Source organism: Pseudomonas sp. I8001 (assembly GCF_013385345.1).
In the GTDB taxonomy this organism is placed as follows: domain Bacteria; phylum Pseudomonadota; class Gammaproteobacteria; order Pseudomonadales; family Pseudomonadaceae; genus Aquipseudomonas.
Window position 1 is genome coordinate 1 of record NZ_JACAQC010000020.1, and the last position, 107,356, is coordinate 107,356.

Below are 107,356 nucleotides of genomic sequence, written 5' to 3' on the forward strand. Positions count from 1 at the left end.
GCGGAACCAATAGCGGCCGTTACCTAAATAACGGATATACACACCCACCCGGCTCCGCATCTTTGATAGGTGTATGTCAGGCGTGTACCCGGACCCACACGCTGACCAAAATCGTAGCCGCCATCAACCATGCCACCGCCGCCACCGCCAGCGAAGCCTCCAGACGCATCCGGTCAACCATCACATACAACGTCGCCAGGTACACAAAGTACGGAATGATCGACCACATCCCGAACACGATCGTGGTCTTCAGATCCTCCACCGACCGACCCTTGCCGACAATGTAATGCGCAATCAACGCGAACGTCGGAAACAGCGGCACCAACCCTGCAATGTAGTAGTTCTTGGTCTTGGCCAGCGCCGCCAGAATCAGCACCACCCCCGCACCCAATGCCGCCTTCAACAATAAATCCACAATGCGCTCCTAGTGGCTCAGCCCGTACTTCTTGACCTTGTCGAACAACGTGGTCTTGGCCATCCCCAGTTCCTGGCTGGCCTGGGTCAGGTTGCCGCCGCTGCGTTGCAAGGCATCGTTGAGCAGGTTGCGCTCGAACGCCTCCACCGCTTCGGTAAAGGCCAGCCCATGGTTGCCGCTGCTGGCGCCGCTCTTCTTGAACGCCGGCAAACCGAGGGCAAACCGCTCGGCCACGTTGCGCAGTTCACGCACGTTGCCCGGCCAGTCATGGCTCATCAGGCTGGACAGGGTCTGGTTGTCGAGGTCCGGCGCGGTGCGGTCGAAACGCAGCGACGACTGCTGCAGGAAGTGTTCGAACAACTGCAGGATGTCTTCGCGGCGTTCACGCAGCGGCGGCAGTTCCAGGGTCACCACGTTGAGGCGGTAGTACAGGTCGCTGCGAAACTGGTTGGCGCGGCTCAGGTCGTCGAGGTCGGACTTGGTCGCGGCGATCACCCGGCAATCCACCGCCACGCTCTGGTTCGAACCCAGGCGTTCCAGGGTGCGTTCCTGCAACACCCGCAGCAGCTTGATCTGCAGGTTCATCGGCATGCTTTCCACTTCGTCGAGGAACAGCGTGCCTTCGTGGGCGTGTTCGATCTTGCCGATGCGGCGCTTGCCGGCACCGGTGAACGCGTTGGCTTCGTGGCCGAAGATTTCGCTTTCGAACAGGTTCTCGGGCAGGCCGCCGCAGTTCAAGGCGACGAACTGGTGGGAGTGGCGCCGGCTGAAATCGTGCAGGCAGCGCGCGACCAATTCCTTGCCGGTGCCGGTCTCGCCCTCGATCAACACGTTGGCCGAGGTGTCGGCGACGTTGGCGATCAATTCCCGCAGGTTCTGCATGGCCGGGGAGCGGCCGATGATCCGGCCTTCCAGCGAATCGCGCTCGGCCAGTTGCCGGCGCAGCGACCAGACTTCCCGGGCCAAACCGCGTTGTTCCAGGGCGCGGCGGGCTACGTCCACCAGGCGCTCGGGAGAGAAGGGTTTCTCCATGAAGTCATAGGCGCCGTTGCGCATCGCGCCCACGGCCATGGAGATATCGCCATGGCCGGTGATCAGCACCACCGGCAGGCTTTTATCCAGGGCCTTGAGCCGGGTCAGCAACTCCAGGCCGTCGATGCCCGGCAGGCGAATATCGCTGATGACGATGCCGGCGAAGTTTTCACCGACGAGGGTCAGGGCTTCTTCGGCACTGCCCACGCCCACGCTGGGAATGTCTTCCAGGGCCAGGGCTTGCTGGCAGCCGAGCAATACATGGGGGTCGTCTTCGACGATCAGGACGGTCAGGTCGGTGGTTTTTTCTGCGTTCATTTCGACTCGACTTGTTGAGGGCTCGCCAGCGGCAAACTCAGGACAAAGGCAGTACCACCGCTGGCCGGATGCTCGACGGCGAGGTTGCCGCCGGTCGCCGCCGCGAGGCTGGCCGACAGCGTCAGGCCGAGGCCCAGGCCTTGTTCGCCGGGTTTGGTGGTAAAGAACGGTTCGAACAAATGCTTGCGGGTCTCGGGATCAATCCCGTGGCCGTTATCGCGCACCCGCAGGCGATATTTGCCGTCGGCGATGTCGCCTTCCAGCCACAGTTCGGGGGCCGGTTGCGCCTGCATCGCATCCAGGGCGTTGCCCATCAGGTTGACCAGGATCTGCTCCAGGCGTGTCTGGTCGATCTGCAACTGCGCGCTGCTGAAGTGGCGGTGCACCGTCAGCGGCAGGGTCTCCAGGCGACTGCCGAGGATCTGGAACGTAGCGTCCACCGCCTTGCCCAGATTGGCTTCGCCCTGGTCATCGCCACGCCGGGCAAAGGAGCGCAGGCTGGCGGTGATGCGACCCATGCGGTCGATCAGTTCGTTGATGGTCTTGAGGTTAGCACTGGCGGTGTCCAGCGCCCCACGCTCAAGGAAGCGCACGGTGTTGCCCGACAGGGTACGCAGGGCGGCCAGTGGCTGGTTCAATTCATGGGCGATGCTGGTGGACATCTGGCCGATGGCCGCGAGTTTGCCGGCCTGCACCAGCTCGTCCTGGGCCCGGCGCAAGGTTTCCTCGGCCTGGCGCCGCTCGCGAATCTGGCTCTTGAGCCGCTCGTTGCTGGCCCGCAGGTCGGTGGTGCGTTCGGCAATCCGTCGCTCCAGCTGGTTATTGGCTTCCTGCAGGGCTTCCCGGGCGGCGAGGCGGGTGGCAATCACCTTGCGGCGCTCGTTCCAGGCAATCAGCAGGAATGCCACCAGCGCAAAGGCTACGGCCACCAGTATGCCCTGGTTGATGGCGGCCCGGCGCAGGTCGTTCAGCGGGGTGAGCAGGGTGAAATTCCAGGGGGTGTCGTTCAGCGGGCGGGTCTGGGCCAGGTAGCTGACCTCATGCTCGTCGGCCACCACTTCGCTGTTGGCCGGGAAGGTCAACTTCTCGGTGCCTTCGTTGAGGCGCTCGCGGGCCAGTGGTTCCAGCTCGTTGAGCGTCGCCCAGTAGTATTGCAGGCTGTGGGCAAGGCGGTCCTTGGTGTCATCGCTCAATGGCCGCACGGACTTGAGGCGACGGGCCGGGTCGCTGGAGAGAATGATGATGCCATTCTCGTCACTGACGAAGGCCTCCAGGCGCGCCCGCTGCCAGCGCTCTTCCAGCGCTTCCAGACGTACCTTGACCACGGCGACGCCGATGATCTTGCCGTGCTCTTCCAGACCATGGGCCAGGTAATAGCCGGGTTCGCCGTTGGTGCTGCCGATGCCGTAGAACCGGCCGGGCTGGCCGCGCACGGCATTCTGGAAATAGGCACGGAAGGACAGGTCTTCACCCTGGTAACTGTCGGCATCGCGCCAGTTGCTGGTCGCCAGCACACGGCCGGTGGTGTCCATCACGTAGATCGCCCGGCTGCGACTGCGCCGGTTCAGGCCTTCGAGGTAGTCGTTGACGGTTTTGCGGGTTTCTTGATTCGGGTCGGCCAACAGCCTGGAGACGCTGGATTCCAGCTCCAGGAGACTGGGCAGGTAGGTGTATTTGCTGAGTTCGCTCTCGACGGTGCGGGCGTGCAATTCCAGTTGGCGTTCGCCGGTATCGCTGAGGGTGCGGATCCCATAGAACTCGCTGATCCAGAAGCCGACGTAACCCAGTCCGATCATCAGGGCGATGATCAGCGGCGGCAGGAACAATTGGCGAATCAGACGAGGCTTCACGGCAAGTGATGGCGGCGCGGCGCGAAAGAGGTTGGGGTCGCATTTCATCACAGATGCCTTGGGTCAACCAGAGCTGCCAGCTTGCGCGGTCACGTGTGGGAGCAGGCTTGTGTGGGAGCTGGCTTGCCTGCGATTGCATCACCTCGGTGTAACTGACACATCGAGGCGCCTGCATCGCGGGCAAGCCCGGCTCCCACACAAGCCAGCTCCCACCCAAGCCCGGTTTTCACTGGGGAGCAGTGGTGCTTTTAGTGCTGCAGGATTTTCTCGAGGAAGTGCTGCGCACGCTCGGAGCGGGCGCTGATGTCGCCGAAGAATTCCTCTTTCGGGCAGTCTTCGATGATCTTGCCGGCGTCCATGAAGATCACCCGGTCGGCTACCTTGCGGGCGAAACCCATTTCGTGGGTCACGCACATCATGGTCATGCCTTCCTGGGCCAACTGCACCATCACGTCGAGCACTTCGTTGACCATTTCCGGGTCGAGGGCCGAGGTCGGTTCGTCGAACAGCATGACGATCGGGTCCATCGCCAGCGCACGGGCAATCGCCACACGCTGTTGCTGGCCGCCGGAAAGCTGGCCCGGGTGCTTGTGGGCGTGAGCCGACAGGCCGACGCGCTCCAGCAGTTGCAGGCCCTTCTTGGTGGCTTCTTCCTTGCTGCGGCCCAATACCTTGATCTGCGCGATGGTCAGGTTTTCGGTGATGGTCAGGTGCGGAAACAGCTCGAAGTGCTGGAACACCATGCCAACGCGCGAGCGCAGTTTCGGCAGGTTGGTCTTCGGGTCGGCAATGGAGGTGCCATCGACCACCACGTCGCCTTTCTGGAACGGTTCCAGGGCGTTGACGCACTTGATCAGGGTCGATTTGCCCGAGCCGGACGGCCCGCACACCACGATCACTTCGCCTTTTTTAACCTCGGTGCTGCAATCGGTCAGCACCTGGAAGTCGCCATACCACTTGTTGATATTCTTGATAGAGATCATACGGCAAACCTTTTTTGCAGACGCTTGACCAGCAGCGAGGCGGAAAAGCTGATGATGAAGTAGACGACACCGGCGAAGATCAGGAACTCATTGGAGCGGCCGATGATGTCGCCGTTGGAGCGGGCGGAGTTGAGGAAATCCACCAGGCCCACGGTGTAGACCAGCGAGGTGTCCTGGAACAGGATGATCGACTGTTGCAGCAGCAACGGGGTCATCTTGCGGAACGCCTGGGGCAGGATGATCAGGCGCATGGTCTGGCCGTAGGTCATGCCCATCGCTTGCGCCGCGGCCATCTGGCCCTTGGGGATCGACTGCACGCCGGCCCGCACGATTTCACAGAAGTACGCCGCCTCGAACATCATGAAGGCCACGACGCAGGAGGTGAACGCGCCGATCGGGGTGTCTTCGCCGGTGATCCAGCGCAGCACGAACGGCACCGCCAGGTAGAACCAGGTGATCACCAGCAGCAGCGGGATCGAGCGGAAGTAGTTCACGTAGGCGCCGGCCAGGCGCGACAGCAGTTTGCTGGACGACAGGCGCATCAGCGCGAGGATCGTACCCAGGATGATACCGCCGACCACGCCCATGACCATCAACTGCAAGGTCATGACCATGCCGTTCCACAGGCCCGGGATGGCGGGGATGATGCCACTGAAATCGAATTCCATTATTTACCCCCCACGGAGATCAGGCCGGGCACGGCGACTTTCTTCTCGATCACGCGCATCAGCAGCATCAGGCTCATGTTCAGGGTGAAATAGATCAGCGTGGCCAGGGTGAAGGCCTCGAACAGGTTGGCCGAGAACTCGGCGGTCTGTTTGGTTTGCGCCAGCAGTTCCATCAAGCCGATCAGGGACGCCACGGAGGAGTTCTTGAAGACGTTGAGGAATTCCGAGGTAAGCGGCGGAATGATGATGCGGTAGGCCTGGGGCAGCAGCACGTTCCAGTAGATCTGCGGCAGCTTGAAGCCCATGGCGCGTGCGGCGGATTCCTGGCCCCGTGGCAGCGCCTGGATGCCGGTACGCACTTGTTCGCACACACGGGCGGCGGTGAACAGGCCCAGGCACACCACAACGCTCAGGTAGGCCGAGGTGGTCGGGTTGAGGTCTTGTTTGTACCAGTCCTGCAGGTTCTGCGGCAGCAGGTCGGGTATCAGGAAATACCAGATGAACAGCTGAACCAGCAGCGGTACGTTGCGAAACAGTTCCACGTAGCAGGTCGCGATGCCCGATACGATGCGGTTTGGCACGGTGCGCATGACGCCCAGAATGGACCCCAGCAGCAAGGCGATGATCCATGCCACGACGGCGATGGCAATGGTCCAGCCCAAGCCGGCGATGTACCAGTCGAGATAAGTCTCGCTGCCCACGCCGGTGGACTTGAAGAACACGCCCCAGTCCCAGTTGTAATTCATTAGGGTCTCCCCTCGAGATCGATCGATGTACAAGCACCCGCTTGGGGAAGATCCTTTCCCGCCCGACGGTGAACGCCAGGCACACGCGATCGGCTCGAAAACCGCCAGGTCGAGTGTTCCAAAATTAAAGCCAGCAGGTAGCAACAGACGCCTGAGGGAGGGTTGGCTCCCTCAGGACATAAGCTTAGTCAGGTATCAGATTTTTACGTCAGGCGCTGGCTTGTCGCTTGGGTTGGCGATCAGATCCTTGACCTTGTCGCTCATCGGGAAGTTGAGGTTCAGGCCTTTTGGTGGAATCGGGCTCTCGAACCACTTGCTGTAGATCTTGTTGATCTCGCCGGACTTGTACAGGCCGACGATCGCATCATCCACGGCCTTCTTGAAGGCTGGGTCGTCTTTGCGAACCATGCAGGCGTAGGCTTCGAAGGACTGTGGAGTACCGGTGATGACCCAGTCGTCCGGCTTCTTGGCCTTGGCTTCTTCACCGGCCAGCAGGGCGTCGTCCATCATGAAGGCAACGGCGCGGCCGCTTTCCAGCATCTGGAAGGATTCGCCGTGGTCCTTGGCGGAGATGACGTTCATGCCCATCTGCTTGTCGGCGTTCATCGCCTTGATGATGCGCTCGGACGTGGTGCCGGCGGTGGTCACGACGTTCTTGCCTTTCAGGTCGGCGAAATCGCTGTAGGACGGCTTGCCTTCCTTGTCTTTCTTGACCAGCAGGCGGGTGCCGATTTCGAAGATATTGACGGTGAAGTCAACCTGCTGGGCGCGTTCGGCGTTGTTGGTGGTGGAGCCGCACTCGATATCCGCGGTGCCGTTCTGGATCAGCGGGATACGGGTTTGCGAGGTGACCAGGTTGTACTTGGTCTTCAGGTCGGGTTTGTTCAGGTCTTTTTTCAGGGCTTCAACGATAGCCAGCTGAATGTCGTGGGAGTAGCCCACGGGTTTGCCCGAACCATCCGCGATATAGGAAAACGGAATGGAGCTGTCGCGGTGAGCGAGAGTGATCGTGCCGGAGTCGTTGATTTTCTTCAGTGTGCCGGTGAGTTCGGCGGCGAAAACTGGAGTGCTGATCAGAGCAGCAGCGATAGCTGCGCCCAGGATATGGGGAACGATGCGCATCAATACTTCCTCGACATTTGTTTTTTTTATGAGACCGGTTGGGACGGCCACGTTTTTATATAAACAGTACTGCGAAAGCCTGTGACGGCTCCTGAGGCGCCTCAGGCAATCGCCTACGAGTGTAGAGCATGAGTCGTGCCAGACCAGAAATAAAAGGTTAACCATATGATTTATATAGATATTAACTTTGTGTTACAGGTTTTTTCTCCTGTTTTGGTCCGGCAAACCGAATAGGTTGAGCTATGGCGTTCGGAAAACCGAATGGCGGCGTGGGCCTGTATCGCCCATGAAAAAGCCCCGGGAGTGTGGCTCCCGGAGCTTTTGGGTGTGGCTCTGTCAGAACGTGTAGTCGGCCGACACCACTGCCGCGCGGCCATCGCCGGGCACTGCCCAACCGTTGTTGCGGATACGGGTGAGGTACTCCTTGTCGAACAGGTTGTTGACGTTCAACTGCAGGTTCAACTGTTTGTTGACCTTGTAACCGAGCATCGCACGCTGCACCGCATAGCCGGGCGAAGTCGGCGAGTTGGCCGCGCTGACCAGGTACTGCTTGGTTTGCGCCGTGATGCCGTAGCCCACCTGGAAGTCGTAGGGCAGGTCGTACACCGTCCAGATGCTGGCTGCATGTTTGGGGGTGAAGGTCAGCGGCTCGCCTTTCTGCACGTCGATGCCGGTGGTCGCCAGGGTGTAATCGCTGGCGCTGCGCAGCACACGAGTGTTCAGGTAGGTGTAGTTGGCGAAGACTTTCCAGCGGTCAGTAAGTTGGCCGCTCAGGCCCAGCGCCACACCGTCTGCACGTGCCTTGCCGTCGAGGGTCTGGGTGCCGCTCAGGTTGCTCGGGTCATTGTCGGCGACTTTATAGTTGGTGCGGTCATTGCGGAAGATCGCGCCCGTCAGCGAGAGGGCATTGTCGAGCAGGTCCCACTTGGTGCCGATCTCATAGCTGACGGCGGTTTCCGGGGAAACATCGCAGTTGTTGGTGGCGATGCTTGAGCTTTTGGCCGGGGTGTAGCAACCCCCATTGACGCTGGCCTGGGACGGCGTCTTGCTGTTGCCGTAGGCGATATAGAAGCTGCCGTTTTCCACCGGTTTGTAGACCAGCGCCAGGCGGTAGGAGGTCAGGTCATCCGCCTGGCCGTAGCGAGTGCCGGGCGTTTCCACGCCAGTGCTGGAATAGGCATTGGTCACCGAGCTGCCGGCGTTGTGCTCGTAACGCAGGCCGCCGTTGATTTCCCACTGTGGGTTGAGCTTGAGCGTGTCGAAGGCATAGGCGGCGCGGTTGTTCAGCGCGCCGTCAATGTGGGCGGCCCGGGTGAAGTTGACGGGGCCGGACCATTCGGAGTTCGGGTCGCTGTAGCTGACCGGTGGTGGGACGATGGTGCTGCCGTTGGCGTTGGTCAGCCATTTACCGGTATCCGCCTCGTATTCCTCGCGGCTGATGGCGATGCCGGTCACCAGCGTGTGGTCGATGAACCCGGTGCTGAAGTGGCTGGTGACGTCGGTCTGGTTGGTGAACATCTTGTTCTGGGTGTTGCGCTCGTTACCCAGTGAGCCGCCGCTTGGCTGGAAGTAGCCCGGCTGCAGGCCTGCGGCGCAAGGGGCGCCGGTGATCTGGGTGCCGCTGGCCAGACAGCCGGTCAATGCACCTTCGGGGCCTGAGGCGCGCAGGTCCTGGCGCACCCGCTCGACGCGGGTGAAGTTGCGCACGGACACGGCGTCGTTGAAGTCGTGTTCGAGCTTCAGGCTGAACGAGTCCGAGGTGATTTGCTGGTCATTGATGTTGTGGTAGCCGTAGTAGTCACTCCAACCCACGCCCGGCATGGGCTTGCCGTTGTAGATCGGGATACCGTATTGCGGTGTGTTGTCGTCTTTCTGGTGCTCATAACTGACGGTGACACGTGTCGGCGTGCCCAGGCCAAACGCGATGGAGGGCGCGATGCCCCAGCGTTCGTAATCTTCATAATCGCGGCCAGGCACGTCGTTACCATGGGCCATCAGGTTCAGGCGGAACGCGGTGGTGTCGTTCAGCGTCTGGTTGGTGTCCAGGGTGGTGCGCTTGTAGTTATCGGTGCCGATGCCCGCACTGATGGTGGTTTTGTCGCGTAATTCCGGCTGTTTGCTCACCAGGTTGATGGTGCCACCGACCGCGCCGGAGCCGGAATACACCGAACTTGCGCCGCTGACGACTTCGACCTGCTCCAGGTTGAACGGGTCGGTTCGGCTGTACTGCGCGCTGTCACGCACGCCGTCTACGTAGATGTCGCCGCTGGCGGAGAAGCCGCGCAGGTTGATGCTGTCGCCATACCCGCTGCCGCCTTCGCCGGCACCGAAGGTGATCCCCGGCACGGTGCTGAGCACGTCGCGCAGGGTCAGCAGGTTCTGGTCATGAATGACTTCCTTGGGCACCACCGTGATGGTCTGCGGCGTGTCGCGCAATGGCTCGGTGTACTTGGGGGAAGAAGGCGCCACAGGGTTGTAGACGCTCTGGCTCGGGGCCTGGCCTTCGATGCTGGTCGCGCCGAGTTGGATGACCCCTGTGTTGTCTTCTGGTGCGGGCTCCGCCGCGTAACTGAATCCTCCTTGCGCAGCCACTGCCAGGCCCACTGCCGACGCGAGCAAATGCCGCGATGAGAGGGGGGCAGAACTGATGCCGGTAGCCATTGAGTAATCTCTTGTTAGTGTTAGTGAGATGCGATCGTAATTGATAAGCGATCTCAAATGTAATACTTTGTAACCAAATAAATCATGAAACTTTTTGCGGTCCTTGATCGCTACTCGGGGCAGGAATGCAGAGCGCACAGCCAGGCAGCGAGCCCTCGGATATCGGTGATAACCCGCGTGCCTATGTGCGCTGGGTGATGCATGCGGCACAGCTGGGAGATGCCGACGCACAGGCGACCCTGGCCCAGCTGCTGCTCGACGGTCGTGGCGTGCAGAAGGATGAGGCGCAGGGGTTGAGCTGGTTTCGCATCGCTGCGCGGCAGCGTCACCCCATGGCGATCAACATGATCGGGCGCTGCCTGGAGAATGGCTGGGGCTGCGAGGTCGACTTGGAAGACAGTGCGCGGCATTACCGCAAGGCCGCCGATCTGGGGCTGGATTGGGGTTTGTATAACTACGGCCAGTTGCTGACGCGTGGCCGTGGTGTGGAGCGTGACCTTGTCGCGGCATATGAACTCTTCCGCCAGGCTGCGGCCAAGGGGCACGCCAAGTCGATGAACCTGTTGGGTCGGTTCCACCATGAAGGCGTGGTGGTGCCCAAGGATGTTCAACTGGCGCGCCAGTGGTATCAGCGCTCAGCCGAGGCCGGGGATTTCCGCGGGCAATACAACCATGCTGCGGAGCTGGCTCACGACGGCGACGAAGTGCAGGCCTGCCTATGGTTGGAGCGGGCTCTCGCGACGGCCACGCCAGGCTTTTTGCAGGCGGCTTATCCCGTGTTGCTGGGTTCTGCCTTCAGCGGGATTCGTGAAATGGGCCTGCGCTATCAGCGTCATCTGCAGGCATGAAAAAGCCCCTGGACCTTTCGGTGCAGGGGCTTTTTTACGTCGGGCTGATCAGGCCGCTTCGATCTTGCCGCGGTTGTGCTCAACCTTGGACAGGTAACGCTGCACGTTCTCCTGCTCCTGCGGCGTGGTGAACAGGCCCAGCTTGCTGCGGCGCCACAGGATGTCCTGGGGCTGAGTGGCCCATTCTTCAGCGCACAGGTAATCGACTTCGCGGGTGTACAGGCCGCCACCGAGGTGGTCACCCATGTCCGCCAGCGATTGCACGCCTTCCAGCAGGCGCCAGGTGCGGCTGCCGTAAGTGGTGGACCAGCGACGGGCAATCTCGCTCGGCACCCAGTCGTATTTGCTACGGATTGCATCGGCCAGGGCTTCTGGCGTGCTCATGTTTTCGCCGCCGGGCAGGGTGGCTGTAGCCGTCCAGCTTGGGCGCATCTGCGTGAAGTAAGGCGCCAGTTGTGCCATCGCCGATTCGGCCAGCTTGCGGTAGGTGGTCAGCTTGCCGCCGAACACCGACAGCAACGGCGCCTCGCCCGAGGTGCCGGACAGCGCCAGGGTGTAGTCGCGGGTCACGGCCGACGGGTTGTCGGACTCGTCGTTGCACAGCGGGCGCACGCCGGAATAGGTGTGCACGATGTCATCGCGGCTCAGTTGTTTCTTGAAGTGCGCGTTGACCACGTTGAGCATGTAGTCGGTTTCACCTTCGGTAATCGCCACTTTCGCCGGGTCGCCGGTGTATTCGCGGTCGGTGGTGCCGATGATGGTCAGGTGATTCAGGTACGGAATGGTGAAGACGATACGCTGGTCTTCGTTCTGCAGGATGTGCGCGTGGGCGCCTTCATACAGCTTCGGTACGATCAGGTGGCTGCCCTGGATCAGACGGATGCCGTAGGGCGAATCCAGCTTCAAGTCATCCTTGATGAACTTGGCCACCCACGGGCCGGCGGCGTTCACCAGCGCTCGGGCGCGGATCGAGAACAGGCTGCCGTCGGCACGTTCCATGTTCATTTCCCACAGGCCTTTGCTGCGGTGTGCGCTGACGCAACGGGTCTGGGTGTGGATGTGCGCACCCTTTTCCCGCGCAGCCATGGCGTTGAGTACTACAAGGCGGGCGTCGTCGACCCAGCAATCGGAGTATTCGAAGCCTTTGGTGATTTCGCTTTTCAGCGGGCTGTCGGGGCCGAACTTGAGGCTCTTGGAGCCTTCGAGTTTTTCCCGCTTGCCCAGATGGTCATACAGGAACAGGCCGGCGCGAATCATCCATGCCGGACGCAGGTGCGGGCGGTGAGGCAATACAAAGCGCATCTGCTTGACGATGTGCGGGGCCTTGGCCAACAGCACCTCACGTTCAGCCAGGGCCTCGCGCACCAGGCGGAATTCGTAATGCTCCAGGTAACGCAGGCCACCGTGGATCAGCTTGCTGCTCGCGGAGGAAGTGTGGCTGGCCAGGTCGTCCTTTTCGCAAAGGAATACCGACAAACCGCGACCGGCTGCGTCTGCTGCAATCCCGACGCCATTGATCCCGCCACCGATAACGGCGACGTCATAGACTTCGGCAAGCGGTGGGGCAGGCAAGGTAGAAGGGTTCATCGGCTGGCCTCGCAATCTTTTTCGTATTGGAATTCGAACATAAATGTTCATTTGCGAAAATGGTAGCTTATAAACGCAGGTACAGCCAGCCCGCTTCGATTGAAAATACTGATCGAAGGGCGAACAAAGGAAAATTTGTGAACATCAGGGGGCAGGACACCCCCTGTATAGGCTTACACCACTTCCAGTCGAATCTTGTGCTGATTCAACAGTTGCACCAGTGCCGGGACCGGCTGCTGATCGGTGACTAAACAATCAATCAAACTGATGGGTCCCAGGCGAATCATGGCGTTGCGCCCGAATTTGCTGGAGTCCGCCGCCAGGATCACCTTGCGCGCATTGGCAATGATCGCCTGGGAAACCCGTACTTCCTGATAATCGAAGTCCAGAAGGCTGCCGTCTTCATCGATACCGCTGATGCCCACCAAGGCGAAATCGACCTTGAACTGGTTGATGAAATCAACGCTGGCCTGGCCTACCACACCGCCATCCCGGCGCACGTTGCCGCCGGTCAGGAGTACGTCGAAGTCGTCTTTGGCACTCAGCATCATGGCGACGTTGAGGTTATTGGTGATGATTTTCAGGTGGCTGTGGTTAAGCAGCGCACGCGCGATCGATTCGGTGGTGGTACCGATGTTGATAAACAGCGAGGCGTGATCGGGGATTTGCGCGGCGATGGCTTCGCCGATGCGCTGTTTTTCGTCGCGCATCTGGTCGGCACGCATGGCGTACGCGGTGTTTTCAACGCTGGAATCATAGGCTGCGCCGCCATGGTAGCGGCGCAACAGATTGGCTTCCGCCAGTTGATTGATATCGCGGCGGATGGTTTGCGGGGTGACAACGAAGAGCTGCGCCATTTCCTCGATACTCACATAGCCGCGTTCGCGAACCAGTTCGAGGATTTGTTGCTGGCGGGGAGGCAGATTCATGGTGCGTCCTTTGGGCTGCCGTAAAAAGTGGCCCATGATGACGCAGGAATCTGCTCCCTGCCAGTTACAACCCTATGCGCGTCCGGCGCTTGGCTTATTCAGCGCCTTCGTGGGGTTCCCAGTCGCGGGTGCGGCTGACTGCTTTCTGCCAGCCGGCGTAGAGTTTTTCCTTCGCTGCTTCTTCCAGCTGCGGTTCGAATTGACGCTCGATTACCGCCTTGCCACGCAGTTCGTCCAGGCTGCCCCAGAAACCGCACGCCAGGCCGGCCAGGTAGGCGGCGCCCAACGCGGTGGTTTCGCGCATTTGTGGGCGTTCAACCTGGGTACCGAGGATGTCGGCCTGGAACTGCATCAGGAAGTTGTTGGCGACCGCGCCACCGTCTACCCGCAGGGATTTGAGGCGTTCGCCGGAATCCTGCTGCATGGCATCGAGTACGTCGCGGGTCTGGTAGGCAATCGACTCCAGGGCTGCACGAATGATGTGATCCACGCGTACACCACGGGTCAGGCCGAACAGCGCACCACGGGCATACGGGTCCCAGTACGGAGCGCCCAGGCCGGTGAAGGCTGGCACCAGGTACACGCCGTTGCTGTCCTTGACCTTGCCGGCGAAGTATTCGGTGTCGGTGGCATCGGCGATGATCTTCAACTCATCACGTAGCCATTGCACGGTGGAACCGCCGTTGAACACGGCGCCTTCCAGGGCGTAGGCCACTTCGCCACGCGGGCCGCAGGCGATGGTGGTGAGCATGCCGTGCTTGGATTTCACCGCCTTGTCGCCGGTGTTCATCAGCAGGAAGCAGCCGGTGCCGTAGGTGTTTTTCGCCTGGCCCGGTTCTACGCACATTTGGCCAAATAGCGCCGCCTGCTGGTCACCGGCGATACCGCCGATGGCGATACCGCTTTTGGTGCGACCGTAGATTTCCGAGGAAGACTTCACTTCCGGCAGCATTTCGCGCGGCACGTCGAGAATCTCCAGCATCTTCGAATCCCATTCCAGCGTGTGGATGTTGAAGAGCATGGTGCGCGAGGCGTTGGTGTAGTCGGTGACGTGGGTCTTGCCGCCGGTAAATTTCCAGATCAGCCAGCTGTCGATGGTGCCGAACAGCAGCTCGCCGTTACGCGCACGTTCGCGGCTGCCTTCGACGTTGTCGAGGATCCACTTGAGCTTGGTGCCGGAGAAGTACGGGTCGGTGACCAGGCCGGTGGTGTCGTTGATGTATTGTTCGTGGCCGTCGCGCTTGAGCTGCTGGCAGATCTCGGTGCTGCGGCGGCATTGCCAGACGATCGCGTTGTAGATCGGGCGGCCGGTGATTTTGTCCCAGACCACGGTGGTTTCACGCTGGTTGGTGATACCGATGGCCGCGACCTGGTCATGGTGCAGGCCGGCTTGTGCCAGGGCCTCGACCATCACCGCGCTCTGGGTGGCGAAAATCTCCATCGGGTCATGTTCGACCCAGCCGGCTTGCGGGTAATGCTGGGTGAATTCACGCTGGGCGGTGCAGACCACGTTGGCGTCACGATCGAAGATGATCGCCCGGGAACTGGTGGTGCCCTGATCGAGGGCAATGATGTAGTTCTTATTCTGAATGTCGGTCATGTCGATTGCCTTGGACGGAGAATAGGGAAGTCAGTAAACAGCCTGGGCCGCAAAAGGGCAGTACGGTCCAGGCTATCGCATCAGGAAGTACGGGTTTTGGCGGTGGCAGCCGCTTCGGTTGCATCAGTTGTAGCAGGTGCGGCGCTGGGCAGGTGACGGGCAATCAGCCCGCGATAGGCGGCAGCACCGAGGCAGGCGCCGACAATCGGCGCAAAGATCGGAATCAGGAAGTAAGGAATGTCGCGCCCGCCAGTGAAAGCCATTTCACCCCAACCGGCGAAAAAGGTCATCAGCTTGGGGCCGAAGTCACGGGCCGGGTTCATCGCAAAGCCGGTCAGCGGGCCCATGGCACTGCCAATCACGGCGATCAGCAAACCAATCAGCAGCGGCGCCAACGGGCCGCGGGGCAGTCCATTGTTGTCGTCGGTCAGGGCCATGATCACGCCCATCAGGATCGCGGTGATGACCATTTCCACCAGGAACGCCTGGGCCGTGCCCAGCAGCGGATGCGGGTAGGTGGAGAACACCGACGCCAATTCCAGGCTGGCCTGAGTGCCGCGAATCATGTGGTGGGTTTGTTCGTAATCGAAAAACAGGTTGCTATAGAGCGTGTAAACCAACGCGGCCGAGCAGAAGGCGCCGGCGACCTGGGCGATGATGTAGAACGGCAGTTTGCGCTTGTCGAAATCGGCAAAGATGCACAGGGCGATACTGACCGCCGGATTGAGGTGAGCCCCGGAAATGCCGGCGCTCAGGTAGATCGCCATGCTGACGCCGATCCCCCAGATGATACTGATTTCCCACAACCCAAAGCTGGCACCCGCGACCTTGAGCGCAGCAACACATCCGGTACCGAAGAAGATCAGCAACGCAGTGCCCAGGAATTCGGCCATGCATTGACTTGAAAGTGAAGGCTGTTGAAGAGCAGTTGTCATGGAAAACCTCTGTTTTTGTTGTTGTCTGGCGTTTTGCCGCAACGGGCAATCGGCGATTTTCACCGTGGCGAGGATCCCCATCCTGTTCGCGGCTTACTGCTGTGAATCCGTAGGTGCATTCCTACAGTATTCGTAAACGAAAAAATATAGACAAGAATGACGGCTGTCAAAGGTCGAAAGTGAACGATCGGTCATTTTGTAATTATTGGTGTGATGAATGATCGTGCCGTGGGCGCGGGAAGCGGCAGGGAAGGTGCGCGTGAGGGCGTGGCAGAGGGCTTCGGACTAGAGCCTTTTGCTTGTTGTTGGCCTAGAATTGGCTGTCTGTTTTTTCACCTTTTTGCCAAGCCTGGAGCCCACATGACGCCCGCATTGGACCTGTTGAAAAAAGTTCGCGCCGAACATCGAATTCACAGTTACGAACATGACCCCAAGGCAGCGTCCTATGGTCTGGAGGCCGCGGAAAAATTGGGCCTGGACCCGGCGCAGGTGTTCAAGACCCTGCTGGCCAGCAGTGAAAAAGCCGAACTGCTGGTGGCGGTTGTGCCGGTCGTCGGAAGTTTGGATTTAAAAGCGTTGGCGCAGGCGGCAGGGGTAAAAAAGGTCGAGATGGCAGACCCGGCAGCGGCGCAACGGGCCACCGGTTACTTGTTGGGCGGCATCAGCCCGCTGGGGCAGAAGAAACGCCTGCGCACCTTCATCGATGTGACGGCGCAGTCGTTTCCGACAATTTTTATCAGTGCGGGGAGAAGGGGGCTTGAGGTGGAGTTGGCAGCGACAGTGCTGGCCGAACACACCCAGGCCAAGTTCGCGGAAATTGGCCGGGCGTGATGCGTTGACGTCAGGAGGCGGTGCTGTAGCGTCGAACGCCTGACTCAACCTGAGGGATTTGTGCTGCGGTGCTGCCTGAGGCCTGGAACAACACCAGGTGCTCGGCTGCCACGCGAATGCCCACGTCGGCACCGACCAAGTGATCGGCGTGGCTGGGGAAGATCGACTCCAGCTGAGCGCCTGTCGGCAGCTGCAAGCGATACAGGGTCGACGCGCCGAGGAACGTCTTGCCGACAATCCGCGCCTTCAAGGCGCTGTCCGGTGCATAAACGATGTCGTCCGGGCGCAGCAACACATCCACCGCGCCGCCGGTTGGCCAGGTGTAGGCACGATTGCCGCGCAACTCCCCCAGTTCGGTGGTAACCGATTCTGGCGTGTTCAACTGCCCGCGAATGAAGTAACCCTGGCCAATGAAGCTGGCGACAAAGGGTGTCAGCGGTTCGTGATAGAGGTTGTAGGGCGTATCCCACTGCTCCAGGCGACCTTCCTTGAACACACCGACATGGTCACTCACTGCGAAGGCTTCTTCCTGGTCGTGGGTCACCAGAATCGCACTGGTGCCCCGCGCCTTGAGGATATCGCGTACTTCGTGGCTGAGTTTGCGCCGCAGTTCGCCGTCGAGGTTGGAGAAGGGTTCGTCCAGCAGCAACAATTGCGGTTCCGGCGCCAGGGCGCGAGCCAGGGCGACGCGTTGCTGCTGGCCGCCCGAGAGTTCGTGGGGGAAGCGCTTGCCGAGGTTCTTCAGGTTCACCAGTTCAAGCAATTCAGCGACCACACGCTCTTTTTGCGGGTGCTTGCGAATGCCGAAGGCGATGTTGTCAGCCACGCTGAGGTGTGGAAACAGCGCGTAGTCCTGGAACACCATGCCGATCCGACGTTTCTCCGGGGCCAGTGTGAAACCGGCGCTGGAAATGACTTCGCCTGCCAGGCTGATCTCGCCTTCATGCACCGGCTCAAACCCGGCAATCGCTCGCAGCGTGGTGGTCTTGCCGCAGCCCGAGGAGCCCAGCAGGCAACCGATGTCGCCGGCGTTGAGGTGCAGATTGAGGTTCTGCACCACCCGTTGGTCTTGATAGCCGCATGCCAGATTGCGCAGGTTCAGCAGTAGTGGCGGGCTCATGCAGGACGGTACGCCGGCGCAACCAGAAACTCGAGCAGGGCTTTTTGTGCGTGCAGGCGGTTTTCCGCCTGGGCCCAGGCTACTGAACGTTGATCGTCCAGCAGGTCGAGACTGATTTCTTCGCCACGGTGGGCGGGCAGGCAGTGCATGAACAGCACGTCCGGCGCGGCCAGGTCGAGCAGGGCGCGGGTGACCTGGAACGGGGCGAAGAGCTTGAGGCGCTTGGCGGTTTCCTCTTCCTGGCCCATGGAGGTCCACACGTCGGTGCTCACCAGGTGTGCGCCGATGACCGCCTCACGCGGGTCGCGGACGATGGTCACGCGGTCGCCGGCCTGGGCCAGGAAACGTGCATCCGGCTCGTAGCCTTCAGGGCAGGCAACGCGCAATTTGAAGTCGAACTGGATCGCCGCTTCTATATAGCTGTTGCACATGTTGTTGCCGTCGCCGATCCAGGCCACGGTCTTGCCCTGGATCGAGCCGCGCTGTTCGAGGAAGGTTTGCATGTCGGCCAGCAACTGGCAGGGGTGCAGGTCATCGGACAGGCCGTTGATCACGGGCACTCGGGAGTTGGCGGAAAATTCGGTCAGGGTGCTGTGGGCGAAGGTACGGATCATCACCGCATCCAGCATGCTCGACATCACGATCGCGCAATCGCTGATCGGCTCGCCACGGCCCAGTTGGGTATCGCGAGGTGACAGGAAGATAGCCTGGCCGCCGAGCTGAATCATGCCGGCTTCGAAAGACACGCGGGTGCGGGTGGACGACTTCTCGAAAATCATCCCGAGCACGCGGTTTTTCAAAGGCTCGAACAGTACGCCGCGGTTACGCAGGTCTTTAAGCTCAATGCCTCGACGGAGCACGCTGACCAGCTCTTCGGGCGTGCAATCCATCAGGGAGAGAAAGTGCCTTGCGCTCATCATTAACTACCTTTTTGCAACAGACCGCAGATACTCAAAGCCTGGTTTATTTTGAAAACGGGCGAGACCTGCGGCGAAAGCCGCACGGGGCGACGAAATAGGGGAAGGCGCGATCTTATAATTAAATGTCGCGTCTTACCAATAGGGCTACAGTTTTTAGGGGAGTTCAAGGACGCGGGGAGGGCGCTTTTGAAGCCTGTTTCCTGACAGCAGCGGGTCATTTGTACACTGGCGCTGCGCCACATTGCAATGCGTGAGGGCGGGCTGAGGCCGGGCTGCGTCGGTTTCAGCGGGCTGCCGAAGGCTTCTGAAACATTTCCTGATGTTTCCTCATGGCCTGGCCTGATGCCCCTGGATTCACACGACGAACGTTGCTGGCGCTGCTGCCCCGGGCGGGCCATAGTTTTCGTCCGAAGCGCCTAGCCCACAATAAAAGAGACTGGCCATGACCAAGACTCTCCACCACCGTGCCTGCCATCTGTGCGAAGCCATCTGCGGCCTCACACTGGAGACCACCCAGGGCGAAGACGCAAGCCTGGCGATCACCTCGATCAAGGGCGACCCCCTGGATACGTTCAGCCGTGGCCATATCTGCCCCAAGGCCGTGGCCCTGCAAGACATCCAGAATGACCCGGACCGCCTGCACCAGCCCATGTTGCGGGTGGGCAGCGAATGGCAGCCGATCCCGTGGGAAGACGCCTTTGTACTTGTAGCCGAGCGCCTGGCCGCGATTCAGACGCGTCACGGGCAGAATGCGGTGGCGGTGTACCAGGGCAATCCGAGCGTGCACAACTATGGCCTGATGACCCATAGCAACTACTTCCTTGGCCAGCTGAAGACCCGCAATCGCTTTTCCGCCACCTCGGTGGACCAGTTACCCCACCACCTCACCAGCCACCTGATGTACGGCCACGGCCTGTTGCTGCCGATCCCGGACATCGACCATACCGATTTCATGCTGATCCTCGGCGGCAACCCGTTGGCGTCCAACGGCAGCATCATGACCGTGCCGGATGTGGAGAAACGCCTGAAGGCCATCCAGGCTCGCGGCGGTAAAGTCGTGGTGGTTGATCCGCGCCGCAGCGAGACGGCGGCGATGGCCGACCAGCATCTGTTCGTGCGCCCGGGCGGTGATGCGGCGTTGTTGTTCGGATTGCTCAATACACTGTTTGCCGAGAACCTGACCCGTGACAGTCACCTGCCGGTGGACGGCCTGGATGACGTGCGCCACGCCGTGGCCGGATTCACCGCCGAGGCCATGAGCCGTCAATGTGCGGTACCCGCCGAGCAGATCCGCCAGTTGGCCCGGGACTTCGCCGCGGCCGATGCGGCGGTGTGCTATGGCCGCATGGGCGTATCGACCCAGGCGTTTGGCACGCTGTGCCATTGGCTGGTGCAGTTGATCAACCTGGTGACCGGTAATCTGGATCGAGTCGGCGGGGCCTTGTGCACCACGCCGGCAGTCGACCTGGTAGCTTCCACCTCCGGCGGGCATTTCAATCGCTGGCAAAGCCGGGTTTCCGGGCGACCCGAGTACGGGGGCGAGCTGCCGGTATCGGCACTGGCTGAAGAAATGCTCACTGAGGGTGAAGGGCAAATCCGCGCCTTGGTGACGGTGGCGGGCAATCCGGTGTTGTCCACGCCCAACGGCCGGCAACTGGAGCAGGCGCTGGATGGCCTGGAGTTCATGGTCAGCATCGACCTGTATATCAACGAGACCACGCGTTACGCCGACCTGATCCTGCCGTCCACCTCGGCCCTGGAAAACGATCACTACGACACCACCTTCAATATGTTCGCGGTGCGTAACGTCACCCGTTTCAATCGCGCCATCCTGCCGAAACCCGAGGGTGCGTTGCATGACTGGGAAATCTTCGTCGGCCTGGCCCGGGCGTTTGCCGAGAAGACGGGTAATACACTCAAACCGACGATGCCGCCTGCGCAGATGATCGACTTCGGGCTGCGAGCCGGGCCTTATGGCGACAGGTTGTCCATTGCCGCGCTGGCCGATCACCCTCATGGCCTGGACCTCGGGCCGCTGAAACCCAACCTCGCAGGCCGCCTGAAAACCGCCAATGGCCATCTGCAGGCTGCACCGTCGGTTATACTTGCCGACCTGGCGCGCTTTGCCGCGCAGCCGGTGCCCGAGGTGAATGAGTTGCTGCTGATCGGCCGCCGGCATGTGCGCAGCAACAACTCCTGGATGCATAACTACCACCGGCTGGTGAAGGGCAAGCCTCGCCATCAACTGCTGATGCATCCGGATGACCTTGCCCATCGCCAGTTGACTGACGGGCAGCGGGTACGGGTCAGCTCGCGGATCGGCATGATCGAGGTGGAAGTGTTGGCCAGTCTCGACATGATGCCCGGCGTGGTCAGCCTGCCTCACGGTTGGGGCCACGGCCGCCCTGGCGTGCAGATGACCATCGCCAGCGGGCAGCCGGGGGCGAGCGCGAATGACCTGACGGATGAGCGGCAACTGGATGAGCTGTCGGGCAACGCAGCGTTGAACGGCGTGCCGGTGCAGGTGGCGGCGGCGTAAGGATTGTCTGTCGGGGAGTCCGAGCGTCACGCTGGGGTTTGCGTTACAATGCGCCACCGTGCCGACCCATGAGTCGGAAAGTTCCAGCCGAGGTGTTCCATGGATATCATCGAAACGATCAAAGAGCAGATTGCCAACAACACTATTCTGCTTTACATGAAGGGCGCCCCTAACGCTCCCCAGTGTGGCTTCTCCGCAAAGGCTTCCCAGGCAATCATGCAATGTGGCGAGAAGTTCGCCTACGTGGATATCCTGCAGAACCCGGAAATCCGCGCCAACCTGCCGAAGTACGCCAACTGGCCAACCTTCCCGCAGCTGTGGGTTGCCGGTGAGCTGGTCGGCGGTAGCGACATCATCACCGAAATGGCGGCTGATGGTTCGTTGCAGGCACTGATCAAAGACGCAGCGGCCAAAGCAGCTGCGAAGACCGAAGCCTGATTTGTTTTAGGCCGCGGCAATAAAAAGCCCCGCTTCTCGAAAGAGAGCGGGGCTTTTTAGTGGCCGGGAATTGAAGGGTTATTCACCCATCTGCGATTGCAGGTAATTCTCGATAGTCACTTTGTCGATCAGGCCGATTTGGGTTTCCAGCCAGTCGATGTGTTCTTCCTGGTCTTCAAGGATATCTTCCAGCAGTTCACGGCTGCCGAAGTCGCCCTTGGATTCGCAATGAGCAATGGCGGCCTTCAGGTCGGTGTGGCTCTTGCGCTCGAAGTTCAGGTCGCAGTTGATCATTTCCTGGGTGTGCTCGCCGATGTTCAGCTTGCCCAGGTCCTGCACGTTCGGCAGGCCTTCCAGGAACAGGATGCGCTTGATCAGCGCGTCAGCGTCCTTCATGGCCTTGATGGATTCTTTGTATTCACGCTTGCCCAGCTTTTCCAGGCCCCAATCGTCATACATGCGCGCATGCAGGAAGTACTGATTGATCGCGACCAGTTCATTGGCAAGGATTTTGTTGAGTTGCTGGATGACTGTGATGTCGCCTTTCATGATTGGGGTCCTGCCCTGTATTAGCTGTATATAAGGCGGAGTTTGAGCTGCGCATTTACTACTGTCAAACCTAAGTTATTGAATAATAAATGAAAATTAATCGGAATAAGAATGTTTGTGTTCCGCGTCTTGGCGCTAACTGTTTGAATTTCGGGCATAAAAAAACCGGACACTAAGTCCGGTTCTTTAAAACACGCTGATTAAGCGTGTGTAAATTCTGCTGAGTAGGGGATCGCAGCCTGGGCAGTTTGCAGCTGCGTCAGGGTTTCCCGTACCACTTGCTTGGCGAGGCAGGCGCATTTGCCGCATTGGCTGGCAACGCCGGTGGTTTCACGTACTTCCTTGTAGCTGCAGCAACCTTCGTAGATTGCTTCGCGGATTTGTCCGTCGGTGACGCCAGTGCAAAGGCAGACATACATAAGGGAGAACCATCGCGGTTTAAGGCTTAAGTGCGACGGATCTTAATGTTAACGAGAATGATTGTCAAAGTAGTTTCTCAAGCCTTGGTGTTTGCACGCGGCTTCACTGACGAACGGCTTTTTTCCGGTATGATGGTCGGTCTTCACGAAGCGTGATCACGTCACAGGCCTGTCGTTTAGCTGCGGCACACTGGGACGGATCCTTTTACTTCAGTCACCACCATCAGGAGATACCCAATGAGCGTACTCGTCGGCAAACAAGCCCCGGATTTCGACGTACCCGCCGTCCTCGGCAATGGCGAAATCGTAGACAGCTTCAAACTGTCTGAAGCCATCAAAGGCAAATACGGCCTGGTGTTCTTCTACCCGCTGGACTTCACCTTCGTCTGCCCATCGGAGCTGATCGCTCTGGATCACCGCATGGACGATTTCAAGGCGCGTAACGTTGAAGTGGTAGCCGTTTCCATCGACTCCCATTTCACCCACAACGCCTGGCGCAACACCGCCATCAATGATGGCGGCATCGGCAAAGTCAAATACACCATGGCTGCCGACATGAAGCACGACATCGCCAAGGCCTACGACGTTGAGTCCGAAGGCGGCGTGGCTTTCCGTGGCGCGTTCCTGATCGACGACAAGGGCGTTGTGCGCTCGCAGATCATCAACGACCTGCCGCTGGGCCGTAACATGGAAGAGCTGATCCGCCTGGTCGACGCTCTGCAATTCCACGAAGAGCACGGTGAAGTTTGCCCTGCCAACTGGAAAAAAGGCGACAAAGGCATGAACGCTTCGCCAGAAGGCGTTGCGGCTTACCTGACCGAGAACGCTGGCAAGCTGTAAGCCACGTTCGAAGCAAAAAAAACCGGCCTGAGAAGGCCGGTTTTTTTATGTGCGGGATTTGGCTTCAGTCGCCGAAGTCTTCCCAGCCGCCCATCTGTTTCCAACGGTTGACGATGCCGCAGAACAGCTCGGCCGTCTTCTCGGTGTCGTAGCGAGCCGAGTGGGCCTCACGACCGTCGAAGTCGATACCGGCAGCCTGGCAGGCCTTCGCCAGCACGGTCTGGCCATAGGCCAAACCGGCCAGGGTCGCAGTGTCGAAGCTGGAGAACGGGTGAAACGGGTTGCGTTTCATGTCCAGGCGCGCCACGGCGGCGTTGAGGAAGCCCAGGTCGAAGCTGCTGTTGTGGCCCACCAGGATCGCGCGTTTGCAGCCATTGGCCTTCAGGGCCTTGCGTACGCCACGGAAGATGTCGGTCAGCGCCGCTTCTTCACTGACGGCCATGCGCAGTGGGTGATCAAGCTTGATCCCGGTGAACTCCAGGGCCGCCGCTTCGATGTTGGCGCCTTCGAACGGCTCGACGCGGAAGAAGTGGGTGTGTTCCGGGAACACGAAACCCTGTTCATCCATGCCGATGGTCGTGGCGGCGATTTCCAGCAGCGCGTCAGTGGCGCAATTGAAGCCGCCGGTTTCTACGTCGATGACAACCGGCAGGTAGCCACGGAAACGCTCGGCCATCGGGTGACGGGAACCGCCACCACCGCCGCCGTGTTCCTGGTCGTCGTCGTAATGGTCTTCACTCACGGGTGTTCCTCCAGCAGGCGCCAGCGCAGTGTTTCACCGGCGCGCAGCGGGATAACGGTCAGCTCGCCAAACGGCAGGCTGGTGGGGGCGGTCCAGTCTTCACGGACCAGGGTAATGCGGTCGGTATTCGCCGGCAGGCCATAGAAACGTGGGCCGTTGAGGCTGGCGAACCCTTCAAGCTTGTCCAGGGCGTTGCGTTGTTCGAACGCTTCGGCATACAACTCGATCGCCGCATAGGCGGTGTAACACCCGGCACAACCACACGCGGCTTCCTTGGCGTGTTGGGCGTGAGGTGCAGAGTCGGTACCGAGGAAAAATTTCTCGCTGCCACTGGTGGCGGCATCGAGCAGCGCTACCTGGTGCGTGTTGCGCTTGAGAATCGGCAGGCAATAGAAGTGCGGCCGAATCCCGCCCACCAGCATGTGGTTGCGGTTGTACAGCAGGTGATGCGCGGTGATGGTCGCGCCGACGTTGGCCGAAGCCTCGGTGACGAACTGCACGGCATCGGCGGTGGTGATGTGCTCGAACACCACCTTGAGGGTCGGGAACAGCTCGACAACTCGGCGCATGTGCTCGTCGATGAAGATCTTTTCACGATCGAACACATCGACATCGCCACGGGTGACTTCACCGTGGATCAGCAACGGCATGCCCACTTCGGCCATGGCTTCGATGGCCGGCAGGATCTTGTCGATACTGGTGACGCCGGAATCGGAGTTGGTGGTCGCGCCGGCCGGGTACAGCTTGGCGGCGTGCACGAAACCACTGGCTTTGGCCTGGCGAATTTCTTCGGGCTGGGTGCGGTCGGTCAGGTACAGCACCATCAACGGTTCGAAGCGGCTGCCGGCCGGTCGTGCAGCGAGAATGCGCTGGCGATAGGCGTCGGCTTCCGCGGCGTTACGCACCGGAGGTACCAGGTTAGGCATGATGATGGCGCGGCCAAACGTGCGCGCTACATCGGCCACGGTTTGGGGCAACGCAGCACCATCGCGAAGATGAATATGCCAGTCGTCGGGACGCAGCAGGGTCAGGCGGTCGGACATTGGGGATTCCAGGCGGGTCAATCTGGTGGGAATGCTACCGGAAAAGACTCTTGCAGGCACTCGCTATCAAGTTTTGCAGGATGCGACCGATATCCCTGGGTATGCCTTAACGATGTATGACGCCTTGATGTGTTGTAGAAACCAGTGGAGCCTCCCGTGCGCCAGCATTATCTAGCCCTGCTCAGTGTGTTCGCCAGCCTGCCCGCGATGGCCCTCACGTTCCAGACACGTCTGGAGAATATTGAGTGGAAAGTGGAGGGCGATAAATTCGAGTGCCGCTTGACCCAGCCGATCACCGATTTCGGCTCGGGCGAGTTCGTGCGCCGGGCCGGCGAGCAGGCGACGTTTCGCCTGAAAGCCTTTAACGGCTCGTTGGGTGCCGGTTCCGCAACCCTGTTGGCGGCGGCTGCGCCGTGGCAGCCGGGGCGTGGCGATATCAACCTGGGGGTGGTGCGTGTCGGCAGTGGCGATGTGCTGTTCAACAGCTCCCAGGCCCAGGCCGGGCGTTTGTTTACCGGCCTGCTCGAAGGGCGCAGCCCGACGGTGCGCCACTATAGCCGCGACGGCGGTTACTCCGAGATCCGCCTGCTGCCGGCGAAATTCAGCAAGGCCTACAACGACTACCAACTCTGCACCACCAAGCTGCTGCCGATGAATTTCGAGCAGGTCAGACAGACCGAGGTGGGTTTCCCGGGTGGCGGCATCGAACTGGACGCGGCGGCCAGGAAAAAGCTCTCGGTGATTCTCGAATTCATGAAAGCCGACCCGACGGTTAACCACGTCGAGTTGAATGGCCACTCCGACAACAGCGGCAATCGCCTGACCAATCGCGACGTTTCACGGCGTCGTGCATTGGCGGTAATGGACTACTTCAAGGCCAATGGCATCCAGGAATCGCAGATTACCCTGCGCTTTCATGGCGAAAGCTATCCGCTGGCGCCGAACACCAACGCGGCCAACCGGGCGAAAAACCGCCGGGTGAATATTCAGCTCGAACGGGTGGCAGCCCCCGAGAAACCGGCGCCCCAGGCCAAGGCGCCAGGCAACGCTGCCGCCACCTCATAAGGTGCGGCGTTTCGTCGCCCGCTCGACATAATCTGTCGCTTTATCTTCATTTGCTGTCGCGCCTCTGTAATTTCACGGTTTTGGTCGGTAGAATCGACGCCTTTCCGTACAACCCCGTGGAGTGATGGCATGGCCGACGTAAACAAGGTCGTTCTCGCGTATTCCGGCGGCCTGGACACTTCGGTGATCCTCAAGTGGCTGCAGGATACTTATAACTGTGAAGTGGTGACCTTCACCGCTGACCTGGGTCAGGGCGAAGAGGTCGAACCTGCACGTGCCAAGGCGCAAGCCATGGGCGTGAAAGAGATCTACATTGACGACCTGCGCGAAGAGTTCGTCCGCGATTTCGTTTTCCCGATGTTTCGCGCCAACACTGTCTACGAAGGCGAGTACCTGCTGGGTACTTCCATCGCACGTCCGCTGATCGCCAAGCGCCTGATCGAAATCGCCAACGAAACCGGCGCCGACGCCATTTCCCATGGCGCCACCGGCAAGGGCAACGACCAGGTGCGTTTCGAACTGGGCGCCTACGCCTTGAAGCCAGGCGTAAAAGTGATTGCTCCGTGGCGTGAATGGGACCTGTTGTCCCGTGAAAAGCTGATGGACTACGCTGAAAAGCACGCGATCCCGATCGAGCGTCACGGCAAGAAGAAGTCCCCGTACTCGATGGACGCCAACTTGCTGCACATCTCCTATGAAGGCGGCGTGCTGGAAGACACCTGGACCGAGCACGAAGAAGACATGTGGAAATGGACCGTCTCCCCGGAGAACGCTCCTGACAAGGCCCAGTACCTGGAACTGACCTACCGCAACGGCGACATCGTCGCGCTGGACGGCGTCGAAATGACCCCGGCCACCGTGCTGGCGACCTTGAACCGTATCGGTGGCGAACACGGTATCGGCCGCCTCGACATCGTCGAGAACCGTTACGTGGGCATGAAGTCCCGTGGTTGCTACGAAACCCCGGGCGGCACCATCATGCTGCGCGCTCACCGCGCCATTGAGTCCATCACCCTGGACCGTGAAGTGGCTCACCTCAAAGACGAGTTGATGCCCAAGTACGCCAGCCTGATCTACACCGGCTACTGGTGGAGCCCGGAGCGTCTGATGCTGCAACAGATGATCGACGCTTCCCAGGTCCACGTGAACGGCGTTGTGCGCCTGAAGCTGTACAAGGGCAACGTTATCGTGACCGGTCGCAAGTCCGATGAGTCGTTGTTCGACGCCAACATCGCCACTTTTGAAGAAGATGGCGGCGCCTACAACCAGGCAGACGCGGCAGGCTTCATCAAGCTGAACGCGTTGCGCATGCGCATTGCGGCCAACAAAGGTCGCAAGTTGTTCTGAGTGTTGTAAGTTGCAATGAAAAATGGCCCCTCAAGGGGCCATTTTTTTTTGGTTGAAAATACATCCGGAATCATCGGGCGTGCGCCTGTGTTTATTGTTCGCTTCGAAAAAGTTCAGGTACTCCAGGAGATGATCTGGAGTGTTTATATTTTTACGGGGGCAATGTTTATTAATTTCTCTCGATAAGTGATGCATTGTTGAAAGTGAGATTTTTTCTTGTAGGCAGGAACTATGTACTACAGAAAATTCACTCAGAAATGTACCGCGAATATGTCAGATGCTGACATGCCTGTAGGATTTATGGAGCGTTAGTAATTATGTCGAATGGAACTTTTAAAAACCCGGTTTCCCTCCGGGTTCACAGGTCTTCTGACAGCGCACAAGGGGCATTTCCTGAAACTTGTGTACGGCGCGTTTACCCGGGCCCGCGTAATCCTGGGAATTTTCACTCAAAATATGTTTGTGCTCGGAAAGTTCTGAAAGCCCCAACAAAACTGGATAGCTCCGATCTGGCGTTTTTTTGTAGGTTAAATCCTATGTCTTTGTGGGTTAGGTCTCTGCTTGCTGTTGCTTGGGGGGGAGCGCTATGCCAAGCGAGAAACGACTAGGCTATTGTGCTTACTCTTAATAATTCGAACAGCGAAATTGGACTTGCCCATGAATAAAGTGCTGATCGTGGATGATCATCCCGTCATTCGTCTTGCTGTGCGTATGCTAATGGAACGTCATAGTTATGAGGTCGTTGCCGAGACCGATAACGGTGTCGATGCCTTGCAACTTGCGCGCGAGCATATGCCGGACATTGTCATACTGGACATTGGAATTCCCAAACTCGATGGCCTGGAAGTTATATGCCGGCTGTCATCAACCAAACAGGCACATCCCTTCAAGGTGCTGGTGCTGACGTCCCAGGCGCCCGGGCATTTCTCGATGCGGTGCATGCAGGCGGGTGCTGCCGGCTACGTGTGCAAGCAACAGGATCTCACCGAGCTGTTGAGCGCGGTCAAGGCGGTGCTGTGCGGGTACAGCTACTTCCCCAACCAGGCGTTGAACTCGGTGCGCTCCACGATGGGCAACGCCAGCGAAGCGGACATGGTCGAGCGCCTGTCCGGCCGGGAGATGATGGTGTTGCAGCAGTTGGCCCGCGGCAAGACCAACAAGGAGATCGCCGATGGCATGTTCCTGAGCAACAAGACTGTAAGCACCTACAAGACCCGCTTGCTGCTCAAGCTCAACGCCCGCTCGCTGGTGGACTTGATCGAGCTGGCCCAGCGAAACGGCCTGGTGTAGGCCGGCCTCACATTTACATCCAGTCAGAAAAAAGCCTCCGCAAGGGAGGCTTCTGTTTATCGTTGGATCGATTAGAGATCGAAGTCGTAATCGGCCAACTGTTTTTGCAAGCGCCGCTCTTCCAGAAGGTTGTCGATGGTGCGGCGTTTGCTCAAATTGGTCTTGGCCACCTCTACCGGTGCTTCTGCTGCATCATCGTCGGATTCAGCGCCAACAACGTCGTCTTCTACATCCAGTTGTTCTTTGCCAGTGCTCATAAGGTTAACTCCAGGCTAAGACTGCCGTTGGCGCTCCTTATAACGATAATCTCGGGCCTGGTAAAAAAGATTTTTTCAATCGACTCATCGATAAAAGCAATGATGGCTCAATCGTCGGAAGTCTTTTCCTTGTATTCGCACAGGTCTTCGATGCGGCAGCTGCCACAGCGTGGCTTGCGGGCCTGGCAGACATAGCGTCCGTGAAGGATCAACCAGTGATGCGAGTCCAGCAGATACGGCTTGGGCACGAACTTCATCAGCTGTTTTTCCACCTCCACCACATTTTTTCCGCGGGCAATACCGGTTCGGTTGCTGACCCGAAAGATGTGCGTGTCCACCGCCATGGTCAATTGGCGAAATGCCGTATTGAGCACCACATTGGCGGTTTTTCGGCCAACACCCGGAAGGGCTTCCAGGGCTTCGCGCGTTTGCGGTACTTCGCTGCCGTGCAGTTCCACCAGCAGCCGGCATGTCTCGATGACATTCTTCGCCTTGCTGTTGTACAGGCCGATGGTCTTGATGTATTCGGACAACCCCTCAACCCCCAGCGCGTAGATCGCCTCCGGGGTGTTCGCCACCGGATACAACTTGGCGGTGGCCTTGTTGACGCCGACGTCTGTGGACTGGGCCGAGAGAATCACGGCGATCAGCAACTCGAACGGCGAGGAGTAGGCCAGTTCGGTTTTCGGTTCCGGGTTGTCTTCGTGAAGCCGGCGGAAAATTTCCAGGCGTTTTGCGGCGTTCATGGGGCGAGCGGTTCCTTGCGGACAGTCAGTGTGGTTACGAAAAACGGGCCCAATAACCCGAGCAGGATAAACGCGGCGTGCACCGGCAGTACACGCTTCATCACGTGGGGCCGGTGCTCAAGGGGTTCAGGTGCGGGCATCAGCCACCACCAGTGCCGCAAGCGCCTGCTCTGCCGTTTCGAAGTGCTGTTGCAGAATGATCAACTGCGACTGCTGTTCAAAGGTCGGCGGGTGGCCGAAAGCTTTCAGGGATTTGTGCAATTGGGCGCGGCTCATGGCCAGGTTGATCTTGGCCTTCTTCAAGGCGGCGTCCATGGCCGCGGCTTTTTGTGCACGAACCCGCTCAATGGCCGCCTGGACCGGGTTGACCGTGGCCGCAGCTACCGGGGCGGCGCGCTTGGAGCGTGCCTGGCGTTCGGCAAGTTTCTGTTCCTCTTCGCGTTGCAGCCGCGCGTTGCGCTGTTCAAACCGTCGCCGGGCCCGGTTGCGCTTGAGGCTGCGTGCCTCGCGTTCATGATCATTGGAGGCCAGCCCGCCGACAATCGGTACCACGGTGCTCAACGGACGCATTTCGATGCAATCAACCGGGCAGGGTGCTACACACAGGTCGCAACCCGTGCACTCGTCGACAATCACCGTGTGCATCAATTTGGCAGCACCGACGATAGCGTCCACCGGGCAGGCCTGGATGCATTTGGTACAGCCGATGCACTCCGCTTCACGGATAAACGCGATCTGTGCGGGCGCTTCCCCTCGAGATGTGTCCAACTCCAGCACCGGGAGCTTCAACAGCTGCGCCAGGCCTGTAATGGTTTCCTGGCCGCCCGGAGGGCACTTGTTGATCGCCTCGCCTTGGGCAATGCCTTCTGCGTAGGGCTTGCAGCCAGGATGCCCACATTTGCCACACTGGGTTTGCGGCAGCAGGGCGTCGATACGTTGAATCAAGCTCATGGTTTGATCATTGCGTTGGAACCCGGAAAAGCCACAGCCAACAACGGGCCGACAGCAAACAGAATCCGATTATCCGGCAAGCGAGGAGGGGGTACTAGCTGAAACCGCCCCATGGCCGAGACCATGAGGCAGTTAGCCATTGTTACTTGATGCGCTGACCCGGCTTGGCGCCGCTGTCCGGGCTCAACAGGTAGATCTCTTCACCGCCAGGGCCGGCCGCCATCACCATGCCTTCGGAGATACCGAACTTCATTTTCCGCGGCTTGAGGTTGGCGATCATCATGGTCAGGCGACCATCGAGCTTGGATGGGTCCGGATAGGCGCTCTTGATCCCCGAGAACACGTTGCGTTGTTCATCACCGATGTCCAGGGTCAGGCGCAGCAGCTTGTCGGCGCCTTCCACGGCTTCGGCCTTGAGGATCAGGGCAACCCGCAAGTCCACCGCAGCGAAGGCGTCGAAGTCGATTTCCGGCGACAACGGATCTTTCGCCAGTTCGCCATTGCCCGCAGGTGCAGCGTCGCCGGTATCGGTCTTGCTGGCCTCGAGGTCTTCTTTCGATGCGTCGGTCATGGCCTGCACTTTTACCGGGTCGATACGGGTCATCAGCGGCTTGAACTCATTCAACTGATGGTTGCCGAGCAGTGTCGCGTGGTCATTCCAGGTCAGCGGCGGCACATTGAGGAACGCCTCGGCATCGGCTGCCAGCAACGGCAATACCGGCTTGAGGAAGATCACCAACTGACGGAACAGGTTGACGCCCGTGGCGCAGATCGCCTGGACTTCAGCCTGCTTGCCTTCCTGCTTGTTCAGCGACCACGGCGCCTTGTCGGCGATCCAGGCGTTGGCGCGGTCGGCCAGGCCCATGATTTCGCGCATGGCCCGGGCAAAGTCGCGGGCTTCATAGGCATCGGCGATGCTTGGCGCCGCCGCCAGGAATGCATCGGTCAACTCAGGTGCGGCATTTTCAGCCACCAGCACCCCGGCGTTGCCCTTGTGGATAAACCCGGCGCAACGGCTGGCGATGTTGACCACCTTGCCCACCAGGTCCGAGTTGACCTTCTGTACGAAGTCTTCCAGGTTCAGGTCCAGGTCGTCGACACCACGGCCCAGCTTGGAGGCGTAGTAGTAGCGCAGGTATTCCGGCGACAGGTGGTCCAGGTAGGTGCGCGCCTTGATAAAGGTGCCACGGGACTTGGACATCTTCTGGCCGTTGACCGTCAGGTAACCGTGCACGGCAATGCCGGTTGGCTTGCGATAGCCCGAGCCTTCAAGCATTGCAGGCCAGAACAGCGCGTGGAAGTTGACGATGTCCTTGCCGATGAAGTGGTACAGCTCGGCCGTGGAGTCCTTGTTCCAGAACGCGTCGAAGTCCAGCTCCGGCGTGCGGTCGCACAGGTTCTTGAAGCTGGCCATGTAGCCGATCGGCGCGTCCAGCCACACGTAGAAGTACTTGCCTGGCTCGCCCGGGATCTCAAAGCCGAAGTACGGCGCATCGCGGGAGATGTCCCACTGTTGCAGGCCGGCGTCCAGCCATTCGGCAATCTTGTTCGCCACGGCGTCCTGCAGGGTGCCGCTGCGGGTCCAGGTTTGCAGCATCTGCTGGAAATCCGGGAGCTTGAAGAAGAAGTGCTGGGAATCCTTGAGTACCGGGGTGGCGCCGGAGATGGCCGACTTCGGATCCTTCAGGTCGGTGGGCGCGTAAGTGGCGCCGCATTTCTCGCAGTTGTCGCCGTACTGGTCCTCAGTGCCGCATTTCGGGCAGGTGCCCTTGATGAAGCGGTCGGCCAGGAACATTTTCTTTTCCGGGTCGAAATACTGGGTGATCGAACGCGTGGCAATGTGCCCGGCGTCCTTGAGGCGCAGGTAGATCTGGCTCGACAGCTCGCGGTTTTCGTCGGAGTGGGTCGAGTGGAAGTTATCGAAATCCACCAGGAACTCGGCAAAGTCGGCGCTGTGTTCAGCCTGGACGTTGGCGATCAGTTGTTCCGGGGTGATCCCTTCCTTCTCGGCGCGCAACATGATGGCCGAACCGTGGGCGTCGTCCGCGCAGACATAAATGCATTGATTGCCGCGATGCTTCTGGAAGCGCACCCACATATCGGTCTGGATGTACTCAAGCATATGGCCAAGGTGGATGGAACCATTGGCATAGGGCAGGGCGCTGGTGACGAGGATCTTGCGTGGCTCGGACATGGGGCTCGGCTACTTGATGAAACGGAGGTCGGCCACTATAAAGCGCCGGGAAATTTATTTCACCCCGTGCGGCTGTTTCCGGATTTTCCCGCAGGCCGAAAGCGTGCCGCTGGGGCGCTGGAACGGTTAGGATAGCCGCCTGTTTTAGTCAGTCTTTTTTCGGGAGTAGCCCATGAGCGCCGTCAATCGCGCAGCGGTGGAAGCCGTTCTTCGCCAGTACACCGACCCCTACCTGAACCAGGACCCGGTCAGCGCCGGGTGCGTACGCGCCATCGACGTGCAGGGTGACAAGGTTTCGGTCCAGCTTGAGCTGGGCTACGCTGCAGGCCTGTTCAAGAGCGGCTGGGCGCAGATGCTGCAAATGGCCATCGAAGGCCTGGACGGCGTCAGCTCGGCCAGGGTCGACATCCAGTGCGTGATCGCCCCGCACAAGGCCCAGGCGCAGATTCCGGGCCTGGCCAACGTCAAGAACGTGGTGGCCGTGGCTTCCGGCAAGGGCGGCGTGGGCAAATCCACCACCGCCGCCAACCTGGCCCTGGCCCTGGCCCGGGAAGGCGCGCGGGTCGGGATTCTCGACGCCGACATCTATGGCCCGAGCCAGGGCGTGATGTTTGGCATCCCGGAAGGCACCCGGCCGAAGATCAAGGACCAGAAATGGTTCGTGCCGATCGAGTCCCATGGCGTGGAAGTCATGTCCATGGCGTTCCTGACCGACGACAACACACCGATGGTCTGGCGCGGCCCGATGGTATCCGGTGCGTTGCTGCAACTGGTCACCCAGACCGACTGGGGCAACCTGGACTACCTGGTGATCGATATGCCGCCCGGCACCGGCGATATCCAGCTGACCCTGGCGCAGAAAGTGCCGGTGGCCGGCGCGGTGATCGTCACCACACCGCAGGACCTGGCGCTGCTGGATGCCCGCAAGGGTGTGGAGATGTTCCGCAAGGTCAACATCCCGGTGCTGGGCGTCGTGGAAAACATGGCGGTGCACATCTGCTCCAACTGCGGCCACGCCGAGCATCTGTTCGGTGAAGGCGGCGGCGAGAAGCTCGCGACCCAGTACGGCGTTGAACTGCTGGCGTCATTGCCGCTGTCCATGGGGATTCGAGAGCAGGCTGATGGCGGCAAGCCGACGGTGGTTGCCGAGCCCGATGGCCAGATTGCCATGGTCTACCAGGAGCTGGCGCGCCACGTAGGCGCGCGAATCGTCCTGCAGGAAGCCGAGGCCCAGGCAATGCCGACGATTACTGTCAGCGACGACTGATCCACCGGATGGGAAAAAAGCCTCGACCTTGTCGGGGCTTTTTCTTGCCTGATGAACACCAACGAGGCGTTTTTTACTCTTTTACGTAATTGCTGGTGTAAGCATTCACTTACTTTTTCGTAAGCGTTTGGGTTTTTTCATCGACGGGGGCGTCTTGAATTGATTGCCTATATTTCTATCTTATTGAAATATAACGATTATTTATTCGCGTTTGAGCGCTTAAATCGAAAATCCGGCGGGTTGGATCCCGTTGAACTTCCCCGTGAACTCTCTAAGATCAGTCCTGTGTCCACGGATTGACACAGTCATCAAGGAACGATGATTCAGGGAACCTCGCAGGATGCGATTCATCAGGAAGATGAAAAGGAACACAGGGACTAGGGAAAAAATGTGGGCGGGTCATACCGCCCCTTTTTTTTGCCTGTAGAAAAGTGAAACCCGCCCCGCAGAAATGCAAAAAGGCCCGCAAGGGGCCTTTTGGAGGGCATCGACGCTATCAGCGTTCGAGGTCGGCAATCTTGCCTTTTTTGCCATCCCACTCTGCCGCATCCGGCATCGGGTCTTTGCGCTCAGTGATATTCGGCCAGATTTCCGCCAGCTCAACGTTCAACTGAATAAATTCCTGCATCTCTGCCGGGACTTCGTCCTCGGAGAAAATAGCGACGGCCGGGCATTCTGGTTCACACAGGGCGCAGTCAATGCACTCGTCCGGGTGGATGACCAGGAAATTCGGGCCTTCGTAGAAGCAGTCCACCGGACACACTTCTACGCAGTCGGTGTACTTGCACTTGATGCAGTTGTCGGTGACGACGAAGGTCATTTCTAATTTTCTCCTCAGGCGGCGGCAGCGAAACCCTTTGTGGCAGGGCTCGCGAGGTTCGGGAGCGATAGTCTGCAGGCCAGGCTAAAAGCCCGCAGCATCCCAAACCGCGCGAGAGTCTACCAGCTTGCAAGCGTCTGCGTTATATCCGAGTCTTCAGTGCATATAACATTTCGAGCGCTTTTCGCGGCGTCACGTCATCCAGGTCAAGCTTAGCCAACTCATCCAGTACCGGATGAGGCAGGCTGGCGAACATGTCGCTCTGGTGCGGCGCGCTGGGTTTGTTGCTGGCCTTGGCCGGGCTGGCCACGGGAATCTCATGGGGCAGCGCGGTTTCTTCCAGGCGGCTCAGGTGCTCGCGAGCACGGGTAATCACCTCGGCCGGCACCCCCGCCAGTTGCGCCACGGCCAGGCCGTAACTCTGGCTTGCCGGGCCGGGCAGCACGTGGTGCAGGAACACGATGCGCTCGTTGTGCTCGGTGGCATTGAGGTGCACGTTGGCTACCAACGGCTCGTTTTCCGGCAGCACGGTCAGTTCGAAGTAGTGCGTCGCGAACAGCGTATATGCCCGCAGGTGCGCCAAACGCTCGGCCGCCGCCCACGCCAGGGACAGCCCGTCGAAGGTGCTGGTGCCGCGGCCCACTTCGTCCATCAGCACCAGGCTGCGTTCGGTGGCGTTGTGCAGGATGTTGGCGGTTTCGCTCATTTCCACCATAAAGGTCGAACGGCCGCCGGCCAGGTCATCGCTGGAACCGATCCGGGTGAAGATGCGGTCCACCAGTGACAATTCGCAGCTTGCCGCCGGCACGAAGCTGCCGATATGCGCCAGCAGCACGATCAACGCGGTCTGACGCATGTAGGTGGATTTACCGCCCATGTTCGGACCGGTGATCACCAGCATGCGGGTGTCGTCGTCCAGCGACAGGTCGTTGGCGACGAACGGTGTGGTCAACACCTGCTCCACCACCGGGTGGCGACCTTGCACGATGCGCATGCACGGCTCGCTGACAAAGCGCGGGCAGTTCAGGTCAAGGTTCAGGGCACGCTCGGCCAGGTTGCTCAGTACATCCAGCTCGGCCAGGGCGGCTGCGGTGTCCTGCAACGGCGCAAGCTTGTCGATCAGGCTTTCGAGCAAGGCTTCGTAGAGCATTTTCTCCCGGGCCAGGGCGCGGCTTTTGGCCGACAGCGCCTTGTCTTCGAATTCTTTAAGCTCCGGAGTGATAAAGCGCTCGGCACCCTTGAGGGTCTGGCGGCGCTGGTAATCGATCGGCGCCTGCTCGGCCTGCTTGCTTGGCAACTCGATAAAGTAGCCGTGCACGCGGTTGTAGCCGACTTTCAGGTTGGCCAGGCCGGTGCGGGCTTTTTCACGGGCTTCCAGGTCAATCAGGAACTGCCCGGCGTTCTCGCTAAGGGATTGCAGCTCATCCAGCTCGGTGTCGTAACCGGTCTTCAACACGCCACCGTCACGGATGATCGCGGGCGGGTTGTCGATGATGGCTTTTTCCAGCAGCGCCGCCAGCTCCGGGTAGGTGCCGGTGGTGACTGCCAGCTGCTGCAGGTGCGGTGCTTCCAGTTCGGTCATCGCCGTTTGCAGTTGCGGCAGGGCGCCGAGGGCATCGCGCAGGCGTGCCAGGTCGCGAGGCCGCGCGTTACGCAGGCCGATCCGCGCCAGGATCCGCTCGATATCGCCGATTTCCTTGAGCTGCGGTTGCAGCTTTTCAAAGCGGTAGCGGTCGAGCAGGCAGGTAATAGAGGTCTGGCGGGCTTGCAGCACGGTCAAATCCTGCAGCGGGCGGTTCAACCAACGGGTGAGCAAGCGGCTGCCCATGGCGGTCTGGCAACGGTCGACCACCGATTGCAGGGTGTTGTCGCGCCCGCCGGCGAGGTTGGTGTCCAGTTCCAGGTTGCGACGGCTGGCGCCATCCAGCACCACGGTGTCGTCCAGGCGTTCATGACGCAGGCTGCGCAAATGCGGCAGGGCAGTGCGCTGGGTTTCCTTGGCATAGCTGAGCAGGCAACCGGCGGCGCCGATGGCCAGGGTCAGGGTTTCGCAACCGAAGCCCTTGAGGTCTTGCACGGAGAATTGCTGGCACAGGCTTTTCAGCGCCGAATCACGCTCGAAATCCCACGGCGCACGACGCTTGGTCCCACGGCGACGTTCCGCCGGCAGGTCCTTTGGCCAGTCGTCCGGGATCATCAACTCCACCGGGTTGACGCGCTCAAGCTCCGCCAGCAGATTCTCCCAGCCCTTGATCTCCAGCACCGTGAAGTTGCCACTGGTGATATCCAGGACTGCCAGGCCGAACAGGCGTTCGTCCCCCAGTACTGCCGCGATCAGGTTGTCGCGACGCTCATCCAGCAGCGCCTCATCACTCACCGTACCCGGCGTAATGATACGCACCACCTGGCGTTCCACCGGGCCCTTGCTGGTGGCCGGGTCGCCGATCTGCTCACAGATCACCACCGACTCGCCCAGCTTCACCAGCTTGACCAGGTAACCTTCCAACGAATGATATGGAATCCCGCACATCGGAATTGACTGCCCGGCCGACTGCCCGCGCGCGGTCAGGGTGATGTCCAGCAACTTGGCCGCCTTCTTCGCGTCTTCATAGAAGATCTCGTAGAAGTCGCCCATGCGGTAGAACATCAACTGATCAGGGTGCTGGTTTTTCAGGCGCCAGTACTGCTGCATCATCGGGGTGTGGCTGGAGAGGTCGGTCATACGCGGGGTTCAGCTCTTCCTGTCGATTTTTGGCAAGGGTAAATAGGCTAATGGTACATTGATTTTTTATGCATTGTGGGCGGCTATACGATGTTGAATTCTCGCTACGAGCCTTATAAACGATGTGTTTGTCCTATGGCTTACGATGGAAACCAAGACAGATCGGGTTCGGTTGATCAATAAAAAAACCCGACGCTGGGTCGGGTTCTTTATTGCAGTGCCTTAGTAGATGTCAGGCTCGTTTTGCCTCAGCTGCCATCAATACAAGGTTCTGCTGTTTGGTCGCTTCGGTCAGCACTTCGCTGTATACGCGCTTTTTTTGATCAGATTTAGCGTTACGAATAAAGTCGGCAAAGGGGCTTTTTGCACCTTTGGTCAAGCCCAGCTTAATCGAAATCATCATTACGCTCCTGATGGTTGCCCGAGTCTGGCCTCAAGATCGGCCCGCGTGTGTCGCTCAGGAATATGGTAGTCAATTTTTTCGACACCGGCTTTGTACAATCGTCCCGAGTTGTCAATGTGCTTGAGCAGCAAATCCACGTGGATATCGCCGCCGTACTCTAGCTTAAGTGCGTTGACGACGTCACGTGCGGCAAAGTACTGGTCGATGAAATGCTCTTTACGAATCCTTCTTCCTTCTGCTTCTTCGCGAGCTTTGACGAAGTCCCAAGCGAGCCTCGGATCCTGGTAGACGTACAGAATCTGTACGAACCTGCCTTTTCTTAAGGAACGATCCACATTCCGCCTGGCGACATCAATGTTTGAAAATGTTCCGTCAAGGAGGAACGACTGCTGTTGGTCCATCGCAAAATCCAGAATCTTCTCCACCAAAATAGAAACCCCTCTCTGGAATAACCAGGAGTTACCGCCGGTATAGGCAACAAATTCGCTACGAAGCTCATCGGGGTCAATTCGAAGGGTCGGGGTGTCGGCAAAAAGATTCACGAGCGCGATTGATGCCTCGGTTTTTCCTGCACCCGGTGAGCCGGCCATGTAGACCGATACAGGCGCCTCTTCCGGAGGATAGATAGCTTTGTCGGTCAGACGCCTGGCAATCATTTTCTTGTTTGAGCGAGCAAAGCGCAGCGCTTCGTCTGAGACTTCTTGCTCTGAGTGCGTCATGACTTTTCTGATTGGATCTGCAAAGTGCGTCATCAACAAACCCAGCATTTTTCCGATAGGCGCAGGTTAGCATGCGAGGCAGACCACAAATGGTTAGGTAAAAATCTGCAATCAATGCATTAAATATGCAAATAAGCATTTGCCAAGCATCAAAACTGCCTGCACTATCCGCGTTATGCAAAAACGCAACGTTTCTATCGTCTTAAGAGAGCTGCTGGACCGCGACCGGATCTCCCCCACGGAGCTTCACCGGCGTACCGGCGTGCCTCAATCCACACTGTCCCGGATCCTCAGCGGCAAGATCGTTGATCCGTCGGACAAGCACATCTCGCGCATCGCCGATTACTTCCAGGTCAGCACCGATCAGCTGCGCGGGCGCGCAGGGCTGGTGCCGGCGCGGTCGGACGAGCGTGACCCGATGCATTCGGAACTCAAGGACATAAGCCTGTGGGACGACGAAACACCCGTTAATGATGACGAGGTGTCGATCCCCTTTCTGCGCGAGGTTGAATTGGCTGCTGGATCAGGAAGATTCGTCATCGAGGAAAGCGAGAAGGCCAGCCTGCGGTTCGGCAAGCGCAGCCTGCGGCATAACGGTGTGCAGTTCGACCAGGCCAAGTGCGTGACGGTGCGCGGCAACAGTATGTTGCCGGTGCTGCGCGACGGCGCCACCGTAGGTGTCAATGCGGGCAAATGCGGGATTGGTGACATCGTCGATGGCGATCTTTACGCCATCAATCACAACGGCCAGCTACGGGTGAAACAGCTCTATCGCCTGCCTTCCGGGATTCGCCTGCGTAGCTTCAACCGCGATGAACATCCGGACGAGGATTACAGCTTCCAGGAAATCCAGGATGAACAGATCAGCATCCTTGGTCACGTTTTCTGGTGGGGCATGTACGCCCGCTAACCCTTCTGTGTAAGACAAAGCCCGCCAGTGAGCGGGCTTTTTTTCGTCTGCGTAAAACCACCAAACCCTTTGCCTGCGGGGCTACAAATGCATCTGTGCATTTCTTGCGCAAAAATAAATGCATTTGTGCATTGACTGTATATGCATACATGCATATTCTTCATCTCAAGCCAGCCAAGAAGGCCTGGTGGAGGCGGCAAGGATGCTGCCAAGGAAGACAAGGACGTTACGCAACACCGGCAAGGACGCCATCGAAGCGATGGCAAGGATGCCAGGCAATACCGGCAAGGATGCCGACGCTCTTTAGTTTCAAACCGCTTCAAGAACAGGCAGCGATGAACCGGCCTTAACGGTTCAGAGGGTTGGCAACTGGCCCGGGTGTGCAGCGTAAAGCACCAGAAGCAGTTATCCGGCAGACAGGGATCGTGGTCGGAAAAACATTGAGGAAAGAACCGTACCGCGCCAGTAGCGCCGAAAGTTCGAGGACATCATTACTGAAAAGCCCGGGCAACCGGGCTTTTTGGAATGCCTACCTAGAGAACCCATTCAAATTGAAACAAACACCTACAACCGGCGACCTGCCGGTATCACTCATTCCAGGAGGCGTGACATGACAAACGAGCAGCAAGCGTTGGCGGAAATGCCTATCTGGCTGGTCATCGTATTGGCGGTGATTGGCGGGGTTTCCGGAGAAATGTGGCGCGCCGACAAGGAAGGCGCCCGCGGTTGGTCGCTTATGCGGCGCCTGGCCCTGCGTTCGGGGGCCTGCATGGTGTGCGGGGTATCAGCCCTGATGCTGTGCTACGCCGCCGGCATGTCGATCTGGACGGCCGGCGCCATTGGGTGCCTGACCGCCATGGCCGGCGCCGACGTGGCCATCGGCCTTTATGAACGCTGGGCGGCCAAGCGCATCGGCGTCAACGAAGGCCCTGGCCGGGACCCGCAGTAACCGTTGCAAGGACGCTACTTAAATGACACTTATCGAAAAACCCTCCCAATTGCCCCAGGCCATCAGCGAGGCACTGCGCAGGGCGTTTCCGGAACTTAAGGTCGGCACTCATCAGGACTTTCAGGGCGCCGCGAACAACACCGGCGTGTTGATCACGGTCGAAGGCAATGGGCCGGGCCTTCGCTCCCGCGAGGGGCGCAAGGCCCATGCCCTGGGGATTTCACTCAAGGCCATGGTGGCCCCGGGTGCCTTGCCCTTTGATGCCTGCGACCTGGCCAGCCAACTGATGGACCTGGTGCTGGATAACCGCTGGAACCTGCCGCAGGCGCAGTGCGACCTGCCGACCAGCATTGTCGCTGCGCCTTCAATACGCACCAGCGCAGAGACGGACTACGACACCTGGACCGTCACCTTCATCCAAACCCTCTATATCGGGCCGCCGTTGCTCAACGATCCCACAGGCAAGCCGCTTTTTGCCTGCACCTGGGACGTCTCGAACATCGACGACCCCGACCAATACAAGCCGCTGGCGGAGTAGCCCATGTTCGACGCGCTGTTACGCATGCAGCTGGGGCCGATCGTGGAGCGCCTGGCGGAAATGGAAAGCCAGCTCGAAGACCTGTATCGACGCGCCGAAAGTTTCTGCCGAATCGGCGTGTGCCAGGAGGTCGACGCCGCCAGCAATACCTGCAAGGTCAGCCACGGCGAACTGCTCACCCCGGCGATCCGCTTTTTCAACCCCAGCGCCGGAGCGCAGACGGAAACCCGCATCCCGTCAGTAGGCGAGCAATGTTTGCTGCTCAACTACGGCGCCGGGGAGGGCGGGGCGCAATCGGTGGCCTTGTTCGGCTTGAACAGCGACCGCTTTCCACCGGTCTCCAGCGCTTCGACACTGACCCGGCGCCGCCATCAGGACGGTACCCAGAGCGACTACGACGACGCCAGCCATACCTTCAACTGGGTCAATGGCCCCACCACGTTCACAGGTTCCCGCGAACAGGTCGACATCAAGGTCGGCGCCGCCAGCCTCACGATGAGCGCCCAGGGCGTCACGCTGCAAGTCGGCGGCACCAGCCTGTTGCTGGATGCAGGCGGCGCGCACTTCAGCGGCCCGGTGGTGGACCACCAGGGTCGAGTCATCAGCCCCTGACAAGGACATCCCATGATCGGAATCGATAGAAACACCGGGGCGGCGGTCGATGACTGGCTGCAATTTGTGCAGCGCGCTACCCGAGCGCTGACCACGCCCTTGGGCACTCGCCAGAAGCGCCCGCTGTACGGCTCGATGATCCCGCAGCTGCTCGGGCAAAACCTCGGCGATGACCTGCTGATTCTCGCCCAGAGCCATGCCGCCCAGGCGTTCTACAACCCGCAGAACGGCATCGCCGACTTCGAACCGCAAGTCATCGTCGCCAACCGCCAGGGCGCCGGCCTGTTGCTGCGCTTCGCCGGCACCTGGAAAAACCGCAAGCAATCCTTCGAGGTGGTGACATGAGCATGCTGATACCCGGCCAGAACCAGTTGGCTGAGCCAGCGATCATTGCCGTCGATGAGTTCGAACCGTTGCTGGCGGAGTTCAAGGCGTTTGTCGTCGATTACGTCGCCACTCGTGCACCAGAAAATGCCGCCAAGCTGAAGGTCAGCCTGGAGAACGAGAGCGAGTTGCTGACGTTGGCGCTGGAAGCTTTTTGCGTTCGCCTGCAAACCCACGAGCGCAAATACAACGCCCGCATCAAGCAGATGCTGGCGTGGTGGGCCACCGGCAGCAACCTCGATGCGCGCCTGGCGGACATGGGCCTTGAGCGCCAGGTGCTCGACCCTGGTGACCCGGCGGCTTTCCCGCCGGTACCGCCAACATTGGAGAGCGACGATGACGCCCGGTTGCGTTATTACCTCGCGCCTCACGCTCCGGCGGCGGGTTCGCGGATGCAGTATCGCCGGGAGGTTTTCACCCTCGGTGAGCGTCCATCGGTGAAAGTGCAAAGTGCTACGCCGGGTGTGGTGACGGTCACTTATACCTTCGACCCGGACGGCTACGCGGCACGGGTCAAGGATGGTAATGGCCGTCGAACCGCGCCCGGCGAAGTGATGGTCACGGTCCTGTCCAGAGACGGGGATGGCACACCTTCTGCTGATCTGCTTGACGGTGTACGTCGGCATTTCGCCCGGCCTGACGTGCGACCGGAAACGGATCTCGTCACGGTGCAGGCGGCTCAGATCCTGCGCTACAAAATCCGCGTGGTGGCCAAGATCAACGCGGGCCCGGATTCCGGGCTCACTCAAGTCGCCGCGCGGAAACTGCTGCAAGACTACGCAGAGTCCTGTCATCGCCTGGAAGGGCGGGTGGACCCGAGCTGGATCGACTACGCCATCCACTCGGCGGGAGCTGCACAACTGCAAATCCTTGAACCGCTGGAGCCGATCGTCACCACCGCGTTCCAGGCCCCGTATTGCACGGGCGTCGAGGTGGAGGTGCGCACGCTATGAACGAGCCCAAAGGCAGTTTGCTGCCCGCCAACAGTTCGCCGTTGGAGAAGGCGCTGGACCTGGGTTTCGGGCAATTGCTCGATCGGGTGACGCCACCCTTTCCCGCCTTGATGAATCCGCTGCAGACGCCAGTGGAATTCTTACCGTACCTGGCTGCAGATCGTGGTGTTACTGAATGGAGTTCCAGTGCTCCTGAGGCTGAAAAGAGGGGCACGGTGAAGCTCGCTTGGCCGACCGCTCGCCAGTCCGGTACACGTAAAGCGCTGGAAAACGCCGCTACAGGGCTGCAGTTGGTCCCGCAGGTTCGCTCGTGGTACGAGCAAACGCCAATCGGTGCGCCTTACAGTTTTTCGGTGAGAGCGTTCACAAGCCTGGCCTACAGCGAAGAAATGGACGCTCGACTGGACCAGCGATTAGTCGCTGCAAAAAGCGAACGCGACATCCTGTCGGTCTCTGTGGGATTGAGCGCATCTGGTACCCATTCCATCGCTGCCGCGACGGTATGCGGCGAACTTACCATTATCCATCCGATTGTTATCGACGGTCTGAAAGCCGCCGGCAATGCATTCTCTGCCGCGGGGCTTTATAGCGTCGAGACGCTCACTATTTATCCACAGAGGTCCTAAATGGCCGACTTTTATACTCTTCTTACCAATGATGGAATTGCCTACGAAACTGCCTGCAAGGCTGCTGGGCTTCCGATCAAGCTTGCACAAATTTCGGTTGGTGATGGCAACGGCGCTGTCTATAACCCGGATGCGACCGCCAAAGCATTGAAGCGTGAGGTATGGCGGGGGCCATTGAATGCCCTTTTCCAAGACGAGAAAAATCCCAGCTGGCTCCTGGCAGAGGTGACGATTCCGTCAGATGTCGGTGGGTGGTATGTGCGCGAGGCGGGTATCTGGACCGATAGCGGCGTGTTGTACGCCATCGTCAAGTATCCGGAGTCGTTCAAACCCGTACTGGCGACATCTGGGTCGGGCAAAGAGTTTTACATCCGCTCGATTTTCGAAACGAGTAATGCGTCTCTGGTGACATTGCTGATTGATGACACTGTCGTCAAGGCAACTCGGGCATGGGTTGTTGATTATCTCGGCGACGAGCTGGCCAAGCTTGATAGCAAGCAGTCGGTTCGTGTGGCGGCTACGGCAAATATCGTCCTGAGTGGCGCGCAGCAAATCGATGGGGTTGCAGTGATTGCTGGCCAACGCGTACTGGTCGCAGGTCAGACGTTGGCGAAGGACAACGGTATTTATATTGTTGCCAATAGTGCCTGGTCGCGCTCGATGGATGCCAGCTCCAGTCAAAGAGTCACTCCTGGACTTAGCGTAATTGTCGAAGAGGGCACTGCCTATGGAGGCTCTTTGTGGCAGTTGGTCAGCAAAGGGGTTATCGCGTTGGGCTCCACCCCGCTGGTATTCGAGATGCTGGCGGGAAGAAGTGGTGTTCAGGCTGGCACCTACAAAGTTCTGACTGTCGACAAATATGGTCGAACCATAGGCGGCACGAACCCTGGAACGTTGGCTGAGATGGGCATCAGGGATGCCTATACGAAAGATGAAGTTGCGTCGATGTTCGGGAAACTGACGGATGAGTCGAAGTTGCCCGTAAAAGGCGGAACTATGACTGGCGCAATCAGCGCAGAGTTTTCTGGCATGGGAGGGGCCTTTGTCGATTGGCAAAAGCGTATCCCCGCCATCCAGATCAATTGTCCGATCAACTCGTATGGTTACTCTATTTGGAAGGGGACGATGTGGGGGGAACGTCATCTGGCGTCCATGGATGTCTACTCTGGTGGAACGTCTACCTCGCTCCCGGTAGTAGCACTTCATATGGGAGCTGTGCCGAGCGCTTTCCTATTTGAAGGCCAAGGTAACTTGACCATCAAGGGCGCCTACATCGGCGAGGGTGGCCAACTCATTAACCTTAACGCGAGCGCCCTGACGAAGGGGGCGGTACCCGCTGCACGACTGCAAGGTTCCTACAATATTGATGTGTCCGGAAACTCCGGAACAACCTCCCGGCTGGCAACACCACGCCAAATCAATGGTGTGCCATTCGATGGCTCGGCCAACATCGCGATTTCCGACAACTCCAAGTTACCCACCACGGGTGGCTTGATGTCAGGCACCGCCAGCTTTGAACTACCTGACATGGGCGGCGGATTTGTAGCATGGCGAGGCCGCTCGCCAGCTGTGCAGATCAATGCGCCGGCAAACTACTTGGCATACATGGTGTGGCGAGCAACGTGCTGGAATGAGCGACACCTCGCGGCAATGGAGGCCTATTCCGGCGGAACCAGCACCTCGCCGGCACAGGTCGTCACTCATGTGGGCGGAACGAATAACGCCATGACCCTTACCGAAGGGGGGCATTTGTCGATCTCAGGCATCTACAGCGGCAACGCCGCCGGCCTGACAAACCTGCCGCCGGCCACAGCCGACGTGCCGGGAGCCGTGCTTAAAAATACGGCCTCACTTGGGCCCAATGGTTGGTGGAAGTGTGCCCAGACGGGAATGATCAAGCAGTGGGGAATTACCTTGGGCGCTTCGGATACCGTCACCCATCGCAGTTTTCCTATCGCGTTCCCCAATCGGTGTGCATCGCTTGTTGCAAGCCGGACGAGTCTCTTTTACTCCGATGCCGCAACGGGCACTAATACCTTGATCGTCAGCAATACGCAGTTTTCGGTTATTTCCGGCCCGTTCAACTCACCTGATGATATTTACTGGGAGGCCACAGGCTACTGACTATGACGATTTTCTTTCATGCCCAAACATTAGGTTTTTACGATACCCGAGCCCATGGCGAGCGGACACTTCGGATCCCCGATCCGACGTGGGAAAGGCCTATGGTCAACATTCCGGATCCCGCTTGGGAAGTTGATCCCAACGCCCCTGAAGCGCAACGGCCTACCGTTGGCATTGCAGATGTCACGGCAGAACCACCCTTGATTGAAGTGGCAAATCCGGACTGCTGCCTGCCGCTCGCAGGAGAGCTGCGGGAAGTCAGTCTTGAAGAGTACCAAGCACTTTTCGCAGCTCAAGCCTCTGGCAAAGTGATCGGGGCCGATGGTAATCGCCCCATTATTTTGGAACCGCCCGAATTGACGTGGGAACAGCGCAAGCTTGAGTGTGTTGCGGTAGTTCAGGCGTTTCTGGATCAGACGGCCAAGTCCGCAGGATATGACGATATCAAGAATGCGATTAGCTATGCCGATGAGCCGGCAGTACCGCGCTTTCAGGCTCAGGGCCAGGCCTTCCGTTCCTGGCGGTCGCTGTGCTGGGCTTACTGCTATGAGCAGTTTGATGCCGTCGAGCAGGAGACGCGCGAGGTGTTCAGTCCGCAAGATCTCGTTTCTGAATTACCACAACTAGCACTTCCTTAAAAAGAGCGTTAGCAGATCGCCTAACGGTCCCATGTTCCATTCTCGTGACAGTCACACAAAACCGCCTTCGCGGTTTTTTTTCGCCCGGAGATCCACCTATGGCCAATCGCCAAACCTACACCGTCCTCATTCCATTCCCCACCGGCAACGGCCACTGGTCTACCGCCGGCGAGGAACTGGAACTGCTGGACGTCGAAGCATCCGCCCTGCGCACCGCTGGCCGCCTGGAACTGACCAGCGTCCTCAACTCCACCCCGAAGAAGGCTGACTGATCATGGCTGAGGTTTTGAACTTCGAACACAACGGCATCACCGTGAACGCCACCGAATCCCCCGAGGCCATGGGTGGCCTGGGCGATAACGTCATCGGCCTGGTGGGCACCGCCCCCAACGCCCATGCGTCGATTCCGAAAAACGCCCCGTTCCGCATCAACAGCTTCACCACCCAGGCGCTGTTGGACCCTACCGGCGCTGAAACCGGCACGCTGTACCACGCCGTGTACCAGATCCTCAAAGTGGTCAAGGTGCCGGTCTACGTAGTGATCGTCGACGAGGGCACCACCCCGGCCGACACCATCAATAACGTAATCGGCGGTGAAGAGCCGGTCACCGGCCGCAAACTGGGCCTCGCCGCCCTGGCCAGCGTCCCCGAAGACCTGACCATCATCGGCGCCCCGGGCTTCACCGGCACCAAGGCCGTGGCCGGCGAATTCGCCTCCTTCGGCAAGCGCATCAAGGCCCGTGTGGTGCTGGACGGCAAGGACACAACCGTCGCCGACCAGGTGACCTACAGCGGCGAACTGGGCGGTGCCGATCTCGGTTTCGACCGTTGCCTGCTGGTGCACAACATGCCGTCGGTGTACTCCAAGGCCGCGAAGAAAAACGTGTTCCTGGCGCCGTCGTCCCTGGCGATTGCCGCATTGGCCAAGGTCAAGCAGTGGGAAAGCCCAGGCAACCAGGTGACCTTCGCCGAAGACGTGTCCCGCGTGGTTGAGTACAACATCCTCGACACCTCCACCGAAGGCGACCTGCTCAACCGCTACGGCGTGAGCTACTACGCCCGCACCATCCTCGGCGGTTTCTCGCTGCTGGGTAACCGCTCCATCACCGGCAAGTTCATCAGCTACGTGGGCCTGGAAGATGCGATCAGCCGCAAGCTGGTCAAGGCCGGCCAGAAAGCCATGGCCAAGAACCTGACCAAGTCGTTCATGGACCAGGAGGTCAAGCGCATCAACGACTGGCTGCAAACCCTGGTGGCCGACGAGACCATTCCAGGCGGCAGCGTGTACCTGCACCCGGAATTGAACAGTGTCGAGAAATACAAGAACGGCACCTGGTTCATCGTCATCGACTACGGCCGCTACGCGCCGAACGAACACATGATTTATCAACTCAACGCCCGCGATGAAATCATCGAGCAGTTCCTGGAGGACGTTCTCTAATGTTTACCAACCGAATCAGACAGGCCATGGCGGCCACCCTTCAAGGCCTGCCGTTGTCGGCGACGGTCACCTCGTTCGCACCGCCGAAGATCGACTTCGACATGGAACAGATGACCGGCGGACGTTTCATCGCCGAAGAAATGGCCAAGAGCGCCAAAGTGCTCAACGCCACATTGGAGCTGCAAGGCGCGGGTCCGGAAATCATGCTTGCCTTGGGGGTGCGCCTGGGCGATGACATTTTGCTGAACGTGCGTGAAGCCGGCCAGGACCAGGACGGCAAGACTTACTTCACCTACCACACCATCGGCGGCAAGCTGAAAACCCTGACCGAGACAACCCTGAAGATGGGCGATAAACCCGCCATCACCCTGGAGTTCTCCTGCCGCACCTACAACCGCCTGGAAAACGGCATCCCGGTGATCGACATCGACGTGCGTACCCAGAAGTTTGTGCTCAACGGCGTCGACATCCTCGGCGATGCCCGCCGCGCGGTACTGATGCCTTAAGCCCCCGGGAGCGGGTTTTCCCGCTCCCATACTTCACCAAGGAATTGATTCATGGCCTGGATGCCTCCGCTGCACATCCTGCTGTCGCCGATCACCGCTGATACCGGCGCGCTGATCGAGCAGATTCAACTCAAGCCGTTGTTCTACGCCGCGCAAAAAGACGCGCTGGCCCGGGCCGGTGATGACGAGGACGATCAGTTCTTCGAACTGGCCAAACTCGCCACCGGCCTGTCGGAAAAAGAACTCGACCAACTCAAGCGTCCGGACTATGTGAGCATCGCCCAGTACGTGCACGACATGTCGACCCGGCCTGCCTCGTACTTCCTCGACGCCGACGAGCAGCCCCGCGAATCGGCGACCAGTGAGCACGTCTCGCTGCTGTTGCCCCTTGACACCGGCGGCCGCCGTCTCACCAGCCTGATCCTGGAAATGCCCGCCCTGCGCGCCACCAAGGCGATGAAAAAACTCGCCACCAACAAAGAGCGCGCCGAGTTCATCACTGCCCACTGCACCGGCCTGATGATCCCGGATCTCGCCGACCTCAGCGTGCCCGACTGGACCGAACTGCAGGGGCGCATCGACGATTTTTTAAACAAACCGGCGGACTTCTTTCGGAGCGCGACATCGAAGTAATTCTCGACATCGTGCCGCTCATTTACTCGGTAAATGAAGCGGAAATCCTGGACTGGGACGCCGGAAAAGCATTGCGCCGCTACGACATCGCGATCACTCGCCTTGGCGTCAAACAGGAGTAGAGCGGATGGCAGACAGTAAATTTGGATTGAGGTCGCCCATCGCCAGGGACGGCGAGGCGATTTACGGCTCGCTTGAAACGGCCGGGGCAGGCGCCAGCATCCAGCCGATTGCGCCGATGCTTGCCGGCCCGTCCTTGCTTGATACCGTACCCAAGGCCGTGCCGGGCCAGGAACTGGCGAATGTCGGTGCGCAACTGACGCAACTGGTCACGGGGCAGACCCGGCTCATCGACACGCTGGAGAGGTTCAACGGCTCATTGCTCGATGTGATGGGTGCTCTGAAAACCGGCAAGGGCAATAGCACGGGCGGCGCCTCATCCGATACCGTCAAACCCTCGCAGGCGCTGGAAACGGCGATGACCGACCTGCATGAAGTGGTGGGGTTTGCCGGGCATGAGCGCACACAGCTGCGCGAAGCCAACCTGGCCTTGGCGTCCGACCCGATGGTTGCCGCAAGTGGCGCAGATGCTGTCGACCTGGCAAGGGTGGAGCAGGTGGGGGCCCGGTCCGGCGTAGGCAAGGACCTTGAAACTCGCCAGGCTGATTTGCTGCAGTTCGCCCGCGATAGCGCGCTCATCGCCGCGGCCTTTCAGACCGATATCAAGACGGCCGGCGAGATGATGGGCGGCTGGCGTGGGTCGATGAAGCTGGATCGCCCGCAGGCGCTGGATCTGGCTGACGCCACCAACGTGCTGGGTTCCCACGCTTCGCTCAAGGCCGATGCGGTGGATATTGGTTCGATTGTGCGCCAGAGCACTGCCGCGAGAACGTCGGGCATGAGCCCCGAGCAGGTAGCGGCGTTTTCGGCGGCGTTGCTGACGGTTGGTAACAACCGGGCGTCTGCCGGGCTTGCGGTGGAAAAAGTCGGCGCCGCGCTGGCCAAGGGTGACGGTGCGTCCGAGGGGCAGCGTGCTGCCTGGGCAGAGCTCAAGCTTGACCCGAAGGTGCTTGCGGCAGGCATGAAGCAGGACGCACCGCAAACAGTGCTGACGGTCCTCGAGGCGCTCAAGGCGCAGCCCCAGGAAAGGCAGGCGGCACTGGCCACGCAGTTGTTCGACGGTAACCGCTCGATTCTGAGTCTGGTGCCGGTGATCGACACGCTGAAGCAGGCCTTTACGGCGGTGGCCGACAAGTCGACTTACGCGACTTCGGTCCTGGGAGACCAGGGCTCGGTCATGCGTTCGGCGACCGGGCGGGCAGACTCCACACAAGCTCATGAACAAGCCTTCCAGGCCAGTACCACCCGCCTGGAGACAGCTTCCGATACGGCGATTGCACCCCTGAAAAACGGCGCACTGACGGTGCTGACCTCGGTGGTCAATGGCTTGGGCTGGCTGGCTGAATCGCTGCCCAAAGCCACGGCCGCCCTCACATTGGCCGCGGTGGTGATGGTGCCGCTGGCGAAGAAGCTCGGCGGCACTGTCGTGGACAAAGTCTTCGACAAGGTCGCCGGGAAAGTCCTGGGCGAGGGTGACGCGCCCCGCGATGCCGGTGGCAACAAGTCCGACCCGTCCGGCAGCAAAGGGAAGTCACAAGGCAACGACACACGCCAGGGCGAGCGCACGCCAGGCAAAAACTCAGGCCCTGATGCACCCACGAAAACCAACAGAGCCAGCCGAATCGCGAAGCGCGGTTCGTTGGCGTTGGTGGTGGCAGACGCGGGTGTCAATCTCATCAAGGGCGCGAGCAATGGCACCCTGAAAGAGTCCGTTGGCGCCAGTGTGGGGTCGATAGGCGGTGGCGTCGCGGGTGGTGTGGCCGGCGAGGTTGCAGGGCTGGCCATTGGGCGAGCCGTTGGCACGCTCGCCGGGGCGGCGCTGGGTTCGATTATTCCGGGCGCCGGCACAGTGTTGGGCGGTGTGATCGGCGGCTTTGCCGGCGGTGCAATCGGTAAGGTGGTGGGCGGCGTCGTCGGCACGTTCGTCGGCAGCGACGTCGGGGCGAGCCTGGGCGAGAAAGTCATGAGCAGCGACGACCGTCTCCCGCCACCCGAACAGGTCAGCCAAAGCCTTCCCAACGCTCAAACAGACAACCGGCAAATCAACTTCGCCCCGCAGATCAACATTACCGCACCCGAGCAGACCAGTTACCAGGCGCTGGCGGCGCTCGTCGTGCAACAGATCGAGGCGCAGTTCACGCCGCTGTCGATGGACAACCTGCTGGCGACGCGACGCGACGCGGCACTCACCGATGGAGCGGTTTAATGCGACAACAAATGGTGTTGGGCAGCTTTATTTTCGGGCTGTCGCGCGGGTTTGCCTACGCGACCCTCGACCGTAACAGTAGCGGTGGCTGGGTCGCGCTGGACATCATTGCCGGCAAACCCAAGTCCAGCCAGACCGGCCAGGCCCTCGAAACATTGACCTTTGCCGGCAAGGCGGCGCGTGGCATCGGCATGGCCAGGCTCGACGAACTGCGCGACTTGCAGGCCTTGCGTACACCGCTGCCGTTGGTGGACGGGATTGGCCGTAACTGGGGGCTGTGGACGATCAAATCGGTGGACGAGAAACAAGCCAACGTGATCGACGACGGCACCGCCATGCTGATCAATTGGACGTTGATACTGGAGGAATTCGTCAATGCGTAGAGTCCGAAGTATTGCCGGTGACTCCGTCAACCTGCTGCTCTACCGCGAACTGGGTCGCAGCGACGACGCTGCCGAGGAAGCACTGTGGCATCTCAACCCGGACCTCGCGGAACACGGGGCGGTATTGCCGGCCGGCATCGGTGTAATCGTACCGGAGCTGGACGCGCGGCCCGCCGCAAAAAAACCGGTTTCGGTTTGGGATTAAGGAGGAACCATGGCACTTGGATTCACACCGGCGGTGGAAATTTACGGGACCAATGCCGCGCTGCTCAACGAGCGATTACTGGAGTGGGAACACACCGATGCCGCAGGCTTCGTCTCCGACCAGCTCAAGCTGACCCTCGACATCGAAGGGCTTGAGGGATTGCCCAGCCTGGGTGGGAGGATCGGCCTGCGGGTCGGTTACCTGGAGACCGGCCTGGAGGACAAGGGGCTCTTCAAGATTACCCAGCGCACCCCGTACCTGTTCCCCCTGCGCCTGGTGTTGGTGGCCACGGCGGCGCCGTTCGACCAGGACGAATTCAAACAGCGCCGCACAGCCAGCCATGGGCCGACCACCCTGGGCGCACTGTTCCGCCAACTGACCATACGTTATGGATTCTCACCCAGGGTCGCGCCGGATCTGGACGCTGAAAAGATCGCTCACATCGACCAGACCAACGAAAGCGACATGAGCTTCCTGACCCGGCTTGCCAAGCGTTTTGATGCGGTGGCCAAGCCTGTCGACGAGCTGTATGTGCTGGGCCGTAAAGGCCAGATCGCCTCGCTGTCGGGCAAGCCGCTGCAAGAAGTGCGGCTGTCGGTCACCCGTGATAACCGTCCGGGCGACCGCGCGTTTATCAGCGCCAGTTTTACCGAGACCAGCCGGGCCAAGTTCAAAGGGGCCAAGGCGTCCTGGTGGGATGCCGCTACCTGCAAGAAACGTGAGGTGGAGGTGGGCGGTGCGCCGTTCAAGGTCCTTGCCCAGCGCTACCAGAGCGAAGACGAAGCCAGGACGGCGGCCGAAGGCGAGATGCGCCGGGTTAGCCGTGAAGGCCTGCAGATCAATGTGATATGCCCCGGCAACCCGGCGTTCCAGGCCGAAGGGCTGCTGGTGCTGGATGAAACCTGGCCCGGCTTCATGCAGGGGCGCTGGTCCATCGACACGCTGACGGCCGTCGGCAAACGCAAGGAAAGCTACCGATGCACGATCAAGGCGAACGGATTGTCGTCACCGCAATGACGTGCTCGATCGGTTCCTTCCACCCACCCGCTTCGGCGGGTTTTTTATTGCCTGGTGAGATGCCATGAAGATAACCCCTCTGGTCAGTCATCTTCGGGATCACTGCCCATCGTTCAACCAACACATCCACGCCGGCCTCGACCTCGACGCGCTGCAAAACCTGCCAGTGCTCGACTCACCCCAGGCGGTCGTGACGCCGATCAGTGACAAGGCCAGCCCTAACGCTGCGCAAAACAGCAGTCGCCAACCCCTGCGCGAACATTTTGGCGTGGTGCTGGTGCTGGATTTGCCGGAGGGCCAGCAAGCCCAGGCGATGGACCAGCTGCATGCCTTGCGCGCCGAGGTCTGGCGGGCGCTGGTGGGCTACAGGCCCGAGGGGTTCTACGAGCCCATCCAGTACGACGCTGGCGAATGGCTGTTGCTCAGCAAGGTTCGCGGGTTGTACCGGCTGCGGTTTTTTCTCGAGAGCCAGTTGGGACGCAACCTCAGCACGCAGCCGGCGGAAACCTGGCTCGAGCTTGAACTGGACGCTTTGCCGTCCTTCAACGGGGTGACGGTGCGGGTCGATGCCATCGACCCAGCCGACCCCAACCTGCAACGCCCAGGCCCCGACGGGCGCCTGGAAATGACGTTTTCTGCCGAGGTAAAACCATGAGCAAACGCATCACCGTACTGCCGGTTTCCGGCCGTGCCGTACCTGACCCGGAGGCGGGCGATCTGTTGCCCGCCGAAGGCCGCGAAGTCCCGGACAACGCCTGGTGGCGTCGACGTCTGGCCGATGGCGACATCACAACCAAAGCCGTCAAGGCGGCAAAAACACAGGGAGCCAAGTAATGGCGATTGGATTCAGTCATATTCCGGCGGACATTCGTGTGCCGCTGTTCTACGCCGAGATGGACAATTCGGCAGCCAATAGTGCGTCGTCCGCCTTGCGCCGATTGATCGTGGCCCAGGTCAACGACAACGTCACCGGCCCGGAAATCGGCAGCCTGGTGCTGGTATCGAGCGCGGCCATGGCCAAGCGTATCGGTGGCCAGGGTTCGATGCTGGCGTCGATGTACGAGACGTTCCGCAAGAGTGACCCGGTGGGCGAGATCTGGTGCCTGCCGCTGCACAGCACCGAAGGCAGCGCGGCCAAGGCCGAGCTCAAGCTGACCGGCGCCGCGACCCAAGGTGGCATTCTCAGCCTGTACGTCGGCGGCACCCGGGTTCAAGCGACCGTGATCAATGGTGCGACGGCTGCCGTAGCTGCCACCGCCCTGGCGCTGAAAATCAACGCCAGTGCCGACCTGCCGGTCAGTGCGGTAGCCGCCGATGGCACCGTCACCCTGACCGCCAAGTGGACCGGTGAGAGTGGCAACGACATCAGCCTGCAGCTCAACCGCTTGGGCCAGAGCAACGGCGAACAAACCCCCGACGGCCTGACCGCCGTGCTCGGCAAAATGGCGGCGGGCGCCGGTGTGCCGGACCAGCTCGCGGCATTGGCTGCGCTGGGCGACGAGCCGTTCGAGTTCATCTGCATGCCCTGGGCCGACACCACCAGCCTCAACGCCTGGCAAGCGGTGATGGATGACAACAGCGGTCGTTGGTCGTGGGCCAAGCAACTGTTCGGCCACGTCTACACCGCCAAGCGCGGCACTATCGGCACCCTGGTGGCGGCCGGGCAAGGGCGAAATGACCAGCACGTGACCATCCAGGCCATGGAGCCGGGCGTGCCGCAACCGTTCTGGGTCCAGGCCGCAGCATTGGCTGCACGCACGGCGGTGTTCATCTCTGCCGATGCCAGTCGTCCGACCCAAAGCGGTAGCTTGCCGGGCCTCGATCCGGCCGACGCGAGCGAGCGCTTCACTCTGACCGAGCGCCAATCGCTGCTCAACTACGGCATCGCCACCGCTTACTACGAAGGCGGTTACGTGCGCATTCAGCGGGCGATCACCACTTACCAGAAGAACGCCTTCGGCCAGGCGGACAATTCCTATCTGGACAGCGAAACCCTGCACCAGTCGGCCTTTATCGTGCGCCGCCTGCAGAGCGTGATCACCAGCAAGTACGGGCGCCACAAACTCGCTGCTGACGGCACGCGCTTTGGCGCCGGCCAGCCGATCGTCACCCCGAGCACCATCCGCGGTGAGCTGATTGCCCAGTACGCCAAGCTCGAACTGGAAGGCCATGTGGAGAACGCCGAGCTGTTCGCCGAGCACCTGATCGTCGAGCGCGACAGCCAGGACCCGAGCCGGGTCAACGTGCTGTTCCCGCCGGATTACGTCAACGGGCTGCGGGTGTTCGCGCTGCTCAACCAGTTCCGTTTGCAGTACGACGCGGCGGTGTAGGCCCCGCGCTTTTCGCAACTGATTCCAGCCCGCCGAGTGCGGGCTTATTTTTGGGAGAAACATCATGGGTCAACTGATTGCGGGCACCTGCTACGTCAAAGTGGACGGCGCTCAACTGACCATCAACGGCGGCTGCGAAGCACCGTTGATGGCCGTCAAGCGGGAAACCGTGGTGCCGGGTTTCTATAAGGAAACCGACATCACCCCGTCTTTCAAAGTTACCGCGCTGCACACGCCGGACTTTCCATTGAAGCAACTGATCGCCGGCACCGACATGACCGTCACCTGCGAATTCAACAACGGCAAGGTCTACGTGCTGGCCGGTGCCTACCTGGTGGAAGAGCCGGTGGCCAAGGGCGACGATGCCGTGATCGAGCTGAAATTCGAAGGCATCAAGGGGACCTGGCAATGACCGATACGGTGAAGCTGCAAGCGGCCATCGAGGCCCACGGCGAGTCATTGACCGAACTCACCCTGCGCCGCCCGACGGTGCAGGAGGTGCGGGCAATCAAGGCGCTGCCGTACAAGATCGACAAGGGCGAAGACGTGAGTCTGGACCTTGACGTCGCCGCCAAGTACATCGCCGTGTGCGCGGGTATCCCGCCGTCGTCGGTCAACCAGCTCGACCTGATGGACTTCAACGCGCTGAGCTGGGCCGTCGCCGGTTTTTTCATGAGTGCGGCGCAGGCTCCGTCGCCGAGCTGATTGCGGTGGCCTATGACCTGGCCTGGTTCTGGAAGGTTGATCCCGAACAGATGCTGGCCAGGCCTTTGGATACGCTCCGGGAATCCCTGGAGCATGCGCAACGGATCAATGCGATGCAGCAGGTGCAGTGATGGCAGAAGCTCAGAAAGTAGAAAGTACCGCCGTGCGCCTGACCGGCATCGACCAGCTGTCGCCCAAGCTTGCTGCGCTGCAGGCCATGGTCGGGCGCTTCAGGCAGAACCTGGAACAGACCGGTCTCGGCAAACTCGACGTCGCGGGCCTGGTAAAGGGCGGTGGGCTGGCGGCACCGTTTATCAGCGGTATCAAATCGGCGCTGGCGTTCAAGGCTGAGGTCGGCGAGGTCAATGCCGCCGTGGGGCAGGGCGTTACCGAAACGGCGGCGCAAGGGCTGAAGGATTTCAACGCGTCGCTGGACAAGGTGTCGGTGGCGTTTGGTACTGCGCTGTTGCCGGCCGTCACGGCGGTGGTGGTCGGGTTGGAGCCGTTGCTGACGACGGTGGCCCAGGTGCTCACCGAAAATCCGCAACTGGTGCAGGGCCTGGCTGCCGGCGCAGTAGCGTTTACCGCGATGCAGGCGGCCGTCACCGGCGTGTCTCAGGCACTGGGCTTGATGCAGCTGGTGCTCAGCGCCAATCCGATAGTTTTGGTGGCTGTAGGCATTGCCGTGGCGGCAGGCTTGATCGTTGCCAACTGGAAGCCGATTTCGGCATTTTTTGTCGGGCTTGGCGAACGGGTGATGGCGGCGATTGGAACCTTGGGCGAGTTTTTCCAGACGGTCTTTGCGTTTCGTCCGCTGGAACAGGTGATGCGCTTGTGGGGGCCGATCACAGGCTTTTTTGCCGGGTTGTGGACGTCGCTGAAGGTAATGGCGCAGCCCTTGGTCGGCTTTTTCACCACACTGTTTTCCTGGTCGCCAATGGGTTTGATCGTCAACAACTGGACGCCGTTGAGCGGCTTTTTTGCGGCCCTCTGGGACTTGCTCAAGGCACTGAGTGTGCCGGTGGTCGAGTTCATGAAAAGTTTGTTCAGTTGGTCACCCCAAGGGCAAATCATTGCCAACTGGGGTGTGATCAGTGAGATGTTTGCGGCGATCTGGAGTGACTTCAAACTCACCGCGCTGGCGGCTTTTACCATCGTCAGCAGTTACTTCGATTGGTCGCCCCTGGACAAGGTTTCTGCCGTCTGGGGTAGCGTCAGCGGTGCATTCGCCTCGATCTGGGGCGATATCAAGTTGCAGGCCCAGGACGCCTTTGTAGTGTTGAGTGGCCTGTTCGACGACTGGCATCCGATGGAGCAACTTGAAGCCATGTGGGCACCGGTGCTGAGTTGGTTCACGGCGCTATCGGAGAAGCTTGCGGTGATCACCGCACCGATTCGCAAGCTGTTCAACGGTGGGCTGGGTGAGGTGATCAACCAGGCGACCGGCAGTGTGCTGGAGTTGACCACCGAGCAACAGGAACGTAATGCCGAAAGCGCGCGCGATCCGTCCTGGTTCCGCAAGGGGCCTGGCTTGGTATCACCGCTGGCGTCCAGCTCCAGTTCGCTGCTGCAACAAACCGCTGCCAACAACCGCACGCAGCTCAACGGCGATTTGCGGGTGAGCTTCGACAATGCACCGGCCGGCCTGCGGGTGGACCAGCCCAGAACCAACCAGCCCGGCCTGAGCGTCACCCCACGTGTCGGCTACCGTTCCCTGTCCCTTGGAGGCTCCAATGAGCTGGCGTGATCGTTTGTTGCCGGCGTCGTTTCGTGGCGTCGGGTTTTGGGTTGACCAGGCGAAAGTCCCGGTCGGCAAGAAGGGCCAGTTGCACGAATACCCTCAGCGCGACCTGCCTTTTTTTGAAGGGCTGGGCCAACAGTCCAGGGTGCATGAGCTGACGGCATTTGTAGTGGGCGAGGATTGCCTGGAGCAACGCGACAAGTTGCTCAAGGCCCTGGAGGAGGGGGCCGGCGAGCTGGTGCACCCGTGGCTTGGACGGTTGCAGGTCAAGGTCGGCGAATGCGAGATGACCCAAACCCGCCAGGACGGCGGGCTGGTGACCTTTGCCCTGAAGTTCTATCCCGACGAACCTTTGAAGTTTCCCACTACGGCGGTCAATACCCGCCAGCTGTTGCTGGTGTCGGCCGACAGTTTGCTGGGTTCGGCGGTGCTGCGCTTTGAGCAGGCCGTCGCCCTGGTGAAGCAGGCGCGGGTGGGCATCCAGGCGTTGCGCAATGGCCTGGCAGAGGTTTACCAGGTAATTGAGCAGCAGTTTGCCCCACTGATTCAGTTGTATGGCGACCTGAATGCCTTGGTCAAAGCCATCAAGGAAGTGCCCAAGGAATTGAGCGCCGAGTTCAAGGGCTTGCTCGGTGATGTGAAGGAGTTGAAGGCATTTGCCCGCAGCGGCTATCGCGGCATGTTGGCCAACCTCTCGCAGCAGGTGGAAGCGGCTCGCACTATCGACGTGCCGAAGCTGACCACCGGCAAGGACAGCGTGGCGGCGGTGCAAGCCACTGCCAACCTGGTACAGGACGCGTTGTGGGTGAAGATCGCCCATTGGCTGGCGGACGTACCGGTGGCGACAAAAGCGGTGACCCTCAGTACCACGCCATCCCTGGCGCAACAGGCGGCACAGCCGGTGCAGCGCCGCGAAGTGCCGGTGGCCGACGATGTGCTGGTGCTGCGTGACCTTCTGAACGAAGCCATGTGGCAAGCCGCATTGAAGGCCGACGCCGGGCACTATGTTGCGCTGAACGACCTGCGCCAACAGATGTTCGCGCATCTGACGGCGGTGGCTTCGTCCGGTGTCCGGCTGGTCAATCTGACGCCGATGCGCAGCATGCCCGCTCTGCTGTTGGCCTATCAGCGGTTCGGTGACGCGACGCGAGTGGGCGAGGTGGTGCAGCGCAATCGGGTGGCCCATCCGGGCTTCCTGCCACCGGCGGACCTGCAAGTGGTCAGGGAGTAACCCATGAACGAGTTGGACAATGCCGTCACCCTGACCGTGGACGGCCTGGATTATGGCGGCTGGAAAAGCGTGGAAATCAGCGCCGACCTGGAGCGTCAATTTCGCACCTTCACCCTCAACATCACCTGGCAATGGCCCGGGCAAACCCTGGCGGCGCCGATCAAGCCCGGCGCCCGTTGCCAGGTACGCATCGGTTGCGACTTGGTGCTCACCGGCTTTGTCTTCAAGGCGCCCATCAGTTACGACGGCCGACAGATCAGCCTGAGTATTCAGGGCGGTTCAGTGACCCAGGACCTGGTGGACTGCGCAGCGATAAACCAGCCCGGCCAGTGGCGCGGGCAAAGTGTGCTGAGCATCGTCCGGGCGCTGACGGCCACCTATGGCGTGGAGGTGCACAGCGAGATTGCCGAAACCGCGCGCCTGCATACCCACAGCATCGTGCCCGGGGAGACGGTATTTCAATCCATCGACCGCTTGCTGACGTTGTATCGGGTGTTCTCCACCGACGATGCGGATGGGCGCCTGGTATTGGCATCGCCCGGTAGTGCAGGGCGTGCGAATGACAGCCTGGAGCTGGGCCAGAACATCCTTTCGGCTAACGCACCGATGGACTTCAGCTCGGTATTTTCCGAGTACCGCGTCATCGGCCAGCACAAGGGCGATGATCAGAAAAGTGCAGCGGCGGTCAGTGAGGTTTCAGGGATTTCCCGGGATGAAAAAGCCACGCGAAAACGCGTCACGGTGATCAGCGAACCGACGCAGTTGACCCCCGAGCTGGCCCAGCAACGCGCCGACTGGGAACGCGCCACCCGTACCGGAAAAGCCCTGACCACCACCTACACCGTGCAAGGCTGGCGGCAGTCCAACGGCGATTTGTGGCGCCACAACCTGTTGGTGCGGGTGATCGATCCGGTGCTGGGCTTTGACCAGGACATGCTGATCTCCAAGGTCACCTGGTCGCTCTCCGACCAAGGTTCGATCACCACCCTACAGGTGGCGCCGCCGTCCACCTTTGATGCCAATCCGTTGCCATCCGCTTAACCACCAAGGAATTTCCATGAGCTTACTGACTCGCCTGCTGGCGCGCGGCACTGTCGTGCTCGCCCACTCGGCCACCAAGCTGCAATCGCTGCAAATGCGCCTGACGGCAGGCGAAGTGAACGACGACATGGAGCACTTCGAACCCTACGGTTTTACCAGCAACCCTCTGGCGGGTGCTGAAGGCATCGCCACCTTCCTGGGCGGTGACCGCTCCCATGCCATCGTGCTGGTGGTGGCCGACCGTCGCTATCGCTTGCAGTCCCTGGCGCCGGGTGAAGTGGCGATCTATACCGACGAAGGCGACAAAGTTCATTTCAAGCGCGGGCGGGTAATCGACATTGAAACCGGCACCTTGAATATCCGCGCCAGCCAGGCGGTGAACATTGATACGCCGACCCTGACCCAGAGCGGCAAGATCATCTCCCAGGGCGACCAGATTGCCGGCGGCATCAGCCAGATCCAGCACGTGCATGTGGGCGTCCAGCCCGGCAGCGGCCAGACCGGTGCGCCGGCGGGAGGCCAGTGATGTTTGTCTCCGACAACCTGAAAAAGGCCCTGACCCGCTCGGTGCTGATCAGCCTGTTCACCTGGCGCCGTGCCGCGCCCGACGATGCGGTTGACGATGACGAGCGCTTCGGCTGGTGGGGCGACAGTTTTCCCAGCGTGGCCGACGACCGTATCGGCTCAAGATTGTGGTTGCTGCGCCGGGTCAAGCTGACCCACCAGACGCAACTGGACGCCGAATTCTATGCCCGCGAAGCCTTGCAATGGCTGATCGACGACGGGCATTGCAGCGCCATCGAAGTCCTCAGTGTGCGCCTCGACACCCAGCGGCTCAACCTGCGCACGCAGCTGACCCTGGCCGATGGCGAGCGCCTGGACATCAACCCTGATAACAGTTGGCAGGTGATCTATGCCGTTTGAAACCCCTTCGCTGCCGGTGCTGATCAAACGCACCCAAAGCGACCTGGCCAGCGATTCGCTGCGCCAGTCCGATGCCCAGGTCCTGGCGCGCACACTGAGTGGTGCGGCGTTCGGCCTGTACGGTTATCTCGATTGGATCGCTGAGCAGATCCTGCCGGATACCGCCGATGAATCCACCCTGGAACGCATCGCTGCGCTGCGTTTGAACCAGGCACGCAAGGCGGCGGTAGCCGCCAGTGGCACCGTGAGTTTTACCGCCGCTGCGGGCGCGGTGCTGGATGTGGACACGGTGCTGCAAACCAGTGATGGTCGCAGCTTCAAAGTCACCGCTGCCGGTACCACCCATGCAGGCCTCAACACCGCCACGGTGCAGGCGATTGATGCCGGCACGCTGGGCAACGCTGATGCCGGGCTGAGCCTGATTGCGGTCCAGCCGCTGCAAGGTATTGGTTCGACCTTTACCGTGCTGGCGCCGGGGCTGACCGGCGGTGTGGCGCGAGAAACCCTGGAGTCGCTGCGGGCGCGGGTGATTCGTTCCTATCGCGTTATTCCCCAGGGCGGTTCGGCACAGGATTACGAGACCTGGTCCCTCGAAGTGCCCGGCATTACCCGCGCATGGTGTCGCGGCAATTACCTGGGGCCGGGGACGGTGGGGGTGTTCGTGATGCGTGACGACGACCCGCAGCCGATCCCTAATGCAGCGCAGTTGGCGCAGGTTCAAGCCCATATCGAACCGCTGCGGCCAGTGACCGCTGATGTGTATGTGTTGGCGCCGGTGATGAAGCCAGTGGTTTATCAACTGCGCCTGACCCCCGACACCAGCGCCGTGCGCGCGGCCGTCGAGGCCCAACTGCGAGACTTGCACAATCGCGAGGCGGGGCTGGGCGACAGCTTGTTGCTGACCCACATCGCCGAAGCCATCAGCACCGCCACCGGTGAGACCGATCACACACTGACAAGCCCGCTGGCGGACGTTACGGCGGCGACAAACCAGTTACTGGTGTTTGGAGGTATCACATGGCTGGGATAAGGACGGCTGGCCAGTACGAGGAACAACTGATCGCCCTGTTGCCCAGCGGTCCGGCCTGGGACCTGGAGACCATGCCGCAGTTGCAGACGGTGCTCAAAGGCATCGCCGAAGAACTTACGCGCATCGACGCCCGCGCCTGCGACCTGCAAAACGAAATGGACCCCGTGACCGTCAGCGAACTGGTGCCGGAGTGGGAAAGGGTGATGCAACTGCCCGACCCTTGCCTGGGCTTGAGCCCGCTGTACGACGACCGTCGCCTGGCGGTGCGTCGACGTCTGTTGGCGGTGGGCAGCCAGCGCGCCGCGTACTACATCGAAATCGCCCGCAGCCAGGGTTATCCCGACGCCAGTGTCACTGAACATCGCGCCCCGCGCATGGGCCGCTCACGGTTTGGCGCGGCGCATTTTGGCACCTGGCAGGCGCACTTCATGTGGACGCTCAACACCGGCGGCCGCCAGCACTTGGGGCGGCGGTTTGGGGCGAGTTATTGGGGAGAGCGGTTTGGCGTCAACCCGGGCAATGCCCTGGAGTGCCTGATTCATCGCAGCGCACCTGCTCATACGCAGGTGCACATCAATTATGACTAGAGGATAGAAGCGTGGATTATCCAAAGAGTGTGCCCAGCGTTGGGCTGGTGAATGGCAAGTTTGTGGATGAAAACCCGGTGACCGGGACGCCGGGGAGTTTGATTCCGGCGGCTTGGGGGAATGGGGTTACGCAGGAGATTTTGAATGTGCTGGCGGCGGCGGGGATTGCGCCGGATGAGACGAAGACCGATCAGCTGGCGCAAGCGTTGAGTGTGTTGAGTGATTGGTTGAAGTTGAGGAATAAGCCGACGACGTTGGCGGGGTATGGGATTACGGATGCTCTGGTGGTAGGCCGTACGTCCCAGCAGCGCCCAAGTCTTTCTTCCAGCATATTGGGTGAGATCGGCAATGGACAGGGGGGCGCACTGGAAATTCGTGAAGCGCAAGAAGTTTCTGATTCCACACGAGATTTCAACTATGCACCACGAATCATGTTCCATTGGGGCAAGATAATTGCTCGAGCACTCGCGATGAACGCGGACGGTGAGTTGCTCTGGAGTTCGAAGAAAATTTGGTCTGAGATCAACTTCAACCCTTCAACCAAAGCGGATAAGGCCACGACCCTTGCGGGCTATGGTGTGACAGATGCGCTGAGCATTGGCCAATACGGACTGGGTGGCAATGTTGCACCTGCTGCCGCGATTGATACCGTTGGGCTACCCGGCGGGTTTTATTATTACAGTGCCGGGAATACCAGTTTCGCCAACTACGTCGGATTGGTGAATATCCCTTACGGCGACGGAAATTACGCGGGGCAGATTGGTTTTCAGCAGGGGAACACAGAACCGGATGTCTACATCCGAGGCTGCTCTCAGGCTAAGGTCTGGAGCCCAACACGAAGGCTCTGGCACTCTGGAAATCTCGACCCAGCGTCGATGGGGGTTCCGGTCGGGACGACGATTCAGTATTGCGGTGCCTCGGCACCGGCTGGGTTTTTGAAAGAGAACGGTGCTGCGGTTTCTCGTACAGCCTATTCAAAGCTGTTTGACGTGATAGGGACGACGTTTGGCGCTGGTGACGGAAGCACTACGTTTAACCTGCCGGACAGCCGTGGTGAGTTCATCCGTGGCTTTGACGATGGACGCGGCGTGGACCCGCAACGCGGGCTGGGGTCGTTGCAACTGGATGCGATGCAAGGCCATTGGCACGGCCCTCGTCCTGGCACCACCCTGAACGGGAGCCCAGGCAACTGGAACGGCGTGGGCGGTGGTTCCAACGCATCGTTCAACATTGGCAGCACCGGTGACCCCGTAACCAACGGCGTCAATGGTATTCCACGCACCGCCAACGAAACGCGTCCGCGCAACACTTCCCGTCTTATGTGCATCAAGTACTGAGGTCAATCATGACTGCTTCTGCCCCTGTTATTTATCAGGCACACCCGGTGACGGGCGAATACATCGGAACGGCTTTTGCTGACCCCGATCCACTTGTCGAGGGGGCCTGGCTTATCCCCTCCATGGCTTTCAGTGAAGCCCCTCCTGTAACCGAGCCCGGCTTTGCTGCGGTTCACGTTAAAGATGCTCAAGCTATCTGGAACCTGGTTCCGGACCTGCGCGGCCTTGTGTATCGAACGGATACCGGCGAGGAGATCCAATGGCAGCAGTTAGGTGAGTTGCCGTTGGAACTTACCTCGCTGAAACGCCCCGGGTCAGATCACGTTTGGGATGGCTCGTCCTGGCATCTCGATGAAAAACTGAGGAACACGAACGAGTGTGAATCCGAACGACTCTGGCGGGATTCGGAAATCGACAGTATCAAGTGGCTTCGCGAGCGCCATCGGGATGAGTCCGATCTGAAGCGAGATACCACGCTGACAGAAGGACAATTTGCGCAACTGCTGGCTTATTTCCAACTGCTGCGTGATTGGCCGCAGAACTCGAAGTTTCCAGCCTCCGAATTTCGACCGGTTAAACCGGACTGGATGGTTGGCCTTGTACAATAGTGTGGTGCTCGTGAGTTCGGAGGTTTTTTCATGCCGATAACCCAGAATGATCTGGTGCAAATCATGCCCAACGCCCGCGCCCAAGCGGGCGTTTTCGTATCTGCGCTGAACACAGCCATGTCCAACCGCCAAATCACCACACCCAACCGCATCGCCGCCTTCCTCGCCCAAATCGGCCACGAATCCGGCGAACTGCGTTACGTACGTGAGCTGGGCAGCGATCAATACCTGAGCAAGTACGACACCGGCACCCTGGCCGCCCGCCTGGGCAACACCCCGGAAGCCGATGGCGACGGCCAGAAGTATCGCGGCCGCGGCCTGATCCAGATCACCGGCCGGCGCAACTACCTGGCGTGCAGTCAGGCACTGTTCGGTGATGAGCGTTTGTTGCACCAACCGGAGTTGCTGGAGACGCCGCAATGGGCGTGCGAATCTGCCGCGTGGTTCTGGCAGCGCAATGGCTTGAACGAGTTGGCTGACCAGGACCAGTTCACCACGATCACCCGGCGCATCAATGGTGGCCTCAACGGTCTGGAGAACCGTATGCAACTGTGGGCGCGGGCGAAGGCGGTGTCATGGGCTTCCTGACGTCGTATCGCCTGCTTGGGTTTTGCCTGTTGTTCGCAGTTTCGGCGGGTGTTGCCTGGCAGGTACAGGCTTGGCGATATGGCGCACAACTCGAGCACCTGCAGGCTCTGCATGCCGCAGCACTCAGCCAGCAACAACAGGCCGAACAGGACAAACGGCTGGCACTGGAGCAACAACTCAGCGCCAGCGACCAACAACACACCCGGGAGCTTTCCGATGCACAACGCGCTCAGGCTTACCTGCGGGATCGCCTGGCCACTGCTGATGTGCGGTTGTCAGTCCTTCTCGACGCCAGCGATTCAGCCAGCGGCTGCCCAATGCCAGCCACCGCCACCCCCGGCAGCGTGGTTCATGGCGCCCCGCGAGCCCGACTTGACCCGGCGCATGCTCAACGAATTATCGGCATCACCGACGACGGCGATAACGCAATGATCGCCTTGCGCGCCTGCCAGGCGTATGTCCGGGCTGTCGCGCGTTAGTCTCTTGTAACTTGCATGGCCCATGGGCTCCTGTAGGGTAGGCGAACGCCCGTCCACTCCAGGAGATGACCGTGAAGGAAATTACTCAACTCGCCGCTGAACTTGGCCGACGCTTGCAGGTTCTCAATGCCCACGTCACGACGGCCGAGTCGTGCACCGGCGGCGGTATCGCCGAGGCAATCACGCGGATTCCCGGGAGTTCGGCCTGGTTCGAGGCGGGCTATGTCACGTATTCCAATCGCCAGAAGACCCGGCAACTGAATGTACCGGAAGCCCTGTTCCCCAAGGTCGGTGCCGTCAGCCGCGAAGTGGTGGAGGCGATGGTGCGGGGCGCCCAGGAGAAAAGCCTGGCGCGTTTTGCCGTGGCAGTCAGCGGCGTGGCCGGGCCCGATGGCGGTTCGCCGGACAAGCCGGTGGGCACCGTATGGCTGGCCTGGGGCGTGGGCGATGAGGTTACCGCCGAGCTCGAACACTTCCCCGGCAACCGCGACGAGGTCCGCCGACAAACGGTAAAGGCCGCGCTAGAGGGCTTGTTGCGACGAGCTGCAGCAGAAATAGAAAATCAGGGGTAGGCGATCACGGATCTTTGTGGAACAATACTGTCTACTTATACAGGTGTTGGCCGCCAGGCCTTATTGATTACGTGAGGACTTTAATGGACGACAACAAGAAGAAAGCCTTGGCTGCGGCCCTGGGTCAGATCGAACGTCAATTCGGCAAGGGTGCCGTAATGCGTATGGGCGATCACGACCGTCAGGCGATCCCGGCTATCTCCACTGGCTCTCTGGGTCTGGACATCGCGCTCGGCATTGGCGGCCTGCCAAAAGGCCGTATCGTTGAGATCTACGGTCCTGAATCTTCCGGTAAAACCACCCTGACCCTGTCGGTGATTGCCCAGGCACAAAAAATGGGCGCCACCTGTGCGTTCGTCGATGCCGAGCACGCCCTGGATCCTGAATACGCCGGCAAGCTGGGCGTCAACGTTGACGACCTGCTGGTTTCGCAACCGGACACCGGTGAGCAAGCGCTGGAAATCACCGATATGCTGGTGCGCTCCAACGCCATCGACGTGATCGTGGTCGACTCCGTGGCAGCCCTGGTACCCAAGGCTGAAATCGAAGGCGAAATGGGCGACATGCACGTGGGCCTTCAAGCCCGCTTGATGTCCCAGGCCCTGCGTAAAATCACCGGTAACATCAAGAACGCCAACTGCCTGGTGATCTTCATCAACCAGATCCGGATGAAGATCGGCGTGATGTTCGGCAGCCCGGAAACCACCACCGGTGGTAACGCGCTGAAGTTCTACGCTTCGGTCCGTCTGGACATCCGTCGTACTGGCGCGGTGAAGGAAGGTGACGAGGTTGTCGGTAGCGAAACCCGCGTTAAAGTCGTGAAGAACAAGGTGGCCCCGCCGTTCCGTCAGGCCGAGTTCCAGATTCTCTACGGCAAGGGTATCTACCTGAACGGCGAGATGATCGACCTGGGCGTGCTGCACGGTTTCGTCGAGAAATCCGGTGCCTGGTATGCCTACAACGGCAGCAAGATCGGCCAGGGCAAGGCCAACTCGGCCAAGTTCCTTGCGGATAACCCGGATGTTGCCGCTACGCTCGAGAAGCAGATCCGCGACAAGTTGCTGACCCCGGCACCTGACGTCAAGGCTGCCGCCAACCGCGAGCCGGTTGAAGAAGTAGAAGAAGTCGACACTGACATCTGAAGCAAACGATGAGCGTTGTCCTGGATACACCCGTCGCCGTAAGGCGCACTGCAATGGACCTGCTCGCACGGCGCGAGCATGGTCGAGTCGAGCTGACGCGTAAGCTGCGTCAGCGTGGCGCAGATCCCGAGATGATCGACGCAGCCCTTGACCGTTTGACGGAAGAAGGGCTGCTGTCGGAGTCCCGTTACCTCGAAAGTTTCGTCTCCTACCGAGCCCGATCCGGCTATGGCCCTGCACGAATTCGTGAAGAGCTGAGCCAGCGTGGCCTGCAGCGTGCTGATATCGAACTCGCGTTGCGTGAGTGCGGCATCAGTTGGCAGGCGCAACTGGAAGAAACCTGGCGGCGCAAGTTTGCCGGTCATCTGCCTATTGATGCGCGTGAGCGGGCCAAGCAAGGTCGCTTCCTGAGTTATCGCGGGTTTTCGATGGAGATGATCAGTCGCCTGTTGAGCGGTCGGGATATGGATGACTGAAGGCTGCGCCTGGTAAATGGTTGCCCTGATCATTGCGGGGCTTGGTGTGGCGAGGGAGCTTGCTCCCGCTGGGCTGCGCAGCGGCCCCAACCTGCGCATCTTCTACTGGCACAACCCAAAAGGCCCGCTATGAAAATAGCGGGCCTTTTTTCGTTTCAGTGTCAGGTCACGCCGTCTCCGTCACCCGCTGCTGCGTTTTCCCCTGAGCCTGGGCCCAGTTTTCCGGCAAGTTGATGTAATCCACCAATTCCCGCAACCGTCCCTGATCACGCCCGTTGAAGTTGAACACCAGCCGCGTCAGATGGCTGAAGCTTGGCTCGTCATGCTCTTCGCCGGTGTACGCGATTTGTTGAAAGTCGCCACTGAGGCGAAGGCTGGCGAACGCCTCCTGCAGGTGGGCCAGTGCGCGGTCACTCAACGGATGATTCATGCGAATCACAAACTGGCGCTTCAGCCAGCGGGTGGAGTGAAAGTTGGCGTAGAACTGGTTGATTTCGTCCACCGCCTCTTCGGCGCTGTACACCAGGCGGACCAGCTTGAGGTCGGTGGGCAGGATGTAGCGATTGGCCTCAAGCTGGCTGCGGATAAAGTCCAGTGCGCCTTGCCAGAAGCTACCGCCCGGTGCATCCAGCAGCACCACCGGTACCAGCGGGCTTTTGCCGGTCTGGATCAGGGTCAGCACCTCCAGCGCTTCATCCAGGGTACCGAAACCGCCCGGGCACAGGATCAAGGCGTCGGCTTCCTTGACGAAGAACAGCTTGCGGGTAAAGAAGAAGTGGAAGGACAGCAGGTTCTCGGTGCCATCGATGGTCGGGTTGGCGTGCTGTTCAAAGGGCAGGGTGATGTTGAACCCCAGGCTGTGCTCCAGGCCAGCACCCTCGTGGGCCGCCGCCATGATGCCGCCGCCACCGCCGGTGATCACCATCAGGTCCGAACGGGCCAGGACCGCGCCCACTTCCCGGGCCAGTGCGTACAGCGGGCTTTCCACCGGCGTGCGCGCCGAGCCGAACACCGTGACTTTGCGCCGCCCCTTGAACTGTTCGAGCACGCGGAAGGCGTGGTCCAGTTCCCGGATCGCCTGCAAGGTGATCTTGGCATTCCAGCGGCTGCGGTCGTCCTGGGCCATGCGCAACACGGTGAAGATCATGTCGCGATAAAGGGGGATATTTGGGCTGTTGGGCGCAATCAAGTGGAGTTGCGCGTCGACCTGCTGCGTGAGGTCGGTGCCGTTTTCTTCAAATTGACGGATCAGGAGTTCATTCGGTTCGTAAGGCATTCAACTTCTCCTTCTTCACAGAACCCTGGGTGCCGGCGAGAGATTCGTCGGGACCACGACACTGCATGTGTCGTTGCCTCTGATTAACGAGGTGGGCGAAACCGGTTCTGTATATTCCTTATGATTAAAAACCTTTGCATTGCACGCTCAGGAGGGCAACCCTCTTTTGCCCTGAAAATGTTACAGGACGGTGTGAAAACCCGATGTTCCAGGCGTTCAGGATGAATTGATCATGAGCCTATAAAGTCTTGGCTGGCAACCGCTTATTGATCACTTCTGAGGGAGTTTAGACGCTGCCGCGGGCGGGCAATGGCGGAGAGTGCAGAGGGGTATATTGCGCGCCGCTGGTCAGCGGCGCGCGACAGGAGTTATCGCTTACTTTTTCTTCTTCTCGGCAGCCGGTGCCGGGCAATCTGCTTCCTGGAACTTCACCGAGGCTACCGGGCGGTTGGTTTTGTTCTCGGTGATTTCATAGCGCATGATCGCGCCCTTGGCCATCAGCTCGCGGTAACCCTTGTTCAGGCACACACTTTGGCCGAGCTGGAAGTACACAGCCTTGGGGTTGGCGCGCATTTGCTCGGCGCGGTCGGGCAGTACGCTCAGATGGTCAATCAGCTGCAAGCCTTCAACGGTGTAGGCAACTTCCAGGGTCTTTTCGTCAATTTCCCGTGGCAGTTCTTTGTTGGTTTCCTCTGCGACGCTTTGCAGCTTCCTGTTCAGTTGAGCCTCCAGCAACGAGGCCGCTTGGGCACCCAGAGGCAACACCAGCGCGAGGGCGACGGACGGAACTACAAGGCGTGTCATAAGACGCAGCATGAAACTCTCCTGATTCGGTTACTGGTGCATAGACCAGCCACTGCGCTGTGCGTTCAGTGGCGCGGGATTATAGGTGACCGCTTGCCCCTAGGGCCAGCCTATTGCCGGGAAGTGCAGGTGGCCGGGGGCGGCTCTGGTAAACTGCGGTAACTTTTGCCTTCCGAGTTCTATCCGTGTCGATTTCCACTTCCCTGCGGCGCACCCGATGAGCCATGCCGTCTCCCGTTTGCGCACGCAGCGCCTGGCCCGTGCCGTAAAACCGTTTGTAGCGCGAGGCTCGCGGGCCGAACGCTGCCCCGGCTGCCGGGTGATTCCCGAGTACTGCCTGTGCGCCTGGCGGCCCAAGGTCCAGGCCAGATCCGGCATGTGCCTGCTGATGCACGACGTAGAGCCGATGAAACCCAGCAACACCGGCTGGCTGATTGCCGATGTGATCAACGACACGTCCGCGTTCCCCTGGTCGCGCACTGAGGTTGAGCCGGAGTTGCTGACCTTGCTGGACGACCCGCAATGGCAGCCATACATCGTCTTTCCCGGCGAATTCGTGGCCCCGGAGCGGGTGGTCCATCAGGTCAGGCTGGAGGAGGGCAAGCGCCCGCTGTTTATTTTGCTGGACGGCACCTGGAGCGAGGCGCGCAAGATGTTCCGCAAGAGCCCGTACCTGGAGCACTTGCCGGTGCTGAGCCTGGCGCCCGAGCAACTGTCGCGCTACAAGCTGCGTCGCTCCAAGCGTGATGACCACTTCTGCACCGCCGAAGTCGCCGCGCTGTGCCTGGAGCTGGCTGAAGATGCCGCAGCCAGTGAAGTCCTGGATGCCTATCTGGACGTATTCAGCACCCACTACCTGGCCGCCAAGTTTCAACTGGCGCTGGACCCGGCCGATGTCGTCCATACTCGCCTTGCACCTTATCTATAGGTGTCATGGCCAGCCGACCTTTGCATGATGGCCGCGCAAACGCGCAGCCCGCTAAAATAGCCACGGGCGTAGCGCTTGACCACCCAGGCTACGCTGGGCATGCTTGGCGCCGATTGGGGCGCTGTCACAGATTGGATACGTCGCTTTTTGACGTTGAGCGCGCCCTTTGGTGACTGCTGGCCTGGCAGCCACCTTGCGCGTTGGCGAGCACTGAACCCATCAGTGCCGCCCTAAAAAACAGGATCATTTAATAAATGGCCACATACGAAATCCTGATTGCCGATGACCACCCGCTGTTTCGCAGTGCGCTGCACCAGGCGGTCACGTTGGGCCTGGGGCCGGATGTACGCCTCGTCGAGGTCGCCAGCATTGCCGAGCTGGAAACCCGCCTTACCGAAAAGTCCGACTGGGACCTGGTCCTGCTGGACCTGAACATGCCGGGTGCCTACGGTTTTTCCGGGCTGGTGCTGCTGCGTGGGCAATACCCGCAGATACCGGTGGTGATGGTATCGGCCCAGGAAGAGGCGTCGGTGGTGGTGCGCTCCAAGGAGTTCGGTGCCAGTGGTTTCATTCCCAAGTCCAGCTCCATGGAAGACATCCAGAAAGCCGTGCGCACGGTGCTGGATGGCGATGTCTCCTGGCCGCCGCAGGCCTTTGAAGAGATCAACGTCTCCGACGAAGCCAAGGCCGCGCGTGATGGCCTGGCCAGCCTCACGCCCCAGCAGTTCCGCGTATTGACCATGGTCTGCGAAGGTCTATTGAACAAACAGATTGCCTACGAGCTGAGCGTGTCGGAAGCGACCATCAAGGCTCACGTCACGGCGATCTTCCGCAAGCTCGGCGTACGTACGCGAACCCAGGCGGCGCTGCTCTTGCAACAACTTGAGTCAATTTCGCAGCATTAAGACGCTGTTCATTCACGTTTTTTTGACTTTGCTTGCTCTAGTTTCCCCACACCTTTTTGCTCAGTTGCCTACTCTATGTCGCCTTTCAAGGGTCAAACCGGTATCAAACGTATTTTCAACGCAGGCGGATATTCCCTGGATGGCCTGCGTGCGGCTTTCACCGGCGAGGCGGCGTTTCGTCAGCTGGTGTTGCTCAATGTCATCCTGATCCCGCTGAGTTTCTTCCTTAACGTCAGCCGGGTAGAGCGGGCGCTGCTGATCGCCGTGTGCCTGCTGGCGTTGATCGTCGAGTTGCTCAACTCCGCCGTCGAAGCGGCGATCGACCGGATTTCCCTGGACCTGCACCCCTTGTCGAAAAATGCCAAGGACATGGGCAGCGCCGCGCAGTTCGTAGCGCTGACCATGATTACCCTGGTGTGGGCCGTGATCCTGATCTAGGCAATGGTCGGCAGTACAATCTCGTCGCTGCGCTGCACCCCGGCGGTGAACGACCGGCACAGCTCGAGGAATTCGCGCATCGCCGAGGTCTGGTACTTCTGCTTGTGCCAGATGAAGTAGAACTGCCGGGCCAGGTCCAGGTCCGGGGTTTCCACCGGTACCAGGCTGCCACGCCGGAAGGCGTCGCGCAGCGCCAGCCGGGAAATGCAGCCAATCCCCAAGCCTGATTCCACCGCGCGTTTGATTGCCTCGGTGTGTTCCAGCTCCAGGCGGATATTCAGCGCGCTGCGGTGATGCCGCATGGCCTGGTCAAAGGTCAGGCGTGTTCCAGAGCCTTGTTCCCGCAGGATCCACGCTTCATGGGTCAGCTCTTCCATGGTCGCCTGGCCGCGCTTGGCCAAGTGATGCTGGGGTGCGCAGAACACCACCAGTTCATCTTCCACCCAGGTTTGCACCTCGATGTCCGGGTGGCTGCAGTCGCCTTCGATTAGACCCAGATCAATTTCGTAGTGCGCCACCTGATGCACGATATGCGCAGTGTTCTGCACATGCAGCTTCACCTGGCTCTCGGGATGCTGTTGCATGAAGCTGCCGATCAGCAGCGTGGCCAGGTAGTTGCCGATGGTCAGCGTGGCCCCGACCGCCAGGGAGCCGAAGCCCGACTTGCCGTTGAGCAGGTCCTCGATCTCCTTGGCCTGGTCCAGCAGTGCCACCGCCTGGGGCAATAGCTGGTGACCGAGGGCGTTGAGGCTCAGGCGTTTGCCCGCGCGGTCGAACAACTGGCAGCTGGATTGACGCTCCAGCTCGGTAATCGACGTGCTGGCGGCGGATTGAGATAAGGCCAGAAGGCCAGCAGCGCGCGAGACGCTTTCCTGCTGGGCGACGGCGACGAAGACTTGCAGTTGACGTAGAGTAAATCGCATATCGATATAACCGATAACCCTTATCTTAATAATCCAGTTAACAGATATTGTCGCCGCCATTAGAATGCTGTGCAATTGCGCATCCATCATTTGGCGCAGACCCATTTCCAGGAGTCCCCCGTACATGAGCAACATGAACCACGAGCGTGTCCTCAGTGTTCATCACTGGAACGACACTCTGTTCAGCTTCAAGTGCACCCGCGATCCGGGCCTGCGCTTCGAGAACGGTCAGTTCGTGATGATCGGCCTGCAACAGCCCAACGGCCGCCCGCTCATGCGCGCTTACTCGATTGCCAGCCCGAACTGGGAAGAGCATCTGGAGTTCTTCAGCATCAAGGTGCCTGATGGCCCGCTGACTTCCCAATTGCAGCACTTGAAGGAAGGCGACGAGATCATCATCAGCAAAAAACCGACGGGCACCCTGGTGCTTGACGATTTGAAGCCGGGCAAGCACCTGTACCTGCTCAGCACCGGCACTGGCCTGGCGCCGTTCATGAGCGTGATCCAGGACCCGGAAACCTACGAGCGTTTCGAAAAAGTGATCCTGTGCCACGGCGTGCGTTACGTCAACGAAGTCGCCTACCGCGAATTCATCACCGAGCACCTGCCGCAGAACGAGTTCTTCGGCGAGGCCCTCCGTGACAAGTTGATCTACTACCCGACCGTGACCCGCGAGCCGTTCGAAAACGAAGGCCGCCTGACCGACCTGATGCGCAGCGGCAAGCTGTTCAGCGATATCGGCCTGCCGCCGATCAATCCTGAAGACGACCGCGCCATGCTGTGCGGCAGCCCGAGCATGCTGGATGAAACCAGCGAAGTGCTCAACAGCTTCGGCCTGAAGGTCTCCCCGCGTATGCGTGAGCCGGGTGACTACCTGATCGAGCGTGCGTTCGTCGAGAAATAAGCGCGACGCAAAAAAATGTGGGAGCGGGCTTGCTCGCGAAAGCGGTGTAACAGTCACCAGATGTATTGACTGATCCACCGCTTTCGCGAGCAAGCCCGCTCCCACATTTGTTTCCGGTTTACCCGGCCGACACGACTTCCAGCACACAAATCATCCCGGCTTCGGGATAGTGCCAGCGCACATCAACATCCCAGAACTGCGTCCCGTATTCCCGCTCCGGCCCCGGCGTCTGGTACGCCGGCCGTGGATCCTGCGCCAGGCACTGCTCGATCAACGCCACCAATGGCTCGCCAAGGCGCTGAGCGTGGCCTTCTGCCTGTTGCAGCGCAGTCTTCAGCCACTGCACGGGAATCAGCTGTGGCGCAGCGCTGGCGATGCTGTTGGTCGCAGTGTCAACTATGTCTGCGTACGGCACGTACGGCTTGATGTCGAGAATCGGTGTGCCATCCAGCAGGTCGATCCCGGATATCCACAGGCGCCCATCTTCCACCTTGTCCAGCTTGACCACTGACTGGCCGATGCCGTTGGGCCGGTGCGTCGCGCGGGTGGCGAACACGCCCATGGACGTGTTGCCACCCAGGCGCGGCGGGCGCACTTTCAGGCGGGGCTTGTCTTCCAGCGCCTGGTGGAACAGGAACAGCAGCCACACATGGCTGACCTGTTCCAAACCCTGCACCGCCTCACCCTGGTCGAATGGCGCCACCAACTCCAGCACGCCCCGGGCGGCAGGCGCCAGTTGTGGCTGGCGCGGGATGGCGAACTTCTCCTTGAAGCAGGAGCGGACAAAGCCGATGGGCGAGACGCTGTAGTTCACGGGTTTAGGCGCGAACGCGCAGGGTCAAGCCCTTGAGGAAGTTGCGCAACAGCTGGTCACCACAGGTGCGGTAGTTGGTGTGGCCGAACTTGCGGAACAGTGCGCTCAGCTCAGGCTTGGACACCGGGAACTCGGAGGCCTTGAGGATTGCGTGCATGTCGTCTTCCTTCAGTTCGAAGGCCACGCGCAGTTTCTTCAGGACGATGTTGTTGGTCACCGGCAGTTCGATCGGCTGCGGTGGACGGCTCTCGTCCTTGCCGCGCTTGAAGATCACCAGGCCATCGAGGAAATGCGCCATGACTTCGTCCGGGCAGAACACGAAGCCTTCTTCCTCGTCTTTCTTGAGGTAGGTCAGCAGGTCGTCCTTGGTGACTTCCATGCCGCCGAGCTTGATGATCTCGACCATCTTGTTGTCGCTGATGTCGAGCATGTAGCGCACGCTGCGCAGTACGTCGTTGTGAATCATGGTGGGCAATCCTGGTCATTCAACTGTGGACACCGCCCAGGCAGGCGGTATCGAGAGATTCGGCGGCGAAAAAAGTCTTAGAACTTTTCTTTGCCGGACAGATAGCGCCATTGGCCTACCGGCACTTTGCCGATGGAGACTCCGCCAATGCGGATGCGTCGAATGGCGACGACTTTCAGGCCGACGGCTTCGCAGAACAAGGCAATCACACCCGGTTGCGGGTTTTTCAGCGCAAAGCGCAGGCGGTTCTCGTTCTGCCAGCTGGCTTTCACCGCCGGCAATTCCTTACCTTTGTAGGTCAGGCCATGGTTGAGGCGGTTCAGGCCGTGGGCGACCATGTCGCCGGACACCTCCACCACGTATTCCTGTTCGATCTTGTTCGCGTCAGCGGTCAGCTTGCGCAAAATCTTCCAGTCCTGAGTGAACACCAGCAGGCCGCTGGCCTTGGCTTGCAGGTCACTGCTGGCGGTCAGGCGCAGGAAGTGGCCCTTGAGCGGGCGCTTGCTGAAGCGGTGTTCTTCCGACAGGGTCTCGGCGTTGATCGACGCCATGGCTGTCTCGGCATCCACGCCGGCGGGGGCGTGGAGCAGGATGGTCACCGGCTCCGGCGCTGTGGCCTTGGCCTCAGGGTCAAGCTCGACCTTCTGGGTGGTGACCTTGAACTGCGGCTCGTCGATCACTTCGCCGTCCACCGTGACCCAGCCGCCTTCGATGAACAGCTCAGCCTCCCGACGGGAGCAACCGACCAGTTCGATGAGGCGTTTGGAGAGGCGTAGGGGTTCAGTCATGACAAGGGCCGAAACAAAAGGGGGCGGCTATTGTACCTGTGTGGCGCCGGTTAATCCCGGCTCCATTTCATTTAGCCGCGACGTGCCTGTGGCTGGGCCTGGCGCAAACGCATGTGCAGCAACGGATAAGGCTGGCCCATGCCGTCATGGTCCGTGCGTCCGATCACCTCAAAGCCCTGCTTGAAGTAAAAGCCCAGGGCTTGCGGGTTCTGTTCGTTGACGTCCAGTTGATCGGCATTCATCGACTCGATGGCATAGCGCAGCAATTGCCGGCCCAGGCCCTGGCCACGGTGCTCGGGGTCGATAAACAGCATCTCGACCTTGCCCGCGGCCACCCCGGCAAACCCGGTGATGCGCTGGCGCGAGTCCTTGGTGCAGATCAGCATCACCGCGTCGAGGTAGCGGGTCAGCACCAGGTTTTTCAGCAGCTCGATGTAACTGTCCGGCAGGAAGTCATGGGTGGCCCGCACCGAAGCCTCCCAGATGCGGGTCAGTTCCTGATAGTCGCTGGATTTGGGTGTATGGATAACCGAATGCTGACGCATGCCCGCTGCCCCTTGCCGATGATTGGCGCCGATGGGCAAAACGATAGACCTAAAAAAGCCCCGCATCTTGTCCAGAGGCAGGGCTTTTTCAATTCTTTACACCTTATGCGCGTTTTTCAGCCCACAGGTCGTACTCGTCGGCGTCGGTCACGGTGCACCAGACCTTGTCGCCCGGCTTCAGGCCGCTGGCATCGTCGATGAACACGTTACCGTCGATTTCCGGTGCATCGAAGAAGCAGCGGCCTACAGCGCCTTGCTCGTCGACTTCGTCGATCAGTACTTCGATCTCACGGCCGATGCGCAGTTGCAGGCGCGCCGAGCTGATGGCCTGCTGGTGCGCCATGAAGCGCTCCCAACGGTCCTGCTTGACGTCGTCCGGCACGATGGCAGCGTCCAGCAGGTTGGCCGGAGCACCTTCCACCGGCGAGTACTGGAAGCAGCCGACGCGGTCCAGCTGGGCCTCGGTCAGCCAGTCCAGCAGGTACTGGAAGTCTTCTTCGGTTTCGCCGGGGAAGCCGACGATGAAGGTGGAGCGGATGATCAGGTCCGGGCAGATCTCGCGCCAGTTCTTGATGCGCGCCAGGGTCTTGTCTTCGAAGGCCGGGCGTTTCATGGCCTTGAGGATTTTCGGGCTGGCGTGCTGGAACGGGATGTCCAGGTACGGCAGGATCTTGCCGGCGGCCATCAGCGGGATCAACTCGTCAACGTGCGGGTACGGGTAAACGTAGTGCAGGCGCACCCATACGCCGAGGCTGCTCAGGGCTTCGCAGAGTTCGGTCATGCGGGTTTTCACCGGCGCGCCGTTCCAGAAGCCAGTGCGGTATTTGACGTCGACGCCGTAGGCGCTGGTGTCCTGGGAGATCACCAGCAGCTCTTTCACGCCGGATTTGACCAGGCGCTGGGCCTCGTCCAGCACGTCGCCTACCGGGCGGCTCACCAGTTTGCCGCGCATCGACGGGATGATGCAGAAGCTGCAGCTGTGGTTGCAGCCTTCGGAAATCTTCAGGTAGGCGTAGTGGCGCGGCGTCAGCTTGATGCCCTGCGGCGGCACCAGGTCGATCAGCGGGTTGTGGTCCTGGCGCGGCGGCACTACGTCGTGCACGGCGTTGACCACTTGCTCGTACTGCTGCGGGCCGGTCACGGCCAGCACGCTCGGGTGCACGTTGCGGATGTTGCCTTCTTCCACGCCCATGCAGCCGGTGACGATCACCTTGCCGTTTTCCTTGATGGCTTCGCCGATCACTTCCAGGGACTCGGCCTTGGCCGAGTCGATGAAGCCACAAGTGTTGACCACCACCACGTCCGCGTCCTGGTAGGTGGACACGACGTCATAGCCTTCCATGCGCAGTTGCGTAAGGATGCGTTCGGAGTCGACCAGAGCCTTCGGGCAACCCAGGGATACAAAGCCGACCTTGGGGTTGGCTTTTGCGATGGTGGTGGACATGTCTAACCTCGGTATTGAATGACGCCGCCCGTCGTGCACGAAGGGTGGCGGATGGGCACTTGGTGTGCCTCTGATCAAAAAGTGCGCAATTCTAGCGACGGGAATCGCTCTTGACCAGCTTTATGCAGGGAAATACGACGAGTGCTGCGCTATGCTTCGCGCCGTTGCACCTGAGTGAATTTCCTCGGTCAATAAATCGTCTGTAACGAGAAGTAAAACAGCGCATGCTGTGGACAGCATAGGCGCCCGCAGCAGGCGCGCTGTTTATAAAAGACCGCAGGTCAAAGGGCAGGAGTGGTTGATGGGTCAGGCAAGTAGTCAGGCAGCAGGTGCCGAGCAGTCCAACGCAAAGCCGATCGGCATGCTGGTGGCGGCAGTGGGGGTGGTTTACGGCGATATCGGCACCAGCCCGCTCTACACCCTTAAAGAGGTGTTTGCTGGCGGTTATGGGGTTCAGGTCAATCACGACGGGGTCTTCGGGATCCTGGCGCTGATTTTCTGGTCGCTGGTCTGGGTCGTTTCGATCAAGTACGTGCTGTTTATCCTGCGCGCGGATAACCAGGGCGAGGGCGGCATCATGGCCCTGACGGCTTTGGCCCGGCGGGCGGCGGCACCTTACCCCAAGTTGCGTTCGGTGCTGGTGATTCTCGGCCTGATCGGTGCGGCGCTGTTTTACGGCGACAGCATGATCACCCCGGCGATCTCGGTATTGTCGGCGGTCGAAGGCCTGGAACTGGCGTTTGATGGCCTTGAGCGCTGGGTGGTGCCGCTTTCGCTGGTGGTGCTGGTGGGGCTGTTCCTGATCCAGAAACATGGCACGGACCGCATCGGCAAGCTGTTCGGCCCGGTGATGGTGCTGTGGTTCCTGGTGTTGGCCGGCCTGGGCATCCATGGAATCATCCAGCACCCTGAGGTGCTCAATGCCCTCAACCCTGTGTGGGGCGTGCGCTTCTTCATCGTTCACCCTGGCATGGGCGTGGCGATTCTCGGTGCGGTGGTACTGGCATTGACCGGCGCCGAGGCGCTGTACGCCGACATGGGCCACTTCGGACGCAAGCCGATTGCCCGTGCCTGGTTCGCCCTGGTGCTGCCGGCGTTGGTGCTCAACTACTTTGGCCAGGGCGCGCTGCTGCTGGAAAATCCAGAGGCAGCCCGCAACCCGTTCTACCTGCTGGCACCGGAGTGGGCTCTGGTCCCGCTGGTGGCGTTGTCCACTTTAGCCACCGTGATTGCTTCCCAGGCGGTGATCTCCGGGGCGTTCTCCCTGACCCGTCAGGCGATCCAGCTCGGTTACATCCCGCGCATGCATATCCAGCACACTTCCAGCGCCGAGCAAGGCCAGATCTACATCGGCGCGGTGAACTGGTCACTGATGGTGGGCGTGATCCTGCTGGTGCTGGGCTTCGAGTCCTCCAACGCCCTGGCTTCGGCCTACGGTGTGGCGGTGACGGGCACCATGTTGATCACCAGCATTCTGGTGTCGGCGGTGATGCTGTTGCTGTGGAAATGGCCGCCGGTACTGGCTATCCCGGTGTTGATCGGTTTCCTGTTGGTGGATGGGCTGTTCTTTGCCGCCAACGTGCCGAAGATCGTGCAGGGTGGTGCGTTTCCGGTATTGGCGGGGATTGTGTTGTTTATCCTCATGACCACCTGGAAGCGCGGCAAGGAGCTGCTGGTGGACCGGCTGGACGAAGGTGGGCTGCCGCTGCCGATCTTTATCAGCAGTATCCGTGTGCAGCCGCCTCATCGCGTGCAAGGCACGGCGGTGTTCCTGACCGCACGCCCGGATGCCGTGCCCCACGCCTTGCTGCATAACTTGCTGCATAACCAGGTGCTGCATGAGCAGGTGGTGCTGTTGACGGTGGTCTACGAAGACATCCCGCGTGTACCGGCCCAGCGTCGTTTCGAGGTCGATTCCTATGGCGAGGGCTTCTTCCGGGTGATCCTGCACTTTGGTTTCGTCGATGAACCGGACGTGCCCGAAGCGCTGAAGCTGTGCCATCTGGATGACCTGGATTTCAGCCCGATGCGCACCACCTACTTCCTCAGCCGCGAAACCGTGATCGCGTCCCGCATCAAGGGCATGGCGCGTTGGCGCGAAGGGTTGTTCGCGTTCATGCTGAAGAACGCCAACGGCAACCTGCGCTTCTTCAAGTTGCCGGTTAACCGGGTGATCGAGCTCGGCACTCAAGTAGAAATGTAAGCCCAACAAAAAGCCCCCGGTGCCTTGCGGCAGCGGGGGCTTTTTTGTGGGCGCTTATTCGGCCGGGGTCTTGCCCTGGCGCTTCTCGATGATGTCTACCAGACGCTTGGCCAGCGCCGGGTAGTTCTCGTCGAAGTGATGGCCGCCAGGCAGCTTCACGGCTTCGCCGACAGCGGTCTTGTCGGTGCAGCCACTCTCGTCGACTTCTTCGGCACCGTAGATGCACACCACCTTGTCGGCCGGCAGCTTGGCCATTTCCGGGCCGGTCGCAGCTTCCTTGCCGGCGTTGCCCAGCCAGCCTTCCACTTCGATCTCGAAGCTGCCGGTGCGGGCGAAGGCCAGCAGGATGATCGCGTCTACACGCTGCTGCTCGTTTTCCGGCAGGCGGTTGTAGATGGCCGGCAGCACATCGGCGCCGAACGAGTAGCCGGTCAGCACGAAGCGCTTGGTGCCCCATTTCTGCCGGTAGTGCTGCATCAGCTCGGCGAGGTCCTTGGCGCTTTGTTCCGGAGTCTTGTGCTGCCAGTAGTAGCGCAGGGTATCGATGCCCACCACCGGGTAGCCGATCTTGGCCATTTCACCGGCCACGTCGCGGTCCAGGTCACGCCAGCCGCCGTCACCGGAGAGGAACAGGGTGACGGTGTCCTTGGCCTGGCCAGCCGGCACTTCGACCACCGGAATTGCCAGGCCGCCGTTGTCCGAGCCCACCAGTTGCTTGCGCAGCTCGTTGTTCAGCACTTGCGGGTAGTGAACGTCGTAGTCGCTGATGCTGGTGGTAGCACGCGGTGTATCGCGTACGAAGCTGGCAGCATCGTCGTCAGGGTTATCGTTCCAGGCCACCAGCCAGCTACCGTGGGCCGAAGTCTTCGGCAACGGGTCGTTGCAGCCTGGCTGCGCCAGCGCGAAGCCGACGGAGATGGCATTGGCCTTGTCGTCGTTCTGTGCGGCCAGCCAGCGCCAGGCCAGGGCTGCGCCAGGGCCGATGCCGCTGACCAGGGTCGCCGGGCCGGCAAGCTGGCCCAGGGCGGTTTGCAGGGCTTGTTCCTGCAGCTTGCAGTCGTCCTTGGGCAGGATCACCTGGACGATCTGCGCTGCGCCGCCCTGGCTCAGGGCGATCAGTTGGCTGTCGGTCAGGGTTTCGTCGGCCAGCACGGCCACGGCCACGCGGGCCTTGGGCGCGGTACCCGGGGTGACGCGGGTCAGGACCGTGCCATCGGCCTGGGGCAGTTGTTCCAGAGTCGGTTGCGGTGCAGGGCGGTTCCAGTACCAGTAGCCGCCACCGAGGATCAGTGCCAGTACCACCAAAAATGCCAATACATACCGCCAGGAGCGTCGAATCATCAGCGTTTCACCAATCCAGTCAAGCCGCCCGCAATCAGGGCGGCGGTGTCGGCCAGTGCCACCAGCGGATCAAGTCCTCCGGGCACGGCCATATAACGGGGTTCCCAGTCAGGCTGGAACTTGTCTTTGAAGCGGCGCAAGCCTTGGAAGTTATACAGTTGCTCGCCACGGCGGAACACCATCGAGCCCAGGCGTTGGGTCAGCGGGGCGCCACGTCGTGGTTGCAGGCCCGACAACGGCACCATGCCGAGGCTGAAGCGGGCGTAGCCATGGTTCTTATAATGTTGAATCAGGCCGACCATCATGAATTCCATGGTCAGTTTCGGCGCGTCCGGGTGCGCACGCATCAGGTCGAGACTGGCCAGGTCGTGGCTGTAGGTCTCAAGCAGGTTCGCAAACGCTACCGGGCGCCCTTCGAAGCGAATGATCGCAATACGAAAGTGCTTGAGGTAGTCGTCGCTGAATCGTCCAAGGGAAAAGCCTTTTTCCCGCACGTTCTTGCCGGTCAGCCATGCGTCGGAGATGACTTTCAACTCCTCCATCGGGGCCTGGCCGGGTTCGTGGATCTCCAGGGACAAGCCATCACGGGTCCCGCGGTTCCAGGTGTAGCGCAGGTCCTTCATCTCTTTGCCCTTGGCTTCCAGGTCAAAGCGTTTGAGGTCGACCCGGGCTTCTTCACCCAGTTTGATCGCGGTGAGGCCGATGTCCATGTAGTACGGCAGGTTCTCCGCGCGCACCTGGTAGAACACCGGGCGGGCGTGGTGAATGTCGCACAGGTCGCGGAACTGCCAGATCATCTCGGCCCGTTGCAGGGTCGGGCCAATCGGATCGTACAAGGCCACCAGGCTGCGACCGCGACGAGCGTACATCAGGAACGCTTCGTCGTTGGGGTGAAACAGCAGGGCCTTGTCGCCGGTCAGCGCCAGGCCGCCGTCGGGTTGTGCGGAGTTCATCAGGATCTTGGTGGCGCGCTCCAGCTCATCCGGTGTCGGCAAGTGGATGATCGGGCGCGCGGTACGCAGCAGCCAGGTCAGCGACACCACCACCAGCACCACGGCCGCGCCCAGCAGCGAACGCAGGCCCCGCGGGGCGTTGGCGTCGAGGGTGAACTGCCACCACAACTGATGGCTATAGGGCACGTCCTGGTAGGCGAACAACAGCAGCCAGATTGACGCACCGAGTACGCACACGCTGGCCACCAGGTACAGCGGCGAGAACGGCAGTTCGGTCAGGCGGCTGGCGCGGTAGAACGAGCGCCGGAAGATCGCCAGCAGCACCGCCGTCATGGTCATCAGGCTGGCTTCTTCCCAGTCGAAACCCTTGAGCAGGGAGAGCAGGGCGCCGGTCAGCAGCAGCACCATGGTCAGCATCCACGCCGCGGACAACCGTCGACGCAGGCCCTGGGCCAACAGAAGGCAGAGCACGCCGATCAGGCTGGCACCAAAGTGCGAAGCGTCAATCAGGCGATGAGGAATCAGGAAGCCGATGTTTTCCAGGCGTGAGTCGATTTCCGGGGTTGCGCCGGAAAACAGCAGGACCACGCCTGACAAAAAAACCAGTACGGCCAGGATCGGCGCAGCGAGGCCAGAGGCCGCGCGCAGGCTTTGTTGCGTATGGAACAGGCGCTGGGCTTCATTGACCAGCAGGAACACACAAGCGATCAACAGCGGCAGCACCACATAGATCATCCGGTACAGCAGCAGTGCGGCCGCCAGTGGCGCGGCACCGAGCTTGTCGGCGAAGGCAGCCAGCAGGATTGCTTCGAACACCCCGACGCCACCGGGTACATGGCTGAGCACACCGGCGGCCAGGGCCAGCAGGTACACCAGCAGGAACGGGCCAAACGGCGGCGCTTCCGGCAGCAACATATACAGCACGGTAGCGGCCGCAGCCACGTCGAGGGCGGTGATGATCAGTTGCAGGAAGGTCAGGCGACGGCCCGGCAGGCGCAAGGTGCGACGCCCAGCCTTGACCAGCAGGTTGTCCGGATACGGTTGTTCCGGCAGGCGGCGGCGGTAGATGCCGATGCACAGTGCGGCTGTTAACAGCAACACAGCGCCGGCGATGCCGCCGAGCAGGCTGGCGGGTAGATGCAAGGCATTGGACGCGGCAGGCAGGTTGCTCAGGGTGGCCAGCGCAGCGAGCGGCGGCAGGGCGCAACCCAGGGCCAGGCTGGCAAACACGGTCATGCGCGCCACTTCCGAAGCGCCGATGCCATACCGTGCATATAAACGGTAGCGTACCGAGCCGCCCGAGAGCATCGACAGACCAATCGCGTTACCGATGGCGAATGCGGTAAAGCCGCCGTAGGCCAGGGTCTTGGCAGGCAGCTTCACGCCGGCATAACGGGCACCGGAAAATTCATAGCCCAACAAAATGATAAAGCCGGCGACCGCGGCACCGAACGCACCCAGCAGTGCGGGCTTGGGTACTTCAAGGATCGAATCGTGGAGCGCGTACAGATCCAGTTCAAGCAGCAGGTGGCGACAGGCGATAAGGGCGATTGCGAACAGCAACAAGGTGACGGCCAGCCCGATGGGTTGGCGGTATTTGCTCAACAGATCCAGCCAGCGCAAACGGGTGGGAGTGATCGGTTGTGTCGCTGTGACAGAGTCTTGTGGTTCAGACGAGTTGGCGCGCATCAATCACCTCGTGGATTGTGCGCGACAGGATGGAGGTATCCAGCCAAGTTACCAATCCCTATGGACAAAATAATTACAAATATTAACGCGTATCGCGAAGTGCGGCGACAGCGCCCATTGGTCGTAGAAGGACAGTGCTTGAAGACTTAGCATAGCTTGCAATGAGATGGACTCTACAAACCGTGTACGGTTTCATGAAAGATGCCATGCCATTGTTTCAAAAGGACTTTTTCGTCAGATACAAAAAAGGCCACTCTTTCGAGCAGCCTTTTTTGATGTTTGGTTGCGGGAGCCGGATTTGAACCGACGACCTTCGGGTTATGAGCCCGACGAGCTACCAGACTGCTCCATCCCGCGTCTGTGTGGCGGCATTCTACAGAGCAACGGCGGGGTGTCAACCGTTAATCGAACGATGGGTCAAATAAGTGCAATTTAGCGTCGGATTGTCACGCGGGTGCGGTAAGTGCGCGATTGGGAAAGGTTTTTTGTCAGACAATCGACGCGAGGGCTAAAACAGACAGGCACAAAAAAGGCCACTCTTTCGAGTAGCCTTTTTTGATGTTTGGTTGCGGGAGCCGGATTTGAACCGACGACCTTCGGGTTATGAGCCCGACGAGCTACCAGACTGCTCCATCCCGCGTCTGTGTGTCGGCATTCTACAGAGGAACGCGAGTGTGTCAACCGCTGATTCAAAGAAAAGCGCTTGTGGTTCAATCGGTTAGCTCTCCAAGGTGGCCCCTTGATAGGCCGCGGGGCCAGTCTGGCCGAGGCTTTCAGCTCTATTGGGGGGTGTGTTTCGATTGAGAAAATGAATTCACCTGTGAATTTTCCTACCGCTTAAGCGGAAGATTCAAACTACTGGTGCTATATACAGGTGTGAGTGAGATACTGCCGGCCTGTCCGTTTTCTGCCCAGAACCACTGCCTTATATATGACGCAGCGCAAAATCATCCACGTCGACTGTGATTGCTTCTACGCCGCCATCGAGATGCGCGACGACCCGACCCTGGCGCAAAAGCCCCTGGCTGTCGGTGGCTCGGCAGACCGTCGCGGGGTGATCGCCACCTGCAACTATGAAGCACGGGCCTATGGTGTGCGTTCGGCCATGTCGTCCCGCCATGCCCTGAAGCTGTGCCCGGACCTGACCATCGTCAAGCCGCGCATGGATGCTTATAAAGAAGCATCAAAGGAAATCCAGGCGATCTTTCGCGACTACACCGACCTGATCGAACCGTTGTCCCTGGACGAAGCCTACCTGGACGTCTCCGACAGCCCGCATTTCGGCGGCAGTGCCACGCGCATTGCCCAGGACATTCGCCGGCGGGTCTCCAACCAGTTGCACATCACCGTTTCCGCGGGCGTGGCGCCGAACAAGTTTCTCGCCAAGATCGCCAGCGACTGGAAAAAGCCCAACGGACTGTTTGTGATCACCCCCGACCAGGTGGAAGACTTTGTCTCGGCGCTGCCGGTGAAAAAGCTCCACGGCGTGGGCAAGGTGACGGCCGACAAGCTGGCGCGGCTGGGGATCGAGGACTGCCTGCAACTGCGGGAGTGGAACAAGTTGGCGCTGGTGCGAGAGTTCGGCAGTTTTGGCGAGCGGCTTTGGAGCCTGGCGCGTGGGATTGATGACCGTGTGGTGCAGAACGACAGCCGCCGGCAATCCATCAGCGTGGAAAATACCTACGATGTCGACCTGCCGGACTTGCCCAGTTGCCTGGAAAAACTGCCGGAGCTGATGGACACCCTGGCCGGGCGTATAGCGCGCATCGACAGCAGTTATCGGGCGGGCAAGCCGTTCGTCAAAGTGAAGTTTCACGACTTTACCCAGACGACCCTGGAGCAGGCGGGGGCAGGGCGGGACCTGGAGAGTTACCGGCAGTTGCTGACCCAGGCGTTCAATCGCGGCGACAAGCCGGTGCGATTGCTGGGAATAGGCGTGCGTTTGCTGGATTTGAGCAACGGCAACGAGCAGCTCCAATTTCCCTGGTAGAAACCGAAAGCCAAATGTGGGAGCGGGCTTGCTCGCGAATGCGGTGTGTCAGTTGACGCATGTGCTGGCTGACACGCCGCATTCGCGAGCAAGCCCGCTCCCACATTTAAAGGCTTCAGCGTGCTCCGGGATCCGCCACCAGGCGTCCGGCATCCTTGGTCAAGGCCTGCAGGAATTCCTGCTGCAACTCCGGATCATTGCGGGTCAGTTCGATCAGGCTCTGTTCCAGCTCGCTGGCTTCTTCTTCCAGGCCCAGCTCCGACAGGCGCTTGACCCGGTGCACCCACTCGTTGACCTCGTCGTCTTCCAGGTCGTCATAGATCAAACCGTGAGCTTCGAGCAATTTGCCCCGCAGGGTGCCGCTGATGGCCAGGGATGAGTCCGAGTGCACGTCATCCTGGGCATCTTCAACACTGATCTTCAGGGTGCTGATGCGGTTCAGGTCCTGCTCGGCAAACGGGCTGTCCAACAGGTTCAGGCGCAGCACGCCATCGCGGTCGGTGGTCAGCTCATGGGTTTGCTTGCCGGCAGTCACCTGTACCGGGCGCTCGCTCCAGGGCAGGCTCGAATACTCCACGCGCTTGTCGCGCTGGACTTCATCGATACCCGCCAGGTTCTGTTGCGCACGGCCGTTGGATTGCACGTTCATGAACGGGTTGAGCCCGTCCACGCCATAGCTGAGCCAATCCCGGGTCATGCTGGCAGGCAGGTTGCCCAGGGCAAACACATTCGCCACGTTGGCGCCGACGCCCGCCACCAGCGCGACCGCGCCCAGGGGCATCTCATAGAGTTTGCGCCAGGGCTGGTAGGGCGTGTAGCGGTCGTAGCGACGGGTAACTTCGAACTCGGTGACCTCAAAGGTCTTTTGCTCGTGAATGCGCACCCGGCGTTGCGGCAGCTCCAGCACCTTCGGCTCGCCCACGTCGATCTGCAGGCTGTGATCGAGCAATTTGCGCTCGATGCGTTCCTCGTGCTCGCTGCGTTGCGACATTTGGTTGGCGCAGCCGCTGACCAGCAGGGCGCCACATAACGTGGCGCCCCCCAGGGCTATGGTGTTTCGCTTGAACATGACGACTCTTGATCTGGTTTTCAGCGACGAATACGCGCCTGAAGGAAAGACAGCACGTCAGCCACCGGCAACGGTTGGGCCTCGGCTTCGGTCCGGCTCTTGTATTCCAGATTGCCATCGGCCAGGCCGCGGTCACTGACCACGATCCGGTGCGGGATGCCAATCAGTTCCATGTCGGCGAACTTGATGCCCGGGCTGGTTTTCTTGTCCCGATCATCCAGCAGCACTTCAAAACCGGCAGCCGTGAGTTCGGCATACAGTTTGTCGGTGGCTTCGCGTACTTGCTCGGTTTCGTAGCGCAGCGGTACCAGGGCAACCTGGAATGGCGCCAGGGCGTCGCTCCAGATGATGCCTTTCTCGTCGTTGTTCTGCTCGATGGCAGCCGCAACCACGCGGGATACGCCAATGCCGTAGCAGCCCATTTCCAGGGTGATCGGCTTGCCGTTCTCGCCCAGCACTTCGCACTTCATCGCCTTGCTGTACTTGTTGCCCAGCTGGAAGATGTGCCCGACTTCGATGCCGCGCTTGATTTCCAGGGTGCCCTTGCCGTCCGGGCTTGGGTCGCCGGCCACCACGTTGCGCAGGTCGGCCACGGTCGGAACCGGCAGGTCACGTTCCCAGTTCACGCCAAAGTAGTGCTTGTCATCGATGTTGGCACCGATGCCGAAGTCGCTCATCAGCTCGACCGAACGGTCGATGATGATCGGCAATGGCAAGTTCAGCGGGCCCAGGGAGCCGGCACCGGCACCAATCGCGTCGCGCAGTTCGGCGTCGGTGGCCATGACCAGCGGGCTGGCAACGCCTGGCTGCTGAGCGGCCTTGATTTCGTTGAGCTCGTGGTCGCCACGGATTACCAGGGCGATCAGCTTGCCTTCTTCCTCGGCGCGCACGATCAGGGTCTTGATGGTCTTTTCAATCGGCAGATTGAATTTCTCCACCAGGGCCGCGATGGTCTTGGTCTCGGGCGTGTCAACCAGGCGCAGCTCTTCGCTTGGCGCAGGGCGGGAAGTTTCCCGTGGCACGGCTTCGGCTTTCTCGATGTTTGCCGCGTAGTCGGAACCGTTGCTGAACACGATGTCGTCTTCACCGGACTCGGCCAGCACGTGGAACTCGTGGGAGCCGGCACCGCCGATGGAGCCGTTGTCCGCTTCAACCGGACGGAATTTCAGGCCCAGACGCGTGAACACGTTGCAGTAGGCGGTGTGCATGCGGTCGTAAGTGACCTGAAGGGACGCCTGGTCAGCGTGGAACGAATAGGCGTCCTTCATGATGAATTCGCGGCCGCGCATCAAACCGAAGCGTGGGCGGATTTCGTCACGGAACTTGGTCTGGATCTGATACAGGTTGAGGGGCAGCTGCTTGTAGCTGCTCAACTCGTTGCGCATCAGGTCGGTGATCACTTCTTCGTGGGTCGGGCCGGCGCAGAAGTCCCGACCATGACGATCCTTGAAGCGCAGCAATTCAGGGCCGTACTCTTCCCAGCGCCCGGATTCCTGCCACAGCTCAGCCGGTTGGGTGCTCGGCATCAACACTTCCAGAGAGCCGGCAGCGTTCATTTCTTCACGAACGATGGCTTCGACCTTGCGCATCACCTTCAAGCCCATGGGCAGCCAGGTGTACAGGCCCGAGGCCAGTTTGCGGATCATGCCGGCGCGCAGCATCAGCTGATGGCTGATCACGACCGCGTCGGAAGGCGTTTCTTTCTGTGTGGCGAGCAAATATTGACTGGTGCGCATGGTAGGCCGTTGTCGGTTGCTTGGACTTGAAATGACTTGGGATTGTACGGGCGCTTGCTGCCGACGTACAGGCATCTGGTTGCTGGAGCAGGGCTTCTGTGGGAGCTGGCATGCCTGCGATGCAGGCAACACGGTGTGTCAGTTACACCGCGGTGATGCAATCGCAGGCAAGCCAGCTCCTACAGTGATTCGTTTTCCTCGGGAGGATTCAAGCGAATCCGCCGGCTTTCCTGAAACCAGTGCAAGGCGATCAGGACCAGCGTCGGCACACCCAGCAGGCAGGTGATCATGAAGAAGTTGTGGTAACCGAACTTCTCGACCATCACCCCCGAATACCCGCCGATCAAGCGCGGCAGCAGCAACATGATCGAACTGAGCAGGGCGTATTGGGTGGCGGAGAACTTCAGGTTGGTCAGGCTCGACAGGTACGCGACAAACGCCGAGGTCGCCATGCCTGAACTGAAGTTGTCCAGGGAAATGGTGAAAATCAGCATCTGCAGGTCCGGGCCCATGTCGGCGAGCATCACGAACAGCAGGTTGGTGCCGGCCGATGCAATGCCGCCGATGAACAGGATCGGCAGAATCCCGAAGCGCACGATCAACAGGCCACCCATGCCGGCACCCAGCAGGGTCATGATCAGGCCGAAGACTTTGCTGACACCGGCGATCTGGTCCTTGGTAAAGCCCTGGTCGATATAGAACACGTTGGCCATCACGCCCATTACCGTGTCCGACATGCGGTAGGTGGCAATCAGCCCCAACAGCAGGAAGGCCTGCCAGCGGTAGCGCAGGATAAAATCGTTGACCGGCGTGAGCACCGGCGCCAGGCCCCGGCGGCCCATGGTCGACAGGCACAGCGTGGTCAGGATGATGTAGAGGATGGCCCGCAGGAACGCGCGATCTTCCAGCAGCAGGTCCAGCAGGCTGACCCCATGGAACAGCACGCTGGCGAAGTCAGTGTTGTACAGCTGGGTGAACATCGCCGGCACCGACACCAGCAGCACGATCAACACGAACACCGAGACCAGTTGGTGAGCAAAGCTGTAGCGCCCGGCCTGCAATTGGGTACGCAGCGGCACATTGGGTTCGCGCATGAACAGCGTGGTCAGCAGCGCAGGCACCATCAGTGCACCAAACAGCACGTACGTACCGGCCCATGCTGAGTGCTTGTAGTTGAACCCGGTGGAACCGAAGCCTTCGGCAAAAAACAGCGCACCTGCGGTGGCAAGCAGCGCGGCCACGCGATAACCGGACATATAGCTGGCGGCAAGCGCGGCCTGCTGGCTGTCGCTGGCGATTTCCAGGCGGTAGGCGTCTACGGCGATGTCTTGCGTGGCGGAAGCGAAGGCCACGATCACGGCAATGGCGATCAGCCAGGACAGATGCTTTTGCGGATCACAGAAACCCATGCCGATCAATCCGAGGATCACCAGCGTCTGGGACAGTACCAGCCAGGAGCGACGGCGTCCGAGCTTGCCGAGCAGTGGCAGGCGCCATTGGTCGAGCAGGGGCGACCAGACCCACTTGAAGGCATAGGCCAGGCCGATCAGGCTCGCATAACCGATGGTTTCGCGGGCCACGCCGGCCTCGCGCAACCATACCGAGAGCGTCGAGAACACCAACATGTAAGGCAAGCCGGCAGCAAAGCCGAGCAGCAACAGCACTAACGTCGAGGGGCTGGCATAGGCGGCGAGCGCGGCGCGCCAGGTTTTACGGGGCATGGGCTGGAGTCTGCCTCAGAATTACGCAAATAAAGCGCGCACTCTAACCGCTGTGCTCTACCGGGCGCCAGCCATGACGCTGAATATCAACACGATTGTTCAGGATGCTGACGCCTTCGCCGCGCAAACGCGCACGTTGCTCGTCACCCGAGGCACTGCCCACCGGCAGACTTATCCGACCACCGGCACCCAGCACGCGATGCCAGGGCAGTTTGGTGTCCTCGGGCAGTTGGCTCAGGGTGCGACCCACCCAACGTGCGGCGCGACCCAAACCGGCGAGGTGTGCCAGCTCCCCGTAGCTGATCACGCAGCCTTCGGGCACTTGGGCGAGGGTCAGGTACAGCACGGTGCGGCGCATTTCAGCGGGGCTTTGCGGAGCGTCGGTCAGTTCGTTCACGGTGGCATATCCGATGAAAATATCCGTCTATTTGTAAGAAATTTCTGCAAAATGGGGGGCTGAGAGCGGAACTCGATACGAATACCCGAGTCAGTCCTTGCTAAGAAGTTATCCACCCCGATAATGCCCGTTTTTTCGTCAAACTCGAGCCCCATATCCGCTTATGTTGTCCAGAACCCTGCTGTGCCTCGCTGTTTTCAGCGCCTCCACCCCGTTGCTCGCCGACACCGTCTGGTTGAAGAACGGTGACCGCCTGACCGGCAAGATCAAGGTTTTCGACGGCGGCAAGCTGCTGATCCAGACCGACTATGCTGGCGCGATACCGGTGGACTGGAAGCAGGTCAAGACCCTGGAGAGCGATCAGGAATTGCTGGTCAAGCAGGATGCCTACAGCGGTGAGAAGGCCAAGTCCCTGCAGCCGGCCGACGATGGCAAGGTCATCCTGGCCAACGGCGAGGCGCCCAAGACTGTCGACCTGGCGAGCATCCAGCAGATCATCAAGCCCAAGCCGGTGATCGAGGACCTGGTGTGGAAGGGCAATGTCGATATGGCGCTGGACTACAAGCGCGCGGAAAACGACACCAACGACTACGACATCGACTTCAAGACCACTGCCCGCCATGGCCAGTGGCGCCATACCGCCGAGGGCGAATACAACCGCGAATTCCAGGACGACGTGACCACCACCGACAACTGGGCGCTGGAGTACGACCTGGACCGGTTTATTACCGAACACTGGTTCTGGCAGGGCCGCTTGACCTACAAGCGCGACAAGGTCGAGGACCTGTCCCGCCAGCGCACCGTGGGTACCGGCCCGGGCTACCAATTCTGGGATGACGAACTGGGCGCGTTCTCCCTCGGTTCGCTGGTCAACCGCACCGACTATGAATACCAGGACGGCGGCAAGGACAACTTCTATTCGCTGGCCATGAAGTGGAACTACAACCGCTACCTGGTGGGCAAGACCGTTGAATTCTTCACCAATGGCGAAGTGGGCAAGCCGCTGGCCGGGCCGTCCGAGTACTCCCTGGATGCGGAAATGGGCTTGCGCTACAAAGTCACCGAGTGGGCCTCCCTCAACCTCAAGGCCGAGCGCGACATTATTAGTGGCGACTCGGAAAGCGCGTTGAGCAAGACCCGCTACACCGCAGGGTTCGGCGTCGCCTGGTAACGAGCCGCTTGGTAATTAAAGGCGTAACCCGCCGTCCATTTCCAGAATCCGCCCGGTGTAGTAGTCGTTCTCGAAGATATACGCCGCTGAATGGGCAATCTCCTCGGGCCGCCCCATGCGCTTGAGGGGAATGCCGGCGGTCATCTTCTCCAAGGCCTCGGGCTTCATGCCCAGGGTCATCTCGGTCTCGATAAACCCCGGTGCGATGCCCGCCACGCGGATGCCGTAGCGCGCCAGCTCCTTGGCCCAGGTCACAGTGGCGGCCGCTACACCGGCCTTGGCGGCGGAGTAGTTGGTCTGCCCGACATTGCCGGCCCGCGAGATCGACGAGATATTGATAATGGTGCCCTGGTTCTTCAGCTCCACCATTTTTGCCGCCACCTCACGGGTGCACAGGAACACCCCGGTAAGGTTGACATCGATCACCGCCTGCCACTGGGCCAGGCTCATCTTGGTCATCTCGCCGTCCTTGACCTTGAGCAGCAAGCCGTCGCGCAAGATTCCGGCGTTGTTGATCAAGCCGTTGATGGCACCGAAGTCTTCGGCGATCCGTGCCACGGTGTGGGTCACCTGCTCTTCATTCGCCACGTTGCACAGATAGGCGCGGGCCTTCACTCCATGGGCCTGGCAGGCGGCCACCGCCTGGTCGAGTTTTTCCTGATTGAGGTCCACCAGCGCCAGGTTGGCACCTTTGGCGGCAAAATACTCGGCCATGGAGCGGCCCAAACCCTGGCAACCGCCGGTGATAATGATTACTTTGTCGTTGAGATGCATTCGCAAGTCCTGTGGGCAGAATTAAGCGGCTATCCAAGTTTGTTTTTTGACGAAATTTATCGAAGGAGTCATAAGTTGAGCGCGCACGTTGCCAAGAATGCCCGAGAACTACTGCTCAAGGAATACCGTGGGGCACTCGCCACCTTGTCCAAGGCCATGCCCGGTTTCCCTTTTGGCTCGGTGGTGCCGTATTGCCTGGACGCCGAGGGTCGGCCGCTGATCCTGATCAGCCGTATCGCCCAGCACACCCACAACCTGCAGAAAGACCCCAAGTGCTCGTTGCTGGTCGGTGAGCGTGAGGCGGACGACGTGCAAGCGGTAGGGCGTCTGACCTACCTCGCCGAGGCCGAAAAGCTCGAAGACGGCGCTGCGATTGAAGCCGCCGCCGAGCGTTATTACCGCTATTTCCCGGACTCGGCGAACTACCACAAGGCCCATGATTTTGACTTCTGGGTGCTCAAGCCAGTGCGCCATCGTTATATCGGCGGGTTCGGCGCGATCCACTGGGTCGACCAACTGACCCTGGCCAATCCGTTTGCCGGCAAGGCCGAGCTGAGCATGGTCGAACACATGAACAGCGACCACACCAAGGCGATTGCCCACTATGTCGAACTGGCCGGCCTGCCGACCTCCGAGCCTGCGCAACTGGCCGGTATCGACAGCGAAGGCATGCACTTGCGCATTGGCCAGGCCCTCTACTGGCTGCCCTTTGCCGAGCCTTGCAACACGCCGACACAAGTACGCGAAGCCTTGGTTTTCCTGGCTCACGCCGAGGTCTGGCCGAAAAAAGCAGCCGCTGAAGCTTGAATTCACGAAACGGCGACGTCATCTAAGGTGAAGTAGCAAGGCATTCTTGCGTTGAGGAACCATTTGATGCGCCCTTTTTTGTTGCTCTTTTTGTTGTTTCCGGTGCTTGAGCTGTTCGTATTCGTACAAGTCAGCGGGGCAATCGGGTTTTTCCCGGCGCTGCTGCTGATCATTCTCGGCTCGATGCTCGGCGTACTGGTGCTGCGCGTTGCCGGCCTGGCCACGGCGCTGCGTGCCCGTGAAAGCCTGAATCGCGGCGAGCTGCCGGCCCAGACCATGCTCGAAGGCCTGATGATGGCGTTGGCCGGTGGCCTGCTGATCCTGCCGGGCTTTATCAGCGATGTGGTTGGCCTGGTGATGTTGCTGCCGTTCACTCGCAAAGTGCTGGCGGGCAAGATGCGCCAGCGCGCCGAAGAGGCTGCCATTCGCCAGCGCGCCTTTGCCGATGACCTGCAACCCCGTGGTGGCCCGGCCCCGCGCCAGCCCCTGGGGCGCGAAGGTGACGTGATCGAAGGTGAGTTCGAACACCGCGACCCCAAGTAATCTCCTCACTGGCACGGCACCCGCGGGTGCCGTGCGGCTTTTGAAGACGCCCCCCGACACAAAAATTTTCATCTCGGTACCCTTGTAATAAGCTTATGCGCCCTTATGTAACGGTCACCGCAAGGTTTCTGGTGGCGACACCAGACAGACTTCCGCGTTTCGCGCCGCGAACCGCGACCGGCACCGCCGGAATTTAACTAGCCGGAATTGACACCGGCCGATGAAAAACACAATTAGGAGAGATCGACAATGAGCAAGCTTCGTCCTCTGCATGACCGCGTCGTCATCCGTCGCAGTGAAGAAGAAAAGAAAACCGCTGGCGGTATCGTGCTGCCAGGTTCGGCTGCTGAGAAAGCCAACCACGGTGTGATTCTCGCTGCTGGCCCAGGCAAGACCCTGGAAAACGGTGAAGTACGTGCGCTGGCTGTGAAAGTGGGTGACAAGGTTGTTTTCGGCCCTTACTCCGGCAGCAACACTGTGAAAATCGACGGCGAAGACCTGCTGGTAATGGCTGAGAACGAGATTCTCGCTGTTCTGGAAGGCTGATTTCCCCGCTCATCTTCCGTTACTACAAAGTATTTAAGGAATATCGATCATGGCTGCTAAAGAAGTTAAATTCGGCGATTCCGCCCGTAAGAAAATGCTCGCCGGTGTGAACGTCCTGGCTGACGCAGTAAAAGCGACCCTGGGCCCTAAAGGCCGTAACGTGATCATCGAGAAGAGCTTCGGCGCTCCGACCATCACCAAGGACGGCGTTTCCGTCGCCAAAGAAATCGAGCTGAAAGATCGCTTCGAAAACATGGGCGCGCAGCTGGTCAAAGACGTTGCCTCCCGTGCCAACGATGACGCAGGCGACGGCACCACCACCGCGACCGTCCTGGCTCAGTCGATCGTCAACGAAGGCCTGAAAGCCGTCGCTGCCGGCATGAACCCGATGGACCTGAAACGCGGCATCGACAAGGCGACCATCGCCATTGTCAAAGAGCTGAAGTCCCTGTCCAAGCCATGCGCTGACACCAAGGCAATCGCTCAGGTCGGCACCATCTCGGCCAACTCCGACAGCTCCATCGGCGACATCATTGCCGAAGCCATGGAAAAAGTCGGTAAAGAAGGCGTGATCACCGTTGAAGAAGGCTCGGGCCTGGAAAACGAACTGTCGGTTGTTGAAGGCATGCAGTTCGACCGTGGCTACCTGTCCCCGTACTTCGTCAACAAGCCAGACACCATGACCGCCGAGCTCGACGGCCCGCTGATCCTGCTGGTTGACAAGAAGATCTCCAACATCCGTGAACTGCTGCCAGTTCTGGAAGCTGTTGCCAAGGCCGGCCGCCCACTGCTGATCGTTTCCGAAGACGTTGAAGGCGAAGCCCTGGCGACTCTGGTTGTGAACAACATGCGCGGTATCGTGAAAGTGGTTGCTGTCAAGGCACCTGGTTTCGGCGATCGTCGCAAGGCAATGCTGCAGGACATCGCTGTTTTGACTGGCGGTACCGTTATCTCCGAAGAGATCGGCCTGAGCCTGGAAAGCGCTACCCTGGAACACCTGGGTAATGCCAAGCGCGTCACCGTGACCAAGGAAAACACCACCGTGATCGACGGTGCTGGTGTTGAAGCTGACATCCAGGCACGTGTTACCCAGATCCGCGCTCAAGTGGCTGATACCACTTCCGACTACGACCGTGAAAAACTGCAAGAGCGTCTGGCCAAGCTGTCCGGCGGCGTTGCAGTGATCAAGGTTGGCGCGGGTTCCGAAGTTGAAATGAAAGAGAAGAAAGCCCGCGTTGAAGACGCCCTGCACGCTACCCGTGCAGCCGTTGAAGAAGGCGTGGTACCTGGCGGTGGCGTGGCGCTGGTTCGCGCTCTGCAGGCTATCTCCGAGCTGAAAGGCGACAACGCTGACCAAGACGTCGGTATCGCTCTGCTGCGTCGTGCTGTTGAAGCACCTCTGCGCCAGATCGTTGCCAACTCCGGCGACGAGCCAAGCGTAGTGGTCGACAAGGTCAAGCAGGGTTCGGGTAACTTCGGTTACAACGCTGCTACCGGCGAATACGGCGACATGATCGAAATGGGCATCCTGGACCCGGCTAAAGTGACTCGTTCGGCTCTGCAAGCGGCTTCGTCGATTGCCAGCTTGATGATCACCACTGAAGCAATGATCGCCGAGATCAAAGAAGATGCTCCAGCTGGCGGCGGTATGCCAGACATGGGCGGTATGGGCGGCATGGGCGGCATGATGTAAGCCAGTCTTACCCCGATACTGAAAAACCCCGCCTGCAGCGATGCAGGCGGGTTTTTTTTATGCTGATCGTTCCCACGCTCTGCGTGGGAATGCCGCCAGGGACGCTCCGCGTCTCTCTTTACGCGCACGCCTCAGCTGACGCCGCGACGCCCCAGCAGTTTCTTGAACATGAAGCCGCGAGCCAGCATCAGGTGCGAGGCGGGCGGCAAAGATGCCACGGGTCCCGGTGCCGCAGTGCCGGATGACGGATGGACAGGCACGTGTGCGGTTTTTTTGAGGGGCGCCGGTTGGGGCCGCTCCCAATGGCCGGACATGACCACCATGCCCAGCAGTTTGAGGGTGTTGCCGTAGTAGTCATGGTCACGGATGGACCGGCGTTGCAGGTTGTCCCAAAGGTTATTGAGCCACAGCTGATTGTCGGGGTTGATCATTGCGCTGACCCCGAGTGCCGCCACAAAGGCCGGCTCATTGTGCGCTTCCTCGATGGTACTGCCGTCGATCCTGTAGCCACTGTTGAAGTTGCCCGGTTCATCGTGGGTAACCGCGCGTGCCCAGCGATTGAAGGTGGTCAAGGTGTACAGCGCACGCGGGTCACCGTACATCAGGTAATCCAGGCCGATGCGCCACGGGTAGCGGGCCGCGTTCCACGAATAGCTGCCGTCGTATGGGCCTTCCACCAGATCGGGCCGCGCCGGGGTGATCGAGGTGTCCAGGTGGCTGATGAAGTCCGGCACCAGCCCGCTGTTGGCGCTGTACCGTTGAGTAAAGTCACTGATGATCGAATAGGTCTTGTCGCGCACCGCCTGCCAGCGCTTGTCCCCGGTCATGGTGAAAAAGCTGTAGAGGTGCGACTGCATGAAGTCCGAGCTGCGGGTGGTGTACTCAAGCTCTGCGTCACCGTCGGTACCGGCCCAGTCGCCGAGCATCAGGTGCTGAGTCCTGGGGTGCACCTCGTGTTTCATGATTGCCGCCATCACCGTGTTGGCCTCGCTGCGATAGTCAATGGAGCCCTCGCTGCCCCATTTCTGATCGGCCAGCAGCAGGGCGTAGGCGATGTCCAGGTCGCCATCGGTGGCACTGACGTCACCACGGAAAGGGTCGGTGGAGTCGCCGCATCCCTCGGTCTGGTTCCAGGCCATCAGGCCGGGATCGGACGCTGCCGGGTGATCCTGGAAGTAGCGCACCATGCCGTCGAAAGTCCGTTGGGCCTGGTCATCGTAGTCGGCCATCATCACAGTGAGCAGCATGCCGTAGCCATGGGCCTCGGACACGGTGATGGTGTTGGGCGCGGCGCCACCACCCACGGGTTTGTGGTCGGCGTTGACCTTGATGAAATACCGGCCGCTGCCGCATTCCCCCGACAGGTAAACCGCCTTCCAGTCCTTGTAGAACGTGACCAGTTGTTGATCCATGGTCGCCTGGGGCTGGCGATTGGGCAGGATGGTGCCGGGGTAGTAGGGCGCGTGAACATTCTGGGCCGCAACGCCGCCTGACCATGAACCGGCGGCCATGCACAGTGATAACAGCAGCGTGGGCAGATGCCGTTTAGGGTGACGCATGAGCTGACTCTCCAACCTGATCCAAAGGGCAAGGTCGCGAGGTTAGCGGCAGCGTGGATGTTCCACTGTCACAGGCTGTAACAGCCTAGGCCGGGCGCAGTGCGAGGGTCAGGGTCAGGCGTGCGCCGCCCAACGGGCTGCGGGTGATCGACAGCTCACCCCCGTGCCAATGGGTGGCGCGCTTGGCCAGTGCCAGGCCGAGGCCAAATCCGCTGGGCTCGTCGCCGCCCATGGCCAGGCGCACGAAGGGTTCGAAGATCTTTTCGCGGTTTTCCGGCAGTACGCCCGGGCCGTCATCATCCACATGCAGCACCAGGTGCTGGCCCTGGCACGCAGCGCTGACGTTCACCCGTTCGCGGGCGTAGTTAATGGCGTTGCTTAACAGGTTGCGCACGATCAGATGCAGCAAGGCGCGGTCGCCGATCAGTTCCAGGTCGGCCGGGTCGGTGTCCAGGGTCAGCAAGCGATGGTGCCCGTCCAGCAGGGCAAACTCCTGCTGCAGCCAGGCATGGAGATTGATTGGCTCATGCTGCAGGTCGCTGGGTGCATCGGCCAGCCGGGCAAAGGCGAGGCTGGCGCGAACCAGCGACTCCAGCTCTTCGATATCGGTGTGCAGGCGCTCTTGCAGGCGGGTGCGGGTGTCGAGGTCGGCGCTTTTACTCAGCAGTGCCAGGGCAAAACGCATCCGCGCCAGGGGTGTGCGCAGTTCGTGGGACACCGCCTGGGAAACCTCCCGGTGGCGTTCGCCCATCGAGCTGATATCCAGCGCATGCCGTTGCAAGGTCAGCAGCAGCGGCGCCCACTCCTGGCTCATCGCGGGCAGCAGCGTGTTGGGCGAGCGGGCGAGGGTAGCAATGCAGGCATTAAGGGCATCGAGGTCATGGGTGTATTTGCGCCGGGCACGCAGGGCAATCCAGAGAAACAGCAGTACCGGCAGGCCGGCGACACAGGCGGTCACCCAGTACACCGGATATTGCAGCAGGTCCTTCACTTCGGCAGTTCCCCACAAGGGACCGAATTGAATCACCGTGTCATCGTCCAGCGGGAAGTAGGTGACGTCCTCATCACTGTTCTGCGCCGGCTGATGGTGGTCGAGCATCACAATAGCTTCAGGCGGCAGCTCGATATCATCCTTTTTCACCAGGCTCACCGGGTACTGAAAGCGTGCTTGCAGTGACTCGATGCGCGCCTCCCGTTGTTCGGCGGGCAAGGCCTTGAGTTGCTCGGCAACCAGATAACCCGGCCCGGCCATCAGCCGCAGAAAACTGTAGTCCCCGATAAACACCGAGGCGTTCGAGCACAACCACAACAGGTAAAAAGTGAGGGCGGCCCAGCTGGTGCCGGCCGCGATGGCCATCCACGGGCGAACTTTAGACAGCATGCTGGCTCCCCGTCGGGATTTCGACGAACAGGTATCCCTGCGCCGTGATGGTCTGGATGGTCACGGGGCACTCAAGGCTCATCAGCTTTTTGCGCAAGCGCGACACCCGCATATCAATCGATCGGTTCAGCCCGTCGTACTCCAGGCCGCGCAGGCGCTGGAGCAGTTTTTCCCGGGTGAGCAATACGCCGCAATGGCGGGCAAAGATGGCGAGTAACTCGAATTCGGCCACCGAAAACTGTAAGGGCGCCTCGCCGAGCCAGGCGAAGTGGTTGTTCAGGTCCAGCCGAAAAGCGCCCCACTGGTAGTAACTTCGAGGTGCCTGGGGATGGCGGCGCAGCAGCGAGCGGATCCTTGCCAGCAACAGTTGCGGGTCGATCGGCTTGACCACGTAGTCGTCGGCCCCGGCGGCAAACCCCACCAATTGTTCGGCGTTCTCGTCCAGGGCCGTCATCATCAGGATCAGCCCGGGGTAGTGGTCGCGAATCTGTCGGCACAGGGTAAAACCGTCGATGCCCGGCAGCATCACATCGAGGATCAACAGTGCCGGTTGTTCATCCTGGATACGCTGGGCGGCGCGGTCGCCACGGTGTTCCACTGCAACGCTAAAGCCTTCGGCGCGCAGGAACTCGGCCGTCAGTGCCGCCAGGGGCAGGTCGTCTTCGATCAGCAACAGGGTATCGGACATGGCTCAGCAGGATCGTTGCCAAAAAGTGCGCAGAGTGTTGCGCCCTTGCCCCCGGCTAGGCAAGGGCTGTTCATCACGGCGTCACGGGCTGCTTGCGGAAGGCGGGCTGCGGTGTTTTCACCGGCCGGTACAGCAGGAAGTAATAGGCGCCCAAACAAATCAGCCAGCTGAAAATTGCCGTCCACACGTTGTGGGAAAGAAAGTGCGCCCCTTGCATCGTGCGGCTCACCGAAAGCACCGTGCCCAGGCCCAGCGCAAACATGAACGCCGAGCGCGCCATCCGCGGTCGGCGATCCCTCAGGGCAAAAAACAACGCAAACAGCGCAAACCCGGTCGCCGCATGTCCGCCCGGCCAGCAACGGCCAGGCTTGTCGGTCGGCGGCCTGGGGCTCAGCAGTTCGCTGTACGTCTCCTGGCCGCCAAACTCCTTGACGCTCCACGGGCATTGCACCCCGGTCACCGTCTTCAACGGTGAAACGAACGAGGTGGCCAGTGCCAGCGACAGCACCAGGCAGCCCAGTTCTCGGCGATAGGGTTTGAGTCGCTCAAAGACAAAGGCCCCGGCAAACCCGGCGATTGCCAGCACCGAAAACACGATCACCATCTGCTTGGCGCGATCGTGAAGAATGTCCTCCAGAAAAAAACTGTGCCGGCCCACGAAGCCGCCTTCGGACGCGTCGTAAAACAGCCTGGCGATGTCCATGTCCAGCGACGTCAGCTCCAGCAGCAACATGGCCACCGCCAGAACGGCAGGCACACCGAGGCACAGCCAGAAGTTGAGGGGTTGGGATAACGGACGAACAGCGATTGCGTGCATGGCGAACTCAGACTCTAAAAAAAGCCCCGGTCAGACCTGGCCGGGGCATTTTGGTTAGCGTGTACTCACTTGGGGAACCTCGTCCTTGGGCACCCTCCAGCTCAGCAACTGTTGCTTGTAGCCATAACTGGCGCCCTGGTAGTAGGTGATGGCCCGCTGGATCAACGGGTCATCGCTGCCAACGCGGATTTCGTGGCTGTCGCCCAGGGCCTGGTCATGCCGACGCAAGCCTTGGCGCGGGCTGAGAATCGCCAGGTCCTTGCCGTCGAACAACCCCAGGTACTGGTAATTGCCGACCACTACCCGTGGTGGCAGCGGGTTGTCTTGCAGCAGGTTGCGGCCAAAGAACGTCGACTCGTAGCTCAGGTTCAGCAAGCCCAGCAGGGTCGGGGCGAGGTCGATCTGGCTGGCCAGCTTCGCGTTCTCGCCGGCGTCTACCAGTTTGGGTGCGTAGATGAAGAGCGGGATCTGGTAATTGACCATCGGCAGGTCTTCCTTGCCGGCGCTGCCCGCCGTGTGGTCGGCGACGAAAATAAAGATCGTGTTGTCGAACCAGGGTTTCTGGCGCGCCGCCTCCAGGAACTGGCCGATGGCATGGTCGGTGTACTTCACCGCGCCGTCGCGACCGTCACCGGATTTGATATCAATGCGGCCAGCCGGGTAGGTATACGGACGGTGGTTGGAGGTGGTCATCAGTTGCAGCAGGAATGGTTGCTGCTTGGCGTAGTCGGCGTCCGCCAGTTTCAGCGTCTGTTTATAGAGGTCTTCGTCGGCCATGCCCCAGGCGTTTTTAAAGCTGATTTCGGATTCGGGCACGCTGCTCTGGTCGACCACGCGGTAACCGTTGCCGCTGAAAAACGCGTTCATGTTGTCGAAGTAGCCCCGGCCGCCGTAGACAAACACGCTGTCGTAGCCAATGGCGTTGAGCTGCTGGCCGAGGCTGCCGAAACCGCTTTCCCGGCCGATACGCTTGACGATGGAGCGCCCGGGCGTGGGCGGGATGGCCAGGGTGATGGCTTCCAGGCCACGGTCGGTACGGGTGCCGGTGGCGTAGAAGTTATTGAAGTACAGGCTCTGTTTGCGCAGCGCATCGAGGTTGGGCGTGAGGTTATTCGGGTCGCCGTTGCTGCCCATGTACTTGGCACTGAAGCTTTCGATGGTTACCAGCACGATGTTGGGTTTGCGCAGCGTGCCGGGGTTGGTAATGGCGCGACGGATATCCAGCGGATCCGTGCCGATAAACCGTGCGTTGGGCTCGCTGAGTTCGGCGCGCAACTGCTTGGCGACTACATCCGCCGGCAGGCTCTTGTAGAACTGGGTGTAGTCCAGTTCGTTGTTACGGAAAGCGGCGAAGAACTGATAGGGGCCGTTGCTGGCCAATTCGTTGTTGTAGGCGTTACCGCCCTGGCTGCGCGGGCTGTCCTGGTTGATCAGTTGCAGGCTCAGGCCGGCCACCAGCAACAGGCCAAGGGCACTGAGCAGACGCTTGCGCATCGCAGGCAACGGCGCGTCCATGGCCGCGTTGAACGGTTTACGCAAGACCACGCTCAAGACGATCGCCATCACGGCCAGCAGACTCAGCAGCTTGCCGATCGGATACGACTCCAGCAGGTTGTTCAGCACTTCCTTGGAGTAGACCAGGTAATCCACGGCAATGAAGTTGAAGCGCACGCCGAACTCGTCCCAGAACAGCCATTCGGCCACGCTGGTGAAGAGCATGGCGAACAGGCTGACGGTGAGTACCGCCTGCAGGAACCAGCGATGGCCGCGACGGCGCCACAACCCCGGTGGGCACAGCAGCAAATACAGGCCCAGGGGCAGGGCGGCATAGGCGAGGAAGCCGAGGTCATAGAGCAGGCCCACGCCGAATACCGGCAGCAGGTTACCGCTCACCTCATCCAGATGGGTTACCAGCAGCACGCTGCGGGTCAGTAGAAAAACCACCAGCCAGGCACCGGTCACCAACAGCAAATAGCGCATTGGCGCCGTTTTTGGAAAACCCATGTCAACGTTCCTTATTTTCGATGGGCGCGATCTTCGCGCTGACACTGTAGTCAGCTTGTGAACCTATAGTGAAAAACTCGTTAAGTTCCCCAATCGGTTGAAAACAGTAATCGGCGCGGCCTTCAGGCCTAGCCGTGAGCCATACTTGGCCTTAAGCTGCGCGAGCCAACACGGCCGTTACCGCGTACGGAGACACTGCCCATGCGAATTTTATTGGTTGAAGACAACCGCGATATTCTGGCCAACCTGGCCGATTACCTGGGGCTGAAGGGCTACACCGTAGACTGTGCGCAGGACGGTTTGTCGGGCCTGCACCTGGCTGCCACCGAACATTACGACCTGATCGTGCTCGACATCATGCTGCCTGGCATTGATGGCTACACCCTGTGCAAACGCCTGCGTGAAGACGCGCGCCGCGACACGCCGGTGATCATGCTCACCGCCCGCGACCAGCTGGATGACCGGCTGCAGGGCTTCAAGTCCGGCGCCGATGACTACCTGCTCAAGCCGTTTGCGCTGTCGGAGCTGGCCGCGCGTATCGAAGCAGTGCTGCGTCGTGCCCACGGCGGCGGGCGCCGTGCCTTGCAGGTGGGTGACCTGAACTACGACCTCGATACCCTGGAAGTCACCCGCGAAGGGCGCCTGCTCAAGCTCAACCCGGTCGGCCTGAAGCTGTTGGCGGTGCTGATGCAGAAAAGCCCGCATGTATTGCGCCGTGAGATTCTCGAAGAAGCCCTGTGGGGCGATGACTGCCCGGACAGCGACAGCCTGCGCAGCCATGTCCATCAACTGCGTCAGGTGATTGATAAACCCTTCGCCAAGCCGTTGCTGCAAACGGTGCACGGTGTGGGTTATCGCCTGGCCGAGGGTCGTGATGGAGTTTAAGCAAAGCCTTGCCCAACGGATCATCATCGCCTTCGCCTTGATGAGCGCGTTGGTGGCGGGGGCCTTCGCCATGGGCATCGTCGCAACGGTGCACCTGGTGGAAGAAAAACTCATTTCGGCAGGCCTGGGCGGTGACTTGCAACGCCTGTTGCTGATGGACAGCGTCGAGGACTGGAGCCATCGCCCCGAGCCCGACCAGTTGTTCTACTTCAGCGGCGGCCCCGGCGATTTCGAACTGCCCAAGGACTTGCGCCACCTGGAGCCTGGTTTTCACGAGGTGTTTCGGGAGGCACTGTCCTACCATGCCATGGTCGAGGTGGTCGACGGCCGCCGTTATGTCCTGCTGCAAGACCAGAGCGATTTCGAAGAGCGCGAGCGCGTGCTGTTTGCCGTGGTGCTGGTGGGGTTTGTACTCAGCCTGGCGTTGGCGGTATTCCTCGGCTGGGTGCTGGCGCGCAAGGTAATGGCGCCGGTGGTGCGTCTGGCCCGCCAGGTGCGGCACCGCGACCAGTTACTCGGCCTGGCACCACCGCTGGCGCCGGATTACGCCGCGGATGAAGTCGGCGAATTGGCCGTGGCCTTCGACGCCACCCTGGGCCGTTTGCGCCAGGCATTGTCCCGGGAGCAACTGTTTACCAGTGACGTGAGCCACGAATTGCGCACCCCGCTGATGGTGCTCGCCAGTTCCTGCGAACTGTTGCTGGAGAACCCCGCGATTGACCAGCGCGGCCGCAAGCAGGTCGAGCGCATTGCGCGGGCCTGTGAAGAAATGCGCGAACTGGTGCAGACCTTCCTGATGCTGGCCCGTGCCCAGCGCGAGGAGGCCGGCATGTCGCCCCAGGCCAATCTGGCCCAGGTGGCCGAGGACCTGCTGGGGATCTGGCGTGAGCCGATCGAGCGCAAAGGCCTTGAGCTGATCTATCAACCGGGCAATCCACTGGATACCCGCTACAACGCGACCTTCCTGCACGCGGTCATGGGCAACCTGTTGCGTAATGCCCTGCACTACACCGAGCATGGCTTGATCCGCCTTACCCTGGAACCGAGCGGTTTTGTGGTGGAAGACACTGGCGTGGGCATTCCCGAGGACAAGCGCGAAGCGATGTTCGAACCGTTTGTGCGTGGCAGTGAAAAGCGCGGTGAAGGCCTCGGCCTGGGTTTGTCCTTGGTTCAGCGCATCTGCGAGAACCAGGGTTGGAGCGTCAGCCTCAGCACCATGGAGCCCAACGGCTGCCGCTTTCACGTCGAATTGAGTCAGGTCAAAGCCTGATGCCTGCCCTGCCGCTAAGCTGCGGCAGACTTCCTGATTTTCGCCGAAGATGGCATCATGCCACGACTTGTGTCTGCAAAGTTTTGTAATGTATACGATTCGACAGGACAAGTTTTTCACAACGTGTTGACCTGTTGATCACAGGATTCTTTTTAAGGTTGTAGGCATCAGTAACTGGAGACCCGGTGATGCCTACCCCGATCAAGCTCGAATTTTCCGAAAAGTACGACGATCAGCACGCGCAGAATTATTTACTCAAACATCAGGACAATCTGGCTCGCCGGTTGTCCCACAAACGCGACGAGCAATTGGCCCGTGGTGCGCTGGCCATGGCCGGTGAGCCTGGCCTGGTGCTGGATTTGCCATGTGGTGCCGGGCGTTTCTGGCCGTTGCTGGCAGAAAAGCCCAACCGCGTGATCATCGGCGCCGACAACTCCGCGTCGATGTTGAAGATTGCCACCGTCGCCCAGCCGGCGGATGTGGTGAAACGGGTACGCCCCTTGCAAACGTCTGCCTTTGATATCGATTTGCCAGATAATGCGGTCGACAGTATTTTCTGCATGCGCTTGATGCACCACATTGGTGACCCCGAGCACAGGCTGGCAATACTGCGCGAATTTCAGCGTGTTACCCGTGACAGCGTGATTATCTCGCTGTGGGTGGACGGCAACTTCAAGGCGTGGAAACGCAAGCGTGCCGAAGTGCGCCGTCGCAACAAGGGTGAGCAGGAAGGTTACCAAAATCGGTTTGTGTTACCGGCTGCTACTGTTGAGGCAGAGTTTGAGCAGGCCGGTTTCCGTGTTCAGGAATCCCTGGACTTCATACCGCTCTACGCCATGTGGCGAGTGTATGTATTGCGCAAGAGGTAACAGGATGGCTGTCGAGTGTTTACCAGGTAGTGAAGTAGCTCCCGAAGAGCGATTTGATTATTTCTGGCGCCAGCAGGGCGAGTGGGTCGAAGAGCCCAATCGTCGTCGTGGCGGTGAAAGTGGTGTGCAACGGGTAACGGGCACCAATGGGCGTTTGCTCTACAGCAAGCGCCAGACCGGTCATATCTACCGTAGTTGGCTCCATCCGTTTGGGCGCCCCACTGTGTTGCGTGAGCGTGACGCCCTGAAGGGCCTGCGCTTGCTGGATGTACGCGTACCGGAGTTGGTGTTCTGCGAGGCCCGTCGCGATCCTGAGCACCAATGGAAGGCGTTGTTGGTGACGGCGTCGCTGGACGGTTTCGACGAGATTGAAAACTGGTACGCCGCCGGTGGTCGTGAGCAGTATGGCGAGTTGGTGCATGAGCGTTTGCTCAAGGAACTCGCGGGTACGTTGGCGCGGATGCACAAGGGGCGTTGGCAGCATGGTTGCCTGTATATCAAGCATATCTTTGTGCGGGTGACGGGTGAGGGTGACGCGGCGAAGGTTGAGGTGGCGTTGCTGGATTTCGAGAAGTGCCGGCAGCGCTTGACCGCTTTGCGGGCGGCCCGGCATGACATGTTGCAGTTGCGCCGCCATTCGTCGTGGAATGCTACGGACTGGCAAAAACTGAGCTACTTTTACGAGACGGCGTTTGGCAGCGCTATCAAGGGTTTAACGTAATGAAGCTAGAAATTGCACGAGGTTTGTTTCTGTTGGGGGCGTTGGGCATAGCTGCCCTCGCCCTGGCTGCCTGGGAGCAGCCCCGGACACAAGTTCTCAGTGCGGTGCAGGGTGTCGGGCAGCAATGCCCGATGCCGCGGATCGCCAAGGTCGGTGTCGCGGCCAAGCCTGATCATGAGTTGTTGTTGTTCATGTTTGGGATGTCCCAAGGGATGAGGCCACAGAGTTGAAGAGATTGAAGCCCAAATAAAAGGCCTCGCTAGTTCGAGGCCTTTTATTTGGGCTTGGGTTTTGGGTTGGTTGGTTGGTTGGTTGATCGAGTACATATCCGTTGCTGCGGTA

Annotated in this window: 107 protein-coding genes, 2 tRNA genes and 1 pseudogene; 62 read left to right on the top strand and 48 right to left on the bottom strand. The window is 60.3% G+C overall.

Going from position 1 to position 107,356, the window contains the following annotated elements; translation table 11 throughout:
- Window positions 1-76: 76 nt before the first annotated feature.
- The 8 genes from HX839_RS15145 to HX839_RS15180 form a co-directional block, all read right to left on the bottom strand.
- Window positions 77-406, bottom strand: coding sequence for a GlpM family protein (locus tag HX839_RS15145; RefSeq protein WP_172834602.1), 330 nt, complete (start codon window positions 404-406; stop codon window positions 77-79).
- Between the two features lie 18 nt (window positions 407-424).
- The gene (locus HX839_RS15150) at window positions 425-1,765 is read right to left on the bottom strand and encodes a sigma-54 dependent transcriptional regulator (RefSeq protein WP_003208736.1); all 1,341 of its coding nucleotides are present in this window, start codon (window positions 1,763-1,765) and stop codon (window positions 425-427) included.
- A complete protein-coding gene (locus HX839_RS15155; protein WP_003208735.1) occupies window positions 1,762-3,663 on the bottom strand; it encodes a sensor histidine kinase in 1,902 nt (633 codons plus the stop codon). The genes HX839_RS15150 and HX839_RS15155 overlap by 4 nt, the downstream gene beginning before the upstream one ends.
- Window positions 3,664-3,863: 200 nt before the next feature.
- A complete protein-coding gene (locus HX839_RS15160) occupies window positions 3,864-4,598 on the bottom strand; it encodes an amino acid ABC transporter ATP-binding protein (RefSeq protein ID WP_003208734.1) in 735 nt (244 codons plus the stop codon).
- Window positions 4,595-5,266: an ABC transporter permease subunit gene (locus HX839_RS15165; RefSeq protein ID WP_043048812.1), complete on the bottom strand. Its 672-nt coding sequence runs from the start codon at window positions 5,264-5,266 to the stop codon at window positions 4,595-4,597. Before HX839_RS15165 ends, HX839_RS15160 begins: the two co-directional genes overlap by 4 nt.
- Complete coding sequence (locus HX839_RS15170) at window positions 5,266-6,012, bottom strand: amino acid ABC transporter permease (protein ID WP_083359915.1); 747 nt, start codon at window positions 6,010-6,012, stop codon at window positions 5,266-5,268. The genes HX839_RS15165 and HX839_RS15170 overlap by 1 nt, the downstream gene beginning before the upstream one ends.
- Before the next feature lie 195 nt (window positions 6,013-6,207).
- On the bottom strand, window positions 6,208-7,134 hold the full coding sequence (locus tag HX839_RS15175; RefSeq protein ID WP_008433481.1) for a glutamate/aspartate ABC transporter substrate-binding protein: 927 nt from the start codon (window positions 7,132-7,134) through the stop codon (window positions 6,208-6,210).
- A 336-nt stretch (window positions 7,135-7,470) separates the two neighbouring features.
- Window positions 7,471-9,795 (bottom strand): TonB-dependent siderophore receptor, encoded by a 2,325-nt coding sequence (locus HX839_RS15180; protein WP_177019251.1) that lies wholly within the window; start codon window positions 9,793-9,795, stop codon window positions 7,471-7,473.
- A 125-nt stretch (window positions 9,796-9,920) separates the two neighbouring features.
- Between HX839_RS15180 and HX839_RS15185 the strand changes: the two genes are divergently transcribed.
- Window positions 9,921-10,643, top strand: a complete 723-nt coding sequence (locus HX839_RS15185; protein ID WP_177067268.1) for a tetratricopeptide repeat protein — start codon at window positions 9,921-9,923, stop codon at window positions 10,641-10,643.
- A 48-nt stretch (window positions 10,644-10,691) separates the two neighbouring features.
- Here HX839_RS15185 and glpD read toward each other — a convergent pair whose 3' ends face one another.
- From glpD to HX839_RS15205, 4 genes are all read right to left on the bottom strand, one after another.
- Entirely contained in the window at window positions 10,692-12,230 is a 1,539-nt protein-coding gene (gene glpD / locus HX839_RS15190) for a glycerol-3-phosphate dehydrogenase (protein ID WP_008433488.1), read from the bottom strand.
- Window positions 12,231-12,403: 173 nt separating this feature from the next.
- Window positions 12,404-13,159 (bottom strand): DeoR/GlpR family transcriptional regulator, encoded by a 756-nt coding sequence (locus tag HX839_RS15195; RefSeq protein ID WP_003208723.1) that lies wholly within the window; start codon window positions 13,157-13,159, stop codon window positions 12,404-12,406.
- A gap of 94 nt (window positions 13,160-13,253) precedes the next feature.
- Window positions 13,254-14,759, bottom strand: a complete 1,506-nt coding sequence (gene glpK, locus HX839_RS15200) for a glycerol kinase GlpK (RefSeq protein ID WP_063027424.1) — start codon at window positions 14,757-14,759, stop codon at window positions 13,254-13,256.
- Window positions 14,760-14,839: 80 nt separating this feature from the next.
- The gene (locus HX839_RS15205) at window positions 14,840-15,694 is read right to left on the bottom strand and encodes an MIP/aquaporin family protein (protein ID WP_008433490.1); all 855 of its coding nucleotides are present in this window, start codon (window positions 15,692-15,694) and stop codon (window positions 14,840-14,842) included.
- A 360-nt stretch (window positions 15,695-16,054) separates the two neighbouring features.
- On the opposite strand from HX839_RS15205, the gene ybaK reads away from it, so the two are divergent.
- Window positions 16,055-16,525 carry a Cys-tRNA(Pro) deacylase gene (gene ybaK, locus HX839_RS15210; protein ID WP_003208718.1) on the top strand — a complete coding sequence of 157 codons (471 nt, stop codon included), beginning with the start codon at window positions 16,055-16,057 and terminating at the stop codon, window positions 16,523-16,525.
- 10 nt (window positions 16,526-16,535) lie between these two features.
- Here ybaK and HX839_RS15215 read toward each other — a convergent pair whose 3' ends face one another.
- Complete coding sequence (locus HX839_RS15215) at window positions 16,536-17,645, bottom strand: ABC transporter ATP-binding protein (protein WP_177067269.1); 1,110 nt, start codon at window positions 17,643-17,645, stop codon at window positions 16,536-16,538.
- A complete protein-coding gene (argF, locus tag HX839_RS15220) occupies window positions 17,642-18,562 on the bottom strand; it encodes an ornithine carbamoyltransferase (protein ID WP_177067270.1) in 921 nt (306 codons plus the stop codon). The genes HX839_RS15215 and argF overlap by 4 nt, the downstream gene beginning before the upstream one ends.
- A gap of 445 nt (window positions 18,563-19,007) precedes the next feature.
- Between argF and HX839_RS15225 the strand changes: the two genes are divergently transcribed.
- Window positions 19,008-21,104 carry a molybdopterin oxidoreductase family protein gene (locus tag HX839_RS15225; protein WP_177019253.1) on the top strand — a complete coding sequence of 699 codons (2,097 nt, stop codon included), beginning with the start codon at window positions 19,008-19,010 and terminating at the stop codon, window positions 21,102-21,104.
- A gap of 99 nt (window positions 21,105-21,203) precedes the next feature.
- Entirely contained in the window at window positions 21,204-21,542 is a 339-nt protein-coding gene (gene grxD / locus HX839_RS15230) for a Grx4 family monothiol glutaredoxin (RefSeq protein WP_003208710.1), read from the top strand.
- Between the two features lie 78 nt (window positions 21,543-21,620).
- Here grxD and bfr read toward each other — a convergent pair whose 3' ends face one another.
- Entirely contained in the window at window positions 21,621-22,091 is a 471-nt protein-coding gene (gene bfr / locus HX839_RS15235; RefSeq protein ID WP_008433502.1) for a bacterioferritin, read from the bottom strand.
- Between the two features lie 200 nt (window positions 22,092-22,291).
- Window positions 22,292-22,510, bottom strand: coding sequence for a bacterioferritin-associated ferredoxin (locus HX839_RS15240; protein ID WP_003208706.1), 219 nt, complete (start codon window positions 22,508-22,510; stop codon window positions 22,292-22,294).
- Window positions 22,511-22,747: 237 nt separating this feature from the next.
- Here HX839_RS15240 and HX839_RS15245 point away from each other — a divergent pair, with 237 nt between their 5' ends.
- Window positions 22,748-23,350: a peroxiredoxin gene (locus HX839_RS15245; protein WP_003172097.1), complete on the top strand. Its 603-nt coding sequence runs from the start codon at window positions 22,748-22,750 to the stop codon at window positions 23,348-23,350.
- A 64-nt stretch (window positions 23,351-23,414) separates the two neighbouring features.
- Here the strand turns inward: HX839_RS15245 and rnt are convergent, their stop codons facing one another.
- Together rnt and pyrC are read right to left on the bottom strand one after the other, a co-directional pair.
- Window positions 23,415-24,092 carry a ribonuclease T gene (gene rnt, locus HX839_RS15250; protein ID WP_003208704.1) on the bottom strand — a complete coding sequence of 226 codons (678 nt, stop codon included), beginning with the start codon at window positions 24,090-24,092 and terminating at the stop codon, window positions 23,415-23,417.
- On the bottom strand, window positions 24,089-25,135 hold the full coding sequence (gene pyrC / locus HX839_RS15255) for a dihydroorotase (protein ID WP_003208703.1): 1,047 nt from the start codon (window positions 25,133-25,135) through the stop codon (window positions 24,089-24,091). The genes rnt and pyrC overlap by 4 nt, the downstream gene beginning before the upstream one ends.
- A gap of 156 nt (window positions 25,136-25,291) precedes the next feature.
- On the opposite strand from pyrC, the gene HX839_RS15260 reads away from it, so the two are divergent.
- The 3 genes from HX839_RS15260 to HX839_RS15270 all read left to right on the top strand — a co-directional run bounded on the left by HX839_RS15260 (window position 25,292) and on the right by HX839_RS15270 (window position 28,837).
- Window positions 25,292-26,200: an OmpA family protein gene (locus HX839_RS15260; RefSeq protein ID WP_177067271.1), complete on the top strand. Its 909-nt coding sequence runs from the start codon at window positions 25,292-25,294 to the stop codon at window positions 26,198-26,200.
- 129 nt (window positions 26,201-26,329) lie between these two features.
- A complete protein-coding gene (locus HX839_RS15265) occupies window positions 26,330-27,547 on the top strand; it encodes an argininosuccinate synthase (protein ID WP_003208700.1) in 1,218 nt (405 codons plus the stop codon).
- Between the two features lie 657 nt (window positions 27,548-28,204).
- Window positions 28,205-28,837, top strand: coding sequence for a response regulator transcription factor (locus HX839_RS15270; RefSeq protein WP_003208698.1), 633 nt, complete (start codon window positions 28,205-28,207; stop codon window positions 28,835-28,837).
- Between the two features lie 71 nt (window positions 28,838-28,908).
- On the opposite strand, the gene HX839_RS15275 is transcribed toward HX839_RS15270, so the two are convergent.
- The 4 genes and pseudogenes from HX839_RS15275 to metG form a co-directional block, all read right to left on the bottom strand.
- Window positions 28,909-29,094 carry a PA3496 family putative envelope integrity protein gene (locus tag HX839_RS15275; protein WP_003208696.1) on the bottom strand — a complete coding sequence of 62 codons (186 nt, stop codon included), beginning with the start codon at window positions 29,092-29,094 and terminating at the stop codon, window positions 28,909-28,911.
- Between the two features lie 107 nt (window positions 29,095-29,201).
- Window positions 29,202-29,840, bottom strand: a complete 639-nt coding sequence (nth, locus tag HX839_RS15280; RefSeq protein WP_010170146.1) for an endonuclease III — start codon at window positions 29,838-29,840, stop codon at window positions 29,202-29,204.
- Window positions 29,841-29,990: 150 nt separating this feature from the next.
- A pseudogene (gene rsxB, locus HX839_RS15285) lies at window positions 29,991-30,812 on the bottom strand (electron transport complex subunit RsxB); the annotation flags it as partial.
- Window positions 30,813-30,933: 121 nt separating this feature from the next.
- Window positions 30,934-32,985 carry a methionine--tRNA ligase gene (metG, locus tag HX839_RS15290; RefSeq protein WP_003208690.1) on the bottom strand — a complete coding sequence of 684 codons (2,052 nt, stop codon included), beginning with the start codon at window positions 32,983-32,985 and terminating at the stop codon, window positions 30,934-30,936.
- A 172-nt stretch (window positions 32,986-33,157) separates the two neighbouring features.
- Here metG and apbC point away from each other — a divergent pair, with 172 nt between their 5' ends.
- A complete protein-coding gene (gene apbC, locus HX839_RS15295; protein WP_087695282.1) occupies window positions 33,158-34,252 on the top strand; it encodes an iron-sulfur cluster carrier protein ApbC in 1,095 nt (364 codons plus the stop codon).
- A 496-nt stretch (window positions 34,253-34,748) separates the two neighbouring features.
- Here the strand turns inward: apbC and fdxA are convergent, their stop codons facing one another.
- The 4 genes from fdxA to HX839_RS15315 all read right to left on the bottom strand — a co-directional run bounded on the left by fdxA (window position 34,749) and on the right by HX839_RS15315 (window position 38,949).
- On the bottom strand, window positions 34,749-35,072 hold the full coding sequence (fdxA, locus tag HX839_RS15300) for a ferredoxin FdxA (protein ID WP_003208688.1): 324 nt from the start codon (window positions 35,070-35,072) through the stop codon (window positions 34,749-34,751).
- A gap of 142 nt (window positions 35,073-35,214) precedes the next feature.
- A complete protein-coding gene (gene mutS, locus HX839_RS15305) occupies window positions 35,215-37,794 on the bottom strand; it encodes a DNA mismatch repair protein MutS (RefSeq protein WP_177067272.1) in 2,580 nt (859 codons plus the stop codon).
- A 232-nt stretch (window positions 37,795-38,026) separates the two neighbouring features.
- Window positions 38,027-38,197 (bottom strand): hypothetical protein, encoded by a 171-nt coding sequence (locus HX839_RS15310; protein ID WP_003208685.1) that lies wholly within the window; start codon window positions 38,195-38,197, stop codon window positions 38,027-38,029.
- Window positions 38,197-38,949, bottom strand: a complete 753-nt coding sequence (locus tag HX839_RS15315) for a zeta toxin family protein (protein ID WP_256344715.1) — start codon at window positions 38,947-38,949, stop codon at window positions 38,197-38,199. Before HX839_RS15315 ends, HX839_RS15310 begins: the two co-directional genes overlap by 1 nt.
- Before the next feature lie 142 nt (window positions 38,950-39,091).
- On the opposite strand from HX839_RS15315, the gene HX839_RS15320 reads away from it, so the two are divergent.
- The 37 genes from HX839_RS15320 (at window position 39,092) to recX (ending at window position 67,952) form a co-directional block, all read left to right on the top strand.
- Window positions 39,092-39,826, top strand: a complete 735-nt coding sequence (locus tag HX839_RS15320) for an XRE family transcriptional regulator (protein WP_023659216.1) — start codon at window positions 39,092-39,094, stop codon at window positions 39,824-39,826.
- Window positions 39,827-40,436: 610 nt separating this feature from the next.
- The gene (locus HX839_RS15325; protein WP_003208680.1) at window positions 40,437-40,775 is read left to right on the top strand and encodes a phage holin family protein; all 339 of its coding nucleotides are present in this window, start codon (window positions 40,437-40,439) and stop codon (window positions 40,773-40,775) included.
- Window positions 40,776-40,797: 22 nt separating this feature from the next.
- Window positions 40,798-41,313 carry a hypothetical protein gene (locus HX839_RS15330; protein ID WP_177067273.1) on the top strand — a complete coding sequence of 172 codons (516 nt, stop codon included), beginning with the start codon at window positions 40,798-40,800 and terminating at the stop codon, window positions 41,311-41,313.
- A 3-nt stretch (window positions 41,314-41,316) separates the two neighbouring features.
- The gene (locus tag HX839_RS15335) at window positions 41,317-41,925 is read left to right on the top strand and encodes a phage baseplate assembly protein V (RefSeq protein ID WP_003208676.1); all 609 of its coding nucleotides are present in this window, start codon (window positions 41,317-41,319) and stop codon (window positions 41,923-41,925) included.
- A 12-nt stretch (window positions 41,926-41,937) separates the two neighbouring features.
- A complete protein-coding gene (locus tag HX839_RS15340) occupies window positions 41,938-42,270 on the top strand; it encodes a phage baseplate protein (protein WP_003208675.1) in 333 nt (110 codons plus the stop codon).
- The gene (locus HX839_RS15345) at window positions 42,267-43,262 is read left to right on the top strand and encodes a baseplate J/gp47 family protein (protein ID WP_177067274.1); all 996 of its coding nucleotides are present in this window, start codon (window positions 42,267-42,269) and stop codon (window positions 43,260-43,262) included. The genes HX839_RS15340 and HX839_RS15345 overlap by 4 nt, the downstream gene beginning before the upstream one ends.
- Entirely contained in the window at window positions 43,259-43,888 is a 630-nt protein-coding gene (locus HX839_RS15350) for a phage tail protein I (protein ID WP_177067275.1), read from the top strand. Before HX839_RS15345 ends, HX839_RS15350 begins: the two co-directional genes overlap by 4 nt.
- A complete protein-coding gene (locus tag HX839_RS31585) occupies window positions 43,889-46,012 on the top strand; it encodes a phage tail protein (RefSeq protein WP_008433537.1) in 2,124 nt (707 codons plus the stop codon).
- 2 nt (window positions 46,013-46,014) lie between these two features.
- A complete protein-coding gene (locus HX839_RS15360; RefSeq protein WP_177067276.1) occupies window positions 46,015-46,650 on the top strand; it encodes a hypothetical protein in 636 nt (211 codons plus the stop codon).
- Between the two features lie 98 nt (window positions 46,651-46,748).
- The gene (locus HX839_RS15365) at window positions 46,749-46,922 is read left to right on the top strand and encodes a hypothetical protein (protein ID WP_008433539.1); all 174 of its coding nucleotides are present in this window, start codon (window positions 46,749-46,751) and stop codon (window positions 46,920-46,922) included.
- Between the two features lie 2 nt (window positions 46,923-46,924).
- Entirely contained in the window at window positions 46,925-48,091 is a 1,167-nt protein-coding gene (locus HX839_RS15370; RefSeq protein ID WP_177067277.1) for a phage tail protein, read from the top strand.
- Window positions 48,091-48,597, top strand: a complete 507-nt coding sequence (locus HX839_RS15375) for a phage major tail tube protein (protein WP_003208662.1) — start codon at window positions 48,091-48,093, stop codon at window positions 48,595-48,597. Before HX839_RS15370 ends, HX839_RS15375 begins: the two co-directional genes overlap by 1 nt.
- 51 nt (window positions 48,598-48,648) lie before the next feature.
- Complete coding sequence (locus HX839_RS15380; RefSeq protein WP_003208660.1) at window positions 48,649-49,230, top strand: phage tail assembly protein; 582 nt, start codon at window positions 48,649-48,651, stop codon at window positions 49,228-49,230.
- A 127-nt stretch (window positions 49,231-49,357) separates the two neighbouring features.
- Window positions 49,358-51,556, top strand: coding sequence for a phage tail tape measure protein (locus HX839_RS15385; protein WP_177067278.1), 2,199 nt, complete (start codon window positions 49,358-49,360; stop codon window positions 51,554-51,556).
- On the top strand, window positions 51,556-51,939 hold the full coding sequence (locus HX839_RS15390) for a phage tail protein (protein ID WP_003208656.1): 384 nt from the start codon (window positions 51,556-51,558) through the stop codon (window positions 51,937-51,939). Before HX839_RS15385 ends, HX839_RS15390 begins: the two co-directional genes overlap by 1 nt.
- Window positions 51,932-52,144 carry a tail protein X gene (locus HX839_RS15395; protein ID WP_003208655.1) on the top strand — a complete coding sequence of 71 codons (213 nt, stop codon included), beginning with the start codon at window positions 51,932-51,934 and terminating at the stop codon, window positions 52,142-52,144. Before HX839_RS15390 ends, HX839_RS15395 begins: the two co-directional genes overlap by 8 nt.
- Before the next feature lie 9 nt (window positions 52,145-52,153).
- Window positions 52,154-53,161: a phage late control D family protein gene (locus HX839_RS15400; protein ID WP_177067279.1), complete on the top strand. Its 1,008-nt coding sequence runs from the start codon at window positions 52,154-52,156 to the stop codon at window positions 53,159-53,161.
- Between the two features lie 64 nt (window positions 53,162-53,225).
- Window positions 53,226-53,816, top strand: coding sequence for a hypothetical protein (locus HX839_RS15405; RefSeq protein ID WP_177044510.1), 591 nt, complete (start codon window positions 53,226-53,228; stop codon window positions 53,814-53,816).
- Window positions 53,813-53,995, top strand: coding sequence for a DUF2635 domain-containing protein (locus HX839_RS15410; RefSeq protein WP_087695298.1), 183 nt, complete (start codon window positions 53,813-53,815; stop codon window positions 53,993-53,995). Before HX839_RS15405 ends, HX839_RS15410 begins: the two co-directional genes overlap by 4 nt.
- Complete coding sequence (locus HX839_RS15415) at window positions 53,995-55,491, top strand: phage tail sheath subtilisin-like domain-containing protein (protein ID WP_177036157.1); 1,497 nt, start codon at window positions 53,995-53,997, stop codon at window positions 55,489-55,491. Before HX839_RS15410 ends, HX839_RS15415 begins: the two co-directional genes overlap by 1 nt.
- Window positions 55,492-55,555: 64 nt before the next feature.
- A complete protein-coding gene (locus HX839_RS15420; protein WP_010170089.1) occupies window positions 55,556-55,903 on the top strand; it encodes a phage tail tube protein in 348 nt (115 codons plus the stop codon).
- A complete protein-coding gene (locus HX839_RS15425) occupies window positions 55,900-56,196 on the top strand; it encodes a phage tail assembly protein (protein WP_102369827.1) in 297 nt (98 codons plus the stop codon). The genes HX839_RS15420 and HX839_RS15425 overlap by 4 nt, the downstream gene beginning before the upstream one ends.
- A gap of 5 nt (window positions 56,197-56,201) precedes the next feature.
- Window positions 56,202-56,327 (top strand): hypothetical protein, encoded by a 126-nt coding sequence (locus HX839_RS31590; RefSeq protein WP_010170085.1) that lies wholly within the window; start codon window positions 56,202-56,204, stop codon window positions 56,325-56,327.
- The gene (locus tag HX839_RS15430) at window positions 56,327-57,943 is read left to right on the top strand and encodes a hypothetical protein (RefSeq protein WP_177067280.1); all 1,617 of its coding nucleotides are present in this window, start codon (window positions 56,327-56,329) and stop codon (window positions 57,941-57,943) included. Before HX839_RS31590 ends, HX839_RS15430 begins: the two co-directional genes overlap by 1 nt.
- Complete coding sequence (locus HX839_RS15435; RefSeq protein ID WP_177044514.1) at window positions 57,930-59,168, top strand: DNA circularization protein; 1,239 nt, start codon at window positions 57,930-57,932, stop codon at window positions 59,166-59,168. Before HX839_RS15430 ends, HX839_RS15435 begins: the two co-directional genes overlap by 14 nt.
- A gap of 3 nt (window positions 59,169-59,171) precedes the next feature.
- Window positions 59,172-60,209 carry a phage baseplate assembly protein gene (locus HX839_RS15440; RefSeq protein ID WP_177028949.1) on the top strand — a complete coding sequence of 346 codons (1,038 nt, stop codon included), beginning with the start codon at window positions 59,172-59,174 and terminating at the stop codon, window positions 60,207-60,209.
- A 16-nt stretch (window positions 60,210-60,225) separates the two neighbouring features.
- Entirely contained in the window at window positions 60,226-60,735 is a 510-nt protein-coding gene (locus HX839_RS15445; protein WP_177019268.1) for a phage baseplate assembly protein V, read from the top strand.
- Entirely contained in the window at window positions 60,735-61,133 is a 399-nt protein-coding gene (locus HX839_RS15450) for a phage GP46 family protein (protein WP_177067281.1), read from the top strand. The genes HX839_RS15445 and HX839_RS15450 overlap by 1 nt, the downstream gene beginning before the upstream one ends.
- A complete protein-coding gene (locus tag HX839_RS15455; RefSeq protein WP_177067282.1) occupies window positions 61,123-62,163 on the top strand; it encodes a baseplate J/gp47 family protein in 1,041 nt (346 codons plus the stop codon). Before HX839_RS15450 ends, HX839_RS15455 begins: the two co-directional genes overlap by 11 nt.
- Entirely contained in the window at window positions 62,151-62,750 is a 600-nt protein-coding gene (locus HX839_RS15460; protein WP_087695306.1) for a YmfQ family protein, read from the top strand. The genes HX839_RS15455 and HX839_RS15460 overlap by 13 nt, the downstream gene beginning before the upstream one ends.
- A gap of 11 nt (window positions 62,751-62,761) precedes the next feature.
- Window positions 62,762-64,087: a tail fiber protein gene (locus HX839_RS15465; protein ID WP_177067283.1), complete on the top strand. Its 1,326-nt coding sequence runs from the start codon at window positions 62,762-62,764 to the stop codon at window positions 64,085-64,087.
- An 8-nt stretch (window positions 64,088-64,095) separates the two neighbouring features.
- Complete coding sequence (locus HX839_RS15470) at window positions 64,096-64,695, top strand: phage tail assembly chaperone (RefSeq protein WP_177067284.1); 600 nt, start codon at window positions 64,096-64,098, stop codon at window positions 64,693-64,695.
- A gap of 30 nt (window positions 64,696-64,725) precedes the next feature.
- A complete protein-coding gene (locus tag HX839_RS15475) occupies window positions 64,726-65,283 on the top strand; it encodes a glycoside hydrolase family 19 protein (RefSeq protein WP_177067285.1) in 558 nt (185 codons plus the stop codon).
- Complete coding sequence (locus tag HX839_RS15480; protein ID WP_177067286.1) at window positions 65,271-65,762, top strand: lysis system i-spanin subunit Rz; 492 nt, start codon at window positions 65,271-65,273, stop codon at window positions 65,760-65,762. The genes HX839_RS15475 and HX839_RS15480 overlap by 13 nt, the downstream gene beginning before the upstream one ends.
- Before the next feature lie 71 nt (window positions 65,763-65,833).
- Window positions 65,834-66,334, top strand: coding sequence for a CinA family protein (locus HX839_RS15485; RefSeq protein ID WP_003208648.1), 501 nt, complete (start codon window positions 65,834-65,836; stop codon window positions 66,332-66,334).
- A gap of 83 nt (window positions 66,335-66,417) precedes the next feature.
- Entirely contained in the window at window positions 66,418-67,476 is a 1,059-nt protein-coding gene (gene recA / locus HX839_RS15490; RefSeq protein WP_003208645.1) for a recombinase RecA, read from the top strand.
- 8 nt (window positions 67,477-67,484) lie between these two features.
- Complete coding sequence (gene recX, locus HX839_RS15495; protein WP_003208644.1) at window positions 67,485-67,952, top strand: recombination regulator RecX; 468 nt, start codon at window positions 67,485-67,487, stop codon at window positions 67,950-67,952.
- Window positions 67,953-68,118: 166 nt separating this feature from the next.
- Here the strand turns inward: recX and HX839_RS15500 are convergent, their stop codons facing one another.
- The gene (locus HX839_RS15500) at window positions 68,119-69,228 is read right to left on the bottom strand and encodes a TIGR00730 family Rossman fold protein (RefSeq protein ID WP_003208643.1); all 1,110 of its coding nucleotides are present in this window, start codon (window positions 69,226-69,228) and stop codon (window positions 68,119-68,121) included.
- Between the two features lie 375 nt (window positions 69,229-69,603).
- Window positions 69,604-70,044, bottom strand: coding sequence for a PA3611 family quorum-sensing-regulated virulence factor (locus HX839_RS15505; protein ID WP_177067287.1), 441 nt, complete (start codon window positions 70,042-70,044; stop codon window positions 69,604-69,606).
- A 205-nt stretch (window positions 70,045-70,249) separates the two neighbouring features.
- On the opposite strand from HX839_RS15505, the gene HX839_RS15510 reads away from it, so the two are divergent.
- From HX839_RS15510 to HX839_RS15520, 3 genes are all read left to right on the top strand, one after another.
- Complete coding sequence (locus HX839_RS15510; protein ID WP_177067288.1) at window positions 70,250-70,960, top strand: tRNA-uridine aminocarboxypropyltransferase; 711 nt, start codon at window positions 70,250-70,252, stop codon at window positions 70,958-70,960.
- A gap of 254 nt (window positions 70,961-71,214) precedes the next feature.
- A complete protein-coding gene (erdR, locus tag HX839_RS15515; RefSeq protein ID WP_003208636.1) occupies window positions 71,215-71,865 on the top strand; it encodes a response regulator transcription factor ErdR in 651 nt (216 codons plus the stop codon).
- A 75-nt stretch (window positions 71,866-71,940) separates the two neighbouring features.
- The gene (locus tag HX839_RS15520) at window positions 71,941-72,303 is read left to right on the top strand and encodes a diacylglycerol kinase (protein ID WP_003208635.1); all 363 of its coding nucleotides are present in this window, start codon (window positions 71,941-71,943) and stop codon (window positions 72,301-72,303) included.
- Here the strand turns inward: HX839_RS15520 and HX839_RS15525 are convergent.
- Entirely contained in the window at window positions 72,300-73,226 is a 927-nt protein-coding gene (locus HX839_RS15525; RefSeq protein ID WP_003208633.1) for a LysR family transcriptional regulator, read from the bottom strand. The two genes, HX839_RS15520 and HX839_RS15525, sit on opposite strands and share 4 nt — an antisense overlap.
- A 124-nt stretch (window positions 73,227-73,350) precedes the next feature.
- Here HX839_RS15525 and fpr point away from each other — a divergent pair, with 124 nt between their 5' ends.
- The gene (gene fpr, locus HX839_RS15530; protein ID WP_003189055.1) at window positions 73,351-74,130 is read left to right on the top strand and encodes a ferredoxin-NADP reductase; all 780 of its coding nucleotides are present in this window, start codon (window positions 73,351-73,353) and stop codon (window positions 74,128-74,130) included.
- 118 nt (window positions 74,131-74,248) lie between these two features.
- Here the strand turns inward: fpr and tsaA are convergent, their stop codons facing one another.
- From tsaA to rimO, 5 genes are all read right to left on the bottom strand, one after another.
- The gene (gene tsaA / locus HX839_RS15535) at window positions 74,249-74,944 is read right to left on the bottom strand and encodes a tRNA (N6-threonylcarbamoyladenosine(37)-N6)-methyltransferase TrmO (protein WP_177067289.1); all 696 of its coding nucleotides are present in this window, start codon (window positions 74,942-74,944) and stop codon (window positions 74,249-74,251) included.
- Between the two features lie 4 nt (window positions 74,945-74,948).
- A complete protein-coding gene (locus HX839_RS15540) occupies window positions 74,949-75,410 on the bottom strand; it encodes a DUF1456 family protein (protein WP_003208629.1) in 462 nt (153 codons plus the stop codon).
- 77 nt (window positions 75,411-75,487) lie between these two features.
- Window positions 75,488-76,198 (bottom strand): rRNA pseudouridine synthase, encoded by a 711-nt coding sequence (locus tag HX839_RS15545; protein WP_177067290.1) that lies wholly within the window; start codon window positions 76,196-76,198, stop codon window positions 75,488-75,490.
- Window positions 76,199-76,269: 71 nt separating this feature from the next.
- On the bottom strand, window positions 76,270-76,743 hold the full coding sequence (locus tag HX839_RS15550) for a GNAT family N-acetyltransferase (RefSeq protein WP_003208626.1): 474 nt from the start codon (window positions 76,741-76,743) through the stop codon (window positions 76,270-76,272).
- A gap of 103 nt (window positions 76,744-76,846) precedes the next feature.
- The gene (gene rimO / locus HX839_RS15555; protein WP_218172220.1) at window positions 76,847-78,187 is read right to left on the bottom strand and encodes a 30S ribosomal protein S12 methylthiotransferase RimO; all 1,341 of its coding nucleotides are present in this window, start codon (window positions 78,185-78,187) and stop codon (window positions 76,847-76,849) included.
- 301 nt (window positions 78,188-78,488) lie between these two features.
- Between rimO and HX839_RS15560 the strand changes: the two genes are divergently transcribed.
- Window positions 78,489-80,390, top strand: a complete 1,902-nt coding sequence (locus HX839_RS15560) for a potassium transporter Kup (RefSeq protein ID WP_003208622.1) — start codon at window positions 78,489-78,491, stop codon at window positions 80,388-80,390.
- Between the two features lie 54 nt (window positions 80,391-80,444).
- Here the strand turns inward: HX839_RS15560 and HX839_RS15565 are convergent, their stop codons facing one another.
- The 4 genes from HX839_RS15565 to HX839_RS15580 form a co-directional block, all read right to left on the bottom strand.
- Window positions 80,445-81,731: a virulence factor family protein gene (locus HX839_RS15565; protein WP_003208620.1), complete on the bottom strand. Its 1,287-nt coding sequence runs from the start codon at window positions 81,729-81,731 to the stop codon at window positions 80,445-80,447.
- Window positions 81,731-84,373, bottom strand: a complete 2,643-nt coding sequence (gene mprF / locus HX839_RS15570; protein WP_177067291.1) for a bifunctional lysylphosphatidylglycerol flippase/synthetase MprF — start codon at window positions 84,371-84,373, stop codon at window positions 81,731-81,733. Before mprF ends, HX839_RS15565 begins: the two co-directional genes overlap by 1 nt.
- 280 nt (window positions 84,374-84,653) lie before the next feature.
- Window positions 84,654-84,730: transfer RNA gene (locus HX839_RS15575), tRNA-Met, on the bottom strand.
- Window positions 84,731-84,936: 206 nt separating this feature from the next.
- Window positions 84,937-85,013: transfer RNA gene (locus tag HX839_RS15580), tRNA-Met, on the bottom strand.
- A gap of 291 nt (window positions 85,014-85,304) precedes the next feature.
- Between HX839_RS15580 and dinB the strand changes: the two genes are divergently transcribed.
- Entirely contained in the window at window positions 85,305-86,363 is a 1,059-nt protein-coding gene (gene dinB, locus HX839_RS15585) for a DNA polymerase IV (RefSeq protein WP_177067292.1), read from the top strand.
- Between the two features lie 115 nt (window positions 86,364-86,478).
- Here the strand turns inward: dinB and HX839_RS15590 are convergent, their stop codons facing one another.
- The 4 genes from HX839_RS15590 to HX839_RS15605 form a co-directional block, all read right to left on the bottom strand.
- Window positions 86,479-87,432, bottom strand: coding sequence for a hypothetical protein (locus tag HX839_RS15590; RefSeq protein WP_003208616.1), 954 nt, complete (start codon window positions 87,430-87,432; stop codon window positions 86,479-86,481).
- Between the two features lie 20 nt (window positions 87,433-87,452).
- Complete coding sequence (locus HX839_RS15595) at window positions 87,453-89,168, bottom strand: proline--tRNA ligase (protein ID WP_008433579.1); 1,716 nt, start codon at window positions 89,166-89,168, stop codon at window positions 87,453-87,455.
- 179 nt (window positions 89,169-89,347) lie between these two features.
- Complete coding sequence (locus tag HX839_RS15600) at window positions 89,348-90,889, bottom strand: AmpG family muropeptide MFS transporter (RefSeq protein ID WP_008433581.1); 1,542 nt, start codon at window positions 90,887-90,889, stop codon at window positions 89,348-89,350.
- Window positions 90,890-90,932: 43 nt separating this feature from the next.
- Window positions 90,933-91,247 carry an MGMT family protein gene (locus HX839_RS15605; protein WP_218166212.1) on the bottom strand — a complete coding sequence of 105 codons (315 nt, stop codon included), beginning with the start codon at window positions 91,245-91,247 and terminating at the stop codon, window positions 90,933-90,935.
- Between the two features lie 202 nt (window positions 91,248-91,449).
- On the opposite strand from HX839_RS15605, the gene HX839_RS15610 reads away from it, so the two are divergent.
- A complete protein-coding gene (locus tag HX839_RS15610; RefSeq protein ID WP_177009843.1) occupies window positions 91,450-92,457 on the top strand; it encodes a DUF481 domain-containing protein in 1,008 nt (335 codons plus the stop codon).
- A gap of 15 nt (window positions 92,458-92,472) precedes the next feature.
- On the opposite strand, the gene HX839_RS15615 is transcribed toward HX839_RS15610, so the two are convergent.
- On the bottom strand, window positions 92,473-93,231 hold the full coding sequence (locus tag HX839_RS15615; protein ID WP_102369815.1) for an SDR family oxidoreductase: 759 nt from the start codon (window positions 93,229-93,231) through the stop codon (window positions 92,473-92,475).
- Window positions 93,232-93,306: 75 nt separating this feature from the next.
- On the opposite strand from HX839_RS15615, the gene HX839_RS15620 reads away from it, so the two are divergent.
- The 4 genes from HX839_RS15620 (at window position 93,307) to groL (ending at window position 96,820) form a co-directional block, all read left to right on the top strand.
- Entirely contained in the window at window positions 93,307-94,038 is a 732-nt protein-coding gene (locus HX839_RS15620) for a HugZ family protein (RefSeq protein ID WP_003208603.1), read from the top strand.
- A gap of 66 nt (window positions 94,039-94,104) precedes the next feature.
- Window positions 94,105-94,581, top strand: a complete 477-nt coding sequence (locus HX839_RS15625) for an FxsA family protein (RefSeq protein ID WP_003208601.1) — start codon at window positions 94,105-94,107, stop codon at window positions 94,579-94,581.
- A 249-nt stretch (window positions 94,582-94,830) separates the two neighbouring features.
- Window positions 94,831-95,127: a co-chaperone GroES gene (groES, locus tag HX839_RS15630; RefSeq protein ID WP_003208599.1), complete on the top strand. Its 297-nt coding sequence runs from the start codon at window positions 94,831-94,833 to the stop codon at window positions 95,125-95,127.
- 49 nt (window positions 95,128-95,176) lie between these two features.
- The gene (gene groL / locus HX839_RS15635; RefSeq protein ID WP_003208597.1) at window positions 95,177-96,820 is read left to right on the top strand and encodes a chaperonin GroEL; all 1,644 of its coding nucleotides are present in this window, start codon (window positions 95,177-95,179) and stop codon (window positions 96,818-96,820) included.
- 131 nt (window positions 96,821-96,951) lie between these two features.
- Here groL and HX839_RS15640 read toward each other — a convergent pair whose 3' ends face one another.
- From HX839_RS15640 to HX839_RS15660, 5 genes are all read right to left on the bottom strand, one after another.
- Window positions 96,952-98,379, bottom strand: a complete 1,428-nt coding sequence (locus tag HX839_RS15640) for a glycosyl hydrolase family 8 (RefSeq protein ID WP_177067293.1) — start codon at window positions 98,377-98,379, stop codon at window positions 96,952-96,954.
- An 85-nt stretch (window positions 98,380-98,464) separates the two neighbouring features.
- Window positions 98,465-99,760: a sensor histidine kinase KdpD gene (locus tag HX839_RS15645; protein WP_102369813.1), complete on the bottom strand. Its 1,296-nt coding sequence runs from the start codon at window positions 99,758-99,760 to the stop codon at window positions 98,465-98,467.
- Window positions 99,750-100,448 (bottom strand): response regulator transcription factor, encoded by a 699-nt coding sequence (locus HX839_RS15650; RefSeq protein WP_003208592.1) that lies wholly within the window; start codon window positions 100,446-100,448, stop codon window positions 99,750-99,752. Before HX839_RS15650 ends, HX839_RS15645 begins: the two co-directional genes overlap by 11 nt.
- A gap of 73 nt (window positions 100,449-100,521) precedes the next feature.
- On the bottom strand, window positions 100,522-101,265 hold the full coding sequence (locus HX839_RS15655; protein WP_177067294.1) for a phosphatase PAP2 family protein: 744 nt from the start codon (window positions 101,263-101,265) through the stop codon (window positions 100,522-100,524).
- Window positions 101,266-101,319: 54 nt separating this feature from the next.
- A complete protein-coding gene (locus HX839_RS15660) occupies window positions 101,320-103,269 on the bottom strand; it encodes an LTA synthase family protein (RefSeq protein ID WP_003208588.1) in 1,950 nt (649 codons plus the stop codon).
- Window positions 103,270-103,470: 201 nt separating this feature from the next.
- Between HX839_RS15660 and colR the strand changes: the two genes are divergently transcribed.
- From colR to HX839_RS15685, 5 genes are all read left to right on the top strand, one after another.
- Entirely contained in the window at window positions 103,471-104,154 is a 684-nt protein-coding gene (colR, locus tag HX839_RS15665; protein WP_177067295.1) for a two-component system response regulator ColR, read from the top strand.
- Window positions 104,144-105,424 (top strand): HAMP domain-containing sensor histidine kinase, encoded by a 1,281-nt coding sequence (locus HX839_RS15670; RefSeq protein ID WP_102369809.1) that lies wholly within the window; start codon window positions 104,144-104,146, stop codon window positions 105,422-105,424. The genes colR and HX839_RS15670 overlap by 11 nt, the downstream gene beginning before the upstream one ends.
- A 188-nt stretch (window positions 105,425-105,612) precedes the next feature.
- Window positions 105,613-106,293 (top strand): class I SAM-dependent methyltransferase, encoded by a 681-nt coding sequence (locus tag HX839_RS15675; RefSeq protein WP_008433602.1) that lies wholly within the window; start codon window positions 105,613-105,615, stop codon window positions 106,291-106,293.
- A gap of 4 nt (window positions 106,294-106,297) precedes the next feature.
- Entirely contained in the window at window positions 106,298-107,014 is a 717-nt protein-coding gene (locus HX839_RS15680) for a lipopolysaccharide kinase InaA family protein (protein ID WP_023659223.1), read from the top strand.
- Window positions 107,014-107,244 carry a hypothetical protein gene (locus HX839_RS15685; protein WP_008433604.1) on the top strand — a complete coding sequence of 77 codons (231 nt, stop codon included), beginning with the start codon at window positions 107,014-107,016 and terminating at the stop codon, window positions 107,242-107,244. The genes HX839_RS15680 and HX839_RS15685 overlap by 1 nt, the downstream gene beginning before the upstream one ends.
- Window positions 107,245-107,356 lie beyond the last annotated feature (112 nt).

Excerpts from the sequence above, each read along its gene's own strand:
- HX839_RS15150 (WP_003208736.1), bottom strand. The coding sequence starts at position 1,765 with ATGAACGCAGAAAAAACCACCGACCTGACCGTCCTGATCGTCGAAGAC.
- HX839_RS15155 (WP_003208735.1), bottom strand. The coding sequence starts at position 3,663 with ATGAAATGCGACCCCAACCTCTTTCGCGCCGCGCCGCCATCACTTGCC.
- HX839_RS15160 (WP_003208734.1), bottom strand. The coding sequence starts at position 4,598 with ATGATCTCTATCAAGAATATCAACAAGTGGTATGGCGACTTCCAGGTG.
- HX839_RS15165 (WP_043048812.1), bottom strand. The coding sequence starts at position 5,266 with ATGGAATTCGATTTCAGTGGCATCATCCCCGCCATCCCGGGCCTGTGG.
- HX839_RS15170 (WP_083359915.1), bottom strand. The coding sequence starts at position 6,012 with ATGAATTACAACTGGGACTGGGGCGTGTTCTTCAAGTCCACCGGCGTG.
- HX839_RS15175 (WP_008433481.1), bottom strand. The coding sequence starts at position 7,134 with ATGCGCATCGTTCCCCATATCCTGGGCGCAGCTATCGCTGCTGCTCTG.
- HX839_RS15180 (WP_177019251.1), bottom strand. The coding sequence starts at position 9,795 with ATGGCTACCGGCATCAGTTCTGCCCCCCTCTCATCGCGGCATTTGCTC.
- HX839_RS15185 (WP_177067268.1), top strand. The coding sequence starts at position 9,921 with ATGCAGAGCGCACAGCCAGGCAGCGAGCCCTCGGATATCGGTGATAAC.
- glpD (WP_008433488.1), bottom strand. The coding sequence starts at position 12,230 with ATGAACCCTTCTACCTTGCCTGCCCCACCGCTTGCCGAAGTCTATGAC.
- HX839_RS15195 (WP_003208723.1), bottom strand. The coding sequence starts at position 13,159 with ATGAATCTGCCTCCCCGCCAGCAACAAATCCTCGAACTGGTTCGCGAA.
- glpK (WP_063027424.1), bottom strand. The coding sequence starts at position 14,759 with ATGACCGACATTCAGAATAAGAACTACATCATTGCCCTCGATCAGGGC.
- HX839_RS15205 (WP_008433490.1), bottom strand. The coding sequence starts at position 15,694 with ATGACAACTGCTCTTCAACAGCCTTCACTTTCAAGTCAATGCATGGCC.
- ybaK (WP_003208718.1), top strand. The coding sequence starts at position 16,055 with ATGACGCCCGCATTGGACCTGTTGAAAAAAGTTCGCGCCGAACATCGA.
- HX839_RS15215 (WP_177067269.1), bottom strand. The coding sequence starts at position 17,645 with ATGAGCCCGCCACTACTGCTGAACCTGCGCAATCTGGCATGCGGCTAT.
- argF (WP_177067270.1), bottom strand. The coding sequence starts at position 18,562 with ATGAGCGCAAGGCACTTTCTCTCCCTGATGGATTGCACGCCCGAAGAG.
- HX839_RS15225 (WP_177019253.1), top strand. The coding sequence starts at position 19,008 with ATGACCAAGACTCTCCACCACCGTGCCTGCCATCTGTGCGAAGCCATC.
- grxD (WP_003208710.1), top strand. The coding sequence starts at position 21,204 with ATGGATATCATCGAAACGATCAAAGAGCAGATTGCCAACAACACTATT.
- bfr (WP_008433502.1), bottom strand. The coding sequence starts at position 22,091 with ATGAAAGGCGACATCACAGTCATCCAGCAACTCAACAAAATCCTTGCC.
- HX839_RS15240 (WP_003208706.1), bottom strand. The coding sequence starts at position 22,510 with ATGTATGTCTGCCTTTGCACTGGCGTCACCGACGGACAAATCCGCGAA.
- HX839_RS15245 (WP_003172097.1), top strand. The coding sequence starts at position 22,748 with ATGAGCGTACTCGTCGGCAAACAAGCCCCGGATTTCGACGTACCCGCC.
- pyrC (WP_003208703.1), bottom strand. The coding sequence starts at position 25,135 with ATGTCCGACCGCCTGACCCTGCTGCGTCCCGACGACTGGCATATTCAT.
- HX839_RS15265 (WP_003208700.1), top strand. The coding sequence starts at position 26,330 with ATGGCCGACGTAAACAAGGTCGTTCTCGCGTATTCCGGCGGCCTGGAC.
- HX839_RS15270 (WP_003208698.1), top strand. The coding sequence starts at position 28,205 with ATGAATAAAGTGCTGATCGTGGATGATCATCCCGTCATTCGTCTTGCT.
- HX839_RS15275 (WP_003208696.1), bottom strand. The coding sequence starts at position 29,094 with ATGAGCACTGGCAAAGAACAACTGGATGTAGAAGACGACGTTGTTGGC.
- nth (WP_010170146.1), bottom strand. The coding sequence starts at position 29,840 with ATGAACGCCGCAAAACGCCTGGAAATTTTCCGCCGGCTTCACGAAGAC.
- metG (WP_003208690.1), bottom strand. The coding sequence starts at position 32,985 with ATGTCCGAGCCACGCAAGATCCTCGTCACCAGCGCCCTGCCCTATGCC.
- apbC (WP_087695282.1), top strand. The coding sequence starts at position 33,158 with ATGAGCGCCGTCAATCGCGCAGCGGTGGAAGCCGTTCTTCGCCAGTAC.
- fdxA (WP_003208688.1), bottom strand. The coding sequence starts at position 35,072 with ATGACCTTCGTCGTCACCGACAACTGCATCAAGTGCAAGTACACCGAC.
- mutS (WP_177067272.1), bottom strand. The coding sequence starts at position 37,794 with ATGACCGACCTCTCCAGCCACACCCCGATGATGCAGCAGTACTGGCGC.
- HX839_RS15310 (WP_003208685.1), bottom strand. The coding sequence starts at position 38,197 with ATGATGATTTCGATTAAGCTGGGCTTGACCAAAGGTGCAAAAAGCCCC.
- HX839_RS15315 (WP_256344715.1), bottom strand. The coding sequence starts at position 38,949 with ATGACGCACTTTGCAGATCCAATCAGAAAAGTCATGACGCACTCAGAG.
- HX839_RS15320 (WP_023659216.1), top strand. The coding sequence starts at position 39,092 with ATGCAAAAACGCAACGTTTCTATCGTCTTAAGAGAGCTGCTGGACCGC.
- HX839_RS15325 (WP_003208680.1), top strand. The coding sequence starts at position 40,437 with ATGACAAACGAGCAGCAAGCGTTGGCGGAAATGCCTATCTGGCTGGTC.
- HX839_RS15330 (WP_177067273.1), top strand. The coding sequence starts at position 40,798 with ATGACACTTATCGAAAAACCCTCCCAATTGCCCCAGGCCATCAGCGAG.
- HX839_RS15335 (WP_003208676.1), top strand. The coding sequence starts at position 41,317 with ATGTTCGACGCGCTGTTACGCATGCAGCTGGGGCCGATCGTGGAGCGC.
- HX839_RS15340 (WP_003208675.1), top strand. The coding sequence starts at position 41,938 with ATGATCGGAATCGATAGAAACACCGGGGCGGCGGTCGATGACTGGCTG.
- HX839_RS15345 (WP_177067274.1), top strand. The coding sequence starts at position 42,267 with ATGAGCATGCTGATACCCGGCCAGAACCAGTTGGCTGAGCCAGCGATC.
- HX839_RS15350 (WP_177067275.1), top strand. The coding sequence starts at position 43,259 with ATGAACGAGCCCAAAGGCAGTTTGCTGCCCGCCAACAGTTCGCCGTTG.
- HX839_RS31585 (WP_008433537.1), top strand. The coding sequence starts at position 43,889 with ATGGCCGACTTTTATACTCTTCTTACCAATGATGGAATTGCCTACGAA.
- HX839_RS15360 (WP_177067276.1), top strand. The coding sequence starts at position 46,015 with ATGACGATTTTCTTTCATGCCCAAACATTAGGTTTTTACGATACCCGA.
- HX839_RS15365 (WP_008433539.1), top strand. The coding sequence starts at position 46,749 with ATGGCCAATCGCCAAACCTACACCGTCCTCATTCCATTCCCCACCGGC.
- HX839_RS15370 (WP_177067277.1), top strand. The coding sequence starts at position 46,925 with ATGGCTGAGGTTTTGAACTTCGAACACAACGGCATCACCGTGAACGCC.
- HX839_RS15375 (WP_003208662.1), top strand. The coding sequence starts at position 48,091 with ATGTTTACCAACCGAATCAGACAGGCCATGGCGGCCACCCTTCAAGGC.
- HX839_RS15380 (WP_003208660.1), top strand. The coding sequence starts at position 48,649 with ATGGCCTGGATGCCTCCGCTGCACATCCTGCTGTCGCCGATCACCGCT.
- HX839_RS15385 (WP_177067278.1), top strand. The coding sequence starts at position 49,358 with ATGGCAGACAGTAAATTTGGATTGAGGTCGCCCATCGCCAGGGACGGC.
- HX839_RS15390 (WP_003208656.1), top strand. The coding sequence starts at position 51,556 with ATGCGACAACAAATGGTGTTGGGCAGCTTTATTTTCGGGCTGTCGCGC.
- HX839_RS15395 (WP_003208655.1), top strand. The coding sequence starts at position 51,932 with ATGCGTAGAGTCCGAAGTATTGCCGGTGACTCCGTCAACCTGCTGCTC.
- HX839_RS15400 (WP_177067279.1), top strand. The coding sequence starts at position 52,154 with ATGGCACTTGGATTCACACCGGCGGTGGAAATTTACGGGACCAATGCC.
- HX839_RS15405 (WP_177044510.1), top strand. The coding sequence starts at position 53,226 with ATGAAGATAACCCCTCTGGTCAGTCATCTTCGGGATCACTGCCCATCG.
- HX839_RS15410 (WP_087695298.1), top strand. The coding sequence starts at position 53,813 with ATGAGCAAACGCATCACCGTACTGCCGGTTTCCGGCCGTGCCGTACCT.
- HX839_RS15415 (WP_177036157.1), top strand. The coding sequence starts at position 53,995 with ATGGCGATTGGATTCAGTCATATTCCGGCGGACATTCGTGTGCCGCTG.
- HX839_RS15420 (WP_010170089.1), top strand. The coding sequence starts at position 55,556 with ATGGGTCAACTGATTGCGGGCACCTGCTACGTCAAAGTGGACGGCGCT.
- HX839_RS15425 (WP_102369827.1), top strand. The coding sequence starts at position 55,900 with ATGACCGATACGGTGAAGCTGCAAGCGGCCATCGAGGCCCACGGCGAG.
- HX839_RS15430 (WP_177067280.1), top strand. The coding sequence starts at position 56,327 with ATGGCAGAAGCTCAGAAAGTAGAAAGTACCGCCGTGCGCCTGACCGGC.
- HX839_RS15435 (WP_177044514.1), top strand. The coding sequence starts at position 57,930 with ATGAGCTGGCGTGATCGTTTGTTGCCGGCGTCGTTTCGTGGCGTCGGG.
- HX839_RS15440 (WP_177028949.1), top strand. The coding sequence starts at position 59,172 with ATGAACGAGTTGGACAATGCCGTCACCCTGACCGTGGACGGCCTGGAT.
- HX839_RS15445 (WP_177019268.1), top strand. The coding sequence starts at position 60,226 with ATGAGCTTACTGACTCGCCTGCTGGCGCGCGGCACTGTCGTGCTCGCC.
- HX839_RS15450 (WP_177067281.1), top strand. The coding sequence starts at position 60,735 with ATGTTTGTCTCCGACAACCTGAAAAAGGCCCTGACCCGCTCGGTGCTG.
- HX839_RS15455 (WP_177067282.1), top strand. The coding sequence starts at position 61,123 with ATGCCGTTTGAAACCCCTTCGCTGCCGGTGCTGATCAAACGCACCCAA.
- HX839_RS15460 (WP_087695306.1), top strand. The coding sequence starts at position 62,151 with ATGGCTGGGATAAGGACGGCTGGCCAGTACGAGGAACAACTGATCGCC.
- HX839_RS15470 (WP_177067284.1), top strand. The coding sequence starts at position 64,096 with ATGACTGCTTCTGCCCCTGTTATTTATCAGGCACACCCGGTGACGGGC.
- HX839_RS15475 (WP_177067285.1), top strand. The coding sequence starts at position 64,726 with ATGCCGATAACCCAGAATGATCTGGTGCAAATCATGCCCAACGCCCGC.
- HX839_RS15480 (WP_177067286.1), top strand. The coding sequence starts at position 65,271 with ATGGGCTTCCTGACGTCGTATCGCCTGCTTGGGTTTTGCCTGTTGTTC.
- recA (WP_003208645.1), top strand. The coding sequence starts at position 66,418 with ATGGACGACAACAAGAAGAAAGCCTTGGCTGCGGCCCTGGGTCAGATC.
- recX (WP_003208644.1), top strand. The coding sequence starts at position 67,485 with ATGAGCGTTGTCCTGGATACACCCGTCGCCGTAAGGCGCACTGCAATG.
- HX839_RS15500 (WP_003208643.1), bottom strand. The coding sequence starts at position 69,228 with ATGCCTTACGAACCGAATGAACTCCTGATCCGTCAATTTGAAGAAAAC.
- HX839_RS15505 (WP_177067287.1), bottom strand. The coding sequence starts at position 70,044 with ATGCTGCGTCTTATGACACGCCTTGTAGTTCCGTCCGTCGCCCTCGCG.
- HX839_RS15510 (WP_177067288.1), top strand. The coding sequence starts at position 70,250 with ATGAGCCATGCCGTCTCCCGTTTGCGCACGCAGCGCCTGGCCCGTGCC.
- erdR (WP_003208636.1), top strand. The coding sequence starts at position 71,215 with ATGGCCACATACGAAATCCTGATTGCCGATGACCACCCGCTGTTTCGC.
- HX839_RS15520 (WP_003208635.1), top strand. The coding sequence starts at position 71,941 with ATGTCGCCTTTCAAGGGTCAAACCGGTATCAAACGTATTTTCAACGCA.
- HX839_RS15525 (WP_003208633.1), bottom strand. The coding sequence starts at position 73,226 with ATGCGATTTACTCTACGTCAACTGCAAGTCTTCGTCGCCGTCGCCCAG.
- fpr (WP_003189055.1), top strand. The coding sequence starts at position 73,351 with ATGAGCAACATGAACCACGAGCGTGTCCTCAGTGTTCATCACTGGAAC.
- HX839_RS15540 (WP_003208629.1), bottom strand. The coding sequence starts at position 75,410 with ATGATTCACAACGACGTACTGCGCAGCGTGCGCTACATGCTCGACATC.
- HX839_RS15545 (WP_177067290.1), bottom strand. The coding sequence starts at position 76,198 with ATGACTGAACCCCTACGCCTCTCCAAACGCCTCATCGAACTGGTCGGT.
- HX839_RS15550 (WP_003208626.1), bottom strand. The coding sequence starts at position 76,743 with ATGCGTCAGCATTCGGTTATCCATACACCCAAATCCAGCGACTATCAG.
- rimO (WP_218172220.1), bottom strand. The coding sequence starts at position 78,187 with ATGTCCACCACCATCGCAAAAGCCAACCCCAAGGTCGGCTTTGTATCC.
- HX839_RS15560 (WP_003208622.1), top strand. The coding sequence starts at position 78,489 with ATGGGTCAGGCAAGTAGTCAGGCAGCAGGTGCCGAGCAGTCCAACGCA.
- HX839_RS15565 (WP_003208620.1), bottom strand. The coding sequence starts at position 81,731 with ATGATTCGACGCTCCTGGCGGTATGTATTGGCATTTTTGGTGGTACTG.
- mprF (WP_177067291.1), bottom strand. The coding sequence starts at position 84,373 with ATGCGCGCCAACTCGTCTGAACCACAAGACTCTGTCACAGCGACACAA.
- dinB (WP_177067292.1), top strand. The coding sequence starts at position 85,305 with ATGACGCAGCGCAAAATCATCCACGTCGACTGTGATTGCTTCTACGCC.
- HX839_RS15590 (WP_003208616.1), bottom strand. The coding sequence starts at position 87,432 with ATGTTCAAGCGAAACACCATAGCCCTGGGGGGCGCCACGTTATGTGGC.
- HX839_RS15595 (WP_008433579.1), bottom strand. The coding sequence starts at position 89,168 with ATGCGCACCAGTCAATATTTGCTCGCCACACAGAAAGAAACGCCTTCC.
- HX839_RS15600 (WP_008433581.1), bottom strand. The coding sequence starts at position 90,889 with ATGCCCCGTAAAACCTGGCGCGCCGCGCTCGCCGCCTATGCCAGCCCC.
- HX839_RS15605 (WP_218166212.1), bottom strand. The coding sequence starts at position 91,247 with ATGCGCCGCACCGTGCTGTACCTGACCCTCGCCCAAGTGCCCGAAGGC.
- HX839_RS15610 (WP_177009843.1), top strand. The coding sequence starts at position 91,450 with ATGTTGTCCAGAACCCTGCTGTGCCTCGCTGTTTTCAGCGCCTCCACC.
- HX839_RS15615 (WP_102369815.1), bottom strand. The coding sequence starts at position 93,231 with ATGCATCTCAACGACAAAGTAATCATTATCACCGGCGGTTGCCAGGGT.
- HX839_RS15625 (WP_003208601.1), top strand. The coding sequence starts at position 94,105 with ATGCGCCCTTTTTTGTTGCTCTTTTTGTTGTTTCCGGTGCTTGAGCTG.
- groES (WP_003208599.1), top strand. The coding sequence starts at position 94,831 with ATGAGCAAGCTTCGTCCTCTGCATGACCGCGTCGTCATCCGTCGCAGT.
- groL (WP_003208597.1), top strand. The coding sequence starts at position 95,177 with ATGGCTGCTAAAGAAGTTAAATTCGGCGATTCCGCCCGTAAGAAAATG.
- HX839_RS15640 (WP_177067293.1), bottom strand. The coding sequence starts at position 98,379 with ATGCGTCACCCTAAACGGCATCTGCCCACGCTGCTGTTATCACTGTGC.
- HX839_RS15645 (WP_102369813.1), bottom strand. The coding sequence starts at position 99,760 with ATGCTGTCTAAAGTTCGCCCGTGGATGGCCATCGCGGCCGGCACCAGC.
- HX839_RS15650 (WP_003208592.1), bottom strand. The coding sequence starts at position 100,448 with ATGTCCGATACCCTGTTGCTGATCGAAGACGACCTGCCCCTGGCGGCA.
- HX839_RS15655 (WP_177067294.1), bottom strand. The coding sequence starts at position 101,265 with ATGCACGCAATCGCTGTTCGTCCGTTATCCCAACCCCTCAACTTCTGG.
- HX839_RS15660 (WP_003208588.1), bottom strand. The coding sequence starts at position 103,269 with ATGGGTTTTCCAAAAACGGCGCCAATGCGCTATTTGCTGTTGGTGACC.
- colR (WP_177067295.1), top strand. The coding sequence starts at position 103,471 with ATGCGAATTTTATTGGTTGAAGACAACCGCGATATTCTGGCCAACCTG.
- HX839_RS15670 (WP_102369809.1), top strand. The coding sequence starts at position 104,144 with ATGGAGTTTAAGCAAAGCCTTGCCCAACGGATCATCATCGCCTTCGCC.
- HX839_RS15675 (WP_008433602.1), top strand. The coding sequence starts at position 105,613 with ATGCCTACCCCGATCAAGCTCGAATTTTCCGAAAAGTACGACGATCAG.
- HX839_RS15680 (WP_023659223.1), top strand. The coding sequence starts at position 106,298 with ATGGCTGTCGAGTGTTTACCAGGTAGTGAAGTAGCTCCCGAAGAGCGA.
- HX839_RS15685 (WP_008433604.1), top strand. The coding sequence starts at position 107,014 with ATGAAGCTAGAAATTGCACGAGGTTTGTTTCTGTTGGGGGCGTTGGGC.